Origin of the sequence: Arthrobacter sp. zg-Y769, from assembly GCF_020907405.1 — a bacterium.
Taxonomy (GTDB): Bacteria; Actinomycetota; Actinomycetes; order Actinomycetales; family Micrococcaceae; genus Arthrobacter_B.
In genome coordinates this window covers 1-103,194 of record NZ_JAJJOE010000013.1, presented here as the reverse complement: position 1 = coordinate 103,194, position 103,194 = coordinate 1, and the positions used below count along the sequence as shown (strand labels likewise).

At 66.4% G+C, this 103,194-nt stretch carries 90 protein-coding genes and 4 tRNA genes; 31 read left to right on the top strand and 63 right to left on the bottom strand.

Annotated elements, in window-relative coordinates:
• Positions 1-431 precede the first annotated feature (431 nt).
• From glgB to LOC60_RS13555, 3 genes are read right to left on the bottom strand one after another with little or no spacing between them, the layout of a single operon-like run.
• Positions 432-4,154: a 1,4-alpha-glucan branching protein GlgB gene (gene glgB / locus LOC60_RS13565; RefSeq protein WP_230026028.1), complete on the bottom strand. Its 3,723-nt coding sequence runs from the start codon at positions 4,152-4,154 to the stop codon at positions 432-434.
• Positions 4,151-5,920 (bottom strand): maltose alpha-D-glucosyltransferase, encoded by a 1,770-nt coding sequence (treS, locus tag LOC60_RS13560; RefSeq protein ID WP_230026026.1) that lies wholly within the window; start codon positions 5,918-5,920, stop codon positions 4,151-4,153. The genes glgB and treS overlap by 4 nt, the downstream gene beginning before the upstream one ends.
• Positions 5,920-7,971, bottom strand: a complete 2,052-nt coding sequence (locus LOC60_RS13555; protein WP_230026024.1) for an alpha-1,4-glucan--maltose-1-phosphate maltosyltransferase — start codon at positions 7,969-7,971, stop codon at positions 5,920-5,922. The genes treS and LOC60_RS13555 overlap by 1 nt, the downstream gene beginning before the upstream one ends.
• Before the next feature lie 168 nt (positions 7,972-8,139).
• Between LOC60_RS13555 and glgP the strand changes: the two genes are divergently transcribed.
• Positions 8,140-10,764 (top strand): alpha-glucan family phosphorylase, encoded by a 2,625-nt coding sequence (glgP, locus tag LOC60_RS13550; RefSeq protein WP_230026039.1) that lies wholly within the window; start codon positions 8,140-8,142, stop codon positions 10,762-10,764.
• A gap of 332 nt (positions 10,765-11,096) precedes the next feature.
• Here the strand turns inward: glgP and glgX are convergent, their stop codons facing one another.
• The 6 genes from glgX to LOC60_RS13520 all read right to left on the bottom strand — a co-directional run bounded on the left by glgX (position 11,097) and on the right by LOC60_RS13520 (position 17,719).
• Positions 11,097-13,106 (bottom strand): glycogen debranching protein GlgX, encoded by a 2,010-nt coding sequence (glgX, locus tag LOC60_RS13545; RefSeq protein WP_230026022.1) that lies wholly within the window; start codon positions 13,104-13,106, stop codon positions 11,097-11,099.
• A gap of 247 nt (positions 13,107-13,353) precedes the next feature.
• Positions 13,354-14,358: a 23S rRNA (guanosine(2251)-2'-O)-methyltransferase RlmB gene (gene rlmB, locus LOC60_RS13540; RefSeq protein WP_230026021.1), complete on the bottom strand. Its 1,005-nt coding sequence runs from the start codon at positions 14,356-14,358 to the stop codon at positions 13,354-13,356.
• Positions 14,359-14,438: 80 nt separating this feature from the next.
• Positions 14,439-15,863 (bottom strand): cysteine--tRNA ligase, encoded by a 1,425-nt coding sequence (gene cysS, locus LOC60_RS13535; protein ID WP_230026019.1) that lies wholly within the window; start codon positions 15,861-15,863, stop codon positions 14,439-14,441.
• Positions 15,864-15,892: 29 nt separating this feature from the next.
• Positions 15,893-16,390, bottom strand: a complete 498-nt coding sequence (gene ispF / locus LOC60_RS13530; protein WP_230026017.1) for a 2-C-methyl-D-erythritol 2,4-cyclodiphosphate synthase — start codon at positions 16,388-16,390, stop codon at positions 15,893-15,895.
• Between the two features lies 1 nt (position 16,391).
• Positions 16,392-17,150, bottom strand: coding sequence for a 2-C-methyl-D-erythritol 4-phosphate cytidylyltransferase (gene ispD / locus LOC60_RS13525; protein WP_230026015.1), 759 nt, complete (start codon positions 17,148-17,150; stop codon positions 16,392-16,394).
• A gap of 86 nt (positions 17,151-17,236) precedes the next feature.
• Positions 17,237-17,719: a CarD family transcriptional regulator gene (locus LOC60_RS13520; protein ID WP_066300159.1), complete on the bottom strand. Its 483-nt coding sequence runs from the start codon at positions 17,717-17,719 to the stop codon at positions 17,237-17,239.
• 256 nt (positions 17,720-17,975) lie between these two features.
• Here LOC60_RS13520 and LOC60_RS13515 point away from each other — a divergent pair, with 256 nt between their 5' ends.
• Entirely contained in the window at positions 17,976-18,515 is a 540-nt protein-coding gene (locus LOC60_RS13515; protein ID WP_230026013.1) for a hypothetical protein, read from the top strand.
• Positions 18,516-18,612: 97 nt separating this feature from the next.
• Here LOC60_RS13515 and LOC60_RS13510 read toward each other — a convergent pair whose 3' ends face one another.
• Positions 18,613-19,293: a response regulator transcription factor gene (locus tag LOC60_RS13510; protein WP_230026011.1), complete on the bottom strand. Its 681-nt coding sequence runs from the start codon at positions 19,291-19,293 to the stop codon at positions 18,613-18,615.
• Positions 19,290-20,453: a sensor histidine kinase gene (locus LOC60_RS13505; RefSeq protein WP_230026009.1), complete on the bottom strand. Its 1,164-nt coding sequence runs from the start codon at positions 20,451-20,453 to the stop codon at positions 19,290-19,292. Before LOC60_RS13505 ends, LOC60_RS13510 begins: the two co-directional genes overlap by 4 nt.
• Before the next feature lie 202 nt (positions 20,454-20,655).
• Between LOC60_RS13505 and phoU the strand changes: the two genes are divergently transcribed.
• Positions 20,656-21,318 (top strand): phosphate signaling complex protein PhoU, encoded by a 663-nt coding sequence (gene phoU, locus LOC60_RS13500; RefSeq protein ID WP_230026007.1) that lies wholly within the window; start codon positions 20,656-20,658, stop codon positions 21,316-21,318.
• Between the two features lie 104 nt (positions 21,319-21,422).
• On the opposite strand, the gene LOC60_RS13495 is transcribed toward phoU, so the two are convergent.
• The gene (locus tag LOC60_RS13495) at positions 21,423-22,175 is read right to left on the bottom strand and encodes a phosphoglyceromutase (protein ID WP_230026005.1); all 753 of its coding nucleotides are present in this window, start codon (positions 22,173-22,175) and stop codon (positions 21,423-21,425) included.
• Positions 22,176-22,673: 498 nt separating this feature from the next.
• On the opposite strand from LOC60_RS13495, the gene LOC60_RS13490 reads away from it, so the two are divergent.
• The gene (locus tag LOC60_RS13490) at positions 22,674-23,435 is read left to right on the top strand and encodes a class I SAM-dependent methyltransferase (protein WP_230026003.1); all 762 of its coding nucleotides are present in this window, start codon (positions 22,674-22,676) and stop codon (positions 23,433-23,435) included.
• 115 nt (positions 23,436-23,550) lie between these two features.
• Here LOC60_RS13490 and LOC60_RS13485 read toward each other — a convergent pair whose 3' ends face one another.
• Both LOC60_RS13485 and LOC60_RS13480 read right to left on the bottom strand, forming a co-directional pair.
• Positions 23,551-23,874, bottom strand: coding sequence for a DUF2516 family protein (locus LOC60_RS13485; protein ID WP_230026038.1), 324 nt, complete (start codon positions 23,872-23,874; stop codon positions 23,551-23,553).
• An 18-nt stretch (positions 23,875-23,892) separates the two neighbouring features.
• The gene (locus tag LOC60_RS13480) at positions 23,893-25,038 is read right to left on the bottom strand and encodes a trans-sulfuration enzyme family protein (RefSeq protein ID WP_230026001.1); all 1,146 of its coding nucleotides are present in this window, start codon (positions 25,036-25,038) and stop codon (positions 23,893-23,895) included.
• A gap of 111 nt (positions 25,039-25,149) precedes the next feature.
• On the opposite strand from LOC60_RS13480, the gene tmk reads away from it, so the two are divergent.
• The 5 genes from tmk to LOC60_RS13455 all read left to right on the top strand — a co-directional run bounded on the left by tmk (position 25,150) and on the right by LOC60_RS13455 (position 29,261).
• Positions 25,150-25,797, top strand: coding sequence for a dTMP kinase (gene tmk, locus LOC60_RS13475; protein WP_331460822.1), 648 nt, complete (start codon positions 25,150-25,152; stop codon positions 25,795-25,797).
• Positions 25,794-26,936, top strand: coding sequence for a DNA polymerase III subunit delta' (locus tag LOC60_RS13470; protein WP_230025999.1), 1,143 nt, complete (start codon positions 25,794-25,796; stop codon positions 26,934-26,936). The genes tmk and LOC60_RS13470 overlap by 4 nt, the downstream gene beginning before the upstream one ends.
• A 68-nt stretch (positions 26,937-27,004) precedes the next feature.
• A complete protein-coding gene (locus tag LOC60_RS13465) occupies positions 27,005-28,573 on the top strand; it encodes an alpha/beta hydrolase (protein ID WP_230025997.1) in 1,569 nt (522 codons plus the stop codon).
• A 98-nt stretch (positions 28,574-28,671) separates the two neighbouring features.
• Positions 28,672-28,744: transfer RNA gene (locus tag LOC60_RS13460), tRNA-Thr, on the top strand.
• A 190-nt stretch (positions 28,745-28,934) separates the two neighbouring features.
• Positions 28,935-29,261 (top strand): hypothetical protein, encoded by a 327-nt coding sequence (locus LOC60_RS13455; RefSeq protein ID WP_230025995.1) that lies wholly within the window; start codon positions 28,935-28,937, stop codon positions 29,259-29,261.
• Between the two features lie 153 nt (positions 29,262-29,414).
• Here the strand turns inward: LOC60_RS13455 and csrA are convergent, their stop codons facing one another.
• The 30 genes from csrA to LOC60_RS13305 form a co-directional block, all read right to left on the bottom strand.
• The gene (csrA, locus tag LOC60_RS13450) at positions 29,415-29,681 is read right to left on the bottom strand and encodes a carbon storage regulator CsrA (protein WP_230025993.1); all 267 of its coding nucleotides are present in this window, start codon (positions 29,679-29,681) and stop codon (positions 29,415-29,417) included.
• Positions 29,682-29,760: 79 nt separating this feature from the next.
• Positions 29,761-30,819 carry a hypothetical protein gene (locus LOC60_RS13445; RefSeq protein WP_230025991.1) on the bottom strand — a complete coding sequence of 353 codons (1,059 nt, stop codon included), beginning with the start codon at positions 30,817-30,819 and terminating at the stop codon, positions 29,761-29,763.
• Positions 30,800-32,857: a flagellar biosynthesis protein FlhA gene (locus LOC60_RS13440; RefSeq protein WP_230025989.1), complete on the bottom strand. Its 2,058-nt coding sequence runs from the start codon at positions 32,855-32,857 to the stop codon at positions 30,800-30,802. Before LOC60_RS13440 ends, LOC60_RS13445 begins: the two co-directional genes overlap by 20 nt.
• Complete coding sequence (locus tag LOC60_RS13435; RefSeq protein WP_230025987.1) at positions 32,854-33,981, bottom strand: EscU/YscU/HrcU family type III secretion system export apparatus switch protein; 1,128 nt, start codon at positions 33,979-33,981, stop codon at positions 32,854-32,856. The genes LOC60_RS13440 and LOC60_RS13435 overlap by 4 nt, the downstream gene beginning before the upstream one ends.
• Entirely contained in the window at positions 33,982-34,740 is a 759-nt protein-coding gene (locus LOC60_RS13430) for a flagellar biosynthetic protein FliR (RefSeq protein ID WP_230025985.1), read from the bottom strand. It lies immediately after the preceding gene.
• Positions 34,741-35,016 (bottom strand): flagellar biosynthesis protein FliQ, encoded by a 276-nt coding sequence (gene fliQ, locus LOC60_RS13425; protein WP_227923818.1) that lies wholly within the window; start codon positions 35,014-35,016, stop codon positions 34,741-34,743.
• Positions 35,016-35,867, bottom strand: a complete 852-nt coding sequence (gene fliP / locus LOC60_RS13420) for a flagellar type III secretion system pore protein FliP (protein WP_442860419.1) — start codon at positions 35,865-35,867, stop codon at positions 35,016-35,018. Before fliP ends, fliQ begins: the two co-directional genes overlap by 1 nt.
• On the bottom strand, positions 35,864-36,382 hold the full coding sequence (locus tag LOC60_RS13415) for a FliO/MopB family protein (RefSeq protein WP_230025983.1): 519 nt from the start codon (positions 36,380-36,382) through the stop codon (positions 35,864-35,866). Before LOC60_RS13415 ends, fliP begins: the two co-directional genes overlap by 4 nt.
• The gene (gene fliN / locus LOC60_RS13410; protein ID WP_230025981.1) at positions 36,382-37,083 is read right to left on the bottom strand and encodes a flagellar motor switch protein FliN; all 702 of its coding nucleotides are present in this window, start codon (positions 37,081-37,083) and stop codon (positions 36,382-36,384) included. The genes LOC60_RS13415 and fliN overlap by 1 nt, the downstream gene beginning before the upstream one ends.
• Positions 37,084-37,086: 3 nt before the next feature.
• Positions 37,087-37,956 (bottom strand): flagellar motor switch protein FliM, encoded by an 870-nt coding sequence (locus LOC60_RS13405; RefSeq protein ID WP_230025979.1) that lies wholly within the window; start codon positions 37,954-37,956, stop codon positions 37,087-37,089.
• A 74-nt stretch (positions 37,957-38,030) separates the two neighbouring features.
• Positions 38,031-38,852, bottom strand: coding sequence for an OmpA/MotB family protein (locus tag LOC60_RS13400; RefSeq protein ID WP_230025977.1), 822 nt, complete (start codon positions 38,850-38,852; stop codon positions 38,031-38,033).
• Positions 38,849-39,670 (bottom strand): motility protein A, encoded by an 822-nt coding sequence (locus tag LOC60_RS13395; protein WP_230025975.1) that lies wholly within the window; start codon positions 39,668-39,670, stop codon positions 38,849-38,851. Before LOC60_RS13395 ends, LOC60_RS13400 begins: the two co-directional genes overlap by 4 nt.
• Positions 39,670-39,975 (bottom strand): flagellar FlbD family protein, encoded by a 306-nt coding sequence (locus LOC60_RS13390; protein WP_230025973.1) that lies wholly within the window; start codon positions 39,973-39,975, stop codon positions 39,670-39,672. Before LOC60_RS13390 ends, LOC60_RS13395 begins: the two co-directional genes overlap by 1 nt.
• A gap of 175 nt (positions 39,976-40,150) precedes the next feature.
• On the bottom strand, positions 40,151-41,329 hold the full coding sequence (locus LOC60_RS13385) for a flagellar hook protein FlgE (RefSeq protein WP_230025971.1): 1,179 nt from the start codon (positions 41,327-41,329) through the stop codon (positions 40,151-40,153).
• Positions 41,330-41,369: 40 nt separating this feature from the next.
• Entirely contained in the window at positions 41,370-41,831 is a 462-nt protein-coding gene (locus tag LOC60_RS13380; protein ID WP_230025969.1) for a flagellar hook capping FlgD N-terminal domain-containing protein, read from the bottom strand.
• Between the two features lie 13 nt (positions 41,832-41,844).
• A complete protein-coding gene (locus LOC60_RS13375; RefSeq protein WP_230025967.1) occupies positions 41,845-43,374 on the bottom strand; it encodes a flagellar hook-length control protein FliK in 1,530 nt (509 codons plus the stop codon).
• Complete coding sequence (locus LOC60_RS13370; RefSeq protein ID WP_230025965.1) at positions 43,371-44,042, bottom strand: C40 family peptidase; 672 nt, start codon at positions 44,040-44,042, stop codon at positions 43,371-43,373. The genes LOC60_RS13375 and LOC60_RS13370 overlap by 4 nt, the downstream gene beginning before the upstream one ends.
• Entirely contained in the window at positions 44,042-44,473 is a 432-nt protein-coding gene (locus LOC60_RS13365; RefSeq protein WP_230025963.1) for a flagellar FliJ family protein, read from the bottom strand. The genes LOC60_RS13370 and LOC60_RS13365 overlap by 1 nt, the downstream gene beginning before the upstream one ends.
• Entirely contained in the window at positions 44,473-45,804 is a 1,332-nt protein-coding gene (locus LOC60_RS13360; RefSeq protein ID WP_230025961.1) for a FliI/YscN family ATPase, read from the bottom strand. The genes LOC60_RS13365 and LOC60_RS13360 overlap by 1 nt, the downstream gene beginning before the upstream one ends.
• The gene (locus tag LOC60_RS13355) at positions 45,801-46,412 is read right to left on the bottom strand and encodes a FliH/SctL family protein (protein ID WP_230025958.1); all 612 of its coding nucleotides are present in this window, start codon (positions 46,410-46,412) and stop codon (positions 45,801-45,803) included. The genes LOC60_RS13360 and LOC60_RS13355 overlap by 4 nt, the downstream gene beginning before the upstream one ends.
• The gene (gene fliG / locus LOC60_RS13350) at positions 46,402-47,451 is read right to left on the bottom strand and encodes a flagellar motor switch protein FliG (RefSeq protein ID WP_230026032.1); all 1,050 of its coding nucleotides are present in this window, start codon (positions 47,449-47,451) and stop codon (positions 46,402-46,404) included. The genes LOC60_RS13355 and fliG overlap by 11 nt, the downstream gene beginning before the upstream one ends.
• A 53-nt stretch (positions 47,452-47,504) precedes the next feature.
• Positions 47,505-49,091, bottom strand: a complete 1,587-nt coding sequence (gene fliF, locus LOC60_RS13345) for a flagellar basal-body MS-ring/collar protein FliF (protein ID WP_331460821.1) — start codon at positions 49,089-49,091, stop codon at positions 47,505-47,507.
• 11 nt (positions 49,092-49,102) lie between these two features.
• Positions 49,103-49,408: a flagellar hook-basal body complex protein FliE gene (fliE, locus tag LOC60_RS13340; RefSeq protein WP_230025954.1), complete on the bottom strand. Its 306-nt coding sequence runs from the start codon at positions 49,406-49,408 to the stop codon at positions 49,103-49,105.
• Complete coding sequence (gene flgC, locus LOC60_RS13335) at positions 49,408-49,800, bottom strand: flagellar basal body rod protein FlgC (RefSeq protein WP_230025952.1); 393 nt, start codon at positions 49,798-49,800, stop codon at positions 49,408-49,410. The genes fliE and flgC overlap by 1 nt, the downstream gene beginning before the upstream one ends.
• Positions 49,800-50,141 carry a flagellar basal body rod protein FlgB gene (locus LOC60_RS13330; RefSeq protein WP_230025950.1) on the bottom strand — a complete coding sequence of 114 codons (342 nt, stop codon included), beginning with the start codon at positions 50,139-50,141 and terminating at the stop codon, positions 49,800-49,802. The genes flgC and LOC60_RS13330 overlap by 1 nt, the downstream gene beginning before the upstream one ends.
• A 184-nt stretch (positions 50,142-50,325) precedes the next feature.
• Positions 50,326-50,670: a hypothetical protein gene (locus tag LOC60_RS13325; RefSeq protein ID WP_230025949.1), complete on the bottom strand. Its 345-nt coding sequence runs from the start codon at positions 50,668-50,670 to the stop codon at positions 50,326-50,328.
• Positions 50,660-51,097: a flagellar export chaperone FliS gene (fliS, locus tag LOC60_RS13320; protein WP_230025946.1), complete on the bottom strand. Its 438-nt coding sequence runs from the start codon at positions 51,095-51,097 to the stop codon at positions 50,660-50,662. Before fliS ends, LOC60_RS13325 begins: the two co-directional genes overlap by 11 nt.
• Positions 51,098-51,099: 2 nt before the next feature.
• Positions 51,100-52,434 (bottom strand): flagellar filament capping protein FliD, encoded by a 1,335-nt coding sequence (gene fliD / locus LOC60_RS13315; protein WP_230025944.1) that lies wholly within the window; start codon positions 52,432-52,434, stop codon positions 51,100-51,102.
• Between the two features lie 210 nt (positions 52,435-52,644).
• On the bottom strand, positions 52,645-53,499 hold the full coding sequence (locus LOC60_RS13310; protein ID WP_230025942.1) for a flagellin N-terminal helical domain-containing protein: 855 nt from the start codon (positions 53,497-53,499) through the stop codon (positions 52,645-52,647).
• A 130-nt stretch (positions 53,500-53,629) separates the two neighbouring features.
• Positions 53,630-54,502 carry a sigma-70 family RNA polymerase sigma factor gene (locus LOC60_RS13305; RefSeq protein WP_230025940.1) on the bottom strand — a complete coding sequence of 291 codons (873 nt, stop codon included), beginning with the start codon at positions 54,500-54,502 and terminating at the stop codon, positions 53,630-53,632.
• A 280-nt stretch (positions 54,503-54,782) separates the two neighbouring features.
• Here LOC60_RS13305 and LOC60_RS13300 point away from each other — a divergent pair, with 280 nt between their 5' ends.
• The 4 genes from LOC60_RS13300 to LOC60_RS13285 are packed head-to-tail and all read left to right on the top strand — an operon-like array spanning position 54,783 to position 57,965.
• Complete coding sequence (locus LOC60_RS13300; protein WP_230025938.1) at positions 54,783-55,268, top strand: flagellar protein FlgN; 486 nt, start codon at positions 54,783-54,785, stop codon at positions 55,266-55,268.
• Positions 55,269-55,287: 19 nt separating this feature from the next.
• Positions 55,288-56,688, top strand: a complete 1,401-nt coding sequence (gene flgK, locus LOC60_RS13295; RefSeq protein ID WP_230025936.1) for a flagellar hook-associated protein FlgK — start codon at positions 55,288-55,290, stop codon at positions 56,686-56,688.
• A 3-nt stretch (positions 56,689-56,691) separates the two neighbouring features.
• A complete protein-coding gene (gene flgL, locus LOC60_RS16345) occupies positions 56,692-57,579 on the top strand; it encodes a flagellar hook-associated protein FlgL (RefSeq protein WP_230025933.1) in 888 nt (295 codons plus the stop codon).
• Positions 57,576-57,965, top strand: coding sequence for a flagellar assembly protein FliW (locus LOC60_RS13285; protein ID WP_230025932.1), 390 nt, complete (start codon positions 57,576-57,578; stop codon positions 57,963-57,965). The genes flgL and LOC60_RS13285 overlap by 4 nt, the downstream gene beginning before the upstream one ends.
• 66 nt (positions 57,966-58,031) lie before the next feature.
• Here the strand turns inward: LOC60_RS13285 and LOC60_RS13280 are convergent, their stop codons facing one another.
• From LOC60_RS13280 to LOC60_RS13255, 6 genes are all read right to left on the bottom strand, one after another.
• Positions 58,032-58,868, bottom strand: coding sequence for an aldo/keto reductase (locus LOC60_RS13280; protein WP_230025930.1), 837 nt, complete (start codon positions 58,866-58,868; stop codon positions 58,032-58,034).
• Positions 58,869-58,998: 130 nt separating this feature from the next.
• Positions 58,999-59,475: a hypothetical protein gene (locus LOC60_RS13275; protein WP_230025928.1), complete on the bottom strand. Its 477-nt coding sequence runs from the start codon at positions 59,473-59,475 to the stop codon at positions 58,999-59,001.
• A gap of 7 nt (positions 59,476-59,482) precedes the next feature.
• Positions 59,483-60,178 (bottom strand): bacterial proteasome activator family protein, encoded by a 696-nt coding sequence (locus tag LOC60_RS13270; protein ID WP_269440210.1) that lies wholly within the window; start codon positions 60,176-60,178, stop codon positions 59,483-59,485.
• Positions 60,179-60,376: 198 nt separating this feature from the next.
• The gene (locus LOC60_RS13265; RefSeq protein ID WP_230025926.1) at positions 60,377-60,577 is read right to left on the bottom strand and encodes a YbdD/YjiX family protein; all 201 of its coding nucleotides are present in this window, start codon (positions 60,575-60,577) and stop codon (positions 60,377-60,379) included.
• Positions 60,574-62,865 (bottom strand): carbon starvation CstA family protein, encoded by a 2,292-nt coding sequence (locus tag LOC60_RS13260; protein ID WP_230025924.1) that lies wholly within the window; start codon positions 62,863-62,865, stop codon positions 60,574-60,576. The genes LOC60_RS13265 and LOC60_RS13260 overlap by 4 nt, the downstream gene beginning before the upstream one ends.
• A gap of 178 nt (positions 62,866-63,043) precedes the next feature.
• Complete coding sequence (locus LOC60_RS13255) at positions 63,044-64,021, bottom strand: NAD(P)H-quinone oxidoreductase (protein ID WP_230025922.1); 978 nt, start codon at positions 64,019-64,021, stop codon at positions 63,044-63,046.
• Between the two features lie 62 nt (positions 64,022-64,083).
• Between LOC60_RS13255 and LOC60_RS13250 the strand changes: the two genes are divergently transcribed.
• Positions 64,084-64,174: transfer RNA gene (locus tag LOC60_RS13250), tRNA-Ser, on the top strand.
• Positions 64,175-64,663: 489 nt separating this feature from the next.
• Complete coding sequence (locus LOC60_RS13245; RefSeq protein WP_230025920.1) at positions 64,664-65,644, top strand: SMP-30/gluconolactonase/LRE family protein; 981 nt, start codon at positions 64,664-64,666, stop codon at positions 65,642-65,644.
• A gap of 297 nt (positions 65,645-65,941) precedes the next feature.
• Here LOC60_RS13245 and LOC60_RS13240 read toward each other — a convergent pair whose 3' ends face one another.
• Complete coding sequence (locus tag LOC60_RS13240) at positions 65,942-67,771, bottom strand: flavin-containing monooxygenase (protein WP_230025918.1); 1,830 nt, start codon at positions 67,769-67,771, stop codon at positions 65,942-65,944.
• A 218-nt stretch (positions 67,772-67,989) separates the two neighbouring features.
• On the opposite strand from LOC60_RS13240, the gene LOC60_RS13235 reads away from it, so the two are divergent.
• Entirely contained in the window at positions 67,990-68,454 is a 465-nt protein-coding gene (locus LOC60_RS13235) for a MarR family winged helix-turn-helix transcriptional regulator (protein ID WP_230025916.1), read from the top strand.
• A 20-nt stretch (positions 68,455-68,474) separates the two neighbouring features.
• Here LOC60_RS13235 and galK read toward each other — a convergent pair whose 3' ends face one another.
• The gene (galK, locus tag LOC60_RS13230) at positions 68,475-69,671 is read right to left on the bottom strand and encodes a galactokinase (protein ID WP_230025914.1); all 1,197 of its coding nucleotides are present in this window, start codon (positions 69,669-69,671) and stop codon (positions 68,475-68,477) included.
• Complete coding sequence (gene galT, locus LOC60_RS13225; protein WP_230026030.1) at positions 69,668-70,768, bottom strand: galactose-1-phosphate uridylyltransferase; 1,101 nt, start codon at positions 70,766-70,768, stop codon at positions 69,668-69,670. The genes galK and galT overlap by 4 nt, the downstream gene beginning before the upstream one ends.
• Before the next feature lie 221 nt (positions 70,769-70,989).
• Between galT and LOC60_RS13220 the strand changes: the two genes are divergently transcribed.
• Entirely contained in the window at positions 70,990-71,463 is a 474-nt protein-coding gene (locus LOC60_RS13220) for a septum formation family protein (protein ID WP_230025912.1), read from the top strand.
• 413 nt (positions 71,464-71,876) lie between these two features.
• The gene (locus LOC60_RS13215; protein ID WP_230025910.1) at positions 71,877-76,370 is read left to right on the top strand and encodes an ExeM/NucH family extracellular endonuclease; all 4,494 of its coding nucleotides are present in this window, start codon (positions 71,877-71,879) and stop codon (positions 76,368-76,370) included.
• A 108-nt stretch (positions 76,371-76,478) separates the two neighbouring features.
• Here LOC60_RS13215 and LOC60_RS13210 read toward each other — a convergent pair whose 3' ends face one another.
• Complete coding sequence (locus LOC60_RS13210) at positions 76,479-77,588, bottom strand: carboxylate-amine ligase (RefSeq protein ID WP_230025908.1); 1,110 nt, start codon at positions 77,586-77,588, stop codon at positions 76,479-76,481.
• Positions 77,589-77,813: 225 nt separating this feature from the next.
• On the opposite strand from LOC60_RS13210, the gene LOC60_RS13205 reads away from it, so the two are divergent.
• Positions 77,814-78,740 carry an alpha/beta fold hydrolase gene (locus LOC60_RS13205; protein ID WP_230025906.1) on the top strand — a complete coding sequence of 309 codons (927 nt, stop codon included), beginning with the start codon at positions 77,814-77,816 and terminating at the stop codon, positions 78,738-78,740.
• A 99-nt stretch (positions 78,741-78,839) separates the two neighbouring features.
• On the opposite strand, the gene LOC60_RS13200 is transcribed toward LOC60_RS13205, so the two are convergent.
• The gene (locus LOC60_RS13200; RefSeq protein WP_230025904.1) at positions 78,840-79,817 is read right to left on the bottom strand and encodes a DUF2382 domain-containing protein; all 978 of its coding nucleotides are present in this window, start codon (positions 79,815-79,817) and stop codon (positions 78,840-78,842) included.
• Positions 79,818-79,931: 114 nt separating this feature from the next.
• Positions 79,932-80,588 carry a hypothetical protein gene (locus LOC60_RS13195; protein ID WP_230025902.1) on the bottom strand — a complete coding sequence of 219 codons (657 nt, stop codon included), beginning with the start codon at positions 80,586-80,588 and terminating at the stop codon, positions 79,932-79,934.
• A 204-nt stretch (positions 80,589-80,792) separates the two neighbouring features.
• Here LOC60_RS13195 and LOC60_RS13190 point away from each other — a divergent pair, with 204 nt between their 5' ends.
• Complete coding sequence (locus LOC60_RS13190; RefSeq protein WP_230025900.1) at positions 80,793-82,286, top strand: aldehyde dehydrogenase family protein; 1,494 nt, start codon at positions 80,793-80,795, stop codon at positions 82,284-82,286.
• 303 nt (positions 82,287-82,589) lie between these two features.
• Here the strand turns inward: LOC60_RS13190 and LOC60_RS13185 are convergent, their stop codons facing one another.
• Entirely contained in the window at positions 82,590-84,587 is a 1,998-nt protein-coding gene (locus LOC60_RS13185; protein WP_230025898.1) for an FAD/NAD(P)-binding protein, read from the bottom strand.
• 94 nt (positions 84,588-84,681) lie between these two features.
• Between LOC60_RS13185 and LOC60_RS13180 the strand changes: the two genes are divergently transcribed.
• The 4 genes from LOC60_RS13180 to LOC60_RS13165 all read left to right on the top strand — a co-directional run bounded on the left by LOC60_RS13180 (position 84,682) and on the right by LOC60_RS13165 (position 88,740).
• Positions 84,682-86,796, top strand: a complete 2,115-nt coding sequence (locus LOC60_RS13180) for a prolyl oligopeptidase family serine peptidase (RefSeq protein WP_230025896.1) — start codon at positions 84,682-84,684, stop codon at positions 86,794-86,796.
• 98 nt (positions 86,797-86,894) lie between these two features.
• A tRNA-Ser gene (locus tag LOC60_RS13175) sits at positions 86,895-86,982 on the top strand.
• 82 nt (positions 86,983-87,064) lie between these two features.
• Positions 87,065-87,688, top strand: a complete 624-nt coding sequence (locus LOC60_RS13170; protein ID WP_230025894.1) for a GNAT family N-acetyltransferase — start codon at positions 87,065-87,067, stop codon at positions 87,686-87,688.
• 11 nt (positions 87,689-87,699) lie between these two features.
• Positions 87,700-88,740 (top strand): aldo/keto reductase, encoded by a 1,041-nt coding sequence (locus tag LOC60_RS13165; protein ID WP_230025891.1) that lies wholly within the window; start codon positions 87,700-87,702, stop codon positions 88,738-88,740.
• An 89-nt stretch (positions 88,741-88,829) separates the two neighbouring features.
• Here the strand turns inward: LOC60_RS13165 and LOC60_RS13160 are convergent, their stop codons facing one another.
• Positions 88,830-89,378 carry a hypothetical protein gene (locus LOC60_RS13160; protein ID WP_230025889.1) on the bottom strand — a complete coding sequence of 183 codons (549 nt, stop codon included), beginning with the start codon at positions 89,376-89,378 and terminating at the stop codon, positions 88,830-88,832.
• A gap of 89 nt (positions 89,379-89,467) precedes the next feature.
• Here LOC60_RS13160 and LOC60_RS13155 point away from each other — a divergent pair, with 89 nt between their 5' ends.
• A complete protein-coding gene (locus LOC60_RS13155) occupies positions 89,468-90,304 on the top strand; it encodes a crotonase/enoyl-CoA hydratase family protein (protein WP_230025888.1) in 837 nt (278 codons plus the stop codon).
• Here LOC60_RS13155 and LOC60_RS13150 read toward each other — a convergent pair.
• A complete protein-coding gene (locus tag LOC60_RS13150) occupies positions 90,289-90,828 on the bottom strand; it encodes a hypothetical protein (RefSeq protein ID WP_230025885.1) in 540 nt (179 codons plus the stop codon). The genes LOC60_RS13155 and LOC60_RS13150 overlap by 16 nt on opposite strands.
• Before the next feature lie 278 nt (positions 90,829-91,106).
• Here LOC60_RS13150 and LOC60_RS13145 point away from each other — a divergent pair, with 278 nt between their 5' ends.
• The gene (locus LOC60_RS13145; RefSeq protein WP_230025883.1) at positions 91,107-91,949 is read left to right on the top strand and encodes an alpha/beta fold hydrolase; all 843 of its coding nucleotides are present in this window, start codon (positions 91,107-91,109) and stop codon (positions 91,947-91,949) included.
• Positions 91,950-92,043: 94 nt separating this feature from the next.
• On the opposite strand, the gene LOC60_RS13140 is transcribed toward LOC60_RS13145, so the two are convergent.
• Positions 92,044-94,212 carry a RecQ family ATP-dependent DNA helicase gene (locus LOC60_RS13140; RefSeq protein WP_230025881.1) on the bottom strand — a complete coding sequence of 723 codons (2,169 nt, stop codon included), beginning with the start codon at positions 94,210-94,212 and terminating at the stop codon, positions 92,044-92,046.
• Positions 94,213-94,308: 96 nt separating this feature from the next.
• On the opposite strand from LOC60_RS13140, the gene LOC60_RS13135 reads away from it, so the two are divergent.
• Together LOC60_RS13135 and LOC60_RS13130 are read left to right on the top strand one after the other, a co-directional pair.
• The gene (locus LOC60_RS13135; protein ID WP_230025879.1) at positions 94,309-95,715 is read left to right on the top strand and encodes a phosphomannomutase/phosphoglucomutase; all 1,407 of its coding nucleotides are present in this window, start codon (positions 94,309-94,311) and stop codon (positions 95,713-95,715) included.
• A gap of 3 nt (positions 95,716-95,718) precedes the next feature.
• A complete protein-coding gene (locus LOC60_RS13130; protein ID WP_229952962.1) occupies positions 95,719-96,171 on the top strand; it encodes a hypothetical protein in 453 nt (150 codons plus the stop codon).
• Between the two features lie 72 nt (positions 96,172-96,243).
• Here LOC60_RS13130 and LOC60_RS13125 read toward each other — a convergent pair whose 3' ends face one another.
• Positions 96,244-98,130, bottom strand: coding sequence for a phosphoenolpyruvate carboxykinase (GTP) (locus tag LOC60_RS13125; protein ID WP_230025877.1), 1,887 nt, complete (start codon positions 98,128-98,130; stop codon positions 96,244-96,246).
• 303 nt (positions 98,131-98,433) lie between these two features.
• Here LOC60_RS13125 and LOC60_RS13120 point away from each other — a divergent pair.
• The 3 genes from LOC60_RS13120 (at position 98,434) to LOC60_RS13110 (ending at position 100,873) form a co-directional block, all read left to right on the top strand.
• Positions 98,434-98,509, top strand: a tRNA-Arg gene (locus LOC60_RS13120).
• Between the two features lie 159 nt (positions 98,510-98,668).
• A complete protein-coding gene (locus LOC60_RS13115) occupies positions 98,669-99,400 on the top strand; it encodes a GAF and ANTAR domain-containing protein (protein ID WP_230025875.1) in 732 nt (243 codons plus the stop codon).
• A gap of 51 nt (positions 99,401-99,451) precedes the next feature.
• Positions 99,452-100,873 carry a dihydrolipoyl dehydrogenase family protein gene (locus LOC60_RS13110; RefSeq protein ID WP_230025873.1) on the top strand — a complete coding sequence of 474 codons (1,422 nt, stop codon included), beginning with the start codon at positions 99,452-99,454 and terminating at the stop codon, positions 100,871-100,873.
• 58 nt (positions 100,874-100,931) lie between these two features.
• Here LOC60_RS13110 and LOC60_RS13105 read toward each other — a convergent pair whose 3' ends face one another.
• Both LOC60_RS13105 and LOC60_RS13100 read right to left on the bottom strand, forming a co-directional pair.
• On the bottom strand, positions 100,932-101,456 hold the full coding sequence (locus LOC60_RS13105; protein ID WP_230025871.1) for a SixA phosphatase family protein: 525 nt from the start codon (positions 101,454-101,456) through the stop codon (positions 100,932-100,934).
• 253 nt (positions 101,457-101,709) lie between these two features.
• Complete coding sequence (locus LOC60_RS13100; RefSeq protein ID WP_230025869.1) at positions 101,710-102,579, bottom strand: winged helix-turn-helix domain-containing protein; 870 nt, start codon at positions 102,577-102,579, stop codon at positions 101,710-101,712.
• Between the last annotated feature and the right edge of the window lie 615 nt (positions 102,580-103,194).

Sequence of the window (103,194 nt, the reverse complement as noted above, 5' to 3'; positions counted from 1 at the left end):
CTAAATTCGAAACCGGCTAAAAAAACCGTCCCATACCCACGGGGTGGGCGGTAACGGCCTGTTCAACCAATCAAAATAAATTGGTATCAATAAACTTGGCACACTATTGAGTTCTCAAACAACAGACTGCTTCCGGCACCAGCAGGCGATTCTCAAGGAATCTAAGCTCTGCATCGCTCCGGAGCAACTTTTCTATCTTAGCCACACTGTCCGGTGGGTGTCAATCCGGCCGTGGATCCTTCCGGCGAACCGGCAGGAAGCTAGTTCCCGGACTCACGACTGAAGGTCGAAACCCATGGGATCCGGTCTCCTGGTTCAATGTCCAGAATCTCGATTCCCTCGATCAGCGCGGGTATTAACTCTAGCACGGTTTTTACCGGACCGTGCACCTGCGCGGCCCGGCCTCCAGTCGGGAGGCCGGGCCCCCATCCCTACGGCTTGGGAACCAGGTACAGCACGCCCAGCGGAGGAACGGTAAGCGTGGCGGACGCCGGCTGCCCGTTGCAGGCACCTTCAACCGCGTGCACTACGCCCATGTTCCCCACCCCGGAACCGCCGAACTCGGCGGCGTCGGTGTTCAGTGCTTCCACCCATTCGCCGGCCCACGGCATTCCCAATCGGAAGTCCTTGTGCGGGGCGCCGGCAAAGTTGGCTACACACACGACCGGATTACCCTGGTGGTCCCACCGGATGAACGAAAGGACATTGAGGGCGCCGTCGTTCTCGTTGATCCACTGGAAACCTGCCGGCTCGTTGTCACGTGCGGACAGGGCCGGGGTGCTGCGGTAGATCTCGTTGAGCTGCTTCACCATGAGCTGGACACCCTTATGCTGCGGGGTGTCGGTCAGGTACCAGTCCAGTCCGTACTGCTCGGACCATTCCGCTTCCTGGCCGAATTCGGTGCCCATGAAGATCAACTGCTTGCCCGGGTGCGCCCACTGGAAGGCCAGGTAGGCACGCAGGTTCGCCAGCTGCTGCCAGCGGTCACCGGGCATCTTGCGCAGCAGGGAGCCCTTACCGTGCACCACTTCGTCATGACTGATGGGCAGCAGGAAGTTCTCCGTGTACGCGTAGACCAGGGAGAAGGTCAGCTGGGAGTGGTGATAGACGCGGTTGATCGGGTCTTCGGACATGTACTGGAGCGTGTCGTGCATCCAGCCCATGTTCCACTTGAGCCCGAATCCGAGTCCCCCACTGCTCGTGGGACGCGTAACGCCGGGGAACGCGGTGGATTCCTCGGCGATCATCACGATGCCCGGCACCCGCTTGTAGGCGGTCGCGTTGACTTCCTGCAGGAAGGAGATCGCCTCGAGGTTCTCCCGGCCGCCGTAGACGTTGGGGGTCCACTGGCCTTCGGGGCGCGAGTAGTCCAGGTACAGCATGGAGGCCACGGCATCCACCCGGAGCCCGTCGACGTGGAACTCTTCCAGCCAGTAAATCGCATTGGCTACGAGGAAGTTGCGTACTTCACGACGGCCGAAGTCGAAGACCAGCGTTCCCCAGTCGAGCTGCTCGCCCCGGAACGGGTCGCCGTGCTCGTAAAGCGTCTGCCCGTCGAAATTAGCCAGCGCCCAGGGGTCCTTCGGGAAGTGGGCCGGAACCCAGTCCAGAATGACGCCGATACCGGCCTGGTGCAGCCGGTCGACGAGGTAGCGGAACTCGTCCGGATGCCCGAACCGAGCGGTGGGGGCAAAGTAGGAAGTGACCTGGTAACCCCAGGACCCGCCGAAGGGATGCTCGGCCACGGGCATCAGTTCCACATGGGTGAAGCCCTGCCACTGGACATACTCGGCCAGCTGGTCTGCCATTTCCCGGTAGTTCAGTCCGAGCCGCCAGGAGCCCAGGTGCACCTCGTACACACTCATGGGCGAGTTGTGCGGATCCCGGGAGGCCCGGGTCTCCATCCATTCGGCGTCGCCGAACTCGTAGGTGGACTCGACCACGCGAGAACCGGTCAGCGGCGGCACCTCGGTGCCCTTGGCCATCGGGTCGGCCTTTTCCCGCCAGACACCGTCGCTGCCCAGGATTTCGTACTTGTACCGGGCACCGGCTTCCACCCCCGGCACGAAGATTTCCCAGACGCCGGAGCTGCCAAGTGAACGCATCGCGTTGATGATGCCGTTCCAGCCGTTGAAATCGCCCTTGACCCGCACGGAGCGGGCGTTGGGAGCCCAGACGGCGAAACTGGCACCGGAGATGTCGCCCAGCACGGAATCGTAGTGGTGCAGGTTGGCGCCCAGGACCGTCCACAGGTTTTCGTGCCGCCCTTCACCGATCAGGTGCAGGTCTACGTCACCGAGGGAGGGAAGGAACCGGTACGGATCATCGAACAGCCGGGGCTCTTCGCCGTCGTACGTCACCTCGACCCGGTAGTCCGGAACCGCGCCCGGAGTCCGGGCCGGGAAGGTTCCCACCCAGATGCCGTTGTATTCATGCCGCAGCGGCACCCGGCCTTCGGGCGTTACTGCCACCACTTCGCGCGCCAGCGGGCGCAGGGTACGGATGGTGACCGTTCCGGAATCATTCAGGTGCGCGCCGAGGACTGCGTGCGGCTGGTAGTAGCTGCCCTCCGAAACGGCCTGCAGCACGTCTTCGGGAACGGGAATCGGATCGGTGGAGACGGGAACGTCGGGCACCTCGGGCTCTTCGGCGGCGGATGGTGTCCGCGGCTTGCGATGCTTACTCACTGTGCTCTCTTCCTGGCTCTCGTCCTGGCGTGCTGCGTTCTCGGCCTGCGCCAGAATGTTGCGGACGGCAGTGGCCGGCACGCTGATCCAGCGGGGACGGTTTCGAATCTCGTAGACAACTTCATACAGCGCCTTGTCCAGCCACAGGGCCAGGAACAGGGGGTCGCTGCGGTTGATGGTGGTGCCGGTTTCCTTCTCGTACCCGCGCAGGAAGGCGTCTGCCGCGGCCGCTGCCCACCGGTAAGCCGCTTCGTTACGCCGCTGCACTGCCTCATCCGACTCGCCGGCGCCCGCGGCACCGTCAATCAGTGCGACTCCGGCCGCGTAATCGATCGAGCGCAGCATGCCGACGACGTCGCGCAGCGGCGCGTCAGGCACGCTCCGTTCCGCGGCGGGCCGCAGCGGCTCGCCCTCGAAGTCGAGGACGATCCAGCCCCGGTCCGGCACGCGCAGCACCTGGCCGAGGTGGTAATCGGCATGGATGCGCTGCAGGTTTGGCAACGCCTGGAGGTTGTGGACCTGCTTCAGCAGGTACTCCACTGCGTCATCGAAAGGTCCGACGACGTCGCGGGCTTCCGCCCACGCCCACCTGATCCGGGAGCTGAGGGACTCCAGGAATTCCGTGCGTTCGACGGGGCTGGGAGGCCTGCTGCCGAACGCAGCTGCCAGCTGCTGGTGGATGCGGCCGGTTGCGGCACCCAGTTCCTCCGCCTCCACCGTGAAGTCCCGGCCGGCAAGGGCAGCCGAGGATGCGGTCCGCCAGGCGTCTTCGCTGCCCGGGAAGAATTCCCGCAGCACGGACAGGTGTCCGGTCAGCAGTTTCTCTCCGGACTCGTCCGCCGGGTCCGTCCAGGAGCCGGTCACCCAGCCGTAGGTGGCCGGAACATCCACCGACCCGACTTCGGTCAAACGTGCGCTGACCTCGACATCCGGGCTCTCGCCGGCCGCCACCACGCGGTAGAACTTCACGATCAACGGTGCCTCAGGCGCCTGCACAATCACGGAGGTGTTGGACTGTTCGCCCTTCAGGACCTTGGTGGGCAGCGGCGCCCGGAACGGCGCCCAGTCGGCAAAGCCGTCCAGGGCAAAGCCGTGCGTGTGCCCGTCCAGGGACGAAGCCTGGGACCGCATCAGTTCCAGCCATGCCGTGACGAAGACCGGGTCGGCGGTCGCGTCGTAGAGCCACCGCTCCCCCAGGTCTTCCTGGTGCGCCCGGCCCAGCAGGGCGGCCTCCAACTCGGGGGCCGGTGCGGTCCGGTAGCTGACCGGCACGCTGATGACGTCCCGGCGGTCCCCGGAGACGACGGCGATGAGGTGGACTTCCAGCCCGACCTCGCCGGCGGGATCCTCGAGCCGGATCCCGCCGACCCTTTCCAGCACGACTTCGCGGCCCTTTGCAGGGAACCAGCGTTGCCCGGGGAGCCAGGACGTCAGGATTTCGGGCAGGGACGGCGTCAATGAGCTCATCTCCGTCCGGCCTCCGAGATCGGAATCATGGGAATGGCCTCGGTCTGGGGCGATGAGGTGTCGGACTTCGGCGACCGCAGGCGCAGCCAGTAGAAGTCGTGGCTGCCCAGGGTCAGCGTCAGTGCGCCGTCTTCTCCGATGGTGGGGAAGAGGGTACCGCCGAAGGCGTCCCGCAGGCCGCGGTTGGCGAACTCCGGCAGCTTCATCGACGCGGAGATGGGGTGCTGGGAGAGGTTGAAGATACACAGCACTGTCTCGCCCACCTCGCCCTCCGGGTTGTTGTCCGGCAGCTCGCGTACAAAGGCCAGTGCGGCTTCGGCATCGGTCGGCACGTTGCGGTAGGAACCCAGGCCGAAGGCCGGGTGGGCGCGGCGGACCATGATCATCTGCCGGATCCAGTGCAGCAGGGAACTCGAGCTGGCGAGCTGCGCCTCAACGTTTACGTGGTTGTAGTGGTAAACCAGCGACTGCACCACCGGCAGGTACAGCTTGCCGGGATCGGCGGTGGAGAATCCGGCGTTGCGGTCCGGGTTCCACTGCATGGGTGTGCGGGAGGAGTCACGGTCTTCCAGCCAGATGTTGTCCCCCATGCCCAGCTCGTCGCCGTAGTACAGGAACGGGCTGCCCGGGAGGGCCAGCAGCATCGCGTGGATCAGTTCGATTTCCGACCGCGAGTTGTCCAGCAGCGGAGCGAGCCGGCGGCGGATACCGATGTTGGCCCGCATGCGCGAATCCGGGGCATACCAGCCGAGCATGGCCTGGCGTTCCTCATTGGTGACCATTTCCAGCGTCAGCTCGTCATGGTTGCGCAGGAAGGTGCCCCACTGGGCGCCCGCCGGAATTTCCGGGGTCTCTTCCATGGTCTGGATGATCGGTGCGGCCTTCTGGTCCCGCAGCGCGTAGAACAGGCGCGGCATGATCGGGAAGTGGAAGCACATGTGGCATTCGTCGCCGGTCTCGTCGCCGAAGTACTCGACCACTTCGTGCGGCATCTGGTTCGCCTCGGCGATGATGACGCGGCCCGGGTAGTTCTCGTCGACCATGGTGCGCAGGTCCTTGAGGAACCGGTGCGTGGCCGGGAGGTTTTCGCAGTTCGTGCCGTCCTCTTCAAAGAGGTACGGGATGGCGTCGGCCCGGAACCCGTCGATGCCCTGGTCCAGCCAGAAGCGCACGACGTCGAAAATCGCCTCGATTACCTTGGGGTTCTCGAAGTTCAGGTCAGGCTGGTGGCTGAAGAACCGGTGCCAGAAGAACTGGCGGCGGACCGGGTCGAAGGTCCAGTTCGATTCCTCGGTGTCCACGAAGATGATCCGGGCGTCTTCGTACTTCTGGTCGGTGTCCGACCAGACGTAGAAGTCCCCGTAGGGGCCGTCCGGGTCGCTGCGGGACTCCTCGAACCACGGGTGCTTGTCCGAGGTGTGGTTCAGCGGAAGGTCGATGATGACGCGCAGCCCGCGGGCGTGTGCTTCGGCAACCAGCCGCTTGAAGTCGCTGATGGTGCCGAACTCGTCGAGGACATCGTAGTAATCGGAGATGTCATAACCGCCGTCGCGCAGGGGCGACTTGAAGAACGGCGGCAGCCACAGGCAATCTATGCCCAGCCACTGCAGGTAGTCCAGCTTTTCGATCAGGCCGCTGAAGTCGCCTGATCCGTCGCCGTTGGCGTCCGCGAAGCCGCGGACGAGTACTTCATAGAAAACGGCCTTGCGGTACCAATGGGGATCATTGGTCAAGCCGGGTGCGTGCAGTTGAAACGGGTTGGGCACTAGGAGTTCCTCCGAACTGACAGGATGTGCGCGGGTTCAAAGTGGGCGTCCAGGCGGACGTAGTTGTGGGCTCCCCAGCGCCAGCTCTGGCCGCTGATCAGGTCATCCACCCAGAAGGTGCCGTCGTCGTTCAGATCCTGCGGTGCGAGGTGAAGCGCATCGAGGTCGAGCGTGACGGTGGATTCGCGGGCGCTGTGGGGATCCACGTTAACCACAATAATGAGTGTGTCGCTGCTGGACGGATCGCCGGGGCGGGTCTGTTTGTGCTTGGAGTAGACCACTGTGGACTCATCGGTGCTGGAGTGCACGGTGAGGTTTTCGAGGTCCCCCAACGCGGGGTGGTTTCGGCGGATTTCGTTCAGGCGGGTGATGTACGGGGCGAGGCTGCGGCCTTCAGCTTCCGCCGCGGCGAAGTCCCGCTGCTTGTACTCGAACTTCTCGTTGTCGATGTACTCCTCGGCGCCGGGCCGGGCCACGTGCTCGAACAGCTCGTAGCCGGCGTAGACACCCCACAGCGGGCTGCCGGTGGCAGCCAGCACGGCGCGGATCTTGAACGCTCCGGGGCCGCCGAACTGCAGGAATTCAGTGAGGATGTCCGGGGTATTCACGAAGAAGTTCGGACGGAAGAAGGCCGAAGACTCGTGGGATACCTCGGTGAAGTATTCCTCGATTTCCTCGCGGGTGTTCCGCCACGTGAAGTAGCTGTACGACTGCTGGAACCCCGCCTTGGCGAGGGCATGCATCATCGGCGGCCGGGTGAAGGCCTCAGCCAGGAAAATGACGTCCGGGTTCTCTTCGTTGACCGTGCCGATCAGCCATTCCCAGAACCGGAGCGGCTTGGTGTGCGGGTTGTCCACCCGGAAAATCCGCACGCCGTGGCTGATCCACAGCCGCACAATGCGCAGGATCTCCCGCGACAGGCCCTCGTAGTCATTGTCGAAGTTCAGGGGGTAGATGTCCTGGTACTTCTTCGGAGGGTTCTCTGCATAGGCGATGGTGCCGTCAACACGCGTGGTGAACCATTCAGGATGGCTGGTTACCCAGGGGTGGTCCGGGGAGGCCTGCAGGGCCAGGTCGATGGCGACCTCCAGGCCCAGGTCCCGTGCACTGCCCACGAACGCGTCGAAATCCTCGAACGTTCCCAGATCGGGGTGGATGGCGTCGTGGCCGCCCTCGGCGGCGCCGATGGCCCAGGGCGATCCGGGATCCTGCGGACCGGCGACCAGGGTGTTGTTCGGACCCTTGCGGTGCGTGGTGCCGATCGGGTGGATGGGCGGCAGGTAGATAACGTCGAACTGCATGTCCGCCACGCGCTGCAGGCTGCGGGCGGCCGTGCGGAACGTTCCGGAGGTCCATTCGCGGGTGGCCGGGTCGAATTCCGCGCCCTCGGAGCGGGGGAAGAATTCGTACCAGGCGCCGCGTCCGGCGAGCTCGCGCTCAACCAGGATGGGGAAGCGGTCCGAGCTGGTGACAAGGTCACGGATCGGATCGCGGTCGAGGATGGCCGTGACGGCGTCGGTTCCGGCCGCCGCAAGGCGTTCCTCAACCGGCAGCCCGGTGTCTGCGAGCGCTGCCGCAGCGGCGCGGAACACCTCGGCGTCGGCACCGCTGCGTTCAGCGGCGGCGGCAGCGAACAGTTGGTGGCCTTCGGTGAGCATCAGCTCGACGTCGACGCCGGCGGCGATCTTTACCTCGGCGTTGTGGTGCCAGGTGGCGTAGACGTCCGCCCACCCCTCCACGGCGAAGCTCCAGTGGCCCGTACCGACAGGGCGCAGCATGCCCTCCCAGCGGTCGAGCCCCAGACCCACCGGATGCATCCGGCTGCGGGCAGCAACGCTTCCCTCGGGATCGTAAAGGACGGCACTTGCCCCGACGAGGTCATGTCCCTCACGGAACACGGTGGCCCCGATAACGAGGTCCTCTCCCGGCACGGCTTTGGCGGGGAATCTCCCGTACTCCACTGCGGGAGTCACATTGGTGATCGGAATCCGGCCAAACCGGAGATCCTTCGAGGGCAGGTCTTCTGGTGTCAACGCGCTGGATGTGGTCACAGACTAGACGTTATCGAGAATTCGGACAGAATGCTAAGGCAACGTACTTTTACCGAATCGCCGCAGGTCGGCCATGCTTTGGCTGCGTTTTCAAGTCACCGGGAATTTACCCGGACATTTGTCCGTCATTTCCGTTTTGGTACCGCTGAGTGCGCTAGCGTGACCCGGGTGAAGGCCATCCGCAGATTTACCGTCCGCACCGTCCTGCCGCCCAGCATTGCCCCCTTGGGGCGGCTGGCATCGAATCTCCGCTGGTCCTGGCATCAGCCGACCCTCAGGCTCTTCGAGAGCATAGATCCCGACGCCTGGCGGTCCAGCGGCGAAGACCCGGTGAAGCTGCTGGGGACGGTGAGCCGGGACAAGCTCGAGCGCATCGCGCAGGATGAGCACCTGGTCTCCGTCATCGCCGATCTGGGCGCGGACCTGGACAGGTACCTCAACGAACCCCGCTGGTACCAGAGGCTGGGGGACGACGCACCGGCGTCGATTGCCTACTTCTCCCCCGAATACGGCATCAGCGCCGTGCTGCCCCAGTATTCCGGCGGCCTGGGCATCCTGGCCGGCGACCATTTGAAGGCCGCTTCGGACCTGGGCGTGCCCCTGGTAGCGGTGGGGCTGCTCTACAAGGCCGGGTACTTCAAGCAGGCGCTCTCCCGCGACGGCTGGCAGTTGGAAACCTATCCCGTGCTCGACCCCAATGGGCTGCCGCTGACCCTGCTGCGCGAAGAAGACGGCACCCCGGCAAGGATCACCCTGCCGTTGCCGGACAACCGCCAGCTTTCCGCACACATCTGGCGCGCCGACGTCGGTCGCGTGCCCCTGCTGCTGCTGGACTCGGACGTCATCGGGAACGACGACGCCGCCCGCGGCATCACCGACCGGCTGTACGGCGGCGGCGGCGACCACCGGCTGCAGCAGGAGCTGCTGCTGGGTATGGGCGGCGTCAAGGCGCTGCGTGTACACCAGCGGCTTACCGGTGCTCCCCCTGCCGAAGTGTTCCATAGCAACGAAGGCCACGCCGGCTTCCTGGGCGTGGAGCGGATCCGTGAGCTGATGGACCAGGGCATGACCTGGGAGGAAGCGCTGACCGTTTCCCGCGCTTCGACGGTATTCACCACGCACACCCCGGTGCCTGCCGGCATCGACCGTTTCGAGCAGACGCAGATCCGCCATTTCTTCACTGCCGGCCTGGCGCAGTCCGTGCCCACCGACAAGATCCTGTCCCTGGGCACTGAGAACTACGAGGGCGGAGACCCGGGCAAGTTCAACATGGCCGTGATGGGCCTGCGCCTCGCCCAGCGGGCCAACGGCGTGGCCAAGCTTCACGGCGAAGTCTCCCGTGAAATGTTCTCCGGTCTCTGGCCGGGCTTCGATGTGTCGGAGGTACCCATCACCTCCGTGACCAACGGCGTTCACGTCCCCACCTGGATTGATCCGGAAGTCACTGCCTTCGCCAGCGAGAAATTCGGTGTCGCCACCGTCCACGACCGGGACTGGGGCAGGGCCTATGAGATTGATGACAAGGATCTGTGGGAGCTGAGGCGGAAGCTGCGCAGCAACCTGGTCCAGGACGTCCGGCGCCGCGTGAAGCGCGCCTGGCGCCGGCGCGGTGCATCGGATGCGGAGCTGGCGTGGACGCAGAACGTGCTGGATCCGGACGTGTTGACCATTGGGTTTGCCCGCCGGGTTCCCACCTATAAACGGCTGACCCTGATGCTGCGGGACCCGGACCGGCTCAAGGCGCTGCTGCTGCATCCCACCCGTCCCATCCAGGTTGTGGTGGCCGGCAAGTCCCACCCCGCGGACGAGCAGGGCAAGAAGATGATCCAGGACCTGGTCCGCTTCACCGACGATCCGGAGGTCCGCCACCGGATCGTGTTCCTGCCCAACTACGACATCGCCATGGCGCGGACCCTGTTCCCCGGCTGCGACGTCTGGCTGAACAATCCGCTGCGCCCGCTGGAGGCCTCCGGTACCTCCGGTATGAAGTCGGCCATCAACGGCGGGCTGAACCTCTCCATCCTCGACGGCTGGTGGGACGAGATGTTCGACGGCAACAACGGCTGGGCCATCCCCTCCGCCAACCCCAGCAAGGGAACCCGCACACGGGAGGTCTACACCGCGGACCAGCGGGACGACATTGAGGCAGCGGCGCTCTATGACCTGCTGGAAAACGCGGTGGGGCCGATGTTCTACGGCACGGAACCGCCCGCAGCTGCCGGTGCGGCCGGGCCCTCGGCGCCGCCCACGGATTCACTGCCGCACGAGTGGCTTGAAATGGTCAAGCACACCCTCGCGGACCTGGGGCCGGATGTCTCGGCGTCCCGCATGCTCAAGGACTACGTCAACCGGCTGTACCGGCCCGCCAGCTCCTCCGGGCGGCACATGGCGGCGGACGGGTACACGGCCGCTAAGGAACTCGCCCTGTGGGTCACCAAGGTTCGGGACGGCTGGTCCACTGTGCAGGTGGAGAACGTGGATTCCGTCGGGGTCAGCGAAAATCCGCAGATCGGTGACAGCTTGACGGTCCAGGCCTACGTTTCCCTGGGTTCCCTGCGGCCGGAGGACGTCAGCGTGGAAGCGGCCTACGGCATGGTGACCGAGAATGACCGGATCAGTGAGCCCCGCATCCAGGAGCTCGCCCCGGCAGAGGACCTGGGATCGGGACGCCACCTGTTCCGCGGGACCCTCCGCATCGAGCAGGCCGGACCGTTCGGGTACACCGTCAGAGTGCTGCCCACGCATTCCGGGCTGGCGTCGAAGGCTGAGTTGGGGCTCGTCGTCAACGCTTGACCTGCGTTGTGTTATTGCGTTGGGTGGCGTGAGGTTGCGCTTGCGCTTGGGCTTGCTAGCGCTTGGTGGCGCTTGGTAGCGCTTGGTAGCGCTTGGTAGCGCTTGGTAGCGCTTGGTAGCGCGCCGGGCGTTCCGGAACGGCGGCAACGAAAATCCCCGCTCGCAGAGCTCGCGGAGATTATTAAAGCCGCCTAACCCGGAACGTCCGGAGCGCACATTGTTCGACCGTCACCTAAGCTGGCACGCCCGAACGCACCACGGTGCCTAATGGGATGGGCCGGAGCGCCGCTGTGCGACCGTCACCTCACGTGGGCTCGGGTGTGGTGCGCTGCTCAGGCGCGGTAAAGGCTGATCGAATTGGCCGGAACCGTGTCGGTGGTTCCCGGAGGAAGGAGCCTGCCCCGGTCCTCCTCCGATGCCGTTGAAAACACAAGTTCGTAGGATTCCCCGGGGACGGCCGTGTCCCCGAAAGCGGTAGTGCCGGTACCGGCAGCGGCGCTGCGGACGGCCGGAGAGTCGGGGAGGCGGATGTCGACGTCGGACAGGGTGCCGTTAAGGACAATCAGTCCGTTGAGGGAACCGTCGCCGGAGCCGGTCAGGACCTGCACCACGCGGTTGGAAGGATCGCCCCACTGTTCCGGGGTCATCGGTTTTCCCTCCGAATCGAACCAGAGCAGGAAGGACTGCCGCCGGTCGGCCGGAAAGCGGTAGGGCTGGTTGGCGAGGTATTCCCGGCGCAGCCGCAGCAGCTCACGGGTAGTCGAGAGCATCCGGCGGCCGGCGTCGTCGAGGTCCCAGTGCACCCAGGTGATCTCGCTGTCCTGGCAGTACGCATTGTTGTTGCCGCGTTGGCTCCGGCCGAGCTCGTCTCCCGCCGTGAGCATAGGCACGCCCAGTGACATGGTGAGCGTAGCCATCAGGTTCCGGGCCGTCAGCGCCCGGGCAGCGCTGATCCGCTCATCGTCCGTGGGACCCTCGACGCCGTGGTTATAGCTGCGGTTCTCGCCGGTACCGTCCCGGTTCCCTTCACCGTTGGCCTCATTGTGCTTACGCTCGAACATCGTCAGATCGCGCAGGGTAAAACCGTCGTGGGCAGTGATGAAGTTGATTGAGGCCAGCGGCGTCCGGCCGGAGTCGGCGAAAAGTTCGGCGGAACCGGCCAGGGCATCGGCCAGCCGGGCCAGGGAGCCGCCTTCCCTGCCTTCGGTGATGTCTGCCTGGCCCCGGAGCCAGAAGTCCCGGACGATGTCGCGGAAATGGTCATTCCAGTCGGCCCAGCCCTGCGGGAACCGGCCGGTCTGCCAGCCGTCCGGTCCCACATCCCATGGTTCGGAGATGAGCTTTACGTCCTGCAGGACGGAATCCGCGGCCACGGCGACAAGGAATGGGTGGCGCGGATCGAACCGGCCGTCCGCGCCGCGGCAAAGCGTGGGGGCCAGATCGAAGCGGAACCCGTCTATCTGGTACTCCTGCACCCAGTAACGCAGCGAGTCCAGGGCCAGCTGGATGACCCGGGGTTCGCTGAAGTCCAGGGTGTTGCCGCAGCCCGTTGTGTCCACATACGCGCCGTCGGGACCGTGACGGTAGTAGGTTTCGTCCCCCAGTCCTCGCCAGCTCAGCGCGGGCTGGTCTGCCTCGCCCTCCGCAGTGTGGTTGTAGACCACATCCAGCAGCACTTCGATTCCGGCCTCGTGGAGGGACTTCACCATGGCTTTGACTTCATCCTGCACGGCCTGGGCTCCGGCCTCGCGGGATGCCCGGGTGGCGTAAGCGGCATGCGGCGCGAAGAACCCGAGGGTGTTGTACCCCCAGAAATTCGCCAGCCCCCGTTCCTGCAGGTGGAGCTCGTCAGCGTGGAAGTGCACGGGCAGCAGTTCCACCGCCGTGATGCCCAGGTCCCGGAGGTACTCAATCATGACCGGATGCCCCATGCCTGCATAGGTTCCGCGGAGCTCTTCGGGAATGCCCGGATGCAGCAGGGTCTGGCCCCGCACGTGCGCTTCGTAAATGACGGTCTCCCGCCACGGGGTGTGCGGACGGCGTGTATTGCCCCAGTCGAATGCCGCACCGGTGTACACGGAGAAGTAGACCGGGCCGGCATCACCGTCGGTTTCTTCGATGCCCCGCCCGTAGGGGTCCAGCAGCAGCTGGAAGCTGCCCGGCTCTGCGGAAGGCTTCCGGCCCCTCGGCCAGAACCCGTAACGGCTCCCGTGCCGCAGGCCGTAGGCCCGGCCGTGGTGGATCCCCAGGACGGTGTCCGTCAGCGGGGCAACGGACCAGAGGCCGGGCGCCGTTTCGTAGTACAGGTCGACGGCGGACAGCCCCGGGGCGTACACGGACACGTTGACGGAGCCCGGGACGTGGGGGGCCCCCCGCGCCGGGGGGCGGCCACCCCCCCGCCCCCGCGCCGCGCGCGCCCGGCCCTCCCCGCACCGGTCGCGGGCCCCGGGCGGGTGCGCCCCCCGGGCACGGGTGGCCCCAACCCCCAGCGGCAAGGGCCGCGAGTCCCGCTTCGAGACACTGCCCGCGGTGGTTCCGGTTATCACGTTTGCCATGTACGCCCTTTGCTGCCGGTAGCCCCGGCCCGGACTAGGAGGAACGCTGCCGGGAAATTTCGTACAGGGAGATGCCGACGGCCATGGAAGCGTTCAGAGACTCCATGGCGGAGTCGATGGGGATGGAGACAATCTGGTCGCAGTTCTCGCGGACGAGGCGGGACAGGCCCTTGCCCTCGGAGCCCACCACGATGCAGATCGGTTCCTTGGCCAGCACGATGGAGGGAAGCGAGACATCGCCGTCGCCGTCCAGGCCGAGGACAAAAATGCCCATCTTCTTGAACGTCTTCAGGGTGTTGTTCAGGTTGCCGGCCCGTGCCACGGGAACGCGGACGGCAGCGCCGGCGCTGGTCTTCCACGCAGAGGCGGTGACGCCCACGGCCCGGCGTTCCGGGACGATGACGCCGTGTGCGCTGAACGCAGAAGCGGAGCGGATGATGGCACCCAGGTTACGCGGGTCGGTGATGCCGTCCAGGGCGACGAAGAGCGGCGCGTTCCGGATATGGCCCTTTTTCCAAGCCTCAAGGGTTTCGGAGGCGAGGTCGGTGGGATCGGCGTACTCGTACGGCGGGATCTGCAGGACCAGGCCCTGGTGCACGGCCTCGTTGGTCATGCGGTCCAGCTCGGGCTTGTGCGTTTCCATCACCGGCAGGCCGCGCTCGGTGGCAATCTTCAGGGATTCGCGGACACGGTCATCCATGTCGATGCGGACGGCGATGTGCAGGGCCTTGGCCGGGATGCCTGCTCGCAGGGCCTCCACCACGGAGTTGCGGCCGGTGACCACTTCTTCGGCCACCTTGCCGCGGACGTTGGTGCCGCTGCGGCCGCCGGCGCGGGCATCGCCGCGCTTGGTGTCGCCGCGCTTGGCGGCGGACCGCTCAGCGAGCTGCTTGCTTTTGAACGCCTTGTGGTACGGGCGCTCTTCAGCCTTGGGTGTGGGGCCCTTACCCTCGAGGGCCTTGCGGCCGAGCCCGCCGGTACCGCCGCTGGGGCCCTTCTTGGCTTTGCGCATTGCGCCGGGACGTCCATTGTTGGCCATCGGTTACACCTTTACTAGAAGAAAGCATTCGCTTCCAGTTTACGCAGTCCGCGGGCCGGTTGGCGGACACGGTCCTGCGGCTAGCCCACGCTCCATGCCGCACCGTCGGCGGTGTCCTCCACGGTGATCCCCGCTGCGGCCAGGGAATCCCTGATTGCGTCCGCCCGCGCCCAGTCCTTGGCGGCCCGCGCGGCCCTCCGCTCAGCCAGCCTGTCCTGGATCAGTGCGTCGAGGGCGGCGTCGGCGGGACCGGCCTGCGCCGCGGTGTCCCGCGCGTCATCCAGGCCCAGGACCGAGGTCATCGCCAGCACCTGTCCCAGCGCGCGCTGAACAGTTTCGTTGTCACCGGCGGCAAGGGCGGTATTGCCGGCCCGCACGGTTTCATGCAGCGCGGCCAGCGCCTGGGGCACGTTCAGGTCGTCGTCCATGGCGGCGGCGAAGGTCTCGGGAACGGAGGCGGGTGCGGCGTCGGCCTTGGCTGCGGCCTTGGAGATGAACCCGTCAATCCGCTCGACGGCGGACGCGGCCTCCTGCAGCGACGTGGGCCGGTAGTCCAGCACGGAACGGTAATGGGCCTGGCCGAGGTAGTACCGGACCACGCGGGGGCTGGCCTCTTCCAGCATTTCCGCCGGGCTGATGGTGTTGCCGATGGACTTGGACATCTTCTCGCCCTCGAAGGTGACCATGCCGTTGTGCATCCAGAAATTGGCAAACCCGTGCCCGGCGGCCTGGGACTGTGCCATCTCGTTCTCGTGGTGCGGGAAGCGCAGGTCCAGCCCGCCGCCGTGGATGTCGAACTCGGTGCCGAGGTATTTGGTGACCATGGCGGAGCACTCCAGGTGCCAGCCGGGGCGGCCGCGGCCCCAGGGGCTGTCCCAGGACGCGGTTTCGGGTTCGCCTTCCTTGTGTCCCTTCCACAGTGCGAAGTCCCGCGGATCGCGCTTGCCGCGCGGGCCGGCGTCGGGCGCTGCCTGCATGTCGTCGATGTTCTGCCGGGTCAGCGAACCGTACTTCTGCCAGGAGCGCACGTCGAAGTACACATCGCCGGAATCGTCCAGGGCCGGATAGGCATGTCCGCGCTCGATCAGTGTGGAAATAAGAGCGTGCATCTCCGGGATGTGCCCCGTGGCGCGCGGCTCGTAGGTGGGGCGCTGGACGCCGAGGGTGTCGTATGCCTTGGCGAACTCCTGCTCGAAGCGATAGGCCAGCGCCCACCACGGTTCATCGGGGACGACGCCGGGGGCCGGTTCGGCGCCCACGGAGTCCGCGGCCTTGGCCAGGATCTTGTCGTCAATATCCGTCACATTGCGCACCACGGTGACCTGCAGCCCCCGGTAGCGGAGCCAGCGGGTGAGCTGGTCAAAGGCGATGGCCGAGCGGATGTGCCCTACGTGCGGGAGTCCCTGCACGGTGGCACCGCAGTAGTAGAGGCTGGCCTTGCCTTCCACCAGGGGAACGAAGTCCCGGACCTGCGCTGTTGCCGTGTCATAGAATCTCAAGCTCACTGCTCTAGGCTAGCCGAAACCGCGTGCCCTCAGTCAGCGGCGGCTGCAGCGGCAGCGACGACGGCGGTGGCCACAGCGGCGATTCCCTCGCCGCGGCCGGTGAAGCCCAGGGAATCCGTGGTGGTGGCCGACACGCTGACCGGTGCACCCGCAGCCGCGCTCAGGACCGTTTCCGCCTCCGCCCGGCGGGGGCTGAACTTGGGACGGTTGCCGATCAGCTGGACCGCGACGTTGCCGATTTCGAAGCCGGCGGCACGCACTATCCGCGCCGCTTCCGCCAGCAGCACTGTCCCTGCGGCGCCGGCATATTCCGGCCGGTCCGTGCCGAAGTGGGTACCGAGGTCCCCCAGGCCGGCAGCCGAGAAAAGGGCGTCCGCGGCGGCGTGGGCAACCGGGTCGCCGTCGGAATGGCCGGCCAGGCCGCGCTCGCCTTCCCAGTGCAGGCCGGCCACCCACAGCGGACGCGGGGCGTCGTCGGGAGCGAAGGCGTGGACGTCTACGCCAATTCCGGTGCGTGGCAGGGCCATGTTATTTCTCCTGGCGGTGGTGTCCGCCGGACAGGATCGCTTCCGCGAGCAGCAGATCCAGCGGGGTGGTGATCTTCAGGGACAACTGTGAACCTTCGACCACGTAGACCTCGGTTCCCAGGGACTCCACGAGCATGGCGTCGTCGGTGACGGCTGCCGCAGTGTCGGCGTCGAAGGACAGGGCTGCCTCGTGGGCCCGGCGGAGCAGGCCGGCGTCGAAGCCCTGCGGGGTCTGGACTGCGCGCAGCCGGGAACGGTCCGGGGTTCCGGTCACCACGCGTGCGGCGACGGCGTCCCCGGGAGCGGGCACGGGGGCGGTGTCCTTGACCGTGTCCACCACGGGCACCGCGGGGATGACCGCTGAAGCACCGGCCGCCAGCGCTGCTGCCACCCGGTGGAACACCTCCGGCGGAGTCAACGCACGGGCGGCATCATGGACCAGCACGGCGTCCAGGTCCGCGGGCAGCGCGCTGAGCGCGGCACGCACGGAGTCGGGCCGGGTGGCTCCGCCGTCGACCGCCTGGACTGCCGCCGGGAACTCCGCGCAGATGCCGCGCATCAACGTGTCGCCGGCCGGTACGGCGACGGCAATGGCTGCAGCGATCTCCGCGGCCTGAACGGAACGCAGCGCATGGACGAGCATTGGTTCACCGGCCAGCGGCACCTGGGCCTTGGGCATACCGTAACCGAGCCGCTGGCCGGATCCTCCGGCTACTATGACGACGCCGATCCGCGGCGGGCGGGAAGGAGAAGGGGACACCGTTCCACCCTAATGCCAGCGGATGGCTGGTTAAACAACAATTGCCGGCCCCGAAGGACCGGCAATCGCTGGAAGTGGCTTAGCTGCTAGCTCGCGAGGACCTCGTCGAGCACCGCTGCCGCCTGGTCTTCATCCGTTTTTTCAGCAAGGGCCAGTTCCGAAATGAGGATCTGGCGTGCCTTGGCGAGCATTCGCTTCTCGCCTGCGGACAGCCCGCGGTCATGGTCGCGGCGCCAGAGGTCGCGGACGACCTCCGCCACCTTGACGACATCACCTGACGCAAGCTTTTCCAGGTTTGCCTTGTATCGGCGCGACCAGTTCGTGGGCTCTTCAGTGAGCTCGGCGCGCAGGACGTCAAAGACGTGCTCCAGGCCTTCCTTGCCCACTACATCGCGCACCCCAACGAGGTCGACGTTCTCAGCCGGTACTTCTATGGTCAGATCACCCTGGGCCACCTTAAGCTTGAGATACATTTTCTCTTCGCCCTTGATGGTTCGCATCTTGATCTCTTCGATCTTTGCGGCACCGTGGTGAGGATAAACAACTGTTTCGCCAACCTCAAAAACCATGTGGTCTTTCCCCTTTCCCGGGGCTCAGTTTATCAGAGATGCGACACGCCGAGTAGAGTTTTCGCACGTCAGGTACTGGATGGGGTCCGGTGTAGGTAGTATTCCGCCTTCTGCGGGTACTGGATGCGTGCCCGCACTACGTCAGCACGGCCGTCCGCCCCGGCCGTAAAATCCAGTTTTTCCCTCTTTTGCCGATAGGCTAGGCAGCAAAGATAGCCTCAGGTCGGTAGACCGCAATACTTCAGGAGTTTGTGCTGTGAGATTCACACCCAAGAACCGGGTCCGGCGCACCGCTGCGGCCGGTGTCATCGCGCTGGCCATGCTGGGCACGGCAGGCTGCAGCGCTGTGAACGAGCAGGCAACCACCATCGAGTACTCCCCCTCCGACGGCATCCTGGAGAACGTGGGCGACCTGCAGCTGCGCAACATCCTGGTGGTTAGCAACGGCTTCGGCGAGCCCGGCCGCCTGATCGGCACCGTAATCAACGACGGCGCTGACACCCAGGAGTTCACCCTCGCCGTCGGCGGCTCCACTTTGTCGTGGAACCTCCCGGCCGGCGGCAAGGTCGTCTTCGAAGACGAGCTCGAGGAGAAGGTTACTGTCGCTGTCGTGGAGGACGAGCCCGGCACCGGCATCGACGCCGAGCTGGACCTCAACGAGGAAACCACCGCCCTGAACATTCCGGTGGTCAACGGCGACCAGCCGGATTACCGGCCGTACCTGCCCGAGGGGTCCGAGTACACGCCGCGGCCCACTGAGGAACCGAGCACCGAGGGTCAGGCCGAGGGTCACTGATAACAGGTTTTAACGTAGAAGGGGGCCGGCGCTTTTGTGCCGGCCCCCTTCTATGTCTGTCCCTTCTGCGTCTACCCCTTCTGCGTCTGTCCCCGGATCATTCCTCGAACTTGTATCCGAGCCCGCGTACGGTCACCAGGTGCCGCGGCGCGGAGGAATCTGCCTCGATTTTCGCCCGCAGCCGTTTGACGTGGACGTCGAGCGTTTTGGTGTCCCCCACATAGTCCGCTCCCCAGACGCGCTCGATCAGCTGGCCGCGGGTCAGGACCCGGCCGGAGTTCCGCAGGAGCAGTTCCAGGAGTTCGAACTCCTTCAGCGGAAAGGGCACGCTGGTGCCGTTGACCTGCACCACATGCCGGTCAACGTCCATGCGGACCGGCCCTGCTTCCAGGGCAGCGCCCCCGAAGTCCGCGCCCTCGCCCCGGCGCCGCAGTACCGCACGGACCCGTGCCAGCAGCTCCCGGGAGGAATACGGCTTGGTGACATAGTCATCCGCACCGATCTCGAGGCCGACGACCTTATCGATCTCCGCATCGCGTGCGGTCAGCATGATGACCGGGACATCCGAACGCTGGCGGATCCGGCGGAGGACTTCCGTGCCGGAGAGTCCCGGCAGCATTACGTCGAGCAGGACCAGGTCCGCGCCCGCCTGTTCGAAGACGGCGACCGCGTCGGTGCCGTTGTCTACGACGTCGACGTCGAATCCTTCCCGTTCCAGCAGATAGGAGAGGGGGTCGCTGAAGGACTCCTCGTCTTCGACAATCAGAATTCGGGTCAAGCGGTCACTCCCTGTTGTTTCGCTTCGCGGATGTCCGCAGCATCCATTTCCGGCAGCCGCACGGTAAAGGTGGAGCCGTGCCCCGGACGGGACCACAGATCCACCTCGCCGCCATGGTTGGCGACCACATGCTTGACGATGCTCAGGCCCAGTCCGGTTCCGCCCGTGTGCCGTGACCGGGCGGAGTCGATCCGGTAGAACCGTTCAAACACCCGTTCCTGTTCCTCGGGTGCAATGCCGGGGCCCTGGTCCGTCACGGCCACCTGGGCCATCCCGTTACGGGACTGCAGTCCGATTCCCACTCTGCTGCCCGCAGGCGAATAACGGATTGCATTGTCGATCAGGTTCCGGAAGGCCGTGGTCAGCATGGGGGCATCGCCGTAGACGGCGGCCTCCGACCGGCCGCCCAGGAGCACCTCGATGTCCTTGCTCTCGGCGTTAAGCCGGTTGGCTTCCACCGCGTCCTCGAGGACGCGGTTCACGTCAACCGGCTTGGCCCGGTCCACGATGTCCATGCTCTGCAGCCGGGAGAGTTCGATAATGTCCTGCACCAGGGCGGTGAGGCGCGTGGATTCCCGGTGCATCCGCCCGGCGAACCGGCGGACGGCTTCCTCGTCGCCTGCGGCATCCGCCAGCGCTTCGGACAGCAGCGAAATGGCACCCACCGGCGTCTTGAGTTCGTGCGACACATTCGCGACGAAGTCGTTGCGGACCTCCTCGGTGCGGGTGATCTCCGTCCGGTCGTCGGCCAGGACCAATACGTATTCCTCCCCCACGGTGGCCACCCGGACCTGCAGGATGAGGGACCCTTCACCGAGCGGGCCGCGCGGAAGCTCCAGCCGGGCCTCCTCAATGACGCCGTCGCGGCGCACCCGGGCACAGAGATCCAGCAGGCGGTCGTTGACAATCGTGTGCCCGCGCACCAGGCCGAACGCGTACGCCCCGGGACTGGCCCGGACGACGCCGTCGATGGCATCGGCAACAATGTAGGCGCGTCCGATGACGCCGAGCACCTCCGCTGCGCCGTCGGGCACCGTCGGCTCGGCAATGTCTGCCAGCTCCCGCCGCTGGCGCTGGCTGGCCCCGTACGCGAGGACGCCGAAGACGCCGACGGCCAGGCCGAGGACACCGGCCAGTAAGGCCAGCAATACAGGATTCACTCTCTTAGCTTAGGCCGCTCCCCGGAGCCCGGAAGGAAAGCCGGTGGCTTTGGACCATTCGTTAAACTAACGTTCATCTAAGGGGCCCGTGTGGTTCACCCCCGGCTGACATCCTGCTGGTGCGGCCGCCGGCGCAGGAAGTGCCCGGGCTGCACCGTCCCGCAGAACTTACGATCCACCCGCTTTTCGAGAGGACCCTTCAGTGCGCAAGGTTTTCCAGGCCGAGCTTCATCAGATCGGTGAAGAACTGACCCAGATATCCCAGCTGGTAACCGAGGCGATGCGCAAAGCCACGCTCGCCTTCGAGGGCGCCGATATCGAACTCGCCCAGGACGTCATTGCCGCCGACGCGCGGATCGACTTCCTGCAGAATGACCTGGATGAGCGCGCCATCGATGTTCTCGCCCTGCAGGGTCCCGTCGCGAGTGACCTGCGCATGATTGTGGGTTCGCTGCGGATGAGCGCTTCGCTGGAACGCATGGGGGACCTGGCCCGGCACATCGCCCAGCTGGCACGCCTGCGGTACCCCGCCAACGTGGTTCCGGACAACATGGTGGAAACCTTTCGCGAAATGGCGCAGCTGGACCTCCGCATCTCCGAACAGCTCACCGAGCTGCTTGAGACCCGCAACCTGGAGATGAGCAAGGACATCTACGACGCCAACAGCCGGATCAACGAGCTGCACGCCGGGGTCTTCAAGTCCATTGCCTCCCCGGACTGGAACGTCCCCGCGGTCAGCACGGTGGACCTGACCCTGGCCAGCCGCTACTTCGAGCGCTTTGCCGACCACGGCGTTTCCGTCACCCGCAAGGTCAACTACCTCGTGACCGGTGAGTGGCACCCGCTGTCCGAGTCGGGCGTGTAACCGCCGGACCCCGCTGGCCGGCCCCGGCCTAACATGGAAAAGGGCGGTCCCGTGCGGGACCGCCCTTTGTTCATGCCCGGGGGCGATGCCCTCCGGTGCAGGTGCTACTTCTTTTTGCCCTGGTTGGCGACGGCCTTGATGGACGCGGCGGCGGCCTCGGGATCAAGGTAGGTGCCGCCTGCCTTGACCGGCTTGAGGTCCTCGTCGAGCTCGTACACCAGCGGGATGCCGGTGGGGATGTTCACGGCAGCGATATCGGCGTCGCTGATGCCGTCCAGATGCTTCACCAGTGCGCGCAGGGAGTTGCCGTGCGCGGCGATCATCACGGTCTTGCCGGTGCGGATGTCCTTGGAAATGTCCGACTCCCAGTAGGGCAGGAAGCGCTCAAGGACGTCCTTCAGGCATTCGGTGCGCGGCAGCTCGTTCGAATCCAGGTCCGCATAGCGGGGGTCGTGGGCCTGGGAGAAGTCACTGTCATCCGGGAGGGGCGGCGGCGGAGTGTCGTAGGAACGGCGCCAGAGCATGAACTGTTCCTCGCCGTATTCGGCCAGGGTCTGGGCCTTGTCCTTGCCCTGCAGTGCGCCGTAGTGCCGCTCGTTCAGGCGCCAGCTGCGCTTGACGTCGATCCAGATGCGGTCTGCGGCGCCCAGGGCCAGGTTGGCGGTGTTGATGGCCCGCTGGAGGCGGGAGGTGTAGAGGATGTCCGGGAGAACGTTGTTCTCAACCAGCAGCTGCCCGCCGCGGAGGGCTTCCTCACGTCCGAGGTCCGTCAGATCCACGTCCACCCAGCCCGTGAAGAGGTTCTTTTCATTCCATTCACTCTGCCCGTGGCGCAGAAGGATCAGTTTGTAGGTCATATAAGCATGGTATCGGAGAGCGTTCCCCGCAGGGAGGGCGGCGGGGCTTTGCCCGGGCAGATGGGCGGGCCCGGAATCCAGTGAGCAGCTAACGGGGGTCTGCGCGGGGGTCCTGGATCTACTGGGCAGATAACGGGGGCATCAGGCGGCCATGAGCCCATTACCTGCTCAGCAGATCAGTCCCGCCCGGCGAATCGTCCGCGTGGACTGCACAGGATCCCACCGGGTGGTGCTGCTGTTTCTGCCGGGACCCCTTTGGCCACGCCGGCACCAATGGGTGGGATCCCCTGTCCGCAACCGGCGACCTGGCCTCGATCCCGGCCCATAGCCCCAACTCGGCCCCGCTCCCGACCCCGCCCCGGCGCCCGGTCCCCGGTTCCAGGTGTCCCCTGGCGATCCCCCTCCCGACTCCCGCCCGGCCCCACCCCGCGGTCAGGGGCATCCCAGCGCGCCCGCTAGCATTGGGTGGTGCAAAAACCGCTAAGACCCGTAGGAACTGTGACCAGGGGCACTACAAACCCCAACCGGCTCCGGCGGGTGGACCGCTGGCTGGCAGGACCGGCACGGTGGCGTCTGCGGCAGGCCGACGACCCTTTGATCGTGGACCTGGGCTACGGCGCCGCGCCCACCACCGCCGTCGAACTCCACGGCCGCCTCGGCAGGGTGCGGGCGGACGTGGAGGTTATGGGAATCGAAATCGACCCGGCCCGTGTGCTGGCGGCCAAGCCCCTGGAACGAGAGGGCCTGAGTTTCCGCCAGGGCGGCTTCGAGCTGCCCGTGGACGGGCGTCGTCCGGTCATGGTCCGTGCCTTCAACGTCCTGCGCCAGTACGCCGAGGAGGACTATGCCCGGCATTGGGAAATGGTCTGCTCACGACTGGCACCGGACGGGATCTTCGTGGACGGCACCTGCGACGAAATCGGCCGGCGTGCCACCTGGGTGGAACTGGACGCTGAGGGTCCCGTGTCGCTGAGCATTTCCCTGCGGTTCGGTGCGTTCGAGCGTCCGTCCGATGTGGCCGAACGCCTGCCCAAGGCCCTGATCCACCGCAACGTTCCCGGGGAGCGGGTCCACACTTTCCTGCGGGCCATGGACCGGGCGTGGGAGGAGGCCGCGCCGATGGCCTCCTACGGCAACCGGCACCGCTGGCTGGCCATGTGCAGCTCCTTGAAGGCCGACGGGGTGCCGCTGCTGACCGGGCCGTCCCGCTGGCGGCTGGGCGAAATCACCGTGGCCTGGGACGCCGTCCGGCCCGCATAACCGGACCGGTTAACGCCCCGGTTAACGAGGTCCGCCCCGGTTAACGAGGTCCGCCCCGGAGGAACCTTGGAAAGGCTTCTCCGGGGCGGCGCAAAGTCAGCGGTTTACGCGGTGGTTACCAGGGGCCGTACGGGCCCTGGTTGCTGTTGCCGCGGCCGCGGGAGCTGCCGATGGCAGGCTTCACATCCGCCAGGTACACGCATGCCGCGATCACGGCAGCCAGCTGGAACAGCATCAGGCTAAGGGACGGGATCACCACGGACAGCACGCCAACGGCGGCGGCTCCGCCCGTCAGGCCCAGCCAGAATCCTTTGGTCCGCTTGTAGGCGCGCTCAAAATCAGCGGGCTTGCGGCGCGCGCAGTCAAGAAGCGCCCAGAGCTCTATGCCCAGCGCCACGATGCCGAGCGCCAGGTAGAGGTAATTCTGAATCATGATCATTAGGGCCACAGCGCTAGCCTACCGTGTAAGTGCCTGTTCGAGGTCCCCCCAAAGGTCTTCGACATTCTCGATTCCGACGGAAAGCCGCAGCAGCCCCTCCGGAACGGTCTGCGGCTCTCCGGGCTGGCGGCGTCGCCGTTCGATCAGCGATTCCACCCCGCCAAGCGAGGTGGCCGGCAGCCACAGCTCGACTGCCTCGGTGACCTTCTCAGCGGCGGCGGCTCCGCCGGCAACCTCGATGCACAGAATCGATCCGAATCCGTTCATCTGCGCGGCAGCCCGGCGGTGTCCCGGGTCCCCGGGCAGGCCCGGATAACGCACGCGCTCCACCTGCGGGAGCTCCTGCAGCCGGCGGGCAAGTTCCCCGGCGGTGGCCTGCGAGCGCTCAACCCGCAGGGCCAGCGTGCGCAGCCCGCGCAGGGCCAGCCACACTTCGAACGGTCCGGCCACTGCCCCATGCAGCGAGCGGTAGCGGAGCAGCCGGTCCCGGAGTCCGGGATCGGACGTAACGGCCGCACCCAGGACGACGTCGGAATGCCCGGCCAGGTACTTGGTCACCGAATGGACGACGACGTCGGCGCCGAGGTCCAGGGGCCGCGTCACCAGCGGCGTGGAGAACGTGTTGTCGGCGACCACCAGCGCACCGGCCGCGTGTGCGGCCTCCGCCAGCACGGCGATGTCCGCAACCTCCAGCATGGGATTGGTGGGGCTCTCCACCCAGAGCAGCGAGGCGCCGTCGAGCTGGGCAACTACCTCCTCCGTATCGGCAATATCCACCGTCCGCACGGAAAACCGGCCGCTCGCCGCCTCTTCCGCCGCCAGCAGCAGCGACCCCTGGTAACTGTGCCTCGGCATCACCACCACACCGCCTGCGGGAACCAGGGACAGGGCGGCCATCACGGACGCCAGCCCCGACCCGAAGACCAGCGCAGGCAGGTCCGCACCCTCAAGTTCGGCGAGTGCCTGCTCGAAGGGGTCCCAGGTGGGGTTCGAAAACCTGCCGTAGCCGCGCTCCCCCGCAACGGGCGTTCCGGTGCCGTAGTAGGTGGAGGACAAGACGATGGGGGGATTCACCGGTGCGTCGTGCTCGCGCGGCGGGCGCCCGGCGGAGACGACGAGGGTATCGAGGGAAACAGCGTGCCCGTGCGGCGAGGTTTGGCTCATAAAGACCAGCCTAGACCGCCGGACGTACATGCCGGCCGATGCCGGCGAACGGTGCCCGGGGCTGTTCGTTCGCCGGACCGGCCTCCCAGCCGGACTAGGTAGGCTAGGCGGGTGAGCAATTCTAATCTCCCCGAAACCCGCGGCCTGTTCATTGCCATGGAGGGCGGAGACGGTGCCGGGAAATCCACCCAGGCGCAGCGGCTCGCCGCCGCACTGCAGGAGGCCGGCCGCACGGTCCTGCGCACCCGTGAACCGGGCGGCACCCCGGTGGGCGAACAGCTGCGCGCCCTGGTCCTGGAACACGGCAACGGCGAAATCGACGCGCGCACCGAGGCGCTGATCTTCGCCGCATCCCGTGCCGCGCATGTACAGCAGGTCATTGAACCGGCGCTCGCCGCCGGAACCGTGGTGGTCTGCGACCGGTACGTCGACAGCTCCATCGCCTACCAGGGCGCCGGCCGGCAACTCGGCACCGAGCCGGTCCGCATCCTGAACACCTGGGCCACCGGAGGCCTGGAGCCGGACCTCACCGTCCTGCTCGACGTCGATCCCGCACGCGGGCGGGACCGGCGAACCGCGGGGCAGGCCGTCGAGGACCGTCTCGAGTCCGAACCCGACGCCTTCCACCTGCAGATCCGCCTGGCCTTCCTCGAAGCGGCGCAGGCGGCTCCCGGCAGGTATCTGGTGCTCGACGCCGGCCGGCCGGTGGACGAACTGGCCGAAACCATCCTGCGGCGCGTGGAAAAGCTGCTGCCGTGAGCGTGTGGGATGACCTGCAGGGGCAGGACCCGGTGGTGGACCAGCTGCGACGCGGGGCCGCCGACACCCGGCCTAACCACGCCTGGCTGTTCACCGGCCCGCCGGGTTCGGGCCGCTCCAATGCGGCACGTGCCTTTGCCGCCGCCCTGGTCTGCGAACAGCAGGACCCGGCCCTTCGGGGCTGCGGCGAGTGCAAGGCCTGCCGGACGGTGCTGGCCGGCTCGCATGCCGACGTCACCTCCGTCACCACGGAGAAGGTCACCATCAGTATCGATGAGGCCCGCGAACTGGTCCGGAAGGCACAGGACAAACCCTCGACCGGCCGCTGGCGCGTCATCATCGTGGAGGACGCGGACCGGATGCAGGAGCGGAGCACCAACGTGCTGCTCAAAGCCATTGAAGAACCGCCGCCGCGGACCATCTGGCTGCTCTGCGCTCCGAGCCCGGGCGACGTCCTGGTCACCATCCGGTCCAGGTGCCGCCCGGTCGGCCTGCGGCTGCCGCCGGTTGAGGACGTGGCTGAACTGCTGATCCGCCGCGACGGCATCGATCCGGACGTGGCATTGAATGCCGCCCGGGCCGCGCAGAGCCACATCGGGGTTGCCAAACGCCTTGCCACCGACGAAGGCGCACGGCAGCGCCGCGAAAGCATCGTGCGGCTGCCGCTGTCGCTGCGGAATGTCTCCGGAGCCATGAAGGCCGCGGCGGACCTCGTGGCGCTGGCCGAGGCGGAGGCCGCCAGTTCCTTTGAACAGCGGGACGCCAAGGAAAAGGAAGCATTGCTGGCCTCCCTGGGCGCACCCGCCGGCGGCACCCTGCCGCCGTCGCTGCGCAGCCAAGTGAAGCGGCTCGAGGAAGACCAGGTGCGCCGGGCCAAGCGGTCCAAGAACGATTACTTTGACCGGGCACTGACGGACCTGCTCTCCTTCTACCGCGACGTGCTCATGATCCAGCTGGGCAGCTTCGATCCCCTGGTGAACGAGGGACTGCGCCGCGAGCTGGACGAGTTCGCGGCGTACGGCTCTCCGGAGCAGACGCTGATGCGCATGGAGGAGATCAACACCGTACGGCGCCGGCTGGTGACCACCAACGTCGCGCCGCTGCTGGCGATCGAGGCCATGGCGCTGAGCCTGCTGTAGTGTCCAGTTATCCAGCGCTTCCCGCCAGTCCGGCCGGCCCCGCGTACCAAGCCGCTCCAGGAGTAAGAATGACCACCGCCACTGCACGCCGCCGCTTCCCGCGACTGGCCGCCGCCGCCGCCTCGGTGGTGCTGCTGGCGTCGTCGACCGCCTGCACTGCGGGCTCGGAGCCCGGCGCCGGAAAGAGCGGCGGCGGCGGGGATACCGCCACCACCGCACCGGCCGATGTCATCGGCGACGTGCCGGACGGGCTGCAGGAGTTCTACAGCCAGGACGTCAGCTGGTCCGAGTGTGAAGAGGATTTCCGCTGCGCCACCATCACGGTGCCCATGGACTATGCCGACCCTGACGCCGGGACGGTGGAGCTGTCGGCCATCATGGCCGAAGCGGACGGGGACGCCGAGGGCACCATCCTGATCAACCCCGGGGGTCCCGGCGGATCCGGGTACGACGTCGTTAGCCGGTCCCTGGAAAACATCACCAGCGACCGGCTCCGGGAGAACTTCAACATCCTTGGGTTCGATCCGCGCGGCGTCGGACGGTCCACCCCGGTCAAGTGCCTCAGCGACGAGGAGATGGACGCGGCCCGGGCCGAATACATCGATGCGAGCACTCCCGAAGGCCTGGCCGCCTCACGGGTGAGCGCGAAGGAGTTTGCGGATGCCTGCGCGGCGGAGACCGGTGCACTGCTCGGCTTTGTCGACACAGCCAGTGCTGCCCGCGACATGGATATCCTGCGGGCCATTGCAGGCGACGAAAAGCTGAACTACCTCGGCTTCTCCTACGGCACCTACCTCGGCGCCACCTATGCCGAGCTCTTCCCGGAGAAGGTGGGGCGGCTGGTGCTCGACGGCGCCCTTGACCCCTCCTCCACCAACGAGGAAATCACCCTCGGCCAGGCCGCCGCGTTCGAAAAGGCCATCCGCGCCTACGTCGAGGACTGCATCACCGGCAGCAACTGCCCGCTTGAAGGCAGCGCCGACGAAGGCATCGCAACAATCCGGGAGCTGCTGGCCTCCGTCGAGGCGAGTCCGATGACGGCGGCCGACGGACGGCTCGTCACCATCTCCACCTTTGTCAGCGGCTTCATTCTGCCGCTCTACGACGACATCAACTGGCCGGTGCTCTCGCAGGCCCTCGAGAGCGCCCTGCAGGGCGACCCGACGTACATGCTCCGCCTGGCGGACATCAGTGCCGACCGTGCGGAAGACGGCACGTACCGTTCCAACAGCACCGTGGCTTTCAACGCGGTCAACTGCCTGGACTACCCCATGGCCAGCGATGATGCGCAGATGGCGGCCGATGCCCTGGACCTCCAGGCAGCCTCCCCCACCATCGGCAAGTACCTGGCCTACGGCGGGGTCACCTGCGAGGCCTGGCCGCACGGACCGGTGAATGAACCACACCCCATCAAGGCCTCCGGCGCGGCGGACCTCCTGGTGATCGGAACCACCGGCGATCCCGCCACCCCTTATGAATGGTCCGAGGCGCTGGCTGCACAGCTGGAGTCCGCGGTGCTGGTCACCTGGGAAGGCGAAGGCCATACGGCGTACGGACGCGGCAGCCAGTGCATCGAAGACACAGTGGATGACTACTTCGTGGACGGCACCGTGCCGACGGAGGACGTGGTCTGCTGATTCTGGACGGTGCGGGTGCCGCCATTTTGACCCGCACCGCCCGGTACGTATAAAGTGGTTCCTTGTGGATTCTGGCCGTAAGCGGACAGGTGAAGCCCGCCTCCTTAGCTCAGTTGGTAGAGCGTCTCACTCGTAATGAGAAGGTCGCCAGTTCGATTCTGGCAGGAGGCTCAGTACTCCAGAAGGCCCCCGGCATGTGCCGGGGGCCTTCTGCTTTAGGACCGGGCGGCGCGTTGCGTAAACGCTGCGGATAAATTCCGTTTTCCTTGCGGATGGCTTTGGGGATTCCTGTTGTCCACGGAACTATCCTCGGGACAGGAAAGTGCACCGGCGCAATGCCGGGAAAACGAGGGGGACAATCATGGACGCAGCTTGGACGGGACTCACCACCCGCCGCTACACGCTGGTCCAGCGCGATACCTTCGTTGCTCCGCTGTGTGCCGAGTGCAACCGCCGGATGCTGCCGAACTGGGTGGAGGACAGGGGCCGGTGGATCATCAACGGCTTCCGTTACCCCGGTGTCCGGTGCAGCACGCACGAACGCCGCGTCCTTCCGGAGTATTTCGGGCTTTCCCAGACCGTTCCCGCCCCGAACGTACGGCGGGACACCACAACGTCTGCACGGCGATCCAAAGCCGGCAGCCGGTTCCTGGGGCTGGGTGCCAAACGCGCACAGCGCAGCGCCTAGCCGCCGGTCCCTTGATATGCCCGGCCGTCCCCGGGCAACAGACCAGGAGTCCCCGCCGTTTTCCCCAAGAAACGGCGGGGGTTTCTGCTTTAAGGTCAGGGAGAACACCGGGGAGAATACGCCCGGCAGCGCAAAGGTTAGAACACCCGTGGTTTAGGGTGCGGGCCGGTCAGTTTCCGGCGGCAGCATCCTACCGGCCAGCAGCGCCTTGATGCGCTCTTCGCCGTCCGGCAGTGCGGCGGCGCTTGCGGCCACGTTGGCTTCTTCCACCGCGCGCAGCACCTCATGGCGCTGGATCCGCACCCCGCGGGGAGCGTCGATGCCGATGCGGACGCCGTCGCCGCGTGAATCCAGAACGGTAATGACAATGTCATCCCCGATCAGGATCTGCTCCCCGGACCTGCGTGTTAGCACCAGCATCCGCCCACTCTACCTCAAGCCGGGGCCGTTGCCGGGAAGCTAGGGAACTCATCCCGCGCAGGTTTCCGCGGCCCGGACCTCAGAGCACTGGAGTGGGCGAAGGCCCGCCGTCGAGCCAACCGATGGGCAGCCCCAGTGCGTTGACGGACTGCGGCGTTTCGGTGGTGTCGATACCCTCGACGGCGGCAGCATGCACCAGTGTGGCGGCGCGCACCGCCCCCACCCAGGCGGCCGTGTCTTCCGGTTTCCGGCCGGCGTCGACCGCCACCCAGACCTGATCGGCAGCCAAAGCGGAGATCAGCGTCGAATGCCGGCCCATTTCGGTGCCGGAGCGCCCCAGGCCGTAGGCCAGGAAGATGCTGTGTCCGGCCATCACGCCCGCGGCGCGTGCGGTCGCCACCGCGCGCCGGTCCGCTGCCCGGCCGACGCCGTCGGTCTCCAGGACGCCGGCCACGCGAACCGCTGCCGCTCCCGCGCCGGACTCGTCCGCCATGGAGCGGCACACCTCCAGCGCGTCGTCCCCCAGGCCGACCACCATTACCAGGTCTCCGGCGCCGTCGAGCGGAGCAGGAATTACCGCAGAACCATTGCGCTGGACCGGATCCGCGCCCTCGCTTATCCGGCCGGAACCGGCCTGGCTGGGCGGAACCTGGTTCCCGGCGTTCGGCGGCTGCATAGCCTGCAGCCCGGGAGTGAACGCGGCGGCGGCCTGGCTCTGCGCGGGGGTGCCCGTGCTTGCGGCGAGCGTCTCCATCAGTTCCGCGAACGCGTGGGAACCGGTGGATACCGCGGGAGCTGGCACCGGGGCCGGAACTTCGGAAACGATGGGGACGGCCGGGATGATCGCGGCCGCCGGGTGCAGGGTGGATTCGGCCCGCTCTGCCTCTTCCAGCAACGCGGCGATGCCCGCTCCCCCGGAGTCGGTCCGGCTGGGCAGATCCGGTTCCACCGGTGCCCGACGCCGGCCGCTGGGCGGCAGCTCCACGGTCACCTCATAGTGCTGGCGGGACAGGAACCCGCCGATCCCGCCCACGGTGACCTTTTCGGCTGCAATGATCCGTGCCCGCGGGCCGTGTTCGGCCAGCACCTGGGCTTTTAGCGCGTCAAGCGACGGCCCCTCAAGCTGAAATCGTCTCATTACCACGCACCACCCCTACGGTCTCGATACCGACATTACCCGCTGTCGCTTCCTGATAGGACAGTACCGGCAGGCCGCCGGTCTGCGCCGACACCAGCCTCCGGACGCCCGGGCGCAGTGCGGGAGCGCAGACCAGCACCGCGTTGAACCCCGCGTTCTCGGCGCCGGCAACGGCCGCCTTCAGCGACGCCAGTACGGTATCGACCCGCGCGGGATCAAGCAGGATCTGGCTGCCCTGGTCGGAGGGACGCAGGGCTTCGAGCATGGACTGTTCCAGCGCCGGGTCGATCATGATCACCCGCAGGACTCCGTCGGAGACATACTGCGCCGCCAGCGCCGGTCCCAGTGCCGTCCTCGCCGTCTCGATCAGCCCCTCCGGGTCCGGGGACACCTTGGCCCGCAGCAGCAGGGACTCATAGATCCTCGGCAGGTCGTTGATGGGGATCTGTTCCGCCAGCAGGCCCTGCAGCACGCGCTGCACTTCGGCAAGGGAGAGCACATTGGGGATGAGTTCATCCACGGCGGACGGGTTGACCAGCTTGACCCCCTCGGTCAGCACCCGGACGTCTTCGCGGGTGAGCAGCCGGGCCGCGTTGGCGGTGATGACGGCGGAGAGGTGAGTGACCAGCACCGAGACCCGGTCGATCACGGTGGCCCCGGACATTTCCGCCGCGTGCTGCATTTCCGCCGGAACCCATTTGCCGGCCAGGCCGAACACCGGCTCCACAGTGGCGGTGCCCGGCAGCCCGTCCAGGTAATCCCCCAGGGCCAGGATCTTGCCTGCGGGGGCGTCCCCGCGGCCGGCCTCCACACCGGCGATCCGGATGACGTAGGTGGACAGCGGCAGGTCGACGCTGTCACGTGTGCGGACCGGGGGCACCACAACCCCCAGCTCCATGGCGATCTTGCGCCGCAGTGACCGCACCCGTGCCAGGAGATCGTCGGAACCTCCGGTGACTATGTCCACCAGGTCCGGCGCCAGCAGGATTTCCAGCGCATGCACGCGCATCTGTTCAATCAGGTCCTCGGTGGTCTCGGAGCTGGCGGGCGCGTCCAGCGCCGCCTGCGCGGAGTCCTTCTCGGCCTGGTCGCTGGTTTCCTTGGTCTTGATTTTCTGCGCAATGAAAATCAGCAGGGCACCGATGACGATGAAATAGAGTTTCGGCATGCCCGGGATCAGGGCCATCACGATGGCCGCGCCGCCCGCGATCATCAGGGCGTTCCGGGACTGGCCCAGCTGCGCGCCGGCAGTGGTGCCCATGTCCGCCTCGGCGTTGGACCGGGTGACGATCATGCCGGTGGAGACGGCCATCAGCAGGGCGGGGATCTGGGTGACCAGGCCGTCGCCGATGGTCAGCAGGCTGTAGGTGTTCACTGCTTCGCCGGCGCTCATACCGCGCTGGATCATGCCGATGGCGATGCCGCCGATGAGGTTGATGATGATGATGATCAGGCCGGCAATCGCGTCACCCTTAACGAACTTCGAGGCACCGTCCATGGCGCCGTAGAAGTCCGCCTCCGCGGAGACCTCGGCCCGGCGTTCCCGGGCCTGGGTATCGGTGATCAAGCCCGCGTTGAGGTCTGCGTCAATCGCCATCTGCTTGCCGGGCATGGCATCGAGGGTGAACCGCGCACCGACTTCGGCAACGCGTTCGGCACCCTTGGTCACCACCACGAACTGGATGACCACCAGGATCAGGAAGATCACTGCGCCGATGATCAGCGAACCGTTCACGGCCACGTGCCCAAACGCCTCAATCACCTGCCCGGCATACCCCTCCCCCAGCACCAGCCGGGTGGAGGCCACGTTCAGGCCCAGCCGGAACAGGGTGGCCACCAGCAGCAGGGACGGGAACACGGAGAAGTCCAGCGGCTTGCGCACGAACATGGTGGTCAGCAGGATCACCAGTGCCAGCAGGATGTTGATGATGATCAGCACGTCCAGCAGGCCGGCGGGGATGGGCACCACCAACAGCAGGATGATGCCGATGACCCCGACGGGGACGGCAAGTTTCAGGAGGTTGCTTTTGCGGTTCACGACGCGGCCTTACGGTGTTGTGGGGTGGTCACGGGTTCGGGCGGCAAGGCCGCCATGGTGTGTATGCCCCGGGCGGCGCCGCGCCGCTTCAGGGCCATAACGAAGGCCAGGACTCGGGCCACGGCGTTGTAGAGTTCCACGGGAATTTCGGAGTTCAGTTCGCAGGCGCTGTGCAGGGCACGTGCCAGCGGGATGTCGGAGACCATGGGAACGCCCTGCTTTTCGGCCTCCTCGCGGATCCGGGTGGCAATGTTGTCCGCGCCCTTGGCGACGACGCGCGGTGCGGACTTGCCCGGCTCGTATTTCAGGGCAACGGCCACATGCGTGGGGTTCACGAGGACGACGTCGGCATCCGCCACCGCGGCGATCATCCGGTTCCGGCTCATCGCCAGCTGGCGGGACCGGCGCTGCGACTTGATCATCGGATCACCGTCGCTGTTCTTGTTTTCGTCCTTGACTTCCTTCTTGGTCATGCGGGTCCGTTTGCGGTTCCGCTTCATGACCACGAAGATGTCCGCCGCGGCGAGGACCAGGCCTGCGGCGACGGCGGCCTGCAGCAGTAACGCGGCGCCGCCTCCCGCCGCTTCCAGGACGGCGGAGACCGGCAGGCCGCCGGCGGACATCAGTACCGGCATCATCTGCTGGATCACGGCGTACAGGACCAGTCCCACCACGGCGGTCTTAAGCAGGGACTTCGCCCCGTTCCACAGGGCCTGCGTGCCGAAGACTCGTTTAACCCCCGTAATCAGGTTGAACTGTTCGAACTTGCCCTTGAATTTCTTCATGTGGATACCACCCTGGACGGCGGCGGTGAGCAGGACGACAGCGGCAACCACCCCCAGCATCGGCCCGAGGATAAAGGCCAGGGTGCCCAGGCCCTCGTTCATCTGGACCAGGGCGAACTCGGGATCGGGGTTCGAAATGGTGGTGGCGACGCCGGCCAGGATCTCGCCGGCGGCTTCGGAGCCCCGCGAAATGGTCACCGGCATCATGAGGGCAGCGGTTCCCACACCTACCCAGGCGGTGAGGTCCTCGGACCGGGAAAGCTGGCCCTTGGAGCGGACTTCCTTCATCCGCTTGTCGGTGGCCTGCTCGGTCTTTTCCCCTGAGTCCTGCTCCGGCATCTATCCCACCCCCGTCAGCGCGCGCTCGATGGTGGAGACCAGCCCGGAGACGATGCGGGGCAGGGCCAGGAAGACAATGGAGGCCAGGGACAGCGTCAGCAGGATCTTCAGCGGGAAACCGAGGGCAAAGGCATTCAGGGCCGGGGCCACCCGGGTGAGCAGCCCCAGGCCTGCGTCGGCCAGGAACAGGACCACCAGCAGCGGTCCGGCAATCTGCACCGAGGCCAGGAACATCTGCGAAACCGCGGTGGTCAGGGCGGAAACGGGTTCAGCCATGTCAATCCCGCCGGTCAGCGGCAGCGCGGTGAAACTGCGCAGCAGCCCGCCGATGATCAGCTGGTAGCCGTCCGAGGCGAACAGCAGCGCCAGGGCGGTGATCTGGAAGACCCGCGTGAACTGGGCGCCGTTGACCATGGACTGCGGATCGAAGGCCTGGGCCAGCTGGAAGCCGCCGAACGTATCGATCAGGTTGCCGGCGGACTGCACGGCGGAGAACACCACCATCACCAGGAATCCCAGCACAACGCCCACCAGCAGTTCCATCACGAGCGCCATGAAGAACGCCCCGGTCCCCAGGGCGGTGTACCCCTCACTCACCTGCGGGGCGATGGCCAGCCCCAGGCCGAGCCCGAGCATGGCCTTGATCCGCGCCGGGAACGCGTTGTAGGAGAACGGCGGTGCGATGACCAGGAAAGCCACCATCCGTACCGAGGCCAGCAGGAACGCCTCGATCCAGTTCTGGTCAAGGGTGATGTTCATCTAGCCGCCGCCGAGCAGGGACGGGATCCTCTGGAACATCTCGTGGGTGAAGGACACGATTTCCGAAATCATCCAGTGTCCGCACACGAGCAGGGCGAGGGCCACGGCAAGGGCCTTGGGCACGAACGAAAGCGTGACTTCCTGGATCTGGGTGATGGACTGCAGCAGCGAGATGGCAAACCCCACCACCAGTGCCGTGATCAGCACCGGCGCCGAGAGCTTCGCCGCAACCCACAGCCCCTGCATGGCGATGTCCAGGACGGCGTTTGTATCCACTAGGTGCCGCCCTGGTAACTGTTGACCAAGGACGTGATGATCAGTCCCCAGCCGTCCACGAGGATGAACAGCAGGATCTTGAACGGCAGGGAGATCATTACGGGCGGAAGCATCATCATGCCCATGGACATCAGCGCTGCCGACACCACCAGGTCAATGACCAGGAACGGCACGAAAATGACGAAGCCGATAATGAACGCGGCCCGCAGTTCCGAGATCATAAAGGCCGGGATCAGGGTGGTCAGCGGAACGGACTCGGGGCTTTCGGGGTTCTCCTGCCCGGCCGCGCGGGTCATCAGTGCAATGTCCTCTTCGCGGGTATGGGCGAGCATGAACTGCTGCAGCGGCGCCGTTCCGGTATCGAGGGCGGCGTCAAAGTTGAGTTCGCCGTTGAGGTAGGGCTGCACGGCGATGGTATTAATTTCGCTGATCACCGGGGCCATGATGAACAGAGAGAGGAACAGGGCCAGCCCGGCAAGGACCTGGTTGGGCGGAATCGAGGGCAGCGACAGGGCGTTGCGGGTCATGGCCAGCACCACGAAGATCTTGGTGAAGGAGCTAAGCATCAGCAGCAGCGACGGTGCCACCGAGAGCAGGGTGATGCCGATCAGCGTGGTCACCGCGGTGGAGGGCGAGCCGTCCTGGCCGTTAATGTCGACGGTCAGCCCGCCGCCGTCGTCGGGCTCCGTGGGCGCAGAGGGGTCCGCGGGCGCTTCAGGCGCCGCCGGATCGAAGGTGGTGGCGTGCCCGGCGGCAGCCCCCAGCAGGAGCAGTGCAACAACGGCGAAGAACAGGGCGGCGGCAAGGGTCAGCGCGTGCCGTCCCCTGCGCACGTCGACGACGGCGCTCACCTTTTGCGTCCCCGGCGCAGGGCGTCGCCGGCCTGGCGCCACGTCTGAGGGGCGAGGATGGATCCGGCCAGGGCCGACTTGGCGGGCACCGGCGCCATGGACGGGAGGGCATGTGCCCCGCGTCCGGAGCGGCGCGCGGGCAGCCCGTGGGAGGAGTCGGCGGCATACTGCCCGGCCGGGTAGGAACCGGCGGTTTCGGCGGCTTCCAGCGAAGCGGCGAAACCGGCAGCGGTTTCGGGCCCGGGTTCGGGTTCGGTTTCCGGCGGCAGCGGTGCACTGTGCAGCAGGTTCACTGAGCCTTCGGCCACCCCCAGCAGGAGACGCTGTCCGTCGGTTTCCACCACTACCAGCGACGCCTTGGGCGTCAGCGGCTGGCGGCTGACCACCTGCACTGCCGGTTGGGTGGTTCCGGCGGCCCCGATGGTGCGGCTAAAGCGGCGCTGCAGGAACCATAGGAGTCCGAGCACGGCACCGAGCGAAACCAGGACACGGAGTCCCAGAAACAGGGTTTCCACTAATTGAGCCCCTCGACCACGTCCAGGATTTTGGTGATCCGCACGGCGTAGTCCTGGTCGATGACCACAACTTCGCCGTTCGCAATGAGGCGGCCGTTCAGCAGGATGTCGGCCGGCGCGCCGGCGGAGCGGTCCAGCTCCACCACGCGGCCGGGTTCGAGGTTCAGGACATCGCGTACGGACATGCGGGTGTGCCCGATCTCCACGGTCAGTGCCATCTCGATGTTGTTGATGCGGCCCATCTTGCCGGCGATCGACGGATCGGCGTGCCCGCCGGAGGTGGCGGTGGTGTCCCGCAGGCGGATGGCGAACCATCCGGCGGTGCCTTCCGGGGAGCGGAGTTCGAAGACGACGCTGTCCGGATCGGCAAAGAGCGCTGACGCGTCCTCGGTCCGGGCCTCGCCGAGCACACCGACGCCCAGGGTGGCACTCGCTGCTTCAAGGGAGGGCCGCAGCACATCTGCCGCGGAGACGAGCGCGGAGTCGGTTCCGGCGACGTCGGCCAGCGGTGATGAGCTGTCGAGGACCAGGGCCAGGTCCGCCGATTCGGTGCCCACGAATGACGCGGTGACTGCCGTTGCGGTGTGCGACGCCGGGACTCCCGCCCCGTTATGCGGGATCGGTTCCAGGACAAGGGGGGTGGGCAGGCCGCGCACCAGGGCGGAAACGGCGTCGGCGTGCAGGCTGTGGGGGCTGGACATGGGTTACTTCTCCTCGATACTGACGATGCTGCCGGCAAGGCGTGACCCGCTGGCTCCTACTGCTGCCTGGGCCAGCGTCTGTCCGTCAACGGTGACGTTCAGCGGCCGGTGGCGGGGGTGCCCCAGATTCAGGACGTCCCCTACGGCCAGGTTTAGGACCATGGCGGGTAACACGGTGATGGGTTCCAGCTGCAGGCACACCTTCACGGGCACGTGTGCAAGCTGCAGCTGGACAAGTTCAGCCGGTGTGGCGTTGCTGGTCTGCGCGCCCAGCGGGTCCAGCTGCGGCAGCAGGGCGGCAGCGGGGATGGCCACGGTGGCGGGAGCGGTGGTTTCACCGACCACCATCTCGAACGTGGCCACGATCATGGGATCCCCGGAGGCCGCCGCCTGGGCGAACTGTGAGTTGTATTGGACCGAAGACAGCGTCAGCGGAGCCGAGAGCAGATGTCCAAGGGAGTAATGCAGGTCCTCCACGGCGTCATCCATGATCTTGCCCAGCAGCGCCTGCTCGATATGCGTGAATTTGCGCTCCGGTGCGGTCTGGAAGCCGGTGCCGCCGAGCATGTGTCCCACCCAGGACAGCGCTGCGGCCATCGGGAACTGGATGACCGCTTTGGCTGAGGTGGTGGAGATGTTGAACAGCACCATGCCGGTGTTGTCCGGCAGGGCGGCGGCGTACTCGTCGTAGCTGAGCACCTGCACGTCCTCGGAGGTGACCTGCGAAAGCACCCGCACCTTGGCGGTCAGCTGGGTGCCCCACTGGCGGGCAAAGGTATCAAAGGCCATTTCAAGGACCCGTGCATGCTCGCGGGCCAGGGTGGTGGGCCGGCTGAAGTCATAGACCTCTACGGGCTTTGCTTTCGCGGGCATGCTTAAGGAAGGTGAATCTTGGACCATCACATCCCGCACTATCGGCAGCAGGACCCGCTGCGTAAGAAAAGCCCTTAGTGGCCTGCCGCCGCCTGGCGTTCCTTAACGATTCCGGGGATGAGGGAGCGGACGTCTTCGCTTTGCCCGGACAGGACCACGATGTCCACCCGCCGGTTCTGGGCGAGCTCCGCGGCGTTGCGTCCGGGGGTCAGCGGGCGGGACTCGCCGTAGCCCACCGCCTTAATGTTTTCCTGCAGCACTCCCCCGCCGGAGATGAGGTAGCGCAGCACGTTCACGGAACGGGACGAGGACAGTTCCCAGTCCAGGGCGTCGTCGGCGAACTGGCGGACCTGCGCGGTGTGGCCCTCAATCGAGACCTGGTAGGTGGTGGGTGCGAGTGCGGGCCCCACGGTGTCCAGGACCTGCACGGCCTCGTTGGTGAGGTCTGCCAGGTCCGGGGCAAAGAACATTTCCGAGCTGACCAGTCGGATGGTCAGGCCGCGTTCATCCATTTCAAAGCGTACGGACTCTTCCAGCCCCTTTTCCTGCAGCCCGGCGTAAATGGCGTCCTGCAGGGCAGTGAGATCGTCGACTTCCTTGGCTGCCAGGGCGGCCAGGGCGGCGTCGGGCTCCACGGTCTCCTCGCTATCCACCTGGTCCGGCGGCACGATGATGCCGACGGCGGTGTCCACCGTGTTGCTTTCCTCCGCCCCGAACCCGGTGGCGAGGGATTCCTTGAGCTGTTCGAACTTTTTCGCATCCACGGTGGACATGGCGAACAGGACAATGAACATACACATCAGCACGGTGACCATGTCCATGTAGGAGGCCATCCAGCGTTCGTCCGGATGTTCGTCCTCCTCGTGCTGTTTCGGACGCCGGCCCTTGGCGCTCACGCTGCGTCCTGGACCTTGTCTGCGGCGTCGGTCTTGTCGGCCTTGTCGGCCTTGTCCACCTTGCCGCCCAATGCGTGGGCCGGGACCATCGCGCGCAGCCGTTCCCCAAGCAGGCGCGGCTGACTGCCGGCCTGCAGGGCCAGGACGCCTTCCATCAGGAGGTTCATTTCGTCCGCTTCAAGCTCCGCCAGCCGCTTGAGCCGGGTGCTGATGGGCAGCCAGATGAAGTTGGCTGAAAGCAGGCCCCACAGGGTGGCCACAAAGGCAGTGGCGATCATGGGTCCGAGGTGGTCCGGGGTTGAAAGGTTCTCCAGGACGTGGGTCAGTGAAACAACGGTGCCGATGATGCCGATAGTGGGTCCATAACCGCCCAGGCTGTTGAAGAACTTCACGGGAATCTTGTCAGTGGCGGCCTTGGTGGCGATTTCGTCTTCGAGCAGGATGCGCAGCTCCTCGCCGTCGGTGCCGTCGGCGATGTTCTGCAGGGCTGCACGCAGGAAAGGATCTTCGACTTCGGCGGCATCCTGCTCGAGGGAGAGCAGGCCTTCGCTGCGGGCCTTTTCAGCCAGCAGGACCACCTTGTCGATGGTCTCCTGCGGTCGAGGGGTTTTGCCCATGAAGGCCCGGGGCAGGGATTTGAAGGACAGCACGAAGTCCTTGAAGGTTCCACCGGCCAGCCCCACGGCAATGGTGGCGCCGAAGACGAGGATCATCGGCGCCGGCAGCAGGAGCGCGGAGACGTGGGCACCTTCGAGGGTGATCATGGCGTAGAGCGACCCGAAGGCGAGGACTAAGCCGATAATTGTTGCTGGATCCATTAGTCGTTCCTAGGGCGAAGGGGCACGGTCTTGCTGACGGGAGTTTTGTCCGGGGCTGCCGGGAAAGCATCGGGCACGAGCCCCAGGGGGCGCCCGGGAACCCGCGGCGGGATGTCACGTGCCATGGAGATCACCTGCGCCCGGTAGGCCGCAATGCGGTCGATGACTTCCGGCAGGCTCTCGGTCACGATGTACTTCGCGCCGTCGACCATCACCAGGGTGGTGTCCGGATTGGCGTGGATCCGCTCGATCAGGTCAGGGTTGATTGCGAATTGAGCATCATTGAGACGCGTAAGAACAATCATTGCCCCGTCCTGGCTGGTTCCACAGGACTCCGATAGGCCCTCACTCCTACTTTCGGCCGCTGCGGCCCAATCGTTAGGAAAACCGGGGCCGGGCACGGGTTCAGCGGACCCCATAACCGCGGAACGGCCCCTCCTGCAGTGCTGCGGGAGGAGCCGTGCCGCGGTGGAACGCCGGCTAGCGCTTCAGGTTGGTCAGTTCCTGCAGCACTTCGTCCGAGGTGGTAATGATGCGGGCATTGGCCTGGAAGCCGCGCTGGGCGACGATCAGGTTGGTGAACTCCTGGGACAGGTCCACGTTGGACATTTCCAGCATGCCGCTGCCGATGCCGCCGGCGCCGGCCTCGCCGGGACCGGCGATGACGGGGTTGCCGGAGTTCACCGTGGCGGTGTAGCTGGAGTTGCCGGTCTTCTCCAGGCCGGCCGAGTTGGTGAAAGTGGCGACGGCGATGCGGGCCAGGGCCTGCTTTGCACCGTTGGTGAAGGAACCGATCACGGTGCCGTCCTTGCCGATGGAGAAGGACTCCAGCGTGCCGGCGCTGCGGCCGTTCTGCCCCGTGACGGAGGCAGTGCTGACGCCTGCGTAGCCACTGAGTCCGGCGAGATCCACTCTCACGCCATCCACGGTGATGGCATCGTCGCTGGCATCCGTCTGGGCGCCGTTGGCGAAGGCCAGCTCCGCGGTCTGGCCTCCGGCGGCCACTGACCACCGGACGTCCGTCGCGGAGCCTGCACGGGTAAAGGTCAGCGAGACTACGGAAGCGTTTCCATTGGCGTCATAGACATCCATGTCGCGTACAACGGACTGGCCGACTGCCGTCTCGGACGGCAGGTTGCCGCCCATGGTCGCCGCGGTGGTGGCTGCCGCCGGGACGGTGGCGCCGTCGGGCAGGGAGATGTTACCCACCGCGCCGCCGGTGTTCAGGGTGCCGTCTGCGTTGGCGGTCCAGCCCTGGACGATGCCGCCGTCCGTGGAGACCAGGCGGCCGTCGCCGTCGAGGTTGAACGCGCCCGCGCGGGTGTACGTGGAGGTGGCGCCCTGGCGGGTGATGAAGTAACCCTCGCCGTTGATCATCAGGTCCTCGGCCCGGCCGGTGGCCTGCGCCGAACCCTGCGTGAAGTTGGTGGTGATGCCGGAGACCAGGACGCCGAGGCCCACCTGTGCGGGGTTGCCGCCGCCGGTGTTGGCGCCCGGGGCGGTGGCGCCCTGGGTCATCTGGGACAGGGTGTCCTGGAACTGGACGGCCGTTGCCTTGTAGCCGGTGGTGTTGACGTTGGCGATGTTGTTGCCGGTGACGTCGAGCATGGTCTGGTGCGAGCGGAGTCCGGAGATACCGGAGTAAAGGGAGCGAAGCATTGGTGGCGCCTTTCAGCTTTGGTGGTGCCGGGGAGGAAGGTTATGCGGTTGCTGCGGGTGCTTTGGGTGCGTCGGTGGCTTGATCTGCTGCCCCGTCGACGACGCCGGAGATTCGGTCCAGCAGGACGTCCTCGCCGTTGATGTTGACGGTCGGGACGCCGGCGGCGTAGGAGACCGATTTGGCGGTTCCGGTGACGGCCACACCGTCGTCGTTGGTATAGGTAACCGTCTGGCCGATGAGCGCAGCGGCGGCAATACGCATCTGCAGGGAGAAATTCTCTTCGTCCATCTTCGCCATGGAGGTGAGTTGCTCCATGGATGCCAGCTCGGTGGTCTGCGAGATCATCTGGTTGGTGTCCATGGGCGAACTGGGGTCCTGGTTACGCAGCTGGGTGACCAGCAGGTGCATAAAGACCTCGCTGTCCATGGTTTGCTTGGGCGCGCGGGTGGTGGTCCCGTCGGCGGTGATGCCGCCTGCTGCCACTACTCCTTCTACGGGCATGTGGTCTCCTTTTCTAGGCCAGGAAGTCGATGGTTGATGCCGACGCGGGGAATCCGGGCCGGTAAGTGCGTGGGGCGGGATCCGCCGGAGTCCGCTCGGGGTTTGACGGGGCGTACTTTGCCGAACCCGGTTCCGTTTCGCCGTCCCGGCGTTCCGTTCCCTCGCCCGGGGTGTCCTGGGCGGAGAGGGAAAGATTCGCGTTCATTCCCGAGCCGGCCAGGTCCCGGCGCAGGTCGGTCATCAGGGTCCGCAGCGCCTCACGGCCGGCTTCGGACGGAGCGAAGAGCTCGATCCGCACCCCGTCGGCACCCACGTGGGCGCGCACGGTTACCGGTCCGAGGTTGTCCGGCGTGATGCTCAGGGTCATCACGTGTTCTCCCTGCGGGGCCGACCCGAGGGAAAAGAGCGGCTGGGACACCTGGGGCAGCAGCGCGGGGGTTACCGGCGCGGCGGGAACCGCTGCTGCGGCCGGCATGGCTGCCGCGCCGGAGACAGGTGCGGAGGACGGCAGCGGCGGCAGGCTGGGAACCGGTCCGGGCGCGGCGGTTTCCGCTAGTGCCCCGGCAGCGGCCGGTGCGGCAGCCGCTGCATTGTCGGCACCGGCGGGCAGCACGGTGAACGCCGACGGCGGGAACCCCGGGCTGCCGGCGGCATTCGGGGAAGCATCGGCCGCAGTGCCGGATGGAGAAACCGGTGCACTGTCCGGAGCCGCAGGGACCGGTGCCGGCGCGGCGCCGGAAGCTGTGGACACTGCTGAAGCGGTCGATGCCGGTGCGTGCCGGGCCGTTCCGGAGGCGGCTGCCCCGGATGCGGCCGGCGCTGCTGCGTTCGCCGTGGCACCGGCAGCTGTTCCGGCCCCGGAGTTCGCCGTCGGAACCGCGCTGGAGGCGCCGGAAACGGCAACGCTGTTAGTGGCGGCGCCCTTGGCGGCGCCCGGAACGCCTGCCGGACTCGCTGTAAGTGCGGCGGCGCCCGGGGTGGTGACGGCCAGGGCGGCTGCGGCGGCAGCTGCGGAGGCATTGGCCGCCGTGGTGGCGGCAGCTGCGGAGGCATTGGCCGCCGTGGTGGCGGCAGCTGCGGAGGCATTGGCCGCCGTGGTGGCGGCAGTCGCTGCTGCACCGGGTGAGGCTGCTTCGGGGGACGCAGGCTCAGCGCCGGATGCAGCTGTTCCGGCTGGCGTGTTGTCGGCTGCTTCCGGGCTGATCGGGCCGGTGCCGGAAACTGCTGCGTCGGGAAGGGGGATCCCCGCCAGGCCGGCAAAGCCGGCTGCCGGGAAGGGCGTCGCTGATCCGGGGATGCCCGGGAGCGGTCCGGCCGCAGGCTGCATCGGGGAAGCCGCTGCGGCCTTACCGTCCGCGTCCGTCTCCGGTTTCCCGGATCCGGTTGAGGTTTGGGTCGAAGGGGCAAGGGCGTCCTGGAGCGAGGATGCGAAGTGGTCCGACCCCATTCCAGCGGAAGCGGACCCCGTGGCGGACCCCGGGGCGGCGGTCCGGGCTGCGGCAGCCGGGGCGGCGGGCCGCAGCATGCCGGTGGAGACGCTCATGCTGCCGATCCCAACATGGCCGCCTGCGCAGCGCGGGCGGAGGCCACCAGGTCGGAGAGGCCGGCGGTGCTGGCAGCACCGGCAGCACCGGCTGCACCGGCGGATTCGGTCGGCAGGATGCGCCGGATGGTGGTCACGTTCGCGTCGGTTTCCCACGCATCGCGGATGGCGATGGTCTGGCCCGGCTGCGGCGCGTCCACTGCCTTTCCATTGCCAAGGTAGATGGCGACGTGTCCGCCGTCGTGGCTGAAGAGCAGGTCGCCGGGCTGGGCCTCGGCCATGGAGGCGACCTCGGTCCCGGAGTTCATCTGGTCCCAGGTCACCCGCGGCAGGGTGTAGCCGAGGTCCTTGTAAACGTTCTGCACGAAGGAAGAGCAGTCCAGCCCCTGGGCGGGGTCGTTGCCGCCCCAGACGTAGGGCAGGCCCAGGTATTTCTGTACGGCGTCGAGCACCTTCCCGTCCGCAGCAGCACCGCCGGCGATACCGGTGTCCGTGCCCACCGACGCCGCGGAGGTCAGCGAGGACAGGGTGGAGGCGAACTCCGCATCCGATCCGGCCGCCGTAGCCGTGGCCGGGGCCGCCGCCGCTTTTGCGGCTGCGGTCCCGGAGAGCTGGCTCAGCGTGCTCCGGATTTCATCGATCCGCCCCAGGGCGTCCGTCATGCTCATTAGTGGGCTTCCTTCTGCCGGCGGTGCCAGGCGGAGCCGGCGAGTTCGTCCAGGATGGTTTGTTCGGTGCGCAGGTCCTCGGCGGCTTCGGCCTCGGCGAACTTGCCTTCAAGCTTTTCCAGGCCCACTGAACGTGCCCGGGCGGAGGAAAATTCGGCACGGGCCGCTTCCACTTCCGCCGCGTGGCGCGTTCCCAGGGCGTTGAGGTCCGCGAGCATGCTGCGCGAGGAGGACCGGGCAGCCGCAATGGCGTTCATGGTTGCGGCATCTACGGCGTCGCTGTGCGAGGCCTCGAGGGAGTTGTAGGCCTCGGCACGGGCTTCGCGTGTTTCGCGCATGCGGACATTGGCCGCGGCAAGTTCGCCTGCAGCCCGGTCCTGCTGCAGCTGGCGCAGCCGAAGCAGGCCGGCCAGGGGGAAGGCACGGGACATCAGGACACCCCCAGCATCCGGGTGAGGTTATGCAGCTGGACCCACGCGGTTTCCGCGGGGGTCTGTTCATCCATGCGCTGCTGCAGGAACGCGTTGATGGCGTCCTGGTTGTCCACTGCCGCATCCACCAGGGGATTGGAGCCGCGCTGGTAGGCGCCGACGTCGAGCAGGTCCTGCGCAGCCTTCCGGGCCGCCATCACGCGGCGCAGGGTTGACGCCGCATCGCTGCGTTCCCGCGGGTTCACCCGGGAGGCAACACGGGAAATGGACGCCAGGGCGTCAATTGACGGGAAGTGGCCGGAAACGGCGAGCTTGCGGTCCAGGACAACGTGGCCGTCCAGGATGGAGCGGGCGCTGTCGGCAATGGGTTCGTTATGGTCATCGCCGTCCACCAGCACGGTGTACATGCCGGTGACCGATCCCCGTTCGCCGGTTCCGGCGCGTTCCAGCAGCTGTGCCAGCAGGGAGAAGGTGGAGGGCGGGTAGCCCCGCGTCGCAGGCGGTTCGCCCACGGACAACCCGATTTCACGCTGGGCCATGGCCACCCGGGTGAGGGAATCCATCATTAGCATGACGTCGGCGCCGCGGTCGCGGAAGGATTCGGCAATGCGGGTGGCAACAAACGCGGCACGCAGGCGCATCAAGGCGGGTTCGTCCGACGTCGACACCACCACGATGGACCGCGCCAGGCCTTCGGCGCCCAGGTCATCTTCGAGGAACTCGCGGACTTCGCGGCCGCGCTCCCCTACCAGGGCGATGACTGACACTTCCGCGTTCGTGCCGCGGGCGATCATGGACAGCAGTGAGGACTTGCCGACGCCGGAGCCGGCGAACAGGCCCATGCGCTGGCCGCGTCCCACAGTGGTGAGGGTGTCCAGCGCACGGACGCCGAGCTGCAGCGGGGTATCGATCCGGGTGCGCAGCATCGCGGAAGGCGTTTCATGGTCCAGGGGGACAAAGGCCTCAACCTGCAGCGGACCCTTGCCGTCGATGGGCCGGCCCAGTCCGTCCAGCACCCGGCCGAACAGCCCGGTACCGGTGGGGACCAGCAGCGGTGTGCCCTTGGAGCGGGCCGGAGTTCCGGCGGTCAGTCCGGCCAGCCGGCCGAAAGGCATGCAGCGGATTCCTTCGCGGGTGGCAGCCACCACCTCGGCGTCCACCTCGGAACCGGGGTGCCCGATGGACACCAGGTCACCCACACCGCAGTCCAGGCCGGCAATTTCAATGCTCAGGCCCAGGACGGAGGACACCCGTCCAATGCGCTGCGGGGCGGCGGAGCGGAGGGCCGCCGTGAAGCGGTCGCCATGGGGACGCCAGGTTGTCGCGGTCATGACTCGTCCCCCAGCAGTGCAGCCCGGGCACGTTCGACGGCGGAACCCAGCGATGCGTCCAGGTAGCCGTCCGGGAACTCGGTGACGGCGTCGCCCTTCTGCAGGCCGGCGTCGCCCACGAACTCCACCCGGGCACGCCGGAGCGTGTCCTCGTCCAGGGACGCGAGGTCCACCGGATGCATGCGGACACGCTGCACCAGGTCGGTGTCCACGCCGTCCAGGGCACGGGCCAGCGCCGAGCGGGCGGAGGTATCGCCTGAGGCCAGTTCCCTGCCCAGCAGCGCTTCGGCCAAATCGACTGCGGCGGCCGCCAGGGCATCCTGGACCTCGGTAATCAGGGCCACGGTACGGCCTTCGAGGCTGAAGACGGCGGAATTAAGTGCGGAAAGGCTTCGGTTGATGCGTTCCTGCCCGCGGCGCATTTCGTCGTCGTACTGCTCCCGCAGGGTGCGGCGGAGCAGCTCCGTGTCTGCTGCCGCGGCGCGCAGGCCGGCTGCGTAACCGGCTGCGTGTCCGCGGGCTTCCACCTGCGCGTTCAGCTGTGCTTCGTCCGTGGCGCCGAGTGCCGTGTAAACCAGGCGGGAGAACGTCTGCTGGTCAGTAGACATATTCCTCCTCGTCCGCGTGGTGCACTTCGATGATGCCCTGGGCTTCCATTTCGCGGATGGCCCGGACAATGTTGGCGCGTGCCTCTTCCACCTGGGAGAGGCGGGCCGGGCCGGAGACCTTGATTTCGTCGTCGAGCAGTTCGCGGTTGCGCTCGGAGACGTTGGTGCGGATGGCGTCCAGCACCGCCTCGGAGGCGCCCTTCATGGCCAGGGCCAGGGTGCCGACGTCGATGCCGCGCAGCACCAGCTGCACGTCCCGGCGCTCGAGCTTGACCAGGTCGCCGAAGGTAAGCATCCGGGAGCGGACTTCTTCTGCCAGCTCCGGATCGCGTTCCTCGAGCGACTCGAGGAGTGCGCGTTCCGTGACTGCGTCGGAGCGGTTGATGATGTCCACCAGGGGCTGCACGCCGCCGATGGCGTCAGTCGCTTCGCGGGCGGCGCCCAGGGCGGAGGCACGTGCCCGCAGCGTTTCGGCCACCACGCGTACCGCTTCCGGGGTAGCGCGGGCCATGGTTGCAATGGCCTGCGCGACGTCGGTGCGGAGTTCCGGGTTCAGGCCCGTCAGCACGGCCGAGGCCCGCTGGGGACGCATGTGCGCCAGGACCAGCGCAATGGTCTGCGGCAGCTCGCCGTCCAGCAGCGAGATCACCTGGTTGGGTTCAGCGGTTTCGAGGAACTCGAAGGACTTGCCGGCCATCGAGGAGGCCAGGCGTTCCATCACACCGGAGGCACGCTCGACGCCGAAGGACGCTTCGAGCAGTCCCATGGCGACGTCGCGGCCGCCGTGGGCACGGCGCCTGCCCTCAATGGACATCTCATAGAACTCGTTGATGGCGTCCTCGGCCACGCCGGCGTCGACCCGCCGCAGCCGGACGATCTCCGCTGCGATGGCCTGCGCCTCGGACTCGGTGAACTGCTGCATAACCACCGCTGCCCGGGACGTCTCCAGCTGCATCAGGACGATGGCGGCCTTCTGGGTGCCGGTTAGCTCGCCGGTATGCTCCAGCTCGCCTTCGGCGGCGTTCAGGGCAAGGGACATTCCGGTGGGGGCGGCGGCGAAGGGCAGCCCGACCGGGGCGGTGGCAAGCTGGGTCATGCTCGGCTGTCCTCCATGAGGTTGCGCAGATAATCAGCGGTGCGGACCGGGTCCTGGGCCGCCAGGGCGTCGAGTTCGGCCCGCTTCCGGTCCTGGTCCACGGCCGCAGCAACAATCTGCAGGGAGGCGGTGTCCGTGGAAACCAGTGGCGCCGGCTCACTCAGCATGGTCAGGCCTGCAGCCGGGGCCAGCGGATCCAGCTCGGGCAGTTCGCCGAGGTCGATGGCTTCGCGGTTCTGCCGGCGGGAACGCATGGCGTAGGCGATCAGGGCCAGGACGACCAGCAGGACAATGCCGGCCACGATGATTCCCATCTGGAGCATCTCTGCGCGGCGCTCGGCTTCTTCCGTTGCCTGGGCGTCGGCCAGGGCGTCCTGTGCACTGGTGGCACCGTCCGCATTGAAGGAGACCATTTCCACCGTGATCTCGTCGCCGCGTTCGGCGTTGATGCCGGCGGCGGTGCCGACCAGAGCCTCCAGGTCAGCTACGTTCAATCCGGCGGCCGCGTTGGTGTTCAGTGCCACGGAAACCGTCTGGCGGTTCAGGGAACCGGCCGGGATTTCCCGGGTTTCGGTGACCTTGTTCACGGCGTTGTTCTTGGTGCTCGTCTCGGAGCGGAAGGCGCCGTCGTCCTCGCCTCCGCTGGGCACGGCAATGTTGTCCGGGCCCAGGATGCCTGCGGCGCTGCCGCCGTTGGCGCCGCCGGTGTATTCCTCGGTGCTGGTGGCTTCGTTCAGTGCCGGAGTGTCCTGCGGGGCGGTGAAGGATTCCTCCACCCGGTTGGCGGATTCGTAATTCATGTCGGCTGCCACGGCCACCGTCGCGTTGCCGGGACCCACTACGCGGTCCAGCATGGTCTGCACGGAAGCGGTGACCCGCTCCTCGTAATCCGTGGCCTGCTTGTCTGCGGAACCGGTGGTACCGGTGCCGACGGCGGAAAGCACCGTTCCGGCGGCGTCGATCACTGCGACGTTGGTGGACTCCATACCGTCTACCGAGGCAGAGGTCAGGTGCACAATGGCGGAAACCTGGTCGGAGCTCAGCGTGGTCCCGTTCTGCGTTTCCACAAACACCGAGGCGGTGGGATCGGCCTTTTCGGAGACAAACACTGTGTCTTCGGGGATGGCCAGCTGCACGGAGGCGTTCTTCACGCCGTCGATGGCGCCGACGGTCTTGGCAATTTCGCCTTCCAGGGCCCGTTTGTAGGTTACGGACTGCTGGAATTCCGAGGACGTGACACCCATTTCGTCCAGCAGCGAATAACCGCCGCTGGATTCGGACGGCAGGCCGGCGCCCGCGGCCTTGAGCCGCTGGTCGTACACGTGTTCCTCCGGAACCATGATGGTTCCGCCGCCGTCGGCAACCTCGTAGGGAACGCCGTCGGTCTTGAGCTGTTCCACAATGCTGTTGGCGTCCGTGGCCTCCAGGCCGGAGAACAGCGGGGTGTAGGCCGGCTTGGTCAGCCAGGAGGCCAGCAGTGCGATGCCGAGGGCAACCACGGCAATACCAATAATGGCGATGGTCTTCTGCGCCAGGGTGAACTGGCCAACCGTCTTGCCCAGGCGGTCGGTCACCGCGCTCATGGGACCGGGCATCAGGCCTGCATCCGCATGATCTCGTTGAACGCGTCAACACCCTTGTTCCGCACGGCGGCGACAAGTTCCAGGGTGACGGACGCCCGGGTGGAAGCGATGGTGGCGGCATGGATGTCATCCAGGTCCCCGGTCACCGCCTGCACGGCGAGTGTCTTGGAAGTGGACTGCAGTTCGGTGACGTTGTCCACGGCTCCGGTGAGCTGCGTGGCAAAGGAGGAACCGTCGGTGGAGACGGCAGGCTTGGCGGCTTCCACGTATCCCGTCGGCGTGGTGCTGCTGACTGCAGCGATGGCGGGAACGGGCATTAGGAGCGTCCAATCTGGAGTGCTGCTTCGTAGGTGCTCTTGGCACGGTCAACCACGGCGGCGTTGGCTTCATAGCCGCGCTGGGCGAGGATCAGGTTGCCCATTTGTTCCGACAGGTCAATGTCGGGGTAGCGGACATAGCCCTCGGCATCGGCCAGGGCGTGGTCGGGCTGGTACACCATCCGGCCTTCGGCATCGCCGTACTCCACGCCTGTGACGTGGACTCCGCTGCCTTCCTGTCCTTCCTGCGCTACGACGTAGCGGGCCTGGAAGGCAGCACCGTCGGTGCTGGAGACGTTGTTGGCGTTGGCCAGGTTGTCGGAAACTGCGTCCAGCCACTTGCGGTGCGTGGTGAGTCCGGTGGCGGCAATGCCGATGGCATCGAAAGTCATTAGTTGGTCCTCAATGCCGTGCGGAGGGAATTAGCTTCTCCGCCAACGGCTTGGGTGGCGAACTGGTAGCGCAGCACTGTGTCGATGTTGGACAGCGTCTCGGTGTCCAGGTTGACGTTGCTGCCGTCCAGGCGGGTGGGTTCAAGGGAACGCGCGGTGATGGGGGTTGCCGCACCGTTGCCGGCTTTCACTGACTTTGCGAGGGCGTCCTCGAAGGTGACGCGCTGGGCCTGGTAGCCGGGGGTATTCACATTCGCGATATTGTTCGCGATGGTCCGCTGGCGGAGGGCAAGACCGTCCAGGGCGCTTTGCAGCGCAATGGAGGAAACGGAATCGAACACAGTGAAACCCAGTTCTCGCTAAAGGGACAGTGCGGCCGATCCGTGGCCTTTTTTATGAGCAATCCGTGCTCGTTAATAGTTATCGGCCGAATTAACAAGTACGTAAGCCGTAATCACGTAATTTTTTTGATTTTTGCAGGTATGCGTTATAGGGAAGGGAAGCAACCTGCTAATAGGGCTGCTTTTAGCCGTCCACTTCCAGATAAACGGCCGACGCCGCCGGACCGGGGACACTGCGGATCAGCATGGACTGCTTACGGTTTGTCCGCGACTCGCTGCGCAGCTGCGCATAGGCGCGGGTCTGCGCCTTGGACAGCATGCGGGCGCGGGTAACGAGCTCCTCGGGCAGCGGGCCGAGGTCCGCCGGCGGTTCCCAGTCGGCTGCCATCTCGCGCGCCTGTTCCGTGAGCGACTGGCCCTCAAGGAAGGATTCCAGATTGTCTTCGAGCTGTGTGAGAACGGTTTCCCAGAGCGCGATGTTGGCCAGCTCCTCGGGGCCGCGGTAAGGCTCTGCCGATTCAGCCGACACCGAGGACCCCTCCGGGCGTACCCGCAGCGGCGGGCGTTGCACCGGCGGCCGGAAGCTGCGCCGAGGCTTCATGCCAGGCCAGGCGGATAGGTTCGAGCAGGTCAATGCATTCCCGGGTCAGCTTTGCGTCCCGGCCGATGTTCGCGTTCATCAGGGTGGAGAGCGAGTACGTGTACAGGGCATGCAGGTTTTCCCCGCCCTCCCACACATCCGTCTTTAGGGTGCCCAGAAGTTCGGTGATGATGGCCTGGGCATGGAGCAGGTTCTCCGAAGCCACCGGCCAGTCGGCATTCTGCTGCGCGGTTTCGGCCCGGGCAAGATCCAGCAGCAGCCGGTCGTACAGCATGGTCAGGAGCCGGGCAGGCGAGGCCGAGAGCACAGCGTTGCGTGCATATTCAGCCCGTTTGGCTGCCATTGAGTAGTTCACGGTCACTTCTTACTCGAGGAGGCGGTGAGGGAATCGAGCTGGCCGGTGAGCCAGTCCATCTGGCTGTTGAGCGAGCCGAGTTTGACTTCAAGGTTGGACCAGACGAGCTTCAGGGTGGATTCCCGCGAAGCCAGCCGGCGGTCCCATTGCTCAACCTGGCTGTTGAGGGACTTCACGGTGGATTCCTGGCTTTGGATCCGCTTGGTAATGGAGCCGTCGTACTTATCGGAGGCGGCCTTACCGGTGGCCTCCACCCGGCTGGCAATTGCCTGCAGAGACGCCTGGGTCTTTTCCGGATCCGCGGCGAGGGCGGCGGCGAACTTGTCGGCGTCGAACTCCACCGTGCCGTACTTGGTGAGGGTAATGCCGATGTCCGACGTTGAACGTCCATCCAGCGAGCCGGTGGCGGCGTCCATGATGGACTGCTTCAGGGAACGGGTGCTTGAATCCCCGGTGAATACCCCGCCGGTGGTCTTGGTCACGCCGTCGGAGGTATCGATGCTGACGGCAGAGTTGCGGTCAATGTAGCCGAAGACGTCTGTCAGTCCGGCCACCAGAGAGGCTGCGACGTCGGAGATCGCCTTGGTGTCCCGGCTGACGGCCACCGTGACCGGATCAGTGGAAACGGCGGACACGGTGATGTCCACGCCGGGCATGAGGTCCGCGAAGGTGTTGGTGGCGGAGGTGATCTTCGTTTCGGCACCGGCCACACCCGCCCAGAGGGTGACTTCGGCGTCGGCTCCGGCGCGGATGGCACCCAGATCCGTGCCGTTCTGCGCCACAGTGAAGGCGCCCGCTGCGCCGGTGGCCGCGGCGCTGAACTGCATGCGGTACTGCTGCACGCCGTCCACGCTGCCAGCGGCGATCTTGACGGCGGTGACACCCAGGTTTGCCTTGTTGACGTTGCTGATGACTTCGTCCAGGCTCTTGCCTGCCGTGTCCAGCTCGGTAATGGTGCCGTTTGCGGAGATCGAGAGGGCGTCGCCGTTGGGCCAGGCGGCCATGGCGCCGGACAGGGAAACCTGGGCTGTGGCAAGCTTGTTGACCGTGATGTCCAGCGAGCCGGCCGCGGCGCCGTCCTTGACGGCTGCGGTCACGGTGGTGGACCCGGTAACGGCGGCGTAGCGGTCCGTGCCGCCGGCTTTGGCGATCTTGCCGGCCGCCTCGGTCAGGGAGGCGATCTTGGTGTTGAGGTTCTGCAGCGCCGTGACGAACAGCTTGTTGGACTCGACCTTTTGCTTGAGCATCGCCTGCGGACGCGCTTCGATCTTCATCAGGTCCGCGATCATGGCAGTGGTGTCGATGCCGCTGATCAGCCCGTCAATGCCTAGCGCCATGAAAATGCTCCTTGAGAAGTCCTGCGGTGTCCTGCTGAGGTCCTGCTGAGGTCCTGCTGGGTCCTACCGTGTCCTGCGGTGACAAACAGAAGGCAGGGAATGGGCTGGCGGCGGGAAGCGTGAGGTCCAAGTCATGTTTCCCCGCCGCCAGCGGCCATTCACCTGCCGGTTCTGCGGTTACTGCTGATAAAAGCCGGTGTCACCTACCTGCTACTGCAGGAGCGACATAACGCCGGAGTTCATCTGGTTGGCCTGGGCCAGCATCGCGGTAGCGGCCTGGGAGAGGATCTGGGACTTGGTGAAGTTACCCATTTCCGCTGCCATGTCCGTGTCGCGGATGCGGGAGTTGGCCGAGGAGAGGTTCTCCACGGACACCGCGATGGAGCGCGAGGCGGATTCCAGGCGGTTCTGCTGTGCACCCAGGTCGGCACGCTGATCGGAAGTGGTCTTGATGGCTTCGTCCAGCGCGGCAGTCGCCGTAGCAGCGCCTGCCTGCGTTGTGAGGCTCCCCAGACCTTCAGCGAGCTTTGTCAGAGTGCCGGCGACGTCAGCCTGCGTGATGCTGATGGTCTCGTTGGCACCGGCACCAACCTGGATCTTCAAGGTGGCTGCCTGGGCCTTGACATCGTCGCCTGTACCTGCGCTCGGGCCCAGCAGCTGGATGCCGTTGAAGTTGGTGGAGGTGCTGATACGGTCCAGCTCCGACTTCAGTTCGTCAACTTCGGACTTGATCGCGCCGCGGGACTCGGTGTTGTTCGTATCGTTAGCAGCCTGAACCGTCAGGTCACGCATACGGTTCAGGATGTTGTGGACCTCGGTCAGGGCGCCTTCAGCGGTCTGGATGAGGCTGATGCCGTCCTGGGCGTTGCGGCCGGCCTGCGTCAAACCGGAAACCTGGTTCTTCAGGCCTTCAGAGATAGCCAGGCCTGCAGCGTCGTCAGCTGCACGGTTGATGCGCATACCGCTGGAGAGACGCTCCACCGACTTGGCCTGGTTCGTCTGGTTCAGGTTCAGGTTGCGCATGGCGTTGAGCGATGAAACGTTGGTGTTGATTGTGAAACCCATGATGTATTCCTCCGTGAGTGGGCTGTACTAACAGGCCCTTCCGTGGGCCTGCAACCATAGCTATCGGCGGAGCACCGACGGGTGTTAGAAGTTTCTAAAAAAGAATTTGAAAAAGATTTAGGCGGTAAGCCTAGGAAGCGGCCGGGTTGAAAGTCGCCGGCCGGCCGGGAACGCCCGTAAGCCCGGGAACAAAGGCCTTCGCGCCGGGAAGGGCCGGCGCCAGATGGTGCCGGGTGATACCGCCGGCGGTGCGGTCCCCCACGGACGTGAGGTAGGCATTGCGGCGGGCCGGGGCAATCCTGGACTGGAGTTCCGGGGCGGCAGCGGTATCGGAGTAATGCGTGCCCAGGCCGTCACGAAGGAGACGGACCGCTTCGGCCCGCTGCTGGGACACAGCCGAATGGGTGCTGCCGAGTTCTTCGGCTATTTCCTTGACCGTACGGTCGTGGAAGTAAATTTCCTCCACTACATACCGCATCTTTTCCGGCAGGGCGGCGACGGCGGCCTGCAGGTACTTCAACCGTTCCGTGGCCAGGAGTGAGCCCTCGGGCGACGGCATGTCCGCGACGAGGAAATCCGTCGCCGATTCATCCAGGCTGGAAACCGTGCGGGCCGCATCCGAAAGGGCATCCTCGGCGACCGTGCGGTCCACGCCCAGGGCAGAGGCAATCTCATCCACATTCGGGGTGCGGCCCAGGGCGGCCGTCAGGGTTTCCTTCACCGAAAGGGTTTCCTTGATCCGGCGGCGGGCGGAGCGCGTGGCCCAGTCATTGGAACGCATTTCATCCGCAAAGGCGCCGACGATGCGGCGGCGGGCATAGGCCCCAAAGGGAACACCCAGGTCCGGATCGAACGAATCTGCGGACGTTATAAGGGCGATGGATCCGGCCGAGGCCAGGTCATCACGCGAGAGATGCGTGGCCTTTGCACAGACTTCGGATACGAGATAACCAACCAATGGCAGATTTTCCACGACCATGGCATTGCGTTCGGCGCGATTCAATTTGGACCCCCAAGCCCTTGTTCCCCAACTGTCCCTAACTGCGAACAGTTGCGCGCCGCTTTCGTGGTTAGCGGCTGAGACCGCTGATAAATCCACGCTTGAGCGCTTTAGCTGAAACATACCACTAACATTCAAGATGAACCGGCCGATAGTGTTTTATGGCGGACATATAGGTATGTGACCGCTAAACCGAAGACTTTTGCCGCAGGTTGGGGCCTGGAATCAGACGTCTTATTCCGATCAGAGACATTCAGTGCACCAACTAGGAGGTGAGCCAGGCATGGGTACCCAGAAACTCTCCGCCCTTCTTTGGGAAGAGCGCGAATTGTTGGAACTTCTTGTGTTCAAGCTCGAAGAAGAACAACTGCTACTCACCTCGGGAAAAACCAAATGGCTGACGCACGCCACCCGCGAGGTTGAACAGGTCCTCGAGCGCCTCCGCGGAGCGGATCTCGGGCGGGCCGTCGCCGTTGCCGGCCTCGCCGTCGAATGGGGCACCTCCGAAGACGCGACCCTGCGTGAACTGGTGGCCGCTGCGCCTCCCGGACCGTGGACGGAAATTTTCAACGCCCATCTGCAGGCCATGACGGAGCTGACCGTAAAGATCCGCGAGCTGCGCGACATCAACGAACAGTTCCTGCGTACCGCAGCGCGCTCGGCGCAGGAAACGCTGGCAGGGCTGAGCCCCGACGCGAACACCTACACCGCGTCCGGCGCCTCGGCCAATCCCATGTCAGCCGCCCGGCTGGTTGACCAAAGCATTTGACGTTAAGGACTCCTAGAGAATGAGCACCTTCAGCGGCCTGAACACGGCGTACACCGGCCTCACCGCCGCCCGCAAGGGCCTTGACGTCGTCGGCCAGAACGTGGCGAACGCCAATGTGGCCGGCTACACGCGTCAGCGCCTGAACACTACGGCGGCCCCCTCCCTCGCACCTGCCGGACGGTTCGCCGCCCCTACGGGTGTAGGCCAGGGCGTATCGGTGGACTCCATTGCCCGGCTGGGCAGCCAGCAGCTCGATACCCGGGTACGCAGCACCGCCGCCGTCGCCGGGTACTCTGCCGTCCGCGCCAACGCGCTGATCGAGTTGGAGGACAGTTTCAACGAACCGGGTACGAACGGACTGTCTACGGCGCTGCAGAATTTCTCCGCAGCCTGGGACGGCGTTTCCCACAACCCCTCGGACAATACCGCCGCTGCCGTGCTGCTCAGTGCGGCGAGCACAGCCGCAGGGCAGATCGCCAGCGGCTACAACGCAGTCCGCGACCAGTGGAACAGCACCCGCAGCGGGCTCAATGACATGGTTACCGAGCTCAATTCCAGCGCCAAGCAGCTGGCCAGCCTTAACGGCGCCATCCGCTCCACGCTTGGCTCCGGGGCGTCGGCAAATGAACTTGTTGACCAGCGCAATGCCCTGGCCACCACCATTGCGGCCTTGAGCGGCGGCACCCTGCGGGAATCCCCGGACGGCATGGTGGACGTCCTCATCGACGGCAACGCCCTTGTGTCCGGATCAAACGCCCGGTCCCTGCAGGTCACCGGCGGCAAAACCATGGACGATGCGCAGGAACCCGTGGTGGGCTGGACTGACCGGCCCGGCTCGGCGGGCATTAGCAGGGGCGAAATTGCCGGCGCCACGTCGCTCCTGGCCTCGGCCGGCAACGGCGGTGTCTTCGCGCGTGCAGCGGCCTCCTACAACGAGGTTGCCGCCACCCTGGCCTCCAGCGTCAACGAACTGCACCGCCAGGGGGCAACCACCGCCGGCATCGCCGGCGGTGATTTCTTCACCGTGGGTACCCCGGCGGCAACCACGCTGCAGGCCGTCCCGACCGATGCTTCCGGCATTGCCGCCGGCCGGCCCGGTTCGGGAACCCTTGACGGCGGCGTGGCCGACCAGATCGCCCAGCTCGGCTCCAAAGCCGGGTCTGCGGACAAACTCTGGAGCACCTTCGTCACGGCCACCGCGTCCCAGAGCCGCGCCGAACTGCAGCAGGCCACACTGGCCGGCGTCGCTTCCTCCTCCGCCGTGGACCTGCAGCTCTCGAACGCCTCGGTGGACCTGGATGAAGAGAACGTGAACCTGCTGATGTACCAGCACGCCTACCAAGGTGCCTCCCGTGTCATGAGCGCCATTGACGAAATGCTTGACACCCTCATTAACCGCACCGGAATTGTCGGAAGGTAACCCGTGATCAGCCGCACCACGAACCAGACCATGGCCCGCACGGCCCAGCAGAACCTGCAGTCGAGCATGTCCCGGATGGCCAAGCTGCAGGAGCAGGTCGCTTCCTCCGCTGCCATTGCCCGTCCGTCCGACGACCCCACGGGCACAGCCAACGCATTGAAGGTGCGGTCCGAGATCCGGGCCAACGTGCAGTATGCCTCCAACGTGAGCGACGCCGAAGGCTGGCTCACCGTCACCGACAACGCGCTGACCAACACCACGGACATCCTGCGGCGGGTCAAGGACCTCACACTCAACGCCGCCAACGGCACGCTTTCGCCGACCGACCGCAAGGCCATCGCCACGGAACTCTCCGGCCTGAAGACGGACCTGCTGCGCGAGGCCAACACCACCCACCTCGGACGCACCGTGTTTGCCGGTACCTCCGACACCGGCAAGGCGTTTTCCGAAGCAGCCGGTTCCTACACGTACAGCGGCAGCGGCACCCCCACTACCCGCCGATTGGACAGCAGCACCCAGATGCGCGTTGACACGGACGGCGAAGCCGTTTTCGGCAAGGAAGACAACTCCGTCTTCCGGATGATGGACAACCTGGTCGCAGACCTCGAAGCGAACAACGACGTCAGCGGTTACCTGTCGAAGGTCGACGCCGCCGCCGACACGGTCCTGAGGGAACACTCCGCCCTGGGTGTCCGGCACGCGGCTACGCTCAATGCCAAGGACGACCTGGCCGAGAAGTCGATCAGCCTGGAAAGCCGCCGCTCCGGCATCGAGGACCTGGACACTGCGAAGGTCATCCTGGACATGAAGCTGCAGGAAGTCGCCTATCAGTCGGCCCTCGCGGTTACGGCCAAGGCACTGCAGCCCACCCTGATGGACTTCCTGCGATGAGCACCGGCCTCACCTTTTTGACGCCGCCGCCGGGGTTGGCCCCCGAGGTCCGCTTCAACCTGGAAGAAATCGAAGGCGCCGCCGGCCTGTTTGCCATGACTGCCGCCGGAAGCGCCGGCGGCGGCAGCCGGCTGTTCGTCCTGGACGCGTCCGTCTACCTCCCGGACTACCATCCGGAAATCACCGATGAACAGCGTCATCAGCTGGAACTGGTGACCGCCCAGGACGCTGCCGTCCTGGTGGTGGCCAATCCGACGCTCGACGGGACCACCGTGAACCTCCTGGCGCCGATCGTGGTCAACGTATCCACGGGCAGCTGCGCCCAGGTGATCCTCGAAGGCCAGGACTGGCCCGTCCGCGCACCGCTGGAACCGGTTCCTGCCTGACTATCTGCACCGCTTAAAACGAAAGGCGCACGTTCCGTGGAACGTGCGCCTTTCGTGCTTTAAGGCTTAGGCGAAGTCGGCCGTCGCCGGATCCGCTCCGTAGCGGGTGCCGTTGTCGAGGGCGTTGATGGCCTCGATGTCCTCAGCGCTCAGGGTGAGGTTCAGGGCTTCCCAGTTTTCCCGGATACGGGATTCCGTAACGGACTTGGGGATCACAATGCTGCCCAGGGCCAGGTGCCAGGCAATGACAACCTGTGCCGGGGTGGCGCCGTCGTACTTCGCGGCGATCTCGACGAGCTTCGGATCCTCGAGCAGGCCCTTGCCGGAGCCCAGGGGGGACCAGGACTCGTGCAGGATGTTGTGCTCGGCTTCGAAGGCGCGCAGGTCGGCCTGGTTCAGGTACGGGTGGGTTTCGACCTGGTTCAGGACCGGAACGACGCCGGTGGCGTCGATGATTTCCTGCAGGGCTTCCTTGGTGAAGTTGCAGACGCCGATGGACTTTACGCGGCCCTGCTTCTGCAGCTCAACCAGCGCCTTCCAGGTGTCAACGTACTTGTTCTGCTTCGGCTGCAGCCAGTGGATCAGGTACAGGTCCAGCGTTTCCAGGCCCAGGCGCTCCATGGAGGCATCGAAGGCCTTCAGGGTTTCTTCGTAGCCCTGGTCCGCGTTCCATACCTTCGTGGTGATGAACATGTCCTCGCGGGCCACGGAGGTGGCGGCGATGGCACGGCCGACGCCGGCTTCGTTGCCGTAGATCTTGGCCGTGTCGATATGGCGGTAGCCAACCTCGAAGGCCTGTCCCACAACCTTTTCGGCAACCTCGTCCTCAACCTGCCAGACGCCGTAGCCAAGCTGGGGGATGGTGTTGCCGTCATTGAAAGTCAGTACCGGTGATGTAGTCATGTCCTCATCCTTGCCCGGATGCCGGGCAGGACAAAGCGGATAAGCTCACCGCGAAAATCCGACTTAACGTATTCCCGGTTTTGCAAAGTTTCTTTTGCGGAAGGTGCCGGTATTTCTCCGAAAGCCATTCCTACTTCCGGGAAATCCCTGTTTCCCGGGCGCTGAGCAGGGCGCGTTCGGCTTCAACGACGTCTTCCTGCACCAGTTCCGCGCGGCGGCGCACATTGTCCAGGCCCGCGGACGCGATTCCCCAGCGCTCACCTTCGAGCCGGGACATGGCGGCGGCTTCGGCAGCGGCAGCCAGGGAATTGCCGCTGCGGGACAGTGCCCGGTGCACAGCGGTCAACGCGCCGGGAATGTTCTGCCCGGTACTCGGCAGCTGGGACTGCGCGGAAGCGCAGATTTCCCTGACGCGGGGCAACAGCCCGGCAAGGTCATTGGCCACGGTCACGAGCTCGTTGTAGATGGCGTCATCCTCCACCCCTTCGAGCATCTGGTAATAGCGGTCCAGGCCCCGCGTGAAACGGTCGTGCGCACGGCGCCAGACGCCCTTGCCGAGCTCCGCGTCATCTTTCCGCCCCTGCCGGGCGGCTGCAAAAAGTGCCATCAATGTCCTACAAGTACTGGCCGGGGCCGGATTGCGGTTCCTGCCGCGGGCTGCCCGTCCCCGGGGAAGCACGGTGCGGTTCCCCATCGTCTCCAATAACAACGCCCGGCGCCAGCATGGTTCCTGGCGGCAGCTGGCGCAGCTGCAGGCGCCCGGCAACCTGGCTGGCGGTCTGTTGGGCCGCAATGGCTGTCTGGATGCCGCGGAACAGCCCTTCGAGCCATCCCACCAGCTGGGCCTGTGCAATCCGCAGCTCGGCATCGGTAGGGGTGGAATCATCCAGGAACGGCAGGTTGATTCGGTGCAGCTCGTTCACGAGTTCCGGGGCCAGCCCGTCCTCGAGTTCCTTCAGGGACCGGGAATGGATTTCCGCCAGCCGGTTGCGCGCCGCATCGTCCAGCGGAGCGTTGCGCACTTCCTCCAGCAGCTGCTTGACCATGGTGCCGATCCGCATCACCTTTGCCGGCTCGTCCACCAGCTCGTTGAGTTTCGCCGGTCCGGTTTTGCCCTTGCCGTGCCCGGAAGCCTCCTGGCTGTCCGCGGCGCGGTCCGCCGCCCCCGCGGCCTCTCCGGCCGCCTCTCCGGCAGCAGGCGCAGCGGAACGGGCCGTTCCGTCATCCGGCGGTGTCTGCTCTGACTTCTCCCCAGCAGGAGCGCCCGGAGCCGCCTCGCGGCGGTCGGAGGATCCGTTCTGTTCAGTCATGGCATTAATGCTCTCACGGTTGGTCGCGGTTGCCCCGCGGGCAAGCGGTTTTCCCGCTCCGGCCCCTGGTTTTGGCGTACGGCCCTGGCCCGTTGCCACTCCGGTCAACCAAAAAAAGTAAACAACGACGGCGGCACCACAGCTGAGGCAATCAGCTGCGGTGCCGCCGTCGTACTTAGTGGGTGACCTGCTGCCGGGCTAGCAGCAGCGGCCCTCCGGGTTGGCGTCCTGCCGGTCCATCTTGTCCCGCCAGAACTCCCGTTCGCTCATCAAGGGCGAGGCACAGCCGGACGCGGCATGGAAGTCCGCGTACTTGCGGTAGGCGTCCTCCCCCATCACGTCGCGGAAAAACCGGACGAAACCGGTGAGCCCCTGCCGGACGGCGACGGCGGCACTCATGAGTGTGCCGCCCTCTTGGCGGGCCGGTCAGCCGCCGGCAGCGACTCCCACTGGGACAGGATTTCCTTTTCAGCCGGCGTAGCCAGGAAACCGGCCGGTGCGAAGGTGCGGGACGGAACGGCCGGGTCCTCGGCGCTCGGGGCGCCGCCCGAACGGAAGGACCGGATGCTGGCAATGATTGCCGTGATGATGACAATGATCGCCAGGGTCACGAACACCACCGAGAGCGTGGTCTGGATGAGCGTGTTGCGCACCACCGCTTCCATGGCCTCCACCGTCTTGGCCGTGCCGAAGCTGGTTTTCCCGTCCGCCAGCGCCTGCTGGAAGGCCTCGTGGTTGGCCCAGTACCCGACGCTCGGCACCGGCGAGAAGATCTTGTAGAACGACGCCGTGATGGTCACCACCGCGGCGAACGCCAGGGGCAGGGCCACGATCCAGAGCCACTTGAACGCGTTCTTCTTGGCAATGATCGCCATGCAGATGGCCAGCGCAATGGCGGCCAGCAGCTGGTTGGCGATGCCGAAGAGCGGGAACAGCGTATTGATGCCACCCAAGGGGTCCGTGACGCCCATGATCAGGATCGACCCCCAGCCGGCGACCATGATGGCCGTACATATCCAGGCTCCGGGACGCCAGGACATGTCCTTGAACTTCGGGGCCACGTTGCCGATGGTGTCCTGCAGCATGAACCGGGCGACCCGGGTGCCGGCGTCGACCGCAGTGAGGATGAAGAGGGCCTCGAACATGATGGCGAAGTGGTACCAGAAGGCCATCATGGAAGGCCCGCCGATCAGGCTGTGCATGATCGTGGCCAGGCCGACGGCGAGGGTGGGCGCGCCGCCGGTGCGCGACACGATGGATTCCTCGCCCACACTGGATGCCAGCGACGAGAGCATGTCCGGGGTGAGGTTCACTCCGGCCAGCCCCAGGCCGTTGACGAAGGCGACGGCGCCTTCCACCGTGCCGCCGGTGGCGCCGGCGGAGGAGTTCATGGCGAAGTAAATGCCGCGGTCAATGGAGATGGCAGCCACCAGCGCCATGACGGCCACGAAGGATTCCATCAGCATGCCGCCGTAGCCGATGAAGCGGGTCTGGCGTTCCTTCTCCAGCATCTTCGGGGTGGTGCCGGAGGAAATCAGGGCATGGAAGCCGGACAGGGCGCCGCAGGCGATGGTGACAAAGAGGAACGGGAAGAGCGGTCCGGCCACAACCGGCCCGTCGTTCCGGCTGGCGAACTCGCTGACCGCCGGAACGCTGATCTCCGGGCGGACAATGATGATGGCCACGGCCAGCATCACGATGGTTCCCACCTTCATGAAGGTGGAGAGGTAGTCGCGCGGGGCCAGCAGCAGCCAGACCGGCAGGACGGCGGCAATAAAGCCGTAAATGATGATGCCCCACGCGATGGTGGTCGGCTCCAGGGTCAGGGCGTCACCGAGCGGGGTATCGGCAACCCAGCCGCCGGCAATGATGGCGGCGAGCAGGAGGACGAAGCCGATGATGGAGACCTCGGTGACCTTGCCGGGACGCAGGTAGCGCAGGTACACACCCATAAACAGGGCGATCGGGATGGTCATGCTCACGGAGAAGACGCCCCACGGGCTTTCGGCGAGGGCATTCACCACCACCAGGGCGAGGATGGCCACGATGATGATCATGATGACCAGGGTGGCGATCAGGGCGGCGGTGCCGCCGATGAGGCCGAGTTCATCCCGTGCCATCTGCCCCAGGGACCGTCCGCCGCGGCGCATGGAGAAGAACATCACCAGGTAGTCCTGGACCGCGCCGGCCAGCACCACGCCCACGATGATCCAGATGGTGCCGGGCAGGTAGCCCATCTGTGCGGCCAGGACGGGTCCGACGAGCGGTCCGGCGCCGGCGATGGCGGCGAAGTGGTGGCCGTAGAGGACCCTGCGGTCCGTGGAGGCGTAGTCCTTGCCGTCCGCCTTGTACTCGGCGGGGGTGGCGCGGCGGTCATTGGGCTTCAGCAGCTTCACTTCAATGAGCTTTGAATAGAAGCGGTAGCCGATGAGGTAGGTGCATACAGCGGCGAACACGAACCAGATGGCGTTCACGGTTTCGCCGCGCACTATGGCGAGCATGGTCCAGCTGAAACCGCCCAGCAGGGCGATGCCCGCCCAAATGGCGATCTTCGCGGGTGTCCAGCGGCGGTCCTCCGCCTCGAGGACTTCGGGCTCTACGGCCACCGGCGGCAGCGCCGGGTCCTGTTCCAGGACGTCGCCGTCCAGTTGCCGGTTGTCGGGCCGGCGCCGTTGGTTCTCGCTCATGATGATCCCTTTTGTCTGCGGTGGCTTGTCTGCATTGACATACGTACCGAACGGGGGCAGGGAGTGGCCCTGCACTTGCAGGTTACCAGCGGCTGAGGCGGCGGTCACAGACATACGTGACGGCGACCGCATGGGTGCGGCCGCCGTCGTCGTCGGGAGCGTGCCGGGCGGTGCCCGGCTAGATGGTCAGCAGGATCTTTCCGGCGTGCTGCCCGGAGTCGAAATACTCGTGCGCGGCGGCGGCCTCGGCCAGCGGGAAGGTCCGGTCCACGAGTGGACGGATCCTGCCGGAGACCAGCAGCGGCCAGACGTACTCGCCGACGGCGGACATGATGGCTGCCTTTTCCTCCACGGGCCGGCCGCGCAGGGTGGTGCCGATGACGGCGGCACGCTTGGTCATGAGCTGGTTCAGGTTCAGCTCCGCCTTGATGCCGCCCTGCAGCCCGATGATCACCAGTCGCCCGGCGACGGCGAGCGCATCCAGGTTCCGCTGCAGGTATTTCGCGCCGACGACGTCGAGGATGACATCCGCGCCGTGGCCGCCGGTCGCTTCGCCCACGGCCTCGACGAAGTCCTGCTCCTTGTAGTTGATCAGGACCTTCGCGCCGAGCGATTCAGCCAGCTCGAGCTTTTCCGCCGAGCCTGCGGTCACCATGGGAACGGCGCCGAACGCGGCCACCATCTGGATGGCCATGGTGCCGATGCCGCCCGTGGCGCCGTGGATGAGGACGTAGTCCCCCTCCTTGACGCCGGCGGCCATAAAGAGGTTGGAGAAAACGGTGGCGGCCGTTTCCGGCAGGGACGCCGCGGTGACAGCGTCGAAGCCGTCAGGGAGGGGCAGGACCTGTCCGGCGGGAACGGCAACCTGCTCGGCGTATCCGCCGCCGGTCAGCAGGGCCACCACCTCGGTCCCCACGGCGAAGCCTTCAACGCCCTTGCCCAGGGCGGCAATCCGGCCGGAGACTTCCAGACCCGGATACTCGGATGCTCCGGCGGGCACCGGGTAGTGGCCCTGGCGCTGCATCACGTCTGCGCGGTTGAGGCCGGCGGCGATGACGTCGATCAGCACCTCGCCCGGTCCGGCCTCGGGGGCAGGAACATCCTGCAGTTCCAGTGCTTCCGGTCCCCCGGGCGTTCCAATAACGATGGCTTTCATGCTGTCCTTCCAGATTTAGGGAATTTTGGTGATTTCATCCCTTCTGCCAGACTACATAGTGAGGAAGGTTGTCCGAGCGGCCGATGGAGCTGGTCTTGAAAACCAGTGTGCGGTAACCCCGTACCAAGGGTTCGAATCCCTTACCTTCCGCCAGACAACGAGAAGCGGTCCCACTGACTGGGGCCGCTTCTCTGTTTAACCCGGCTCCGTGCCGCCGTCAGTGTGCTTCCGTACAGCTGATGCTGCCTCCGGGCTGCCTTCCGTACAGCTGATGCTGCCTCCGAGCTGCCTTCCGTACAGCTAATGCTGCCTCCGGGCTGCCTTCCGTACAGCTGATGCTGGCTCCGAGCTGCCTTCTGAACAGCTAATGCTGGCTCCGGGCTGCCTTCTGTACAGCTGATGCTGCCTCCGAGCTGCCTTCTGTACAGCTGATGATGGCTAAGCGGGTCCCAGACCGCATTAGCTGTCCGGAAGATGTTGGCCCATGACGACGGGACCGCGTCTGCTGTACAGAAGGCATCCCTGAAAACGACGCTTCGCCTGGCGGCCGGCCGGCGGACCACGACGAAAGCAATAAAGCAATAACTTAGGCTTGTCCTAAGTAATTGCTTCCGCAGTCCCCCACCGCATCGGAGCCGCACTATGTCCCACCGCGTTCAGTCCATTTCCTTTCCGAAGCCGGTCCGCATCACCGCGCTCACGCTCGGCCTGGCCGCAGCGCTCACCGGGTGCAGTGCCGGAGACGACGACGATCATGACGGGCCGACGTCGAACACCGGAATGCACGGGGTCGAGGAGCGCACCGCGGAGCGTGTGGTCCAGGTCAGCTCCGTCCATCCCGAAACCGGCATGACCCTCATCGAAGGCCCGACGTTCGGGCCCGACGGCGGCCTGTTCGTTGTCGACGTCACCGCACCGTCCGGCGATGCCAAGGTGATGCGGGTGGATGTGGAGGAAGAGACCGTGGACCCGGTCTTCACCGAGGGCAACGGTGCGTACACCTCCGCACAGTTCAGCCCGAAGGACGGCCGGATCTACCTGACGGACTTCGCCGGCGGAAAGATCGACAGCATCACCGCCGATGGACAGGACCACAAGACCTTCTTCACCGGCGACGTCGACGGCGCCCCGATGCGCCCGGACGACCTGGCCTTCGACGAGGAGGGGAACCTCTTCGTCAGCGATTCCACCGGCTACGCCGATCCGGCGTGGGAAGCACAGGGCCGGGTGGTGCGGATCGACAAGGACTCCGCCGAGGCCACCGTCCTGGCGGAGAACCTTGCCGCCCCGAACGGCATCAAGACCGAGGTCACCACCTCCCACCCCGGCATGCACTTTGACGGCGGCACCAGCCAGACGGATTCCAACGCCGTCGACGCCGACGGCAACGTCTACCAGGCGGTCCACGGCCAGCCGCGCATCTTCGTCTACAGCCCTGCCGGCGAGCTCCTGTCCACCGTCACCGTCCCGGCCGAAGACCGGCAGGGCCTCACCTCGGCTACCAATATCGCCATCAAGCCCGGCACCAACGCGGCCTACCTGACGGTCAGCGGCCCTGACGGCGGCTTCATCTACGACTTCACCTCTCTGGCCAAGGGCATCCGCCAATCAAACGGCGGCTAAGCAATACTCCCCCACCAAGAACAGCACGGATACGTCGTCGCACCGACAGCTGGCCCGGGCGCCCCACCCCCTCCAGTGCCTGCGCTGCTGGCACTGGAGGTGTGTGTGCGGCCGTAGGGGCCTGGCGGAGGCGGCACCGGTGACATGCAACCGTAGGGGCCTGGCGGAGGCGGCTTTAATATTCCAAGCGAGCGCTGCGAGCTCTGGAATTTCGTTGCCGCCGGAGCCAGGCCCCGCAGGCGAGCCGGAGCCAGGCCCCGCAGGCGAGCCGGAGCCAGGCCCCGCAGGCGAGCGAGCTTACGCCGGCACGCCGGCAGCCTCCGTCACCAGCACCTCATCAATGCTTTCCTCACGCCACTGCTTCAGCAGCCGGTGGAACACCACCGGCCCCGGGCTGAAGGAGAAGCTGACGGGCGGCGGGTTGCCCTCGCGGTTGTAGTAGCCCGGGGTGCATTCGGCGGCGAACCTGCGGTTGTCCGCCGAGGTCCGCTGGATGGTTTCGCACCAGGCGGCTTCGGCTTCCGCCGTCGGCTCGATGTAGCGGACACCTGCCTCACGCCCGGCGCCGATGACGGCGGCAATGTGGTTCGCCTGTTCCAGCAGGATGTGGGCGAAGTTCACCGAGTTGGCGTTCTGCAGCGAGCCGAGGTGGAACAGGTTCGGGAAGCCGTGGGTGTAGAAGCCGTGCAGGGTGCGCGGTCCGCGGCTCCACGTTTCCAGCAAAGTGGATCCGCCGCGTCCGGTCACCGGCAGTGCGCCGGAGGTGACGCCCGAGATGCCTACCTCGAAGCCCGTGGCGAAGACGATGCAGTCCACCTCGTACTCTTCCTCGCCCACCACGACCGTGTTTTCGGTGATGCGGGTGATGCCGCCGAAGTCCGCCGTGTCCACCAGCGTCACGTTGGGAAGGTTGAAGGTCTCCAGGTAGTAGTCGCTGAAGGTTGGGCGCTTGCACATGTAGCGGTACCAGGGCTTTAGCAGTTCCGCCGTCTTCGGGTCATAGACTTCCTCGTCCACCCGGGCGCGGATGGAGTTCATTTTCCGGAAGTCGACGAGCTCGTCAATCCGTTCGCGTTCTTCGGCGGGAACGGACTTGTCGACGGCGCCGCTGATCATCTTGCGGTGCAGCTGCGGGACGGAGGTCCAGCCGTCCCGCGTCAGGTCCTTCTCCACCGGTTCCCCGGAGACCACTGCCAGGAAGTTCTCCATCCGCTCCTGCTGCCAGCCCGGCTTCAGGGCGGCAGCCCACGCGGGATCGGTGGGACGGTTGTTCCGGATGTCCACGGACGACGGCGTGCGCTGGAAGACCAGGAGCTGCTCGGCGTCGCGCGCCACCATGGGAATCACCTGGATGCCGGTGGCGCCGGTGCCGACCACGGCCACCTTCTTGTCCGCGAGTCCGGTGAGGTTCCCGAACTGGTCTCCCCCGGTGTAGCCGTAGTCCCACCGGCTGGTGTGGAAGGTGTGCCCCTTGAAGGTGTCGATGCCCGGGATGCCCGGCAGCTTCGGCTGGGTGAGCGTTCCGGAGGAGGTAATTACGTAGCGGGCGCGCATTGAGTCCCCGCGGTCGGTGGAGACGATCCATTCCAGTGCTTCGTCATCCCAGGCCAGGCCGGTCACGCGGGTATGGAAAACGGTGTCGCGGTACAGGTCGAAGCGTTCGGCGATGGCCACGGCGTGCCGGCGGATCTCCTCGCCCCGCGCGTAGCGCTCGGTGGGCACGTAACCCACTTCTTCGAGCAGCGGCAGGTAGACGTAGGACTGGATGTCGCAGCGGATGCCGGGATAACGGTTCCAGTACCAGGTGCCGCCGAAGTCTCCGGCTTCATCCATCATGCGGATGCTTTCGACGCCGGCCTCCCGGAGCCGGGCGCCGGTGGTCAGGCCGCCGAAACCTCCGCCGATCACCAGCACCTCCACGGCATCGGTCAGCGGTTCCCGTTCGGTACGCGGGGTGTACGGGTCGGTGGCATAGTAGCCGAACTTTCCCTTTGCAGGCTGGTACTGGGTGGCGCCGTCCGGGCGGATCCGCCGGTCCCTTTCCGCCTTGTATTTTGCCCTGAGCGCCTGGACATCCAGGCCGTCGTCTATGCGCTCGTACGCTATGGGGGTTGGCGTGCTGCTCATGTAGTGTCCTCGCTTCGCTTGCGCGTTCCCGGGATCCAGGGCGGAGCGAGGACTACGACGCCGGTGCGCTCGCAGTCCGTCTCACTCGGAACTGCAGCCGCGGGGACGCCGGTATTTCTCAAAAACCGATAAACGGTTAGCCTCACCCTAACTAATTTTACCGAGCGTTCGCTGGCCTCTGTGTTTGCCGACACGTCCGCGGCCACTACGGTGAACTAATGACCGACGGAAGCAATGAGCAGCAGGAGCGCGAACGTGTGCTGCTGAATCTCGAAGAACTTGCCGATTCCCTGCAGTCCACGGCCCTGCCCGCCTTCCTCGATCCGTTGCTGTCCACTGACCTGACGGTGCGCCAGTTAAAGGTCCTTACCGTTCTCGTCACCGCCGAGGAGGGTGCCACTGGGCGGGGCCTCTCGGAGTCCTTCGGGGTCTCCATGGCCTCCATGTCCGGCCTGATCGACCGGCTCGTTGCCCAGGGCGTGGCGGTCCGTTCGGAGGATCCCCTGGATGCGCGGGTACGCCGGGTGAAGGCAACGCCGCTGGGACGGACGGTGGTGCGCCGGCTCGTGGCCGGACGCCCCGAACTTAATGTCGATATTCTCGCGCGGTTGTCGATTGAGGACCTGCGCGCACTCGAACAGGGCATGCGTGCCGTCCATGCCGAGGTCAACCGACTGGTGTGACTCGCTTAGGCCTGCACCGGTTAGACCCGCCCGGCCCCGTCCGCCGGAAGCACAGTGAACAGGGCAGGTTCCCGGAAGCCCTTTTCAACGAAGGCAGCAAGCACGGCTGCACGGACCCGTTCCTCGTCATCCTGCCGGATCAGGGCAATGGCCGAGCCGCCGAATCCCCCGCCGGTCATCCGGGCGCCCAGCGCGCCGGCGGCGAGCGCCGCGTCCACGGCCAGGTCCAGCTCCGGGCAGGACACCTCGAAGTCGTCGCGCAGCGAGGCATGGGATGCGGTCAGCAGGTTCCCGATGCCGACGACGTTGTCCGCCCGCAGCTGCTCGACCACCTGCAGCACGCGTTCATTCTCCGCAAGCACGTGGCGTACCCGCCGCCGGGTTTCCTCGTCCAGCCCGTCCAGGGAAGCACCGGCGGGCACTTCCCGCAGTGACGGCACCCCGAGGGCCGCCGCACCGCGTTCGCACGCCGAGCGCCGGGCGCTGTAGCCGCCGTCGGCGTGGCTGTGGACCACCCGCGTATCGATCACCAGCACTTGAAGCCCGTGCTCCGCCAGGGGCAGCGGCACGGTTTCGGAGTCCAGGCTGCGGCAGTCCAGGAACAGGGCACCGCCTTCCTTCCCCATCAGCGACGCCGACTGGTCCATGATGCCCGTGGGAGCACCCACAAACTCGTTCTCGGCGTACTGGGTCAGGTGTGCCATCTCCGGTGCTCCCAATCCCAGGCCAAGCAGGTCATTCAACGCCGCCGCCACTGCCACTTCCACCGCATGGGAGGAAGACAGGCCGGCACCCACCGGCACGGTGGAATCCAGCAGCAGGTCGAATCCGGGCACCGACGCCCCGGCCTGTCGCGCCAGCGCGTACACGACTCCTGCCGGATAGGCCGCCCAGCCGCCAACGCCGTCCGGTTCCAGTCCGCCGATCCTGAACTGCGCACGGGAGAGGCCGGCGCCGTCGGGTGCGAAGGTCGAAGCGAGACGGACGACGTCGGCCTCCGCCTCCGGTTCCGAAGCCGGCGTGCGTAGCCGCACGGCCACGAGGGCGCTGCGGTCGATGGCGAACGGCAGGACAAACCCGTTGTTGTAGTCCGTGTGTTCGCCGATCAGGTTCACCCGTCCGGGAGCCCGCCAGACGCCGTCGGGCTCGGTGCCGTACACCTCGGCAAAGCGCCGCGCCAGGGCGTCTGCCCACAAAGTATTCGTTGTGGCGCTCATGCCTTAGCCCCGCGTAGCCGTGCGGCGGTCTGTTCCGCGGTGGTGTCATTGATGAAGGCGCCCATTGCCGCCTCGGAGCCGGCCAGGAACTTCAGCTTGTCCTCGGCCCGGCGGGGGCTGGTGAGCTGCAGGTGAAGCCAGCCGGCGTCGCGGTCCGCGGCATTCACCGGTGTCTGGTGCCAGGCAGAAATATACGGGGTGGGGGTCTCGTACAGCCCGTCCACCCGCTGCAGAAGATCCAGGTAGACGGATGCCAGCTCGTCGCGTTCCGCCCCGTTCAAAGCAGCCAGGTCCGGAACCTGGCGGTGCGGCACCAGGTGGATTTCCAGCGGCCAGCGTGCCGCATACGGCACATAGGCGGAGAAATGCTCGCCCGCAAACACCATGCGGTCCCCGGCGTCGGACTCATCCCGGAGCACTTCACCCATCAGGGGCCGGCCGTGTTCAGACAAGTGCCGGCGGGAGCGCCCGGCCAGCCGGGCGGCGTGCGGGGCCGCATACGGGTAGGCGTAAATCTGCCCGTGCGGATGGTGCAGCGTGACGCCGATATCCCGGCCGCGGTTCTCGAAGGGAAAGACGTGCGCGATGCCCGGCAGGGCGGAGAGTTCCCCGGTGCGCTGGGCCCAGGCTTCGACGACGGTGCGGGCGCGTGTGTACGGAAGCGATGCGAAGGAGCCGTTGTGCTCCGGAGTGAAGACCACCACCTCGCAGCGGCCGAAAGCCGGTGAGGGCTGCCCCCAAAGCGCACGCTGGTCCGGGTCCCCGGCTTCCGGCAGCGTACCCAGTTCCGGGCCCAGGGAGGGGAAGCGGTTCTCGAAGACCACGACGTCGAAGTCTCCGGCAGGGATTTCCGACATCCGCCCGGTGACTGTGGGGCAGAGGGGGCACTGGTCGGCGGGCGGCAGATAGGTCCGGGCCTGCCGGTGCGCCGCCACGGCCACCCACTCGCCGGTGAGCCGGTCAAAACGCACCTCTCCGTTGCCGGAGCGGCGCTCAAGCGGACGGGCATCGTGGACAGAATCCACCGGGCTGCCGCCCCGGTCGGTGAAAAACAGCGACTCGCGGCCGTCGGCCAGCGTGTGCCGGCGGTGGACGATGGGTTGCACGGCGGCGCCGGAAGCAGCAGCGGAGGAAAACTGGCCGGACACGTGCTGTCCTTCCATTCGACGGGTAGGAACTCTTTTACCTTCACTACGACCATAAGGGGCCGCGCCGTCTCGGCCGAGCAGCGGGAAGAACTTCGTTTCGACCGTAGGATGTACGCGTGGTTCCCGGTCGCCATGGGGGTGCGCCGCCACGCTGCTTGAGGAGAAACATCATGAAATCCGCAAAGACTGCCCGCATTCGGGGCCTGGTCCTCCCCGTCCTGCTCGCCGGCCTGCTGACCGGCTGCGGGGGCCTGTTCGGCCCGGACGGCACCATGTATTCGGATCTCAAGGCCGGGGACTGTTACACGAACCCCGACCCCGGATCGGGCGCGACGGACGAGGTGATCGTGGAGGTTGACCTCGTCCCCTGCGACGAACCGCACCAGCAGGAGGTGTTCCACGTGTCTGAGATGCCTGACGGGGACTACCCGGGGCAGGAGACCCTCGATACCAAGGCCATGGAAATCTGCTCCACCGAGTTTGAGGGCTACGTAGGAACCGCCGTCGAGGAAACGACAGTGGCCGGGGGCTACATCATCCCAAGCCCGGAGTCCTGGGACCAGGAGGATGACCGGTCAATCATGTGCACGCTCGGGGACACCACGAAGGAAGTGTCCGAATCCTACAAGGACTCGGGCCTCTAACCACGAAACTGTAAGGAAAGGAGCGCCGCCGGCCCAAACGGGCGGCGGCGGCCCCTTTTTTAAAAAGGGTTAATAAAGGGGGGTAATGGACGGGCCCCTCCACCCCCACAACTCAACGCAACGGCGCGCCGCCGGCCATCAGGGCCGGCGGCGCTCCTTTGTTACTCCTGCGTAACTGATGGCAGGAAGTGGGGGCGCAAGGCCGTACACTGTGCTGGCGATCACTTTTCCGCCTCCTCGGGGGACGCGGCGGAACCTTCCCGGCTCGTGCGTTGACGGACGACACCGGACGGTCACCTGTTCGTAACCTGCCCCGCCTAGCATCACCTTCGTAATCACTCGCTGCATCCCCTGCCGCCGTACTCGGCGGCCTTTACCTGTCGGCCCGCACGGCCGACCAAGGAGTTTGAGGCATGAGACCTTTCCCCTGGAAAGCTGCGCTCGGAACCGCCCTGTCGGCCGGTCTGCTCGCCGCCCCGCTGACCGCGTTCCCGGCCTACGCCCAGGACGGCGACGCCGCCGATCCCGGCATCATTATCAATGAGGCATATCTGTCCGGCGGCAGCGCCAACGCCCCGTTCACCACCAAGTTCGTTGAGCTCTACAACCCCACCAGTGAACCGGTGAGCCTGGACGGCTGGTCCCTCCAGTACCGGGCGGCGAGCGCCACCGCGGCTCCCACCGGCATCGGCACACTCTCCGGCACCATCGCTCCGGGCGGGTATTACCTGGTTTCCGGTGCCAGCAACGGCACCGCCGGTGCAGCCCTGCCGAAGGCCGACGCCACCATCGGCGCCAGCTTCGCCGGAGGCGGCGGCACCCTGATCCTCTCGAACCAGGGCACCCGTGTTGACCCGCTGCCCACCGGCTCGGTCGTCGGCGCACCGGGCGTGGTCGACCTGATCGGCTACGGCACCTCCAACACCTTCGAGACCGCAGGCGCGGCCGCACCGGCCGGCAACTCGGATCCGAAGTCGCTGAACCGCACCGGGTTCGCCGATTCGAACAACAACGCCGCGGACTTCACCCTCAGCACGTCGGTCACCCCCACGTCGTCGGCCGGCACGGCTCCCACCCAGCCCACCCCGACCCCGACGCCCACACCCACGACGCCGGTACCGGTGCCGGTGCCGGGCAACGCGGTTCCGATCGCCGAGATCCAGGGCACCGGTGCGGCCAGCCCGATGATCGGCCAGACGGTCACAACGCGCGGCAAGGTCACGGGCGTTTACCCCACGGGCGGCTTCAACGGCTACTACCTCCAGACCCCGGGCACGGGCGGAAACATCGACCCGGCCACCCACACCGCCTCGGATGGCATCTTCATCTTCTCCGCGGCCACTGCGGGCCAGGTGACCGCCGGCGACTACGTCGAGGTCACCGGTACCGTAGGCGAGTACTACAACCTCACACAGCTCACCGTCGCCGACGGCGCCATGACGAAACTCAGCGAAGCCGCGCCGGAAGTTAAGCCCGCCACCGTGGCCTGGCCTGCAGCCGATGCACAGCGCGAAACCCTCGAGGGCATGCTGCTGGCGCCCCAGGGCGAGTTCACCGTCACCGACAACTTCTCCCTGAACCAGTACGCGGAAATCGGCCTCGCCGCCGGCAATGCCCCGCTCGTCCAGCCCACCGCGGTGGCTGCCGTCGGGACCCCCGAGCACGCCGCCGTCGTGGCAGACAACGCTGCCCGCGCCGTGAAGCTCGACGACGGCGCCAGCACCAACTTCCTCAACGCCGCCAACCAAGGCACACCCCTGCCCTACCTGACACCGGAAAACCCGGTCCGGGTGGGTGCAGCGGCCACCTTCAGCACCGGCGTGATCCTGGACTTCCGCAACAGTGCCTGGAAATTCCAGCCGTTGACCGAACTGACGCAGGCCAACGCGGCCACCGCCACACCGGCGTCGTTCACCAACACCCGCACCGCGGCGCCCGAGAGCGTCGGCGGCAACCTGAAGCTCGCATCCTTCAACGTGCTGAATTACTTCACCACCACCGGTGACACGCTGTCCGGCTGCACCTTCTACAAGAACCGCAGCGGCGATCCCGTGACCGTCAACGGAGGCTGCGACGCCCGCGGCGCCGCCAACGCCGTGAACCTGGAACGCCAGCAGGCCAAAATCGTGGCTGCCATCAACGCGCTGGGCGCCGACGTCGTCTCGCTGATGGAGGTGGAGAACTCCGCCACGTTCGGCAAGAACCGCGACGATGCGCTGTCCCGACTGGTAGCAGCACTCAACGCGCAGGCACCGGGAACGTGGGACTACGTCCGCTCCCCCGCGGCCCTGCCTGCCGATGAAGATGTGATCCGCTCCGCCTTCATCTACCGCACCGGAACCGCGGAACCCGTAGGCGAATCCACCATCCTGGACAACGAAGCGGTCTTCTCCAACGCCCGCGAACCGCTGGCCCAGGCCTTCCGCCCCGCCGGCGCGGAAGACGGCACGGAAATCCTCGCCGTCACCAACCACTTCAAGTCCAAGGGTTCGGCGCCCTCCTCCGGCGAGAATGCCGACACCGGCCAGGGCGGGTTTAACGCAGACCGCGTCCGCCAGGCGCAGGCACTGGTGGACTTCGCAGGGACCGCGTCGGAAGCAGCCGGCACGGACAAGGTGTTCCTGCTCGGCGATTTCAACGCCTACCACGCGGAGGATCCCATCAAGGTACTGGTTGACGCCGGCTACGTTGACCTCGGTGCAACCACGGGTAAGCACTCCTATGCCTTCGGCGGGACGGTCGGCAGCCTGGACCACATCCTCGCCTCCCCGGCAGCCAATGAAGCCGTCACCGGTGCGGATATCTGGAACATCAACTCCGTGGAGTCCGTGGCCTTCGAGTACAGCCGCTACAACTACAACGCCACCGATTTCTACGCACCGACCCCCTACCGCGCTTCGGACCATGACCCGATCCTCGTCGGCATGGACCTGACCGCCGAAGGTACGGACACCTCCACGCTGAACCTGCTGAACATCAATGACTTCCACGGACGGATTGACGCCAACACGGTGCCGTTCGCCGGAACCGTTGAGGAGCTGAAGGCCGGCGCACCCGAGGGCAGCTCGCTGTTCCTCTCCGCCGGCGACAACATCGGCGCGTCCTTGTTCGCTTCCTCCGTCCAGCAGGACCAGCCCACCATCGACGTCCTGAACGCCCTTGGGCTGCAGGCCTCGGCGGTCGGCAACCACGAGTTCGACGGCGGTTTCGCCGACCTCACCGGGCGTGTGGCCCCGGCTGCGCAGTTCCCCTACCTGGGCGCGAACGTCTACACCAAGGGGACCACCACTCCTGCACTGCAGGAATACGAGATCCTCGACGTCAACGGGGTGGATGTTGCCGTTATCGGTGCCATCACCCGGGAGACCGCAAGCCTGGTCAGCCCGGGCGGCATCAGCAACCTGGACTTCGGCGATCCGGTGGAAGCGGTAAACCGCGTAGCCGAACAGCTGGTGGAGCAGGACCTCGCCGACGTGATCATCGCCGAGTACCACGAGGGTGCCGGCAGCGGCACTCCCGACGGCGCCAATCTGGATCAGGAGCTGGCTGCCGGCGGCGCCTTCGCCGAAATCGTGAATGACACCACCGAACTGGTGGATGCCATCTACACCGGGCACACCCACAAGCAGTACGCCTGGGATGCAGCCATTCCCGGCGGCGACGGCAAGACCCGCCCCGTAGTGCAGACCGGTTCCTACGGTGAATTCATCGGCCAGATCCGGCTCGAGTACAACGAAGAAACCGACGAGGTAACGTCCTACACCGCGGCGAACGTGGCCCGCACCAAGACGGCCGCCCCCGAACTGGTGGCCGCCTACCCGGCAGTTGCCGAGGTGCAGCGGATTGTGGATGCTGCCCTGGCCTACTCGGCCGAGGTGGGCAACCAGCCCGTCGGCTCCGTCACCGCGGACATCACCTCGGCCTTCGCCGGCACTGCCCGCGACGACCGCAGCTCCGAATCGGCCCTGGGCGCGTTGGTGGCGGATTCGCTCCTGACCACCCTTGCCGCCCCCGAACGCGGAGGCGCCGAGATTGGTGTCACCAACCCTGGCGGCCTGCGCGCCGAGCTCTACTACGGTGAGGACGGCGTCATTACGTACGCCGAGGCCAACGCGGTCCTGCCCTTCGTCAACAACCTCTGGACCACCACGTTGACCGGTGCCCAGCTGAAGACGATGTTGGAGCAGCAGTGGCAGCCGGAGGGCAGCTCACGCGCCTTCCTGGCCCTCGGCCTTTCCGACAACATCACCTACACCTTCGACCCGGACCAGCCCCGCGGCTCACGGATCCAGAGCGTCACCATCAACGGTGCCGCCATGGACCCGGCCCGCGACTACCGGGTGGGTACGTTCAGCTTCCTGGCCCAGGGCGGCGACAACTTCACCGTCTTCAAGGAAGGCAGGAACACCCGCGACACCGGCCTGGTGGACCGTGACGCCTGGATCAGTTACATCTCGGCCAACAGCCCGCTTTCTCCCGATTTCGCCCGCCAGGGCGTAGTCGTCAAGGGCGCTCCCACCACTGTCAAGGCCGGCACGGCTGCGACGTTCACCGTCGCCCAGCTGAACCTGACCTCGCTCGGCAGCCCGGCCAACACGTCACTGTCCGTCAGCTTCGTGAATGCCGCCGGCACTGCCACGGCCCTGGGGACGGTACCGGTCAGCGCCGGTTCGGCCACAGTTACCGTGACCCTTCCCGCATCGGCTTCCGGTGCCGGGTCCCTGGTGCTGACGGCGGCCGAATCGGGCACCAGGGTAACCCTCCCGGTTACCGTGGAGCGGGCCACTCCTGCGGCTCCGGTCTGCAAGGCGCCGGTGGCGCCCAAGCAGTGGTGGGACGTACGCGGCTGGGTCCGGTACGCCTACGAACTGACGCAGTACATCCTGTGCCTGGCGGGCCGGAAGTAACGGTCCTCCAGTAATAGAAACGACACCCAGAAGCGCCGCTCCGGAATACCGGGGCGGCGCTTCCCGGTTCGGGTGTCTGCGCAGGGCGGGCCGGCGGCCGGTATCAGCTCAGCTTTCGTGGCGCTCCGTGATGGGGGCCACCGCGAGGTTACTGATGCGGACGCTGTCCGCTACCACCTCGGCCAGGCTTCCCGTACGGGCCAGCACCGCCCGCTGCCGCCTGGCCCCGGTTCCGCGGGCAAGGACCTGGCGAAGCAAGGACTCCACCAGTGTCGCCTCGCCCTGTTCCTCCAGCACCGGACGTACGTACTCGAGCAGGGACTTGGCCACGGTGAACGTGTCGGCGACCGTGGCGCCGAGCGGGTCCACCAGTTCGCCGTCCATCCCGAACCTGCCCGCCCGCCAGGCGGCCATCCGCAGCAGGGTCTCCGGCACCTTGCCGGCGTGCATGCCGCGGCGCCATTCCCGGGCAGCGGTTTCCACCAGTGCCCGCACCAGGGCCGCCACCAAGACCGCGTCGTCGGCGTAGAGGCAGACATCGGCTATCCGCACTTCAACCGTGGGATGCCTACGGCTCAGCCTGGCATCGAAGTAAATCTGCCCGTGGTCCATCGGCACCTGTGTTTCGAGCAGGTCGGCCACCAGCCGGTGGTAGTTCTCCGCAGACCCGAACACCGGGTAGGGGCCGGCCAGCGGCCAGCGGCTCCATACCTGGGAGCGGTAGCTCGCGAAACCCGTGTCCGTTCCATTCCAGAACGGGGAATTGGCGCTCAGCGCCCCCAGCAGGGGCAGCCAGACCCGTATCCGGTCCAATACCGCCACGCCTTCTGCGTCGGAATCGACTCCCACATGCACATGGCACCCGCAGGTGAGCTGTTCACGGGCAATCTGCACGAACTGCTGCTCCATCCTGCTGAAACGCTCATCCTTGGTGAGGGTCGGCAGGCAGGCCAGCGGGGAGGTTGCCAGCGCCACCGCGCGGGCGCCGGCCGCAGCTGCGGCCCGGTCCGCCGTGGACCGGCACGCCACGACGTCGGCGGCCAGGTCCTCAAGCACCCGGTGCACCTGCGTGCCGGATTCGATTTGTTCCTGCTTGAACTCGGTGCTCAGGGGACTTCCTGCCGGGATTGCCCGTCCGATTTCGGGCCCCACCGGCAGCGGCACGCCCGTTTCCCCGTCCACCAGGAGGTATTCCTCCTCAATACCGAAGGTCCGCATGGCCCTGCCCTTCACGGAGTGTCCAGGGGCCGCTACTCAACCCGGAGCCCAACTATAAGGCCCCTTAGTATTGTTCGCAAGCACCATTCTGCGGCGGATATATGCCATCGCGGCCCGGCTAAGCGGGCCGGACAGTGGAATCCTGCATCGATGACCGCCGTCCGGGGCTATGGTGGGATCCCTGCAGACAAAGTGCGGAAGCCGGCGTCGTTAGAGGAGTACCGCATGGACCAGGGCGAACAGCAGCCTCCCTCAGCACCGTTCCCGCGGGAGCCCGGCACGGAAGCCCGGCGGAGCACTGTCCGGAGCCGCGGCGCAGAACTGGCGGTGCAGGAGTACGGCGCACCGGTTCCCGGAATGCCCGGTATCCTGCTGGTGCACGGCTACCCCGACGACCACCATGTATTCGACGGCGTGGTGGAACGGCTGGCACCGGACCGGCACGTCATCACCTACGACACCCGCAACGCGGGCGCCTCGCGGGTGACAGCGAACGCCGAGGGCCAGAAGGCCCTGGCCCCGTACCGGCTGGAACTCCTGGTCGATGATCTCTTTGCCGTCCTCGACGCCACCGGCCCCTCAAGCGTGCATCTGGTGGGCCATGACTGGGGATCCATTCAGGGGTGGGCGGCCATTCAGGACCCGCGGGCGCAGGGCAGGATCCTCAGTTACACCAGCATCTCCGGGCCTGATCTGGGACACTTCCGGCGCTGGTTCCGCACCCGCCTCCACTCACCCCGGCTCTGGCCGCAGGCACTTCTGCAGGCGCTGCGCAGCTGGTACGTGGCAGCCTTCCACGTGCCGGTCCTGCCCGACGCCGCGTGGAAGCACCTGCTGACTTCCCGCTACGAGAAGTACGCCGGCCGGAAAATCGGCGACAGCGGCGTCAGGGGCCTGCAGCTTTACCGGGCCAACATGTTCCGCTCCGGCAATGCGGTACCCGACGCCGGTTATGCCGGTCCGGTGCAGGTGATCGTTCCGCTAAAGGATCCGTTCCTTTCACCGAAGCTGGTCTCCGGCCTGCAAGAGCGTTTCCCCCGGGTGGAAATCACCAAGGTGGATGCCGGCCACTGGTGGCCGGAGCGCAGCAGCGCGGATTTCGCGGCGCTGCTGGACCGGTGGATGGCGGAACACCCTGGCGGCACAGGCTAACCGCCCCTTTACCCACCGTTAACCACAGCAGGCCGCCGGAGGATTCCGGCGGCCTGCTGTGGGTAGATGGGAGCTATCCGTAAGTGGGACTAGTCCGGATCAGCGGCTGCGCTTGCCGCCGCGGCCGCTCCCGCCGCGGCCACTCCCGCCTTCGCCCTCCATGTCAATCTGCTCCTTGCTGACTTCCTCGGTCACCGTGGCCTCCTCGGTCACCGTTTCGGTGTCCAGCCGGACACGCTCAACGGGGACTGCTTCCTTTTCCACCACGGGCTCTTCGGCGTGGAGGGTCACTTCGTGCTCCTCCTCGCTGATGGCGGGTCCGTCCATGGCGGAACCGCGGTTGGCGTCCGTGATGGGCTCGCGCTCAATCCGCGCTTCCTCGTGGCTGACCGGAACCGATTTGGTGACGTTCTCCGTGGTGACGTACTTACGCAGGCGCGCCCTGCCGGACTCCCGGCTTTGCGTGCCAACGTGGAGCTGCTCTTCGGAACGGGTCATCGCGTCGTCCGTGGTGGGGCCGGACGTGTCGTGCCCCACCTGCCCATGGTCGGAGCCGCGGCTGCTTTCCGTCCGGCCGGACGTTCCGCTGCCGCTGGATGTTCCGCTGCCGCCCGACGTGCCGCTACCGGACCCTGAGGAGGACCGCGTGCCGGAGGTACCGGAGGTCCCGGAGGTCCCGGAGGACCGTTGGCCGGAGGTGCCGGAGCCGGAGGTCCCGGAGGTGGTGGTTCCCGAGGTCCCTGAAGTTCCCGAGCTCCGGGAGGAACCAATGGAGTAGTAGCTGTAAAGCTCGTCCTGCTCCTGGTCGCTGAGATGTCCGTCCTTGTCCACCCGCGGCGCGTCTTTGACCATCTCCTTGGAGTAGGGCACCCGCACAACAGATCCCTCGACCGTGGCTTCCGCCAGGGGCACAAAGCTCTCCTTGGAACCAAAGAGTCCGGTCTTGGTGGTTACCCATGCCGGCTGGCCCGACTCGTCATCCAGATAGATATCCCCTGCCGAGCCGATCTTTTCCCCGTTGGGTCCTTCCACGGTCCCGTGGTTCATAATCGTGTCGATCTGTTCACTGGTGATCACGTTGTTCTCCTGTATTCCGCGCCTTGCGGGCGCATGGTGGTGCACTGGATACTGCGTCCCCCGCTTCCCCCATGTCTTTTTCCCGCCGGTGACGCCGGCAGGTGCTTCGGCCGGTCAGTCGCCCAGGCCGGCTTTGTCCACCCGGCGGTGGAAGCGCATGCCGCCCAGACCGCCGAGGATGGCTCCGATCAAGGCCACTGCCGCGGCCACAAGGGCCGCGATGATTGTCGACGCCGTCGCGTTGTCACCGAAAATCGGAATCTGGGGGAATCCGTTGAGCTCAACCAGGATGTTGAACTGGTCTCCGGCGATCGCGGCCAGGATGGCTGCGACAATGGCAATCACCACTGCCCAGACCCACACCGCAATACCCTGCTTCATCCCGTTAAACCGGGCCATCCTCCCTGCCACGTATCCGCCGCAGTAGTAAGCCACGAACAAAATCACCAGCAGGATGATCGTCCCCGTGATCGTGATGGCCGTGCTGTCCGGATTGTCGTCATTGGCGAGCACCGCTGCACCCAGGGCTGTTGCCAGGGCGCTCAGCAGCACGGTGGTGCCGACGGCGGTCAGCCAGCCAAAAAACGCCGACCCGATCTTCACCCCGCCGAAGGTGGCTTTCTCACGCTCAACCACCCGCCGGCGGCTGATGTCATCTCCCCCGCCACCGCCGCGCTGTCCGTCCGGAGTTGGGTCCGTCCCGGCTCGCCGCCTGCCCCGGTCCGCTTCGTCTCGCCCGTGGTCTCCCGCCGCGCTTGCGCTCGTGCTCATGAAGGTGTCCTTTGCCGTAAGAGCAGCCGGACAAATGCCCGTTGGCCACTGGTACGCCCAACGCTAGGCCGAAGCGGGGAAAATAAAAAGGGTACTTAGTTTTGGGAACCCTTGACAGTCCATTCCCTCGCCCGTCGGGAATTGATCCGGCCCCGCCCGGGTTGTACCCGGTAATACACCGTCAAGATTCATCTAGGAGAAATCATGACAACTCAGCTCGAATCGACCTCCCCGGCCCTCACCGACTGGATTCCGGCGAAGCAGTTCATTGGCGGCCAGTGGCGCGACGGCCGTTCGGAGAAGACCCTCACGGACACCAACCCCTTTGATGGTTCGCAGCTGATGACCATGCAGCAGGCCTCCCGCGAAGACTTGAACGATGCATACGCCGCCGCCGAGGAAGCCCAGAAGGATTGGGCAGCCCGGACCCCGAATGAGCGCCGCACCGTAATCGCCCGCGCCGCAGAGATTTTCGACGAACGCCGCGACGAGATCATCGCCTGGCTCAACGCCGAATCCGGCAGCACCATGCTGAAGGCCAACATTGAAGTTGCCTCCGCCGCCTCCATCACCCGCGAGGCAGCCACGTTCCCGCACCGCGTGGCCGGCAAGATCATGGATTCGGACACCCCGAACAAGGAATTGCGCGTGTACCGCGCACCGCTGGGCGTCGTCGGCGTCATCAGCCCGTGGAACTTCCCGCTCCACCTCTCCCAGCGCTCCGTGGCTCCGGCCCTGGCCCTCGGTAACGCCGTCGTCTTGAAGCCGGCCAGCGACACCCCGGTCACCGGCGCCCTCATCATCGCCAAGATCTTCGAAGAGGCCGGCCTGCCCGCAGGCGTGCTGAACGCCGTCGTCGGCGCCGGCTCGGAGATCGGCGACGCCTTCGTAGAGCACCCGACTCCGCGGATGATCTCCTTCACCGGCTCCACTCCGGTGGGCAAGAACATCGGCGCCCTGGCTGCCACCGGTGCCACGCTGAAGTACACGGCGCTTGAGCTCGGCGGCAATAGCCCGTTCGTGGTGCTCGCGGATGCCGACGTGGACCAGGCCGTCCGCGCCGCTGCGATGGGCAAGTTCCTGCACCAGGGACAGATCTGCATGGCCGTGAACCGGATCATCGTCGAGGATGCCGTCTATGACGAGTTCGTCGAGAAGTTCACCGCACACGTCAAGACGCTGAACGCCGGCGATCCGACCGACCCGAAGAACGTTGTGGGCCCGATCATCAACGCCAAGCAGCTCGAAGGTCTGAAGACCAAGATCGAGACCGCGAAGTCCGAAGGCGCGCGCCTGATGATTGAAGGCGAAATCAACGGCCAGGTACTTTCCCCGACCGTCTTCGCCGACGTCACCAAGGACATGGAGCTGGCCCGCGAGGAAATCTTCGGCCCCATCGCCGGGATCATGCGCGCCAAGGATGCCGAGGACGCACTGGCCCTGGCCAATGACACCGACCTCGGCCTCTCCAGCGCCGTGTTCACCTCAAACCTGGAGGAAGGCGTCAAGTTCGCCCGCCGCATCAAGGCAGGCATGACCCACGTCAACGACTTCCCGGTCCAGGACGAGGCGCACATTGCCTTCGGCGGCGAGAAGAACTCCGGCCTCGGCCGCTTCAACGGCGAGTGGGCCATCGACGAATTCACCACGGACCACACCATCAGCGTCCAGCACGCTCCGCGCGAATACCCGTTCTAATCCGGTAACGGATACCGGCAGGTAAACGACGACGGCGGGCCCCCCCCAATGGTGGGGGGCGCCCGGGGCCTGCGGGCGGACCGTCAAACCCCGCCCCCCCCCCTACCCCCCCCCGCCCCCCCCCCCACCCCGCCGCGCCCCCCCCCCGTCGTCGTCCTGGCTACGCTTCAACGCGACTCACGCCAGGACACCTGGCGCGCTGTTAGTGTCCCCCTCACCGGCCCGGAAAATCCGCGCCGAACAACTGGGGGAATTGATTGGATTGACCGCTTCTTTTTTCTGCCGGGCCCGCATGTGCGCCTTCTAGGTCTGTGCCGGTTCCGTCTCGGCGGAGGGTATCCGGGAGACCGGCCCGGACGCCGCCGCCGCGGACAGCACCGCGGCCGCGATCGCGTCCGCATCCTGCAGCGTCCGCGAGCCTTCCGCTGCGGGAGCGCCGGCCTCGGCGGCAATCGCCGTCCCCCATTGGACCGAGGAAAGCTGCAGTCCGAGCACAAACAGGTTGTCCACCGGTTCGCCGCTGATGCCCACTACCCGGTAGGGCGGCAGGGTGACGTCCAGCCCGGGGGTCAGCACGGGGGTGCCGTCCCCGGACATCATCACCTTCGGCCGGGCCAGTCCGTCCCGGATCAGTCCGGCCAGCAGCGGTGAGACACTGCGGTCCACCCGGTTGGGCGGCATCATGGCCTCCATCAGGGTGGACGCCGCGTACTCGGTACCCACCCAGGGGGAGGATGCCGTGAACACACCGCGGGCCTCATCTACGTCAAAACGGGGATCGGGGCCAACAAAGTGCACCAGGCCGGCGCGGACCAGCGCCGCCAGCTGTTCGATCCGTTCCGGCGGCGGACCGCTGGCCAGTCCTTCCACCAGCGGCTCAAACCAGCCCCGCAGTTCGGACAGCCAGGACGCTTCCGCCAGCCCGCCGTCGGCCACTACCGCCTTCAGCAGGCTGCGTCCGGCGTTGAGCGCGCCGATCGCCATCTTCAACGGATCGTCTTCCCCGGCGGCGGAACCGGCGGCGTCCTCCTCCAGATAGGCCAGGACGGCGTCATCCGCGTCGGAGGCGCCGCTGAAGGGGCGGCGTCCCAGCGGCTGGGCCAAAGCCTCAAGGTTGGTGCGGCGGTTGGACGGAACGTAGGCGTCCAGCACTGCTTCCTTCGCCGCGTCCCACTCCGGTCCCGGAAGATTCAGTGCTGCTTCCAGCCGGTCCAGGAACTCGGCGGCGGAGCCGTTCAACTCCTCCGGAGCCACCCGGACCAGCGTGCTGTAATACGCCCACACCGCGTCCCGGTGCAGCAGCGGCCACAGGTCGTGGTCAAAACCGGGCAGCAGACCGTCGGCGCGGAAGGCGAGCGCCCTGTCGCGGGTCAGCCAGCGGAGGTGGACTCCGCGCGGAACGTAGGAGTCCAGTTTGGCCTTCGCCCGGTAAGGGGTGCCACGGCGCGAGGCGGCGATCAGCTGCGGTTCCCGGCCCGAGGGCTCATAACGCAGCGCGCGGCCAGCGGGCTGCCCGGTGGAAACGTACCGTCCGCCCCGGCCGACGGTGGCGGCAGCCATCACGTCGAAGAAGTTCAGGCCCAGCCCCCGCACCAGCACGGGCTCCCCGGCCGGCAGGCGGGAGAAGTCGACGTCGGCGGGTACCGCGGGCGGGAAGTACGTCAGGCCGTGGCGTTCGGCAGCTTCCTGCAGGCGCGCCTGTTCGGCGGAAAGCAGTGCCGGCAGGTGGCCCAGGGCCAGCACGACGGCGTCCGCGGCCAGGACCTGCCGCCCCTCCAGCTCGATGACCAGCCGGCCGTTTCCTTCCCGGGAGATGCCCAGCGCTTCGGTCCGGCGGTGCACCAGCTCGACGCCGTCCTCGGCAGCGGTTTTCCGCAGCTGGTCATAGGTCCATTCCAGATAGCGGCCGTACAGTGGGCGGCTGGGGAAATCAGCGGCGCCCAGGGCGGCCAGCTCCTCGCGGTCGCCGGCGGAGAGGCCCTCCGCCGCGCGGGTGCCGGCGTTCATCAGCTCGCGCCACTGGTTGAAGGAGAGTCCGGCCGGCGAGGGCAGCAGGTCGCGGACGGTATCGCCGGCAGGCACCACAGTCGGAAACAGTGCCGGGGTGTTCATCAGGAACAGCCGCGACTGGTTGGTGCGCCAGACGTGCCCCGGCCCCGGATTAAACGGATCAATCAGTTCAATGCGCAGGGGCGGGCGCTGCGCGGAAGCACGCCGGTGAGTCAGGAGCCGGTCCACTACGGAGAGGCCGCGGGGTCCTGCGCCAATGACAGCTACCCGGAAACTCTGCGTGTGATCCATCCATCTAGGGTATCCGGAGCGGGAGCAGCGCGGGTTCGGGCAGGCGGGAACACCTCCCTCCGGGCCGGAAGGACGCGGTCGCTAGGATGGGCACATGACATCCCCGAACCTCGACACCGCCACGTCAGCCCCTGAAGATGAGTTCCTCTGGCTGGAGGATATCTACGGAGAAAAGCAGCTGGACTGGGTCCGTTCCGAGAACGCCGTAACCGAGAAGCTGCTCGCGCGCACCGGGTTCGAACAGACCGAGGAGCGCCTGCTCGAGGTCCTGGACTCCACGGACCGGATCCCGATGGTCGCCAAGCGCGGGGAACACTATTACAACTTCTGGCGCGACGCCCGGCACCCCAAGGGGCTGTGGCGCCGCACCACCTGGCAGAGCTACACGGCTGCCGACACCGAGTGGGAGGTCCTGCTGGACCTGGATGAGCTCAGCGCCGCCGAGGGCACCGAGTGGGTCTGGGGCGGGTCGATGTTCCTGCGCCCCGCCGACGGCGTCTCCTACCGCCGTGCATTGGTGGCCCTGTCCCCCGACGGCGGGGACGCGGCCCGCTACCGGGAGTTCGACGTCGTCGAGCGCGCCTTCGTGTCCGGAGGGTTCGACATTCCCGCGGCGAAGAGCCGGATCAGCTGGGCCGGCGAGGACAGCCTCTACGTGGGAACGGACTTCGGTCCGGGATCGATGACCACCTCCTCCTACCCGCGCACCAGCCGCATCCTGCGCCGCGGGCAGGAATTGAAAGACGCCGAACCCTTCTTCGAGGTCCCCGAAGAGCACATGATGGCCGTGGTGCAGCGGGACCAGACACCGGGCTTCGAGCGGGACCTGGCCGTGGACATCATCGACTTCTACAACACGCGCACCTTCCTGCGGGAGGGCAGCGACTGGGTGCAGCTTGATGTCCCGCTGGATGTAAATGTGGATGTGCACCGCCAGTGGCTGCTGCTGCGGCCGCGCACGGACTGGGAGCTCGACGGCGTCACCCACCCCGCCGGTTCGCTGCTGGCCGCGTCGCTGGCGGATTTCACTGCCGGAAACCGGAGCGTCCACCGCCTCTTCACCCCGGATGCGTCCACGTCGCTGCAGTCCTGGAGCTGGACCCGGGACCGGCTGCTGCTGAACCTGCTGCGCGATGTCAGCTCCGAAATCCTGGTCCTCACCCCCGAAGACGGCTGGCGGTCGGACATCCTGGATGCCTGCCCGCCGCTGCACTCGGTGGACGCGTACGCGGTGGATGACGAGGACGAAGCAGCCGGCAACGATTACTGGCTGGTCAGCACCGGGTTCCTCACACCGTCCACCCTGTCCCGCGGCACCCTGGACGGCACCGGCCGGGCCGGGACGGTAAAAACCACGCCGGCGTTGTTCGAAACCGGCGGACTCACCGTCGAACAGCACTTCGCCGTGTCCGCCGACGGCACCAGGATCCCCTACTTCCAGGTGGGGCCGCAGGACCTGGTGCTCGACGGCGGGAACCCCACGCTGCTCAACGGCTACGGCGGATTCGAAGCCTCCCTGACCCCCGCCTACAGCGCCGTGGTGGGCCGCGGCTGGCTGGAGCGGCGCACCACGGACGCCGCCGGCGTTGAACGGCACGGCGTCTACGTGCTGGCCAACATCCGCGGCGGCGGAGAGTACGGACCCGAATGGCACCGTGCCGCGCTGCAGGAAAACCGGCACCGGGCGTATGAGGATTTCGCCGCCGTCGCCGAGGACCTGGTGGCCCGCGGCGTCACCTCCCGGGACCATCTGGGCTGCACCGGCCGCAGCAACGGCGGCCTGCTGGTAGGCAACATGCTCACCACCTATCCGCATCTGTTCGGCGCTGTGTCCTGCGGAGTGCCGCTGCTGGACATGCGCCGTTACACCAAGCTTTCCGCCGGCTATTCCTGGATTGCCGAGTACGGCGATCCGGATGATCCCGAGCAGTGGGAGTTCGTTCAGACGTTCTCGCCCTACCACCTGATCAAGGAAGATGTTTCCTATCCGCCCACGCTGATCTGGACAGCCACCAGCGATGACCGGGTGGGTCCGGTGCAGGCCCGCAAGATGGCCGCACGGATGAAGGCCCTGGGCGCGGATAAGGTCTGGTTCCACGAGGCGCTGGAAGGCGGGCACGCCGGTGCGGCGGACAACCGGCAGTCGGCCCGGATGCACGCCATGTCCTACGAATTCCTCTGGGAAGCGCTGACCGGCAGGCTCGCCTGATCCCGGTTTTGCCCAAAGCGGTAAGTTGCCGGTAGTCTTGTCAGGCTGGCAGCGGAAGCTGCAGGCCTGCTGGACAGTGTGATGCTGGAAAGTATGTTGGAGACGTGCCAGAGCGGCCGAATGGGCTTCACTGCTAATGAAGTGTGGGCCTAAAGCCCACCGGGAGTTCAAATCTCCCCGTCTCCGCGCTGAAACCCCCGGGAAACCGGGGGTTTTTTTGCGTCTACCCTAGATTCACCACCGAATCGCCTTAGAAGGGGCCGCAGCCATGGAACACGGGAGCATCCTGCTTCACGGAGCACGCGTCACGCTGCGGGACTTCCAGTCCGACGACGTCGACGCCGTCCATGCCTTTGCCTCCGATCCCGTGGTCACGCAGTGGTCCACGTGGGGCCCCAACACCCTCGCCGATACGCAGGCCTTTATTGCCGACGCCGCCGCCGAAGCCGGAACGCCCGGCCGGACAAAGTTCACGCTCGCCGCGGTGTTCCAGGGCCGCCTGGTGGGGACCGCAGGGGTGTGGACCACGAGTGCCGCCGACCGCAACGGGGAAATGGGCTACACCCTGGCCCGCGAGGTCTGGGGCATGGGCCTCGCCACCGAAACCGCCGCACTCCTGCTGGACCTGGCCTTCGGGCCGATGCGGCTCGTCCGGGTGGAGGCCACCTGCCATCCGGAAAACGCCGGTTCGGTCCGGGTGCTGGAAAAGAACTGCTTTGCCTTCGAGGGCAGGCTCCGGGAACACCGACTGGTGGACGGACACCGCCGCGACTCCCTGCTGTTCGCCGCCCTGCTTTCGGACCGGGCGCGGGACCAGCCGCCGTCGGACCGGGCGCTTTCGGGACGGGTCCCGGATAAGCTGGCAGCCGGTTCAACAGCTCCCCTACCGTGAAGGAAATCCCCATGGAAATGCGACTGCTCGGCAACAGCGGAACCTCGGTCAGCAACTATGCGCTGGGCACCATGACCTTCGGCAACGAATCCGACGAGCGGGCCTCGCACGCCATCCTCGACGACTATGTCCGCGCCGGCGGAAACTTCGTGGACACCGCGGACGTCTACACAACCGGTGCGTCCGAAGAGATTATCGGCCGCTGGCTCCACTCCCGTCCCACGGAGGCGGCCGACGTCGTCCTCGCCACCAAGGGACGCTTCCCGATGGGTGCCGGGGCCAATGACCTGGGCACCTCCCGGCGGCACCTGCGCCGCGCCCTGGACGACTCCCTGACCCGGTTGGGCGTGGACCACGTGGACCTGTACCAGCTGCATGCCTGGGATCCCTGCACTCCGCTCGAGGAGAGCCTGCGCTTCCTCAATGACGCCATCACGGCGGGGAAGATCAGTTACTACGGGCTTTCGAACTTCACCGGGTGGCAGCTGACCAAGGCCGTCTACCTGGCACGGGAACACGGGTGGGCTTTGCCGGTCACACTCCAGCCGCAGTACAACCTGCTCGAGCGGGAGATCGAATCGGAGATTGTTCCGGCAGCGCTCGACGCCGGACTCGGGCTGCTGCCGTGGTCACCGCTCGCCGGCGGTTGGCTGACCGGCAAATATGACCGCGAAACGGTGCCCGCCGGAAACACCCGAGTGGGCGACAACCCCACCCGCCAGTTCCAGGGCTGGGACCTGCGCAGCCACAACGAACGGACCTGGCGGATCCTCGACGAACTGAAGACCGTAGCCGCGGCGCATTCCGCCACGCAGGCGCAGGTGGCACTGGCTTGGCTGGCGGACCGTCCCGGGGTGACCTCGGTAATCCTCGGTGCCCGCACCACGGAGCAGCTGGCGGATAACCTCGGCGCGGCATTCCTGGTGCTGACCGACGAGGAAAAGCAGCGGCTGACCGAGCTGAGCGTCCCGCAGGTCGGCAACTACCCGTACGGCCCGGACGGCCGGAACCAGCGGGATCGGCTGCTTGAAGGCGGCCGGGCCGGGCGGTAACGCCTGCGGCGCGGAGCAGCCTAGAAGAGTACGGGCCGGGCCGGTGATGCGCCGGCCCGGCCCGTAGTCTGCCCAGTGAGCTACCTGCCTTAAGGCTTGAGGAAGTCCTCGGGCCGCAGCTGCTGGGCCCATTTGCTGATCTCTTCTTCCCGGACCGCTTCTGATTCGGCGCCGGCCGCGGGTTTGGCGGCATCCGGCGTGGCCGCTGCGGGCTTGGCGGCATCCGGGGCGACAGGGGACTCAGGATCCGGAATAGGCCGCACATACGGCTGCGGGTGGGCGGCCATGTTGGTGATGGCGGCGCCCGAGGCACGGATGCCGGCGCCGGTGAACATGGCGTAGAGCTTCAGTGCCTTCACCGGCTGCCCCTGGCCGAGGGCGGCGTAAATCTGCCGGTGCTGGTCCGCGCTGAGCAGGGCGGCCGCGTCCTTGGCGGCCTGCGGCGACGTGCCGGTTCCCGCCGGGGCGGGACGGGGACGTGCCGGGCGTGCGGGCCGCGCCGCAGCAGGGCCCGGAGCGCCGCTCGAGGTGCCCGCCTCCGGTTTCGGGTCGGCGGCACGGCGCTTCTCGAACCTGCCCCACAGTGCGCTTACAACAGCGATGGATAGGACGAAGAGAATGATAACCGCGAGCTCCATACCTTGATCCTAGCTTTGCTTTCTTCGGGCCTTAAAACGGCCGGTATATTGACGTCCAGCACAATGACGCACCAATCAACGGAGATGCCATGACGTCCAGCGCCGCTTCACTGCCTTCCCTGAGCTCCCTGAGTGTCGAAATTCACGAGGGCGTGGCCGAGGTGCAGTTGATCGGACCGTCGAAGGGCAACGCCATGGGCCCCGATTTCTGGACCGAACTGCCCACCGTGTTCGATGCGCTCAGCACCGATGACGCCGTCCGGTCCGTGCTGCTTTACGGCTCCGGCGGGAACTTCAGCTACGGGCTGGATCTGCCCGCCATGGCCCCGCTCTTCGCTCCGCTGCTTGCCGCCGGCGGCATGGACGCCAAGCTGCGCGAGGGCTTCCGCCGGCAGATCAAGGACCTCCAGGACGCCGTCACCTCGCTGGTCCGCTGCGCGAAGCCCGTCATTGCGGCGGTGGACGGCTGGTGCGTCGGCGGAGCGATTGATGTGATTGCCGCAGCGGACATCCGCATTTCCTCCCGCACTGCCCGGTTCAGCGTTCGGGAAGTCCGGGTCGCCATCGTGGCGGACCTCGGCTCCCTGCAGCGCCTGCCCGCCATCATCGGTGAAGGCGCCACCCGGCAGCTGGCCCTGACCGGGGAGGATTTCGACGCCGACCGTGCCGCGTCCCTGGGGCTGGTCACGGAACTGGCGGACGACGTCGTCGCGCGCGGCCGCGAGCTGGCAGCCCAGGTTGCTGCCAATCCCCCGCTGGTGGTGCAGGGCGTCAAGCAGATCATGAACCGGCGGACGCAGGCACAGGTCCAGGACGGGTTGGACTATGTGCAGGTCTGGAACACGGCGTTCCTGGCCAGCCGCGACTTCGGGGAGGCCACCGCCGCCTTCGCGGAGCGGCGTCCACCGGTCTACCGCGGCGAGTAGGGGGCCCGGGCGGCAGCACGCCTCAGCTGCACCGGAACCGCGGCGGCGGCAACGGTGACCAGGCCGAGAATCACCGCTGCTCCGGGCAGCTCGGGGGACACGGCGAGCGCCACCGCGGCGGCCAGCGCCGTGAATCCCATCGCGGCGGTCCGTGCGTCCCGGGTCCGTACCGCCAGCAGCAGCAGGGCGGCCCCGAAAACCGGGCTGAACACCAGTTCCGGAGCAAACGGGGCGCAGAACACCGCGAGCCCCGCGAGCGCTGCCATCGCTCCGCGCTGGTGCCGGATCCCGCGCCGTGCCTCATGCCGTGCGGTGAGTGCCCAGACAACTACGAGCAACACCGCAGCAAGCAGTCCGGCACCGAAGTGCACCAGCAGGGACGGCAGCCAGGACCCGGGGACCGGACTCCCCCGGCCCGCCAGCTGCCAGCACATCCCCACCAGCGCGCCGGCAGCAGTTGCAGCAGACAGCCAGCCGGCAGCGCTGCGGTCCGCTGCACGTGTTTCTCGTCCGTCCCACCCCATGTCACTTCCCCATGTCCAGCAGTAGTCACCGCTTCAGGATCGAGTCTGCAAAATTTACCGGATTTTGGATCGAGTCTGCAGCATTTACCGTTTTGCTGCCCGAAAACGGTAATTTCTGCTGAATCGATTTCAGGGATGAGCCCAATCGATGCCCCCGGCGGCGCTCGGCCGGAACGGATTTCCACGGCCGGCACCCTTACCGCAGGGCGTTCCTTCTTCTAGCATCTCCCCCGCAGCGGGAACGGCCGTTCCCGCCCGATCCGAGAAGGGAACTGCTGATGGGCTACATCGAAGTGGGCACCGAGAACAGCGCCGCCATCCACCTCTACTACGAAGACCAGGGGGCCGGCCAGCCGGTGGTCCTGGTCCACGGCTATCCGCTGGACGGCCACAGCTGGGAGCGCCAGACGCGCGAGCTGCTCGCCGCCGGGTACCGCGTCATCACCTATGACCGGCGGGGTTTCGGACAGTCCAGCAAAGTCGGTTCCGGCTATGACTACAACACGTTCGCGGCGGACCTGAATACGCTGCTCGAGACCCTGGACCTGCGGGACGTCATCCTGATGGGCTTCTCCATGGGCACCGGCGAGCTCGCCCGCTACGTCTCCCGGCATGGCTCCGACCGGATAGCCAAGCTCGCGTTCCTCGCCTCGCTTGAACCGTATCTGGTGGCCCGGGACGACAATCCCGACGGCGTGCCGCAGGAGGTCTTTGACGGCATCGAAGCCACCGCCCGGGAGGACCGGTACGCCTGGTTCACCAACTTCTATTCCGACTTCTACAACCTCGACGAGAACCTTGGCAGCCGGATCAGCCAGGAAGCCGTCACCGCCAGCTGGAACACCGCCACCCAGAGTGCCCCGGTAGCGGCGTACGCCGTGGTGCCCACCTGGATCGAAGACTTCCGCGCCGACGTCGATGCCGTCCGCGAAAGCGGCAGGCCGGTGCTGATCCTGCATGGCACGGCGGACAAGATCCTTCCCATCGATGCCACCGCCCGCCGGTTCCGGAAGCTGGTTCCGGACGCGGAGTACGTGGAGATCGACGGCGCGCCCCATGGCCTGCTGTGGACGCACGCAGCCGAGGTCAATAAGGCGCTGCTGGAATTCGTCGCCAAGTAGCGGTTCCTGCCAAGCAACCGGCAGGCCGGCCATGCCGACAGCAGCGGGCCGGGCCGCAACCCGTCCCGCTGCTGTTTGTGCGTCAGGCCGCGCGTCAGGCCTTCAGCGCAAGCACAAACGGCAGCACGGCTTCGGCGCCGGCTTCGCGCAGTACCCGGCCGGCCTCGGTGAGGGTCCAGCGGCTGTCCGCGAAGTCATCCACCAGCAGCACCGGCCCGGGATTCGCAGCGAACCACGCGGCCCCTTCCGGGGGAACCGCAAACTGGTCCCATACGGCGGCCAGCCGGAAGGCACTGTTGCCGCCCGGGCCGCCGGTGGGGCCGCCGTGCGGCAGCTGCAGCGTCCCCAGATACGGGATCCGGCCAAGTTCCGAGAGCCCGGCGGCCAGCGAGTCCACCAGCTGCGGCCGGGACCGGGAAGGAATGGACACAATGGCCACCGGGCGTTCGGCCCAGCCCCACTGGGCCAGGACCTGCACGCAGCCGTTCAGCAGCGCCGAGTCCACCGGAACGTCTTCGGCGCCCGGCGCAAAGATTTCGCGCAGCCGGCCACCCCAACCCAGGTCGGTCAACCTGGCAAGTGCACGCCCGCCGGAAACGACACGATCGGGCTTGATTTTCCCCTTGACCGGCACACCCAGCCGGTCCATGCCCGAGGGATACATTCCCCGGGGATCCACCTCAACGCCGACCTTGTCCAGCGCCCGGGCCGCGTTGTCCGAGGCCTCCGCCGCGACGTCGTCGGCGAACCAGCGGCCGGCACAGTTGTCGCAGCGCCCGCAGGGTGCCGCTGCCGGGTCGTCAAGCTGCTGGGAGAGGAACTGCATGCGGCAGCCGGAGGTGCTCTCGTAATCGAGCATCGCCTGCTGTTCCTTCACCCGGGCAGCGGCAATGCGTTCATAGCGTTCACGGTCGTAATGCCAGGGCTGGCCGGTGCCCCGCCAGCCGCCGGACACCTTTTCGACGGCGCCGTCCACGGACAGAACCTTCAGCAGCAGTTCCAGCGGCGAGCGCTTCAGGTTGACCCGGGTCTCCAGCACACCGACGGACAGCACCTCGCCGGACGCCAGCTCGGAGAGCACAGCGGTGGCCGGCCCCTCCTCCGGCATGGAGGACGTGGCGAAGTACTGCCAGATGTCGCGGTCCTCGGCCCCGGGCAGCAGCAGCACATCGGCGTTGGGAGTGCCGCGGCCGGCACGTCCCACCTGCTGGTAGTACGCCACCGGAGAGGACGGGGCGCCCAGGTGGATCACGAACCCAAGATCGGGTTTGTCGAAGCCCATGCCCAGTGCGCTGGTAGCCACCAGTGCCTTGACGCGGTTCTCCTTCAGCGCAGCTTCAGCCTCTTCGCGGTCCGCGGGGTCGGTGCGCCCGGTGTAGGCAAGGACCGGGTGTCCTGCCTTCTGCAGCAGCCGGGCGGTGTCTTCGGCGCCGGACACGGTCAGGGCGTAGATGATGCCGCTGCCGGGCAGGTCGTCCAGGTGCGTCAGCAGCCAGGCCAGGCGTGCCTTGGGGTTGGGCAGCCGCAGCACGCCAAGGCGCAGGGATTTACGGGCCAGCGGACCGCGGATGGTGAAAACGTCTTCGCCGCCGGCGGCGAGCTGTTCCTCGATGTCCTTCACCACGCGGCTGTTGGCCGTGGCAGTGGTGGCGAGCACCGGCACGGTGGAAGGCAGCTGCTCGATCAGGCTGCGGATACGGCGGTAATCCGGACGGAAGTCGTGGCCCCAGTCGGAAATACAGTGCGCTTCATCAATCACCAGCAGCCCGGAGCGCCGGATCAGCTCCGGCAGATGCTGCTCCCGGAACCCGGGGTTGTTCAGCCGTTCCGGGGACACCAGCAGCACGTCCACCTGATCGGCCTCGAGCTTCGCGGAAATGTCCTGCCACTCCAGCTGGTTCGCGGAGTTGATGGCTTCTGCCCGGACCCCTGCCCGCCCGGCGGCGGCCACCTGGTCCCGCATCAGGGCCAGCAGCGGGGAGACAATCAGCGTGGGACCGGCCCCGCGGGCACGCAGCAGCAGGCTGGCCACAAAATACACCGCCGATTTTCCCCAGCCGGTGCGCTGGACCACCAGGGCACGCCGCCCGCCCGAAACCAGTGCCTCAATGGCTTCGAACTGGTCCTGGTGGAACTCGGCGGAGTCATTGCCCACCAGCGCCCGCAGCAGCTGAACCGCCTCGGTGTGCAGAGCGCGGGTTGTTTCGGAAGCGCCTCCGGAAGCGGTGGTGCCGGAAGTGCCTTGCGTATCAGTGCTTTCCATACCATCCACTATCCCAGCCCTCCGGAGCCGTTCGCTGCACGGGATTTGCGCTGTGGACAAGACCGCCCCGGCGGAGGCCCCTATAGACTGGCCAACGTGAACAATGCATTCGACCTCTCCGCGTCCTTTAAGGCCTACGACGTCCGCGGCGTCGTAGGCGAGACCATCACCCCGCAGATCGTCGAGGCCGTTGGTGCCGCGTTTGTAGACGTTCAGGGCCTGACCGGGCAGACGGTACTGGTGGGCGGTGACATGCGCCCGTCCTCCCCCGAGTTCATCCGGGACTTCGCCCGGGGCGCCACTGCCCGCGGTGCCGACGTGCTCCTGCTGGACCTGATTTCCACCGATGAGCTCTACTACGCCTGCGGGGTGCTCAATGCCGCCGGTGTGACCTTCACCGCCAGCCACAACCCGGCCCAGTACAACGGGATCAAGATGGCCAAGGCCGGCGCCGTGCCCATCTCCTCGGAAACCGGGCTCCAAGAAATCCAGGCCCTCGCGGAGAAGTACCTGAACGAGGGCGTCATTCCCGCAGCACCGACTCAGGGATCCATCTCCGTCCGCGACGTCCTGGCCGACTACGCCGGGTACCTGCGCAGCCTGGTGGACCTGTCCGCCATCCGCCCGCTGAAGGTAGTGGTGGATGCCGGAAACGGCATGGCCGGCATGACCACCCCCGCCGTGCTGGGCGACACCATCCTGCCCGGACTGCCGCTGGACATTGTTCCGCTCTACTTTGAACTGGACGGGTCCTTCCCGAACCACCCGGCCAACCCGCTGGAGCCGGAGAACCTGCGGGACCTGCAGGCCGCCGTCGTCGAACACGGCGCGGACATCGGCCTGGCATTCGACGGCGACGCCGACCGCTGCTTTGTGATCGACGAAAAGGGCGAGCCGGTCAGCCCCTCCGCCGTCACCGCCCTGGTGGCCCGCCGGGAGATCGCCCGCGCCCGGGCCGCCGGCGAAGAGACGCCCGTGATCATCCACAACCTGATCACCTCCCGCGCCGTGCCCGAGCTGGTGGCGCACGACGGCGGCCGCGCCGTCCGCACGCGGGTGGGCCACTCCTTCATCAAGGCAGTGATGGCCAGCGAAGGTGCCGTCTTCGGCGGTGAACACTCCGCGCACTACTACTTCCGCGACTTCTACAACGCCGACACCGGCATGCTCGCCGCCATGCACGTGCTCGCCGCCCTTGGCGAGCAGACGCGTGTCCTCTCGGACCTGGCCCGTGAGTACGAGCCGTACTTCTCCTCCGGCGAGGTCAACTCCCGGGTCGAAGACGTCCCGGCCGCCGTCGCCCGCGTCCGTGCCGAATTCGAGCGCGACGGGGTCACCGTGGACACCCTCGACGGTGTCACCTTCACGTCCGACGACGGCGCGTGGTGGTTCAACCTCCGCGCCTCCAACACCGAACCCTTCCTGCGGCTGAACGCTGAAGCAGAGGACCTGCCCACCATGGAGCGCGTCCGCGACCACGTATTGAAACTAGTGAGGAAATAACAAATGGCTGATGTAGAACTGAACGGATCAGAGCCTTCCGCCGAGGTCCAGGAGGACCTGAACTCCCTGCTCGGCACCGCCCTCGGTGTCACTCAGGAGCAGCTCGAAGCGCAGGGCGCGTTCCTGCCCGCCGCACTCGTGGTGCAGAACGACGGCGAGCTGCGGATGATCGCCGTCGCCCCCGAGGACAGCGACGAGGACCTCGATGCCGACTCGATGATCGATGACCTGTACACGGTGCTGACCGAGCAGAAGGGTGAGAACCGCGCGGTTGCCGTGTTCTCGGACATCCACCTGCCGGAGGAAAACACCGACGCCATCCACATCGTCACCGAGCACTCCGAGGGCGTCTGCATCTCCGCAATCCAGACCTACTCCGAGCAGGACGGCGAGTGGACGTTCAACGAGCCCATCTGGGAGGGCGGCGAGCCCATCGTCTGGGCCGACGCTGAGTAACTAGCCCTGGCACTGCAAAAGGGAAGCCCCGCCGGCGTTTCGGCGGGGCTTCCCTTTTTCTGCGGTTATCGGCTACGCGGTGGCGAACCGGTCCTTGAGTTCAGCCAACCGGTCCTGCAGTTCCTGCGGCAGGGTGGCGCCGAAGCGTTCGTACCACTCATCGATGGCATCCAGCTCGGTGGCCCACTCCTGCGGGTCCACGCGGACCGCCTGCTCCACGTCCGCCGGAGTCATGTCCAGGCCGGTCAGGTCGATGGAGTCGCCGGTCGGAACGAAGCCGATGGGGGTTTCCACGGCCCCGGCCTTGCCCTCCAGACGCTCGATGACCCACTTCAGCACCCGGGCGTTGTCGCCGAAGCCCGGCCAGGCGAAACCGCCGTCCGCGGTGCGGCGGAACCAGTTCACCAGGAAGATCTTGGGCAGCTTCTCCTGGTTGGCCTTGCCGCTGAGTTCGATCCAGTGCCGCAGGTAGTCGCCGGCGTCGTAACCGATGAACGGCAGCATGGCCATCGGATCGCGACGGACCACGCCCACCTGCCCCGCGGCGGCGGCAGTGGTTTCGGAGGACAGCGTGGATCCCATGAAGATGCCGCTGGCCCAGTCCCGGGCCTCGGTCACCAGGGGAACGGTGGTCTTGCGCCGGCCGCCGAACAGGATGGCCGAGACCGGAACGCCGTTCGGCGAGTGGTATTCGTCCGCCAGCATGTCGATCTGGTCGATCGGGGTGCAGAAGCGTGAGTTCGGATGTGCAGCCGGCCGGCCGGCGTCGGGGGTCCATTCCTGCCCGAGCCAGTCCGTGAGATGCGCCGGCGCTTCGTCGGTCATGCCCTCCCACCAGACGCCGCCGTCGTCGGTCAGTGCCACGTTGGTGAAGATGGAGTTGCCCTTGGCGATGGCGCGCATGGCGTTGGGGTTGGTGCTCCACCCGGTGCCGGGAGCGACGCCGAAGAGGCCCGCCTCCGGATTCACTGCACGCAGTTCGCCTTCCTTGCCGAACCGCATCCAGGTGATGTCGTCACCCAGGGTTTCGACCTTCCAGCCCTCGATGGTCGGATCCAGGAGGGCCAGGTTGGTCTTGCCGCAGGCGGAGGGGAAGGCGGCGGAAACGTAGTAGTCCTTCTTCTCCGGGCTCGTGAGCTTGAGGATGAGCATGTGCTCGGCCAGCCAGCCTTCGTCCCGGGCCATGATGGAGGCAATGCGCAGGGCGTAGCATTTCTTGCCCAGCAGGGCGTTGCCGCCGTAGCCCGAACCGTAGGACCAGATGGAGCGGTCCTCGGGGAAGTGCACAATCCACTTATCGTCGCTGCACGGCCAGGGGACGTCGTCCTCGCCCTCGGCCAGCGGGAAGCCCACGGAGTGGAGTGCCGGAACGAAGAAGGCGTCCAGTTCCTCCATTTTGCGCAGCACGTCGGTGCCGATGTTCGCCATGATCCGCATGGAGGCAACCACATAGGCGCTGTCGGTGACTTCGACGCCGAACTTGGGGTCCTCCGCGTCCAGATGGCCCATCACGAAGGGCACCACGTACATGGTGCGGCCGCGCATGGAACCCGAGAAGAGCCCGTTGAGCTTGGCGCGCATCTCGCCCGGATCCATCCAGTTGTTGGTAAACCCGGCGTCTTCGCGCTTTTCGGAGCAGATGAACGTCTGCTCTTCGACCCTGGCCACGTCTTTGGGGTCGGAGAAGGCGGCAAAGGAATTCGGGAAGGTTTCGGGGTTCAGGCGTACCAGGGTGCCGGCATCAACGAGTTCATCCGTGAGGAGGCGGTTTTCCTCTTCGGAACCGTTCACCCAATACACGCGGTCAGGCTGCGTCAGCTCGGCTACTTCTTTTACCCAAGTGAGGAGGGCCTGGTGGGTGGTGGGTGCAGCAGTACCTCCGGTAGTGCTGTCCAGTGGCTGGCTTGCAGCATTCTCGCCGTTCTCATCGAGAACTAGCTGACGCGCGTCATCGCCCATGACTCTTCCCTTCGTTGGGTCAGTGGTGTGTTTTGATGCTAGTTGCGCCTTTCGGGCCGCTTTGCCGGAAAAGATCGCACCTTTTAGGGGGAAATGGTGATCGGTCGCACAAATACAAGAGAATCCGAGCCTCCAGCCTACTCCAATGTGACTAAGGTCACGTAGACCGGTCTAGTGACGCAGTCGACATGCATCTCGATTGGTGTTGCCCCCAAAAGCCCGCTATAGTTATCTACGGCCAAACAGCCACGGAAGAACTTGAAAGAAACCGGTGAGAATCGGTTTTGCTACAATAGTTCTTATGCGTGCGTAGCTCAACGGATAGAGCATCTGACTACGGATCAGAAGGTTGGGGGTTCGAATCCCTTCGCGCGCACCACTCAGACCCGGTCTGATCAGGAAACTGATCGGACCGGGTTTTTTGTTGTCTCTGGATACCCGCTCCTGCTCTGCGTAGTGTGGTCGGTAAGCAACCGGGCCGGCAGTCTGCGCCGGAAGGCCTTTCCCGCAGCGGCCGGCCCCGGAAGGGACCAGCGGCATGGCGAGTCCGAATTCCACCCAGCTGCCCGGCCTATTCATAGAGCTGGTGCTGGAGAGCCCGGACGTCCAGGATTTCCTCAACAGGTCGGCGGTCCTGGCCGCCCGCGAATTCTCCGGCCCGGACAGTCCCGTCTCCTGCGCCGTGACGCTCCTGTATAAATCCCGGCCCCGTGTCGTGGCCAGCAGCAGCGCTGAGGCCACGCGCATGGATGAAATCCAGTACTCCTACGGCGACGGCCCCTGCCTTACCGCAGCGCACAGCGGTGAGACGGTCCTCGTGAAGGACCTGGCCGCCGAGAACCGCTGGCCGGACTACACAAGCGAGGTGTCCCGCCACGGCCTGCACTCTGTCCTTGCCGTACCCATCGCCCTGTCCGGAGACTATCTCAGCGCCCTGAACCTGTACGCAGATCGGGAAAACGCCTTCCCCGACCCCACGGTGCACGCGGCTGAGAGTTTTGCCCGGCATGCTGCGGCAGCCGTACGGCTGGCCATCCGCATTACCGACACAACCTCAAGGGCAGAGGACCTTGTGGCCGCCATGCGTTCCCGCACCACCATCGATATTGCCATCGGCATCATCATGGGACAGAGCCGGTGCTCCCAGCAGCAGGCCTTCGATGTACTGCGGGCGGCCTCCAGCCACCGGAACATGAAGCTGCGCGAGGTGGCCGAATCCGTGGTGGCTTCTGTGAACGGAAGTCCCGCGGAAACGCATTTCGAAGGGTAGGCGAAGCTACCCCTGTTGCCCCGCTCCCGCCGCGGTGCAAGGCTCGTTGCCATGACTGAGACTCTGCAGACCGACGTAGTGGTGATTGGCGCAGGTGCCGTCGGGGAAAACGCCGCGGACCGCATTGTCCGCGGCGGGCTCTCCGCAGTCCTCGTGGAAGCGGCCCTGGTGGGCGGTGAATGCTCCTACTGGGCCTGCATGCCGTCCAAGGCCCTGCTGCGGCCCGGCACGGTGCTGAAGGAAGCACAGTCCCTGGCAGGTTCCCGTGAAGCCGTGACGGGAACGCTGGATACCGCCGCCGTCCTGGACCGCCGGAACTCGTTCACCTCCAACTGGGATGATGCGGGCCAGGCGGAGTGGGTCGCCGGCGCCGGGATCGAACTGGTCCGCGGCCGGGCACGGCTCACCGGGGAACGCGAGGTGGAAGTCGCGGCCAACGACGGCCGGACCCTGCGTATTTCCGCACGGCACGCCGTCGTCCTCGCCACCGGCTCCGAACCCATCACTCCCCCGATCGAGGGCCTGGACACCGTGGACTACTGGGGCACCCGGGACGCCACCTCCGCCGCCGAGATCCCCGGCAGCCTGGTGGTGATCGGCGGGGGCGTGTCCGGCGTCGAGCTGGCGCAGGCCTACGCCCGGCTGGGCTCGAAGGTTACGCTGCTGGCTCGGCACGACATCCTGGGGTCCTTCCCGGAGCCTGCACGCGCGTTGGTTCGGGACGGACTCGAAGCCGACGGCGTGGACGTACGCACGTCCGCCTCCCCCGGTGCCGTGCGGAAGTCCGACGACGGCGGCGTGGAAGTTGCGCTCGACGGCGGCGGAACCGTGACCGGGGACAAGCTGCTGGTTTCCACCGGGCGCCGGCCGGCGCTGGACGGCCTGGGCCTGGAGGCGGTTGGCCTCGATCCACACAAGTTGGACACCGATGATTCCGGCCGGGTGGCCGGGGTCGACTGGCTCTACGCCGTCGGGGACGCCGCCGGGAAGGTCCTGCTCACCCATCAGGGCAAATACGAGGCGCGGGCCACCGGCGATGTGATTGCGGCGCGGGCAAAGCAGGAACCCGGCAGCCGCGAACCGGCCGCGTGGAGCCGGTACACGGCGACCGCGGACCATTACGCCGTGCCGCAGGTGGTGTTTACCGACCCGGAACTGGCGATGGTGGGACGGACTCTGGAACAGGCCCGGGCGGACGGCATCAACGCCTCCGAGACATCTCTGGAGATCGCCGTCGCCGGCTCCTCGCTCTACGCCGACGATTACCGCGGCTGGGCGCAGATGGTGGTGGACGAGGACCGGCGCGTGCTGGTGGGCGTAACCTTCGCCGGTCCCGGCGTCTCGGAACTCCTCCATTCGGCAACCGTCGCCATTGCCGGGGAGGTTCCGCTGGAGCGCCTCTGGCACGCGGTGCCCGGCTACCCCACGATCAGTGAGGTCTGGCTCCGGCTGCTGGAAAAGTACGGGCTGTAACCTCCACCGTGTCCGCGTGTGGCCGACCTCCGTTGACGCTGCAGCCGGAGATCGGGCTCTAGGCCCGGCGCACCACGAAGTCGGTGATGCGGGCATCACGGCCGTCCAGCTCCGCCCAAGGCAGTGCGTGTTCCATCACGGTGAGGCCCGACGTCGGATACCGCGTGGCCATCTCCATGACCGCGTCTTCATCCGAGTCCGCCGAGGCAAGGCGCATGGCCAGATCCTGGACGCCGGGAAGGTGGGCGATCACAAGCAGGCTGGTGACCGTTTCCGGGACGTGGTTGATGAGGCTGAGGATCCGCTCCGGCGTCGCTGCGTAGAGACCGTCTTCGAGCTTCGCCGTGGGCGCCTTGTCACCGAGCTCCTTGCAGACCCAGGTGCAGGTCTGCCGGGCGCGCAGGGCGGAGGAGCAGAGGATGAAGTCTGGAATGCTGCCGTGCTCGCGCATCCATTCCCCGGCCAGCGGTGCGTCCCGGTGTCCCCGGCCGGAGAGCGGCCGCTCATGGTCGGCGACGTCGCGGGGCCAGTCCGCCTTGGCGTGGCGCAGGAGCTGGAGTTTCTTGAGGTGGTGGCCGGTCATTTGCTCAGTTTAGCCGCGGACGGAGCCCCCACTTGCGGTTTATCCCGGACCCCCGGCTTATCCCCGGCTCGCCCGGCCCGATTCCCTCCGGTATGTCCCGATCGCTGCGGTCTGTCCGGATCCCTGCGGCTTGTCCGGATCCCTGCGCCGCGCGGCGCAGGGATTGCGACGAACCGCAGGGATTACGACAAACCGCAGGATTCTCGGCCTCCCACTCCGTCCGCGGCTGCGGTCCTCAGGACCGCGAGGGCAGCTAGATGCTGTATTCCGGTGCTGCCCAGACAACAACCTCGGGGTGCTCGTAGAAGCGGTAGCCCTGGCCGCGGACCGTGCGGACGGTGTTGGCCAGCCGGCCCAGCTTGGAGCGCAGCCGCCGGATGTGGACGTCGATGGTGCGTTCGTTCGGCACCTCTTCGGCGTTGCGCCACAGCCCGGCCAGCAGCTCTTCGCGCCCGACGGTCCTGCTCGCGTTCTCCACCAGGTAGTTCAGGAGCTCAAATTCCTTGAACGTCAGGTTCAGCGTGTCCCCGTCGAGGTGGACCTCGCGGCGGGACAGGTCGATCAGGACGCCGGAGGGACGAAGCGCAGCCGGAGGCTGGGGTGCCGGCACCTGCTGCGGTACGGGCTGGCGCCGGGTGACCGTGGGATCTCCGAGGGCCTGGCGGACCACGTCGATGTCCGAGCCGGTAGCGCCGGCCGGGGCAAGGGCGACGGCGGCGTGGCTCTGGGCGCCGGGAACCAGGGTCTGGACGTGCGCCCGGATTTCCTGTGCCAGTTTGCTCAGTGACGTGCCGTTGGCCGCGGCGGTTTCTTCATCGAGGCCGACATAGATGACGAATCCGCGGGCCGCGGTGTCATTGCTGACCGGCTGGGGTCCGGGAATGCCGTTCGGAGTGACCACTTGCATGGGGGCGGTCATGGGCTGCGCATCCTGTCCGGGGACGGCGCGGAGCGGACGGGCTCCGGTGCCGGTGGTGGCCGGAATGCTATAGGACTGGTTCCCGAACTGCTGGGCGCCGTAGGAGTTGGAGAAACCGCCGGCGGGCTGGCGCTGGGAACCTGATCCGGCGCGGTTCTGCGCGTTGCGCAGGGAAATGTGGACGTAACCGGATGCTACTGACATGTTGGACCTCATCGTGAATCGACGTCATCACGGCTCGAATGCTGGGGGTGTGCCCGGTCGAGACGGCGCCTATTATGCCCGTGCTGGGCCTGAGTCTTACCTGTGGATGGGGGTGGTTCCAAAGGTATGCATTCGACAACAGCTAGTCTCCTGAGCGGCGCGGAGGCCTTCCGGGATGACTGCGACTGGTGCTGTCGTGTTGGTGTTCACACTCCGGATTATTGCATGTAACAAAGGGATATGCGCAAGTAACAATGCCCCGGTTGTCTCACATATTGGACGTTTTACCCCGTTATGTGAGCTACTTCACATAAAGACACAATGAATAGCTATGCGGAAATATGTATAAGACCTAAATCTATTTGGCTCCAGTGCGGCTTCCACCTCGGCAATATCGAGTGGCATTTACGAAAAAGGCACCCACCCCGTAAGCGAGCTTACGGAGCAGGTGCCGTCAAGCATCTGCTGATTGTCCACATAGTGGACAGGTCTTCGGGCCCACCGGTTGAACCCGGGGGGGGGGGGGGGGGGGGGGGGCGGGCCCCCCCCCCCGGGGGGGGGGGGGTTAACCGACGCCGTAAACCCGGTCGCCGGGCGCGCCCCCGCCGGGAACCT

What these genes read in the sequence shown, in the direction of transcription:
- glgB (WP_230026028.1), bottom strand. Translation starts at nt 4,154, where the DNA reads ATGAGCTCATTGACGCCGTCCCTGCCCGAAATCCTGACGTCCTGGCTC.
- rlmB (WP_230026021.1), bottom strand. Translation starts at nt 14,358, where the DNA reads ATGGCCAACAATGGACGTCCCGGCGCAATGCGCAAAGCCAAGAAGGGC.
- ispF (WP_230026017.1), bottom strand. Translation starts at nt 16,390, where the DNA reads ATGGCCCTGCCACGCACCGGAATTGGCGTAGACGTCCACGCCTTCGCT.
- LOC60_RS13520 (WP_066300159.1), bottom strand. Translation starts at nt 17,719, where the DNA reads ATGGTTTTTGAGGTTGGCGAAACAGTTGTTTATCCTCACCACGGTGCC.
- LOC60_RS13495 (WP_230026005.1), bottom strand. Translation starts at nt 22,175, where the DNA reads ATGACCTACAAACTGATCCTTCTGCGCCACGGGCAGAGTGAATGGAAT.
- LOC60_RS13485 (WP_230026038.1), bottom strand. Translation starts at nt 23,874, where the DNA reads ATGATCATGATTCAGAATTACCTCTACCTGGCGCTCGGCATCGTGGCG.
- LOC60_RS13480 (WP_230026001.1), bottom strand. Translation starts at nt 25,038, where the DNA reads ATGAGCCAAACCTCGCCGCACGGGCACGCTGTTTCCCTCGATACCCTC.
- LOC60_RS13465 (WP_230025997.1), top strand. Translation starts at nt 27,005, where the DNA reads ATGACCACCGCCACTGCACGCCGCCGCTTCCCGCGACTGGCCGCCGCC.
- LOC60_RS13455 (WP_230025995.1), top strand. Translation starts at nt 28,935, where the DNA reads ATGGACGCAGCTTGGACGGGACTCACCACCCGCCGCTACACGCTGGTC.
- csrA (WP_230025993.1), bottom strand. Translation starts at nt 29,681, where the DNA reads ATGCTGGTGCTAACACGCAGGTCCGGGGAGCAGATCCTGATCGGGGAT.
- LOC60_RS13445 (WP_230025991.1), bottom strand. Translation starts at nt 30,819, where the DNA reads ATGAGACGATTTCAGCTTGAGGGGCCGTCGCTTGACGCGCTAAAAGCC.
- LOC60_RS13435 (WP_230025987.1), bottom strand. Translation starts at nt 33,981, where the DNA reads ATGCCGGAGCAGGACTCAGGGGAAAAGACCGAGCAGGCCACCGACAAG.
- LOC60_RS13430 (WP_230025985.1), bottom strand. Translation starts at nt 34,740, where the DNA reads ATGAACATCACCCTTGACCAGAACTGGATCGAGGCGTTCCTGCTGGCC.
- fliN (WP_230025981.1), bottom strand. Translation starts at nt 37,083, where the DNA reads ATGTCCAGCCCCCACAGCCTGCACGCCGACGCCGTTTCCGCCCTGGTG.
- LOC60_RS13405 (WP_230025979.1), bottom strand. Translation starts at nt 37,956, where the DNA reads ATGCCCGCGAAAGCAAAGCCCGTAGAGGTCTATGACTTCAGCCGGCCC.
- LOC60_RS13395 (WP_230025975.1), bottom strand. Translation starts at nt 39,670, where the DNA reads ATGGATCCAGCAACAATTATCGGCTTAGTCCTCGCCTTCGGGTCGCTC.
- LOC60_RS13390 (WP_230025973.1), bottom strand. Translation starts at nt 39,975, where the DNA reads ATGATTGTTCTTACGCGTCTCAATGATGCTCAATTCGCAATCAACCCT.
- LOC60_RS13385 (WP_230025971.1), bottom strand. Translation starts at nt 41,329, where the DNA reads ATGCTTCGCTCCCTTTACTCCGGTATCTCCGGACTCCGCTCGCACCAG.
- LOC60_RS13380 (WP_230025969.1), bottom strand. Translation starts at nt 41,831, where the DNA reads ATGCCCGTAGAAGGAGTAGTGGCAGCAGGCGGCATCACCGCCGACGGG.
- LOC60_RS13375 (WP_230025967.1), bottom strand. Translation starts at nt 43,374, where the DNA reads ATGAGCGTCTCCACCGGCATGCTGCGGCCCGCCGCCCCGGCTGCCGCA.
- LOC60_RS13370 (WP_230025965.1), bottom strand. Translation starts at nt 44,042, where the DNA reads ATGAGCATGACGGACGCCCTGGGGCGGATCGATGAAATCCGGAGCACG.
- LOC60_RS13365 (WP_230025963.1), bottom strand. Translation starts at nt 44,473, where the DNA reads ATGTCCCGTGCCTTCCCCCTGGCCGGCCTGCTTCGGCTGCGCCAGCTG.
- LOC60_RS13360 (WP_230025961.1), bottom strand. Translation starts at nt 45,804, where the DNA reads ATGACCGCGACAACCTGGCGTCCCCATGGCGACCGCTTCACGGCGGCC.
- LOC60_RS13355 (WP_230025958.1), bottom strand. Translation starts at nt 46,412, where the DNA reads ATGTCTACTGACCAGCAGACGTTCTCCCGCCTGGTTTACACGGCACTC.
- fliG (WP_230026032.1), bottom strand. Translation starts at nt 47,451, where the DNA reads ATGTCCCTTGCCCTGAACGCCGCCGAAGGCGAGCTGGAGCATACCGGC.
- fliF (WP_331460821.1), bottom strand. Translation starts at nt 49,091, where the DNA reads ATGAGCGCGGTGACCGACCGCCTGGGCAAGACGGTTGGCCAGTTCACC.
- fliE (WP_230025954.1), bottom strand. Translation starts at nt 49,408, where the DNA reads ATGCCCGTTCCCGCCATCGCTGCAGTCAGCAGCACCACGCCGACGGGA.
- flgC (WP_230025952.1), bottom strand. Translation starts at nt 49,800, where the DNA reads ATGACTTTCGATGCCATCGGCATTGCCGCCACCGGACTCACCACGCAC.
- fliD (WP_230025944.1), bottom strand. Translation starts at nt 52,434, where the DNA reads ATGGCGCTAGGCATTGACGGGCTGATCAGCGGCATCGACACCACTGCC.
- LOC60_RS13310 (WP_230025942.1), bottom strand. Translation starts at nt 53,499, where the DNA reads ATGGGTTTCACAATCAACACCAACGTTTCATCGCTCAACGCCATGCGC.
- LOC60_RS13300 (WP_230025938.1), top strand. Translation starts at nt 54,783, where the DNA reads ATGGGTACCCAGAAACTCTCCGCCCTTCTTTGGGAAGAGCGCGAATTG.
- flgK (WP_230025936.1), top strand. Translation starts at nt 55,288, where the DNA reads ATGAGCACCTTCAGCGGCCTGAACACGGCGTACACCGGCCTCACCGCC.
- LOC60_RS13285 (WP_230025932.1), top strand. Translation starts at nt 57,576, where the DNA reads ATGAGCACCGGCCTCACCTTTTTGACGCCGCCGCCGGGGTTGGCCCCC.
- LOC60_RS13280 (WP_230025930.1), bottom strand. Translation starts at nt 58,868, where the DNA reads ATGACTACATCACCGGTACTGACTTTCAATGACGGCAACACCATCCCC.
- LOC60_RS13275 (WP_230025928.1), bottom strand. Translation starts at nt 59,475, where the DNA reads ATGGCACTTTTTGCAGCCGCCCGGCAGGGGCGGAAAGATGACGCGGAG.
- LOC60_RS13270 (WP_269440210.1), bottom strand. Translation starts at nt 60,178, where the DNA reads ATGACTGAACAGAACGGATCCTCCGACCGCCGCGAGGCGGCTCCGGGC.
- LOC60_RS13265 (WP_230025926.1), bottom strand. Translation starts at nt 60,577, where the DNA reads ATGAGTGCCGCCGTCGCCGTCCGGCAGGGGCTCACCGGTTTCGTCCGG.
- LOC60_RS13260 (WP_230025924.1), bottom strand. Translation starts at nt 62,865, where the DNA reads ATGAGCGAGAACCAACGGCGCCGGCCCGACAACCGGCAACTGGACGGC.
- LOC60_RS13255 (WP_230025922.1), bottom strand. Translation starts at nt 64,021, where the DNA reads ATGAAAGCCATCGTTATTGGAACGCCCGGGGGACCGGAAGCACTGGAA.
- LOC60_RS13245 (WP_230025920.1), top strand. Translation starts at nt 64,664, where the DNA reads ATGTCCCACCGCGTTCAGTCCATTTCCTTTCCGAAGCCGGTCCGCATC.
- LOC60_RS13240 (WP_230025918.1), bottom strand. Translation starts at nt 67,771, where the DNA reads ATGAGCAGCACGCCAACCCCCATAGCGTACGAGCGCATAGACGACGGC.
- LOC60_RS13235 (WP_230025916.1), top strand. Translation starts at nt 67,990, where the DNA reads ATGACCGACGGAAGCAATGAGCAGCAGGAGCGCGAACGTGTGCTGCTG.
- galK (WP_230025914.1), bottom strand. Translation starts at nt 69,671, where the DNA reads ATGAGCGCCACAACGAATACTTTGTGGGCAGACGCCCTGGCGCGGCGC.
- LOC60_RS13220 (WP_230025912.1), top strand. Translation starts at nt 70,990, where the DNA reads ATGAAATCCGCAAAGACTGCCCGCATTCGGGGCCTGGTCCTCCCCGTC.
- LOC60_RS13215 (WP_230025910.1), top strand. Translation starts at nt 71,877, where the DNA reads ATGAGACCTTTCCCCTGGAAAGCTGCGCTCGGAACCGCCCTGTCGGCC.
- LOC60_RS13210 (WP_230025908.1), bottom strand. Translation starts at nt 77,588, where the DNA reads ATGCGGACCTTCGGTATTGAGGAGGAATACCTCCTGGTGGACGGGGAA.
- LOC60_RS13205 (WP_230025906.1), top strand. Translation starts at nt 77,814, where the DNA reads ATGGACCAGGGCGAACAGCAGCCTCCCTCAGCACCGTTCCCGCGGGAG.
- LOC60_RS13195 (WP_230025902.1), bottom strand. Translation starts at nt 80,588, where the DNA reads ATGAGCACGAGCGCAAGCGCGGCGGGAGACCACGGGCGAGACGAAGCG.
- LOC60_RS13190 (WP_230025900.1), top strand. Translation starts at nt 80,793, where the DNA reads ATGACAACTCAGCTCGAATCGACCTCCCCGGCCCTCACCGACTGGATT.
- LOC60_RS13185 (WP_230025898.1), bottom strand. Translation starts at nt 84,587, where the DNA reads ATGGATCACACGCAGAGTTTCCGGGTAGCTGTCATTGGCGCAGGACCC.
- LOC60_RS13180 (WP_230025896.1), top strand. Translation starts at nt 84,682, where the DNA reads ATGACATCCCCGAACCTCGACACCGCCACGTCAGCCCCTGAAGATGAG.
- LOC60_RS13170 (WP_230025894.1), top strand. Translation starts at nt 87,065, where the DNA reads ATGGAACACGGGAGCATCCTGCTTCACGGAGCACGCGTCACGCTGCGG.
- LOC60_RS13165 (WP_230025891.1), top strand. Translation starts at nt 87,700, where the DNA reads ATGGAAATGCGACTGCTCGGCAACAGCGGAACCTCGGTCAGCAACTAT.
- LOC60_RS13160 (WP_230025889.1), bottom strand. Translation starts at nt 89,378, where the DNA reads ATGGAGCTCGCGGTTATCATTCTCTTCGTCCTATCCATCGCTGTTGTA.
- LOC60_RS13155 (WP_230025888.1), top strand. Translation starts at nt 89,468, where the DNA reads ATGACGTCCAGCGCCGCTTCACTGCCTTCCCTGAGCTCCCTGAGTGTC.
- LOC60_RS13150 (WP_230025885.1), bottom strand. Translation starts at nt 90,828, where the DNA reads ATGGGGTGGGACGGACGAGAAACACGTGCAGCGGACCGCAGCGCTGCC.
- LOC60_RS13145 (WP_230025883.1), top strand. Translation starts at nt 91,107, where the DNA reads ATGGGCTACATCGAAGTGGGCACCGAGAACAGCGCCGCCATCCACCTC.
- LOC60_RS13140 (WP_230025881.1), bottom strand. Translation starts at nt 94,212, where the DNA reads ATGGAAAGCACTGATACGCAAGGCACTTCCGGCACCACCGCTTCCGGA.
- LOC60_RS13130 (WP_229952962.1), top strand. Translation starts at nt 95,719, where the DNA reads ATGGCTGATGTAGAACTGAACGGATCAGAGCCTTCCGCCGAGGTCCAG.
- LOC60_RS13125 (WP_230025877.1), bottom strand. Translation starts at nt 98,130, where the DNA reads ATGGGCGATGACGCGCGTCAGCTAGTTCTCGATGAGAACGGCGAGAAT.
- LOC60_RS13115 (WP_230025875.1), top strand. Translation starts at nt 98,669, where the DNA reads ATGGCGAGTCCGAATTCCACCCAGCTGCCCGGCCTATTCATAGAGCTG.
- LOC60_RS13110 (WP_230025873.1), top strand. Translation starts at nt 99,452, where the DNA reads ATGACTGAGACTCTGCAGACCGACGTAGTGGTGATTGGCGCAGGTGCC.
- LOC60_RS13105 (WP_230025871.1), bottom strand. Translation starts at nt 101,456, where the DNA reads ATGACCGGCCACCACCTCAAGAAACTCCAGCTCCTGCGCCACGCCAAG.
- LOC60_RS13100 (WP_230025869.1), bottom strand. Translation starts at nt 102,579, where the DNA reads ATGTCAGTAGCATCCGGTTACGTCCACATTTCCCTGCGCAACGCGCAG.